Origin of the sequence: Polynucleobacter finlandensis (genome assembly GCF_018881755.1) — a bacterium.
Taxonomy (GTDB): domain Bacteria; phylum Pseudomonadota; class Gammaproteobacteria; order Burkholderiales; family Burkholderiaceae; genus Polynucleobacter; species Polynucleobacter finlandensis.
The window spans coordinates 1-113,869 of the sequence record NZ_JACVPS010000006.1 but is presented as its reverse complement, the minus strand read 5'-3'; the positions used below and the strand labels follow the sequence as shown (position 1 = coordinate 113,869).

The 113,869-nt window shown below is 46.3% G+C and carries 118 protein-coding genes, 5 tRNA genes and 1 riboswitch (1 of these 124 cut by a window edge); of the genes, 52 read left to right on the top strand and 71 right to left on the bottom strand.

What is annotated here, in order from left to right; translation table 11 throughout:
• The 3 genes in view from ICN49_RS05920 to ispD are tightly spaced (at most 30 nt apart) and all read right to left on the bottom strand, a layout consistent with a single transcriptional unit that may run on beyond the window.
• Positions 1-596: the 5' portion of a malonic semialdehyde reductase gene (locus tag ICN49_RS05920; protein ID WP_216166712.1), read on the bottom strand. The gene continues 1 nt to the left of window position 1, outside the view; only the first 596 of its 597 coding nucleotides appear in the window; its start codon is at positions 594-596; the stop codon is cut by the window's left edge — 2 of its three bases fall inside, at positions 1-2.
• A gap of 30 nt (positions 597-626) precedes the next feature.
• Positions 627-1,127: a 2-C-methyl-D-erythritol 2,4-cyclodiphosphate synthase gene (ispF, locus tag ICN49_RS05915; protein ID WP_216166710.1), complete on the bottom strand. Its 501-nt coding sequence runs from the start codon at positions 1,125-1,127 to the stop codon at positions 627-629.
• A gap of 23 nt (positions 1,128-1,150) precedes the next feature.
• Positions 1,151-1,906 (bottom strand): 2-C-methyl-D-erythritol 4-phosphate cytidylyltransferase, encoded by a 756-nt coding sequence (ispD, locus tag ICN49_RS05910; protein ID WP_216166708.1) that lies wholly within the window; start codon positions 1,904-1,906, stop codon positions 1,151-1,153.
• Between the two features lie 23 nt (positions 1,907-1,929).
• On the opposite strand from ispD, the gene mfd reads away from it, so the two are divergent.
• Positions 1,930-5,472: a transcription-repair coupling factor gene (gene mfd, locus ICN49_RS05905; protein WP_216166706.1), complete on the top strand. Its 3,543-nt coding sequence runs from the start codon at positions 1,930-1,932 to the stop codon at positions 5,470-5,472.
• A gap of 26 nt (positions 5,473-5,498) precedes the next feature.
• A complete protein-coding gene (serB, locus tag ICN49_RS05900) occupies positions 5,499-6,389 on the top strand; it encodes a phosphoserine phosphatase SerB (RefSeq protein WP_216166704.1) in 891 nt (296 codons plus the stop codon).
• Between the two features lie 36 nt (positions 6,390-6,425).
• Here serB and ICN49_RS05895 read toward each other — a convergent pair whose 3' ends face one another.
• From ICN49_RS05895 to ICN49_RS05865, 7 genes are all read right to left on the bottom strand, one after another.
• Entirely contained in the window at positions 6,426-7,610 is a 1,185-nt protein-coding gene (locus ICN49_RS05895) for an acetyl-CoA C-acyltransferase family protein (protein WP_216166703.1), read from the bottom strand.
• A gap of 68 nt (positions 7,611-7,678) precedes the next feature.
• Positions 7,679-9,037 (bottom strand): 30S ribosomal protein S12 methylthiotransferase RimO, encoded by a 1,359-nt coding sequence (gene rimO / locus ICN49_RS05890; protein WP_216166701.1) that lies wholly within the window; start codon positions 9,035-9,037, stop codon positions 7,679-7,681.
• 2 nt (positions 9,038-9,039) lie between these two features.
• Entirely contained in the window at positions 9,040-9,600 is a 561-nt protein-coding gene (gene phaR, locus ICN49_RS05885; RefSeq protein WP_216166699.1) for a polyhydroxyalkanoate synthesis repressor PhaR, read from the bottom strand.
• A 105-nt stretch (positions 9,601-9,705) separates the two neighbouring features.
• The gene (locus ICN49_RS05880; protein ID WP_216166697.1) at positions 9,706-10,446 is read right to left on the bottom strand and encodes a 3-ketoacyl-ACP reductase; all 741 of its coding nucleotides are present in this window, start codon (positions 10,444-10,446) and stop codon (positions 9,706-9,708) included.
• A gap of 39 nt (positions 10,447-10,485) precedes the next feature.
• On the bottom strand, positions 10,486-12,117 hold the full coding sequence (phaC, locus tag ICN49_RS05875; protein ID WP_216166695.1) for a class I poly(R)-hydroxyalkanoic acid synthase: 1,632 nt from the start codon (positions 12,115-12,117) through the stop codon (positions 10,486-10,488).
• A gap of 116 nt (positions 12,118-12,233) precedes the next feature.
• Positions 12,234-12,995 carry a peptidoglycan editing factor PgeF gene (gene pgeF, locus ICN49_RS05870; RefSeq protein WP_216166693.1) on the bottom strand — a complete coding sequence of 254 codons (762 nt, stop codon included), beginning with the start codon at positions 12,993-12,995 and terminating at the stop codon, positions 12,234-12,236.
• A 5-nt stretch (positions 12,996-13,000) separates the two neighbouring features.
• Positions 13,001-14,032, bottom strand: coding sequence for an RluA family pseudouridine synthase (locus ICN49_RS05865; RefSeq protein WP_216166691.1), 1,032 nt, complete (start codon positions 14,030-14,032; stop codon positions 13,001-13,003).
• Between the two features lie 20 nt (positions 14,033-14,052).
• Between ICN49_RS05865 and ICN49_RS05860 the strand changes: the two genes are divergently transcribed.
• A complete protein-coding gene (locus ICN49_RS05860; protein ID WP_216166690.1) occupies positions 14,053-14,946 on the top strand; it encodes an outer membrane protein assembly factor BamD in 894 nt (297 codons plus the stop codon).
• Between the two features lie 25 nt (positions 14,947-14,971).
• On the opposite strand, the gene alr is transcribed toward ICN49_RS05860, so the two are convergent.
• Positions 14,972-16,072 (bottom strand): alanine racemase, encoded by a 1,101-nt coding sequence (gene alr / locus ICN49_RS05855; RefSeq protein WP_216166745.1) that lies wholly within the window; start codon positions 16,070-16,072, stop codon positions 14,972-14,974.
• A 74-nt stretch (positions 16,073-16,146) separates the two neighbouring features.
• On the opposite strand from alr, the gene lplT reads away from it, so the two are divergent.
• Positions 16,147-17,466, top strand: coding sequence for a lysophospholipid transporter LplT (gene lplT, locus ICN49_RS05850; RefSeq protein WP_216166688.1), 1,320 nt, complete (start codon positions 16,147-16,149; stop codon positions 17,464-17,466).
• 20 nt (positions 17,467-17,486) lie between these two features.
• Here the strand turns inward: lplT and ICN49_RS05845 are convergent, their stop codons facing one another.
• Genes ICN49_RS05845 through scpA form a run of 8 tightly spaced genes read right to left on the bottom strand, consistent with a single transcriptional unit; the run spans position 17,487 to position 26,591 of the window.
• Complete coding sequence (locus ICN49_RS05845) at positions 17,487-18,020, bottom strand: uracil-DNA glycosylase family protein (protein ID WP_216166686.1); 534 nt, start codon at positions 18,018-18,020, stop codon at positions 17,487-17,489.
• On the bottom strand, positions 18,017-18,562 hold the full coding sequence (gene rimI, locus ICN49_RS05840) for a ribosomal protein S18-alanine N-acetyltransferase (protein WP_216166684.1): 546 nt from the start codon (positions 18,560-18,562) through the stop codon (positions 18,017-18,019). The genes ICN49_RS05845 and rimI overlap by 4 nt, the downstream gene beginning before the upstream one ends.
• Positions 18,563-18,564: 2 nt before the next feature.
• Complete coding sequence (tsaB, locus tag ICN49_RS05835) at positions 18,565-19,287, bottom strand: tRNA (adenosine(37)-N6)-threonylcarbamoyltransferase complex dimerization subunit type 1 TsaB (RefSeq protein ID WP_216166682.1); 723 nt, start codon at positions 19,285-19,287, stop codon at positions 18,565-18,567.
• 13 nt (positions 19,288-19,300) lie between these two features.
• Complete coding sequence (locus ICN49_RS05830; protein ID WP_216166681.1) at positions 19,301-19,762, bottom strand: VOC family protein; 462 nt, start codon at positions 19,760-19,762, stop codon at positions 19,301-19,303.
• Positions 19,763-19,769: 7 nt separating this feature from the next.
• Positions 19,770-21,794, bottom strand: coding sequence for an acetyl-CoA carboxylase biotin carboxylase subunit (gene accC, locus ICN49_RS05825; RefSeq protein WP_216166743.1), 2,025 nt, complete (start codon positions 21,792-21,794; stop codon positions 19,770-19,772).
• Positions 21,795-21,820: 26 nt separating this feature from the next.
• A complete protein-coding gene (locus ICN49_RS05820) occupies positions 21,821-23,353 on the bottom strand; it encodes an acyl-CoA carboxylase subunit beta (RefSeq protein ID WP_216166679.1) in 1,533 nt (510 codons plus the stop codon).
• Between the two features lie 9 nt (positions 23,354-23,362).
• Positions 23,363-24,388: a methylmalonyl Co-A mutase-associated GTPase MeaB gene (gene meaB / locus ICN49_RS05815; protein ID WP_216166677.1), complete on the bottom strand. Its 1,026-nt coding sequence runs from the start codon at positions 24,386-24,388 to the stop codon at positions 23,363-23,365.
• Positions 24,389-24,404: 16 nt separating this feature from the next.
• Entirely contained in the window at positions 24,405-26,591 is a 2,187-nt protein-coding gene (gene scpA, locus ICN49_RS05810; protein ID WP_216166741.1) for a methylmalonyl-CoA mutase, read from the bottom strand.
• 96 nt (positions 26,592-26,687) lie between these two features.
• Between scpA and ICN49_RS05805 the strand changes: the two genes are divergently transcribed.
• Complete coding sequence (locus tag ICN49_RS05805; protein WP_216166675.1) at positions 26,688-27,326, top strand: GntR family transcriptional regulator; 639 nt, start codon at positions 26,688-26,690, stop codon at positions 27,324-27,326.
• A 64-nt stretch (positions 27,327-27,390) separates the two neighbouring features.
• Here the strand turns inward: ICN49_RS05805 and ICN49_RS05800 are convergent, their stop codons facing one another.
• Entirely contained in the window at positions 27,391-27,735 is a 345-nt protein-coding gene (locus ICN49_RS05800; RefSeq protein WP_216166673.1) for a c-type cytochrome, read from the bottom strand.
• 17 nt (positions 27,736-27,752) lie between these two features.
• The gene (locus ICN49_RS05795) at positions 27,753-28,118 is read right to left on the bottom strand and encodes a c-type cytochrome (protein ID WP_216166671.1); all 366 of its coding nucleotides are present in this window, start codon (positions 28,116-28,118) and stop codon (positions 27,753-27,755) included.
• A gap of 159 nt (positions 28,119-28,277) precedes the next feature.
• Here ICN49_RS05795 and ICN49_RS05790 point away from each other — a divergent pair, with 159 nt between their 5' ends.
• From ICN49_RS05790 to ICN49_RS05780, 3 genes are read left to right on the top strand one after another with little or no spacing between them, the layout of a single operon-like run.
• Positions 28,278-29,135, top strand: coding sequence for an AAA family ATPase (locus ICN49_RS05790; protein WP_216166669.1), 858 nt, complete (start codon positions 28,278-28,280; stop codon positions 29,133-29,135).
• 24 nt (positions 29,136-29,159) lie between these two features.
• On the top strand, positions 29,160-30,335 hold the full coding sequence (locus ICN49_RS05785) for a vWA domain-containing protein (RefSeq protein ID WP_216166667.1): 1,176 nt from the start codon (positions 29,160-29,162) through the stop codon (positions 30,333-30,335).
• Positions 30,336-30,382: 47 nt separating this feature from the next.
• Positions 30,383-30,841, top strand: coding sequence for a RidA family protein (locus ICN49_RS05780; protein ID WP_216166665.1), 459 nt, complete (start codon positions 30,383-30,385; stop codon positions 30,839-30,841).
• 3 nt (positions 30,842-30,844) lie between these two features.
• On the opposite strand, the gene ICN49_RS05775 is transcribed toward ICN49_RS05780, so the two are convergent.
• Positions 30,845-31,492 carry a nucleotidyltransferase family protein gene (locus ICN49_RS05775; protein ID WP_216166664.1) on the bottom strand — a complete coding sequence of 216 codons (648 nt, stop codon included), beginning with the start codon at positions 31,490-31,492 and terminating at the stop codon, positions 30,845-30,847.
• Between the two features lie 43 nt (positions 31,493-31,535).
• Here ICN49_RS05775 and ICN49_RS05770 point away from each other — a divergent pair, with 43 nt between their 5' ends.
• Positions 31,536-32,489: an XdhC family protein gene (locus ICN49_RS05770; RefSeq protein ID WP_216166662.1), complete on the top strand. Its 954-nt coding sequence runs from the start codon at positions 31,536-31,538 to the stop codon at positions 32,487-32,489.
• 73 nt (positions 32,490-32,562) lie between these two features.
• Here ICN49_RS05770 and parC read toward each other — a convergent pair whose 3' ends face one another.
• Positions 32,563-35,010 (bottom strand): DNA topoisomerase IV subunit A, encoded by a 2,448-nt coding sequence (parC, locus tag ICN49_RS05765; RefSeq protein ID WP_255535414.1) that lies wholly within the window; start codon positions 35,008-35,010, stop codon positions 32,563-32,565.
• Positions 35,010-36,998, bottom strand: coding sequence for a DNA topoisomerase IV subunit B (locus ICN49_RS05760; protein WP_216166660.1), 1,989 nt, complete (start codon positions 36,996-36,998; stop codon positions 35,010-35,012). Before ICN49_RS05760 ends, parC begins: the two co-directional genes overlap by 1 nt.
• A gap of 79 nt (positions 36,999-37,077) precedes the next feature.
• Here ICN49_RS05760 and ICN49_RS05755 point away from each other — a divergent pair, with 79 nt between their 5' ends.
• The 16 genes from ICN49_RS05755 to ICN49_RS05680 all read left to right on the top strand — a co-directional run bounded on the left by ICN49_RS05755 (position 37,078) and on the right by ICN49_RS05680 (position 46,137).
• Positions 37,078-38,298, top strand: a complete 1,221-nt coding sequence (locus ICN49_RS05755; RefSeq protein ID WP_216166658.1) for a CaiB/BaiF CoA transferase family protein — start codon at positions 37,078-37,080, stop codon at positions 38,296-38,298.
• A gap of 5 nt (positions 38,299-38,303) precedes the next feature.
• Complete coding sequence (locus tag ICN49_RS05750; RefSeq protein ID WP_216166656.1) at positions 38,304-39,536, top strand: MFS transporter; 1,233 nt, start codon at positions 38,304-38,306, stop codon at positions 39,534-39,536.
• A 160-nt stretch (positions 39,537-39,696) separates the two neighbouring features.
• Positions 39,697-39,768 (top strand) — tRNA-Arg (locus tag ICN49_RS05745).
• A gap of 151 nt (positions 39,769-39,919) precedes the next feature.
• Positions 39,920-41,284 carry a tyrosine-type recombinase/integrase gene (locus ICN49_RS05740; protein WP_216166654.1) on the top strand — a complete coding sequence of 455 codons (1,365 nt, stop codon included), beginning with the start codon at positions 39,920-39,922 and terminating at the stop codon, positions 41,282-41,284.
• Positions 41,285-41,453: 169 nt separating this feature from the next.
• Positions 41,454-42,062 carry an SHOCT domain-containing protein gene (locus ICN49_RS05735; RefSeq protein WP_216166653.1) on the top strand — a complete coding sequence of 203 codons (609 nt, stop codon included), beginning with the start codon at positions 41,454-41,456 and terminating at the stop codon, positions 42,060-42,062.
• A gap of 9 nt (positions 42,063-42,071) precedes the next feature.
• Positions 42,072-42,449, top strand: a complete 378-nt coding sequence (locus ICN49_RS05730) for a hypothetical protein (protein WP_216166652.1) — start codon at positions 42,072-42,074, stop codon at positions 42,447-42,449.
• 67 nt (positions 42,450-42,516) lie between these two features.
• Positions 42,517-42,714: a hypothetical protein gene (locus ICN49_RS05725; protein ID WP_216166651.1), complete on the top strand. Its 198-nt coding sequence runs from the start codon at positions 42,517-42,519 to the stop codon at positions 42,712-42,714.
• Between the two features lie 178 nt (positions 42,715-42,892).
• The gene (locus ICN49_RS05720) at positions 42,893-43,093 is read left to right on the top strand and encodes a hypothetical protein (protein WP_216166650.1); all 201 of its coding nucleotides are present in this window, start codon (positions 42,893-42,895) and stop codon (positions 43,091-43,093) included.
• Positions 43,090-43,467 carry a surface-adhesin E family protein gene (locus ICN49_RS05715; RefSeq protein WP_216166648.1) on the top strand — a complete coding sequence of 126 codons (378 nt, stop codon included), beginning with the start codon at positions 43,090-43,092 and terminating at the stop codon, positions 43,465-43,467. Before ICN49_RS05720 ends, ICN49_RS05715 begins: the two co-directional genes overlap by 4 nt.
• A 9-nt stretch (positions 43,468-43,476) precedes the next feature.
• Positions 43,477-43,749 carry a hypothetical protein gene (locus tag ICN49_RS05710; protein ID WP_216166646.1) on the top strand — a complete coding sequence of 91 codons (273 nt, stop codon included), beginning with the start codon at positions 43,477-43,479 and terminating at the stop codon, positions 43,747-43,749.
• A 365-nt stretch (positions 43,750-44,114) separates the two neighbouring features.
• Positions 44,115-44,525, top strand: coding sequence for a hypothetical protein (locus ICN49_RS05705; RefSeq protein ID WP_215344820.1), 411 nt, complete (start codon positions 44,115-44,117; stop codon positions 44,523-44,525).
• Positions 44,522-44,905: a hypothetical protein gene (locus ICN49_RS05700; RefSeq protein ID WP_216166644.1), complete on the top strand. Its 384-nt coding sequence runs from the start codon at positions 44,522-44,524 to the stop codon at positions 44,903-44,905. Before ICN49_RS05705 ends, ICN49_RS05700 begins: the two co-directional genes overlap by 4 nt.
• Complete coding sequence (locus tag ICN49_RS05695) at positions 44,902-45,174, top strand: hypothetical protein (protein ID WP_216166642.1); 273 nt, start codon at positions 44,902-44,904, stop codon at positions 45,172-45,174. Before ICN49_RS05700 ends, ICN49_RS05695 begins: the two co-directional genes overlap by 4 nt.
• The gene (locus ICN49_RS05690) at positions 45,171-45,599 is read left to right on the top strand and encodes a hypothetical protein (RefSeq protein ID WP_216166640.1); all 429 of its coding nucleotides are present in this window, start codon (positions 45,171-45,173) and stop codon (positions 45,597-45,599) included. Before ICN49_RS05695 ends, ICN49_RS05690 begins: the two co-directional genes overlap by 4 nt.
• Positions 45,600-45,615: 16 nt before the next feature.
• Complete coding sequence (locus ICN49_RS05685) at positions 45,616-45,771, top strand: hypothetical protein (RefSeq protein ID WP_216166638.1); 156 nt, start codon at positions 45,616-45,618, stop codon at positions 45,769-45,771.
• A 33-nt stretch (positions 45,772-45,804) separates the two neighbouring features.
• Positions 45,805-46,137, top strand: coding sequence for a hypothetical protein (locus ICN49_RS05680; RefSeq protein ID WP_216166636.1), 333 nt, complete (start codon positions 45,805-45,807; stop codon positions 46,135-46,137).
• Positions 46,138-46,680: 543 nt separating this feature from the next.
• On the opposite strand, the gene ICN49_RS05675 is transcribed toward ICN49_RS05680, so the two are convergent.
• Genes ICN49_RS05675 through ICN49_RS05660 form a run of 4 tightly spaced genes read right to left on the bottom strand, consistent with a single transcriptional unit; the run spans position 46,681 to position 49,722 of the window.
• Positions 46,681-46,980: a hypothetical protein gene (locus ICN49_RS05675; protein ID WP_216166634.1), complete on the bottom strand. Its 300-nt coding sequence runs from the start codon at positions 46,978-46,980 to the stop codon at positions 46,681-46,683.
• Positions 46,973-47,536 carry a YceI family protein gene (locus ICN49_RS05670; protein WP_216166632.1) on the bottom strand — a complete coding sequence of 188 codons (564 nt, stop codon included), beginning with the start codon at positions 47,534-47,536 and terminating at the stop codon, positions 46,973-46,975. The genes ICN49_RS05675 and ICN49_RS05670 overlap by 8 nt, the downstream gene beginning before the upstream one ends.
• 12 nt (positions 47,537-47,548) lie before the next feature.
• The gene (locus tag ICN49_RS05665) at positions 47,549-48,211 is read right to left on the bottom strand and encodes a c-type cytochrome (RefSeq protein ID WP_216166630.1); all 663 of its coding nucleotides are present in this window, start codon (positions 48,209-48,211) and stop codon (positions 47,549-47,551) included.
• A gap of 11 nt (positions 48,212-48,222) precedes the next feature.
• A complete protein-coding gene (locus ICN49_RS05660; protein ID WP_255535413.1) occupies positions 48,223-49,722 on the bottom strand; it encodes a cytochrome C in 1,500 nt (499 codons plus the stop codon).
• A 246-nt stretch (positions 49,723-49,968) separates the two neighbouring features.
• On the opposite strand from ICN49_RS05660, the gene ICN49_RS05655 reads away from it, so the two are divergent.
• The 4 genes from ICN49_RS05655 (at position 49,969) to ICN49_RS05640 (ending at position 54,248) form a co-directional block, all read left to right on the top strand.
• Positions 49,969-50,202 (top strand): hypothetical protein, encoded by a 234-nt coding sequence (locus ICN49_RS05655; RefSeq protein ID WP_216166628.1) that lies wholly within the window; start codon positions 49,969-49,971, stop codon positions 50,200-50,202.
• 233 nt (positions 50,203-50,435) lie between these two features.
• Positions 50,436-51,164 (top strand): hypothetical protein, encoded by a 729-nt coding sequence (locus ICN49_RS05650; RefSeq protein WP_216166627.1) that lies wholly within the window; start codon positions 50,436-50,438, stop codon positions 51,162-51,164.
• Positions 51,161-52,450 (top strand): hypothetical protein, encoded by a 1,290-nt coding sequence (locus tag ICN49_RS05645; RefSeq protein WP_216166625.1) that lies wholly within the window; start codon positions 51,161-51,163, stop codon positions 52,448-52,450. Before ICN49_RS05650 ends, ICN49_RS05645 begins: the two co-directional genes overlap by 4 nt.
• 772 nt (positions 52,451-53,222) lie before the next feature.
• On the top strand, positions 53,223-54,248 hold the full coding sequence (locus tag ICN49_RS05640; protein ID WP_216166623.1) for a tripartite tricarboxylate transporter substrate binding protein: 1,026 nt from the start codon (positions 53,223-53,225) through the stop codon (positions 54,246-54,248).
• Positions 54,249-54,328: 80 nt separating this feature from the next.
• Here the strand turns inward: ICN49_RS05640 and ICN49_RS05635 are convergent, their stop codons facing one another.
• Complete coding sequence (locus ICN49_RS05635) at positions 54,329-55,990, bottom strand: thiamine pyrophosphate-dependent enzyme (RefSeq protein ID WP_216166621.1); 1,662 nt, start codon at positions 55,988-55,990, stop codon at positions 54,329-54,331.
• A 22-nt stretch (positions 55,991-56,012) separates the two neighbouring features.
• Here ICN49_RS05635 and ICN49_RS05630 point away from each other — a divergent pair, with 22 nt between their 5' ends.
• The 6 genes from ICN49_RS05630 to thiE all read left to right on the top strand — a co-directional run bounded on the left by ICN49_RS05630 (position 56,013) and on the right by thiE (position 62,135).
• A complete protein-coding gene (locus ICN49_RS05630; RefSeq protein WP_216166619.1) occupies positions 56,013-56,846 on the top strand; it encodes an NUDIX hydrolase in 834 nt (277 codons plus the stop codon).
• A 65-nt stretch (positions 56,847-56,911) separates the two neighbouring features.
• Positions 56,912-57,019: riboswitch (TPP riboswitch) on the top strand.
• A 37-nt stretch (positions 57,020-57,056) separates the two neighbouring features.
• Positions 57,057-59,012 carry a phosphomethylpyrimidine synthase ThiC gene (thiC, locus tag ICN49_RS05625; RefSeq protein WP_216861153.1) on the top strand — a complete coding sequence of 652 codons (1,956 nt, stop codon included), beginning with the start codon at positions 57,057-57,059 and terminating at the stop codon, positions 59,010-59,012.
• A gap of 9 nt (positions 59,013-59,021) precedes the next feature.
• Entirely contained in the window at positions 59,022-60,170 is a 1,149-nt protein-coding gene (locus tag ICN49_RS05620) for an FAD-dependent oxidoreductase (RefSeq protein WP_216166617.1), read from the top strand.
• Entirely contained in the window at positions 60,161-60,358 is a 198-nt protein-coding gene (gene thiS / locus ICN49_RS05615; RefSeq protein WP_216166615.1) for a sulfur carrier protein ThiS, read from the top strand. Before ICN49_RS05620 ends, thiS begins: the two co-directional genes overlap by 10 nt.
• Positions 60,359-60,367: 9 nt before the next feature.
• Positions 60,368-61,186 (top strand): thiazole synthase, encoded by an 819-nt coding sequence (locus ICN49_RS05610; RefSeq protein ID WP_216166613.1) that lies wholly within the window; start codon positions 60,368-60,370, stop codon positions 61,184-61,186.
• Positions 61,187-61,208: 22 nt separating this feature from the next.
• Positions 61,209-62,135 carry a thiamine phosphate synthase gene (gene thiE / locus ICN49_RS05605; protein WP_216166612.1) on the top strand — a complete coding sequence of 309 codons (927 nt, stop codon included), beginning with the start codon at positions 61,209-61,211 and terminating at the stop codon, positions 62,133-62,135.
• Between the two features lie 12 nt (positions 62,136-62,147).
• Here thiE and thiD read toward each other — a convergent pair whose 3' ends face one another.
• Positions 62,148-63,026, bottom strand: coding sequence for a bifunctional hydroxymethylpyrimidine kinase/phosphomethylpyrimidine kinase (gene thiD / locus ICN49_RS05600; protein ID WP_216166611.1), 879 nt, complete (start codon positions 63,024-63,026; stop codon positions 62,148-62,150).
• 21 nt (positions 63,027-63,047) lie between these two features.
• Here thiD and ICN49_RS05595 point away from each other — a divergent pair.
• A tRNA-Asn gene (locus ICN49_RS05595) sits at positions 63,048-63,123 on the top strand.
• Positions 63,124-63,188: 65 nt separating this feature from the next.
• Here the strand turns inward: ICN49_RS05595 and ICN49_RS05590 are convergent.
• Positions 63,189-63,773: a hypothetical protein gene (locus tag ICN49_RS05590; RefSeq protein ID WP_216166610.1), complete on the bottom strand. Its 585-nt coding sequence runs from the start codon at positions 63,771-63,773 to the stop codon at positions 63,189-63,191.
• Between the two features lie 214 nt (positions 63,774-63,987).
• Between ICN49_RS05590 and trhP the strand changes: the two genes are divergently transcribed.
• The gene (gene trhP / locus ICN49_RS05585; RefSeq protein ID WP_216166608.1) at positions 63,988-65,307 is read left to right on the top strand and encodes a prephenate-dependent tRNA uridine(34) hydroxylase TrhP; all 1,320 of its coding nucleotides are present in this window, start codon (positions 63,988-63,990) and stop codon (positions 65,305-65,307) included.
• A gap of 38 nt (positions 65,308-65,345) precedes the next feature.
• Here trhP and ICN49_RS05580 read toward each other — a convergent pair whose 3' ends face one another.
• Positions 65,346-66,164: a peptidylprolyl isomerase gene (locus tag ICN49_RS05580; protein WP_216166606.1), complete on the bottom strand. Its 819-nt coding sequence runs from the start codon at positions 66,162-66,164 to the stop codon at positions 65,346-65,348.
• Positions 66,165-66,286: 122 nt separating this feature from the next.
• On the opposite strand from ICN49_RS05580, the gene ICN49_RS05575 reads away from it, so the two are divergent.
• The 3 genes from ICN49_RS05575 to ICN49_RS05565 all read left to right on the top strand — a co-directional run bounded on the left by ICN49_RS05575 (position 66,287) and on the right by ICN49_RS05565 (position 69,528).
• Complete coding sequence (locus ICN49_RS05575) at positions 66,287-66,823, top strand: hypothetical protein (protein ID WP_216166604.1); 537 nt, start codon at positions 66,287-66,289, stop codon at positions 66,821-66,823.
• A gap of 6 nt (positions 66,824-66,829) precedes the next feature.
• A complete protein-coding gene (locus tag ICN49_RS05570) occupies positions 66,830-67,702 on the top strand; it encodes a transporter (RefSeq protein ID WP_216166602.1) in 873 nt (290 codons plus the stop codon).
• Between the two features lie 80 nt (positions 67,703-67,782).
• Entirely contained in the window at positions 67,783-69,528 is a 1,746-nt protein-coding gene (locus ICN49_RS05565) for an IlvD/Edd family dehydratase (RefSeq protein WP_216166600.1), read from the top strand.
• Between the two features lie 27 nt (positions 69,529-69,555).
• Here ICN49_RS05565 and ICN49_RS05560 read toward each other — a convergent pair whose 3' ends face one another.
• Together ICN49_RS05560 and ICN49_RS05555 are read right to left on the bottom strand one after the other, a co-directional pair.
• The gene (locus ICN49_RS05560; RefSeq protein ID WP_216166598.1) at positions 69,556-71,226 is read right to left on the bottom strand and encodes an AMP-binding protein; all 1,671 of its coding nucleotides are present in this window, start codon (positions 71,224-71,226) and stop codon (positions 69,556-69,558) included.
• A gap of 13 nt (positions 71,227-71,239) precedes the next feature.
• Entirely contained in the window at positions 71,240-71,803 is a 564-nt protein-coding gene (locus ICN49_RS05555) for a phosphorylase family protein (protein WP_216166597.1), read from the bottom strand.
• 11 nt (positions 71,804-71,814) lie between these two features.
• Here ICN49_RS05555 and ICN49_RS05550 point away from each other — a divergent pair, with 11 nt between their 5' ends.
• On the top strand, positions 71,815-72,333 hold the full coding sequence (locus ICN49_RS05550; RefSeq protein WP_216166595.1) for an adenine phosphoribosyltransferase: 519 nt from the start codon (positions 71,815-71,817) through the stop codon (positions 72,331-72,333).
• Between the two features lie 7 nt (positions 72,334-72,340).
• Here the strand turns inward: ICN49_RS05550 and ICN49_RS05545 are convergent, their stop codons facing one another.
• Genes ICN49_RS05545 through ICN49_RS05530 form a run of 4 tightly spaced genes read right to left on the bottom strand, consistent with a single transcriptional unit; the run spans position 72,341 to position 73,830 of the window.
• Positions 72,341-72,622, bottom strand: a complete 282-nt coding sequence (locus tag ICN49_RS05545; protein ID WP_216166593.1) for a YqjK family protein — start codon at positions 72,620-72,622, stop codon at positions 72,341-72,343.
• The gene (locus ICN49_RS05540) at positions 72,622-72,990 is read right to left on the bottom strand and encodes a phage holin family protein (protein ID WP_216166591.1); all 369 of its coding nucleotides are present in this window, start codon (positions 72,988-72,990) and stop codon (positions 72,622-72,624) included. Before ICN49_RS05540 ends, ICN49_RS05545 begins: the two co-directional genes overlap by 1 nt.
• 7 nt (positions 72,991-72,997) lie before the next feature.
• Positions 72,998-73,336 carry an ElaB/YgaM/YqjD family protein gene (locus ICN49_RS05535; RefSeq protein ID WP_216166590.1) on the bottom strand — a complete coding sequence of 113 codons (339 nt, stop codon included), beginning with the start codon at positions 73,334-73,336 and terminating at the stop codon, positions 72,998-73,000.
• 41 nt (positions 73,337-73,377) lie between these two features.
• Entirely contained in the window at positions 73,378-73,830 is a 453-nt protein-coding gene (locus ICN49_RS05530; RefSeq protein WP_216166588.1) for a Smr/MutS family protein, read from the bottom strand.
• A gap of 46 nt (positions 73,831-73,876) precedes the next feature.
• On the opposite strand from ICN49_RS05530, the gene ICN49_RS05525 reads away from it, so the two are divergent.
• Positions 73,877-74,971, top strand: coding sequence for an alpha/beta fold hydrolase (locus ICN49_RS05525; protein ID WP_216166586.1), 1,095 nt, complete (start codon positions 73,877-73,879; stop codon positions 74,969-74,971).
• A 27-nt stretch (positions 74,972-74,998) separates the two neighbouring features.
• Positions 74,999-76,267, top strand: a complete 1,269-nt coding sequence (locus tag ICN49_RS05520) for an amidohydrolase family protein (protein ID WP_216166584.1) — start codon at positions 74,999-75,001, stop codon at positions 76,265-76,267.
• A gap of 43 nt (positions 76,268-76,310) precedes the next feature.
• Here ICN49_RS05520 and ICN49_RS05515 read toward each other — a convergent pair whose 3' ends face one another.
• From ICN49_RS05515 to ICN49_RS05505, 3 genes are all read right to left on the bottom strand, one after another.
• Positions 76,311-76,607, bottom strand: coding sequence for a hypothetical protein (locus ICN49_RS05515; protein WP_216166583.1), 297 nt, complete (start codon positions 76,605-76,607; stop codon positions 76,311-76,313).
• A gap of 1 nt (position 76,608) precedes the next feature.
• Complete coding sequence (locus ICN49_RS05510; RefSeq protein WP_216166582.1) at positions 76,609-76,788, bottom strand: helix-turn-helix domain-containing protein; 180 nt, start codon at positions 76,786-76,788, stop codon at positions 76,609-76,611.
• 211 nt (positions 76,789-76,999) lie between these two features.
• Positions 77,000-77,572 carry a phasin family protein gene (locus tag ICN49_RS05505; protein ID WP_216166581.1) on the bottom strand — a complete coding sequence of 191 codons (573 nt, stop codon included), beginning with the start codon at positions 77,570-77,572 and terminating at the stop codon, positions 77,000-77,002.
• Positions 77,573-77,811: 239 nt separating this feature from the next.
• Here ICN49_RS05505 and ICN49_RS05500 point away from each other — a divergent pair, with 239 nt between their 5' ends.
• The gene (locus ICN49_RS05500; RefSeq protein ID WP_216166580.1) at positions 77,812-78,351 is read left to right on the top strand and encodes a hypothetical protein; all 540 of its coding nucleotides are present in this window, start codon (positions 77,812-77,814) and stop codon (positions 78,349-78,351) included.
• Positions 78,352-78,419: 68 nt separating this feature from the next.
• On the opposite strand, the gene ICN49_RS05495 is transcribed toward ICN49_RS05500, so the two are convergent.
• From ICN49_RS05495 to cysS, 6 genes are all read right to left on the bottom strand, one after another.
• A tRNA-Ser gene (locus ICN49_RS05495) sits at positions 78,420-78,514 on the bottom strand.
• A 70-nt stretch (positions 78,515-78,584) separates the two neighbouring features.
• A complete protein-coding gene (locus tag ICN49_RS05490; protein WP_216166579.1) occupies positions 78,585-79,835 on the bottom strand; it encodes an aspartate kinase in 1,251 nt (416 codons plus the stop codon).
• A 61-nt stretch (positions 79,836-79,896) separates the two neighbouring features.
• Positions 79,897-81,258, bottom strand: a complete 1,362-nt coding sequence (gene tilS, locus ICN49_RS05485) for a tRNA lysidine(34) synthetase TilS (protein WP_216166578.1) — start codon at positions 81,256-81,258, stop codon at positions 79,897-79,899.
• Positions 81,224-82,195 carry an acetyl-CoA carboxylase carboxyltransferase subunit alpha gene (locus tag ICN49_RS05480; RefSeq protein WP_216166576.1) on the bottom strand — a complete coding sequence of 324 codons (972 nt, stop codon included), beginning with the start codon at positions 82,193-82,195 and terminating at the stop codon, positions 81,224-81,226. The genes tilS and ICN49_RS05480 overlap by 35 nt, the downstream gene beginning before the upstream one ends.
• Positions 82,196-82,204: 9 nt before the next feature.
• On the bottom strand, positions 82,205-82,870 hold the full coding sequence (locus ICN49_RS05475) for a DNA-3-methyladenine glycosylase family protein (RefSeq protein WP_216166574.1): 666 nt from the start codon (positions 82,868-82,870) through the stop codon (positions 82,205-82,207).
• Positions 82,870-84,294: a cysteine--tRNA ligase gene (gene cysS / locus ICN49_RS05470; protein ID WP_216166572.1), complete on the bottom strand. Its 1,425-nt coding sequence runs from the start codon at positions 84,292-84,294 to the stop codon at positions 82,870-82,872. Before cysS ends, ICN49_RS05475 begins: the two co-directional genes overlap by 1 nt.
• An 87-nt stretch (positions 84,295-84,381) precedes the next feature.
• On the opposite strand from cysS, the gene ICN49_RS05465 reads away from it, so the two are divergent.
• Genes ICN49_RS05465 through ICN49_RS05455 form a run of 3 tightly spaced genes read left to right on the top strand, consistent with a single transcriptional unit; the run spans position 84,382 to position 86,499 of the window.
• On the top strand, positions 84,382-85,188 hold the full coding sequence (locus ICN49_RS05465; protein WP_216166570.1) for a tetratricopeptide repeat protein: 807 nt from the start codon (positions 84,382-84,384) through the stop codon (positions 85,186-85,188).
• 19 nt (positions 85,189-85,207) lie between these two features.
• On the top strand, positions 85,208-85,711 hold the full coding sequence (locus ICN49_RS05460) for a peptidylprolyl isomerase (protein ID WP_216166569.1): 504 nt from the start codon (positions 85,208-85,210) through the stop codon (positions 85,709-85,711).
• Positions 85,708-86,499, top strand: a complete 792-nt coding sequence (locus ICN49_RS05455; RefSeq protein WP_216166567.1) for a UDP-2,3-diacylglucosamine diphosphatase — start codon at positions 85,708-85,710, stop codon at positions 86,497-86,499. The genes ICN49_RS05460 and ICN49_RS05455 overlap by 4 nt, the downstream gene beginning before the upstream one ends.
• Positions 86,500-86,535: 36 nt before the next feature.
• Here the strand turns inward: ICN49_RS05455 and ICN49_RS05450 are convergent, their stop codons facing one another.
• The gene (locus tag ICN49_RS05450) at positions 86,536-87,324 is read right to left on the bottom strand and encodes an inositol monophosphatase family protein (protein ID WP_216166565.1); all 789 of its coding nucleotides are present in this window, start codon (positions 87,322-87,324) and stop codon (positions 86,536-86,538) included.
• Positions 87,325-87,454: 130 nt separating this feature from the next.
• On the opposite strand from ICN49_RS05450, the gene ICN49_RS05445 reads away from it, so the two are divergent.
• Together ICN49_RS05445 and cysE are read left to right on the top strand one after the other, a co-directional pair.
• Positions 87,455-88,198 (top strand): RNA methyltransferase, encoded by a 744-nt coding sequence (locus tag ICN49_RS05445; protein WP_216166563.1) that lies wholly within the window; start codon positions 87,455-87,457, stop codon positions 88,196-88,198.
• A gap of 23 nt (positions 88,199-88,221) precedes the next feature.
• Positions 88,222-88,986, top strand: coding sequence for a serine O-acetyltransferase (cysE, locus tag ICN49_RS05440; protein ID WP_216166561.1), 765 nt, complete (start codon positions 88,222-88,224; stop codon positions 88,984-88,986).
• Positions 88,987-89,005: 19 nt separating this feature from the next.
• Here the strand turns inward: cysE and ICN49_RS05435 are convergent, their stop codons facing one another.
• Complete coding sequence (locus ICN49_RS05435; protein WP_255535416.1) at positions 89,006-89,635, bottom strand: FKBP-type peptidyl-prolyl cis-trans isomerase; 630 nt, start codon at positions 89,633-89,635, stop codon at positions 89,006-89,008.
• Between the two features lie 53 nt (positions 89,636-89,688).
• On the opposite strand from ICN49_RS05435, the gene ICN49_RS05430 reads away from it, so the two are divergent.
• On the top strand, positions 89,689-90,918 hold the full coding sequence (locus ICN49_RS05430; protein WP_216166559.1) for a cupin domain-containing protein: 1,230 nt from the start codon (positions 89,689-89,691) through the stop codon (positions 90,916-90,918).
• A 116-nt stretch (positions 90,919-91,034) separates the two neighbouring features.
• On the top strand, positions 91,035-91,202 hold the full coding sequence (locus ICN49_RS05425; protein ID WP_216166557.1) for a hypothetical protein: 168 nt from the start codon (positions 91,035-91,037) through the stop codon (positions 91,200-91,202).
• A gap of 68 nt (positions 91,203-91,270) precedes the next feature.
• Here the strand turns inward: ICN49_RS05425 and bamC are convergent, their stop codons facing one another.
• The 9 genes from bamC to ICN49_RS05380 all read right to left on the bottom strand — a co-directional run bounded on the left by bamC (position 91,271) and on the right by ICN49_RS05380 (position 102,696).
• On the bottom strand, positions 91,271-92,419 hold the full coding sequence (bamC, locus tag ICN49_RS05420) for an NlpB/DapX family lipoprotein (protein WP_216166556.1): 1,149 nt from the start codon (positions 92,417-92,419) through the stop codon (positions 91,271-91,273).
• Positions 92,416-93,288 (bottom strand): 4-hydroxy-tetrahydrodipicolinate synthase, encoded by an 873-nt coding sequence (dapA, locus tag ICN49_RS05415; RefSeq protein ID WP_216166554.1) that lies wholly within the window; start codon positions 93,286-93,288, stop codon positions 92,416-92,418. Before dapA ends, bamC begins: the two co-directional genes overlap by 4 nt.
• Before the next feature lie 78 nt (positions 93,289-93,366).
• Positions 93,367-93,930 carry a class I SAM-dependent methyltransferase gene (locus tag ICN49_RS05410; RefSeq protein WP_216166552.1) on the bottom strand — a complete coding sequence of 188 codons (564 nt, stop codon included), beginning with the start codon at positions 93,928-93,930 and terminating at the stop codon, positions 93,367-93,369.
• A 13-nt stretch (positions 93,931-93,943) separates the two neighbouring features.
• Complete coding sequence (locus ICN49_RS05405) at positions 93,944-95,146, bottom strand: tryptophan--tRNA ligase (protein ID WP_216166550.1); 1,203 nt, start codon at positions 95,144-95,146, stop codon at positions 93,944-93,946.
• A gap of 41 nt (positions 95,147-95,187) precedes the next feature.
• Complete coding sequence (locus ICN49_RS05400) at positions 95,188-96,036, bottom strand: 3',5'-nucleoside bisphosphate phosphatase (RefSeq protein ID WP_216166548.1); 849 nt, start codon at positions 96,034-96,036, stop codon at positions 95,188-95,190.
• A 9-nt stretch (positions 96,037-96,045) separates the two neighbouring features.
• On the bottom strand, positions 96,046-97,149 hold the full coding sequence (gene zapE, locus ICN49_RS05395; protein WP_216166546.1) for a cell division protein ZapE: 1,104 nt from the start codon (positions 97,147-97,149) through the stop codon (positions 96,046-96,048).
• Positions 97,150-98,586, bottom strand: a complete 1,437-nt coding sequence (gene lpdA, locus ICN49_RS05390; protein ID WP_216166544.1) for a dihydrolipoyl dehydrogenase — start codon at positions 98,584-98,586, stop codon at positions 97,150-97,152.
• Positions 98,587-98,597: 11 nt separating this feature from the next.
• Positions 98,598-99,797, bottom strand: a complete 1,200-nt coding sequence (gene odhB / locus ICN49_RS05385; protein WP_216166542.1) for a 2-oxoglutarate dehydrogenase complex dihydrolipoyllysine-residue succinyltransferase — start codon at positions 99,795-99,797, stop codon at positions 98,598-98,600.
• A 43-nt stretch (positions 99,798-99,840) separates the two neighbouring features.
• Entirely contained in the window at positions 99,841-102,696 is a 2,856-nt protein-coding gene (locus ICN49_RS05380; protein ID WP_216166540.1) for a 2-oxoglutarate dehydrogenase E1 component, read from the bottom strand.
• A gap of 300 nt (positions 102,697-102,996) precedes the next feature.
• On the opposite strand from ICN49_RS05380, the gene ICN49_RS05375 reads away from it, so the two are divergent.
• Positions 102,997-103,701 carry an excisionase family DNA-binding protein gene (locus ICN49_RS05375; RefSeq protein WP_216166538.1) on the top strand — a complete coding sequence of 235 codons (705 nt, stop codon included), beginning with the start codon at positions 102,997-102,999 and terminating at the stop codon, positions 103,699-103,701.
• An 82-nt stretch (positions 103,702-103,783) separates the two neighbouring features.
• On the opposite strand, the gene ICN49_RS05370 is transcribed toward ICN49_RS05375, so the two are convergent.
• From ICN49_RS05370 to ICN49_RS05310, 13 genes are all read right to left on the bottom strand, one after another.
• Positions 103,784-104,068: an H-NS histone family protein gene (locus ICN49_RS05370; RefSeq protein WP_216166536.1), complete on the bottom strand. Its 285-nt coding sequence runs from the start codon at positions 104,066-104,068 to the stop codon at positions 103,784-103,786.
• Between the two features lie 199 nt (positions 104,069-104,267).
• Positions 104,268-104,687, bottom strand: a complete 420-nt coding sequence (locus tag ICN49_RS05365) for a PaaI family thioesterase (protein WP_255535412.1) — start codon at positions 104,685-104,687, stop codon at positions 104,268-104,270.
• A gap of 29 nt (positions 104,688-104,716) precedes the next feature.
• Positions 104,717-104,793: transfer RNA gene (locus tag ICN49_RS05360), tRNA-Pro, on the bottom strand.
• Positions 104,794-104,818: 25 nt separating this feature from the next.
• The gene (locus ICN49_RS05355; protein ID WP_216166733.1) at positions 104,819-105,169 is read right to left on the bottom strand and encodes a MerR family transcriptional regulator; all 351 of its coding nucleotides are present in this window, start codon (positions 105,167-105,169) and stop codon (positions 104,819-104,821) included.
• A complete protein-coding gene (locus ICN49_RS05350) occupies positions 105,147-105,470 on the bottom strand; it encodes an integration host factor subunit alpha (RefSeq protein ID WP_216166533.1) in 324 nt (107 codons plus the stop codon). The genes ICN49_RS05355 and ICN49_RS05350 overlap by 23 nt, the downstream gene beginning before the upstream one ends.
• 49 nt (positions 105,471-105,519) lie before the next feature.
• Positions 105,520-107,979, bottom strand: a complete 2,460-nt coding sequence (gene pheT, locus ICN49_RS05345) for a phenylalanine--tRNA ligase subunit beta (protein ID WP_216166525.1) — start codon at positions 107,977-107,979, stop codon at positions 105,520-105,522.
• Between the two features lie 22 nt (positions 107,980-108,001).
• A complete protein-coding gene (gene pheS, locus ICN49_RS05340; RefSeq protein ID WP_216166523.1) occupies positions 108,002-109,048 on the bottom strand; it encodes a phenylalanine--tRNA ligase subunit alpha in 1,047 nt (348 codons plus the stop codon).
• A gap of 28 nt (positions 109,049-109,076) precedes the next feature.
• Positions 109,077-109,442 (bottom strand): 50S ribosomal protein L20, encoded by a 366-nt coding sequence (gene rplT / locus ICN49_RS05335; protein ID WP_015421011.1) that lies wholly within the window; start codon positions 109,440-109,442, stop codon positions 109,077-109,079.
• 25 nt (positions 109,443-109,467) lie between these two features.
• Entirely contained in the window at positions 109,468-109,665 is a 198-nt protein-coding gene (gene rpmI / locus ICN49_RS05330; protein WP_046330084.1) for a 50S ribosomal protein L35, read from the bottom strand.
• A gap of 139 nt (positions 109,666-109,804) precedes the next feature.
• Positions 109,805-110,329, bottom strand: coding sequence for a translation initiation factor IF-3 (infC, locus tag ICN49_RS05325; RefSeq protein WP_216166731.1), 525 nt, complete (start codon positions 110,327-110,329; stop codon positions 109,805-109,807).
• Between the two features lie 41 nt (positions 110,330-110,370).
• The gene (thrS, locus tag ICN49_RS05320) at positions 110,371-112,293 is read right to left on the bottom strand and encodes a threonine--tRNA ligase (protein ID WP_216166521.1); all 1,923 of its coding nucleotides are present in this window, start codon (positions 112,291-112,293) and stop codon (positions 110,371-110,373) included.
• A gap of 113 nt (positions 112,294-112,406) precedes the next feature.
• Positions 112,407-112,483: transfer RNA gene (locus tag ICN49_RS05315), tRNA-Val, on the bottom strand.
• A 335-nt stretch (positions 112,484-112,818) separates the two neighbouring features.
• Positions 112,819-113,869, bottom strand: a 1,051-nt coding sequence (locus ICN49_RS05310) for an ATP-binding protein (RefSeq protein ID WP_255535411.1), incomplete at its 5' end; no start/stop codon positions are given.

The following is a 113,869-nucleotide window of genomic DNA, read 5'->3' as shown; positions in this document are numbered from 1 at the left end:
TAGAGGATTCTGCAGACCTCGGCGAATGACGGACGGGGTTGTCTAGGCATCAAACTGGCGCTATTGCCATAGCCAATATTGAGTAAAAAGTTCACTTTTACCCTTCCATCAGGGAAAAACTCCGCATTCACCTTATCAGCATCAAACCCACTCATAGCACCGCAATCAAGGCCCAGCGCCCTCACTGCCATCGTTAGATAAGCACCCTGCAACGCTGAATTGCGAAAAGCGGTTGATTCGATATAAGCATCCTTACCCACAAACCAGCTTTTGGCATCAACATGGGGAAATAATTTTGGCAACTGTTCATAGAAGTCCAAATCCATCCCAATGATGGCCGTAACAGGAGCTGCACGTGTTTTCTCGAGATTTCCCGGAGTAACGCAAGCCAGCAAGCGCTCTTTTGCTTGGGGGCTTTTGATAAAGAGAAATCTGGCTGGATTGCAATTAACAGAGGTCGGAGCAAATTTAAGCAGCTCGTAGAGATCCTTAATTTGCTCGTCCGTGACAGGCTTATCTTGCCAAGAGTTGTGCGTGCGAGCATCAATGAAAAGTTGAGATAAAGCACTCTGCTCGAGGCTCTGACTAATAGCCATAGATAACTCCATATATAAAAGTAAAAAAGATTAGGATTTGTACAGCAAGGCAACGGCATGAACCGCAATGCCCTCACCTCTACCAAGATGGCCAAGAGATTCATTGGTTTTTGCCTTGAGATTGACATGACTTGCGGTCACGCCTAAATCCTCAGCGATGTTATGAACCATCTCTGGTAAAAAGTTTGCAAGCTTGGGCTTTTGACAGATGATGGTGGCATCGACATTCCCGATATGAAAACCAGCAGCTTGAACTTTTTGTAATGCAGCGCGTAACAAGATACGACTATCCATGTCTTTGTAGCGCGGATCATTATCTGGAAACAGTTGGCCGATGTCGTTTAACCCTGCAGCGCCAAGCAATGCATCCGTCAGCGCATGCAATAAGGCATCTGCATCAGAATGACCTAATAAGCCCATTTCATATGGGATGTGCACACCACCCAAAATCAGTTTTCGGCCTACAACTAACGCATGCACGTCATAGCCCTGCCCGATGCGAAATTGTGGGATGTGTGGTGCAGTTGTCATGGTAATTTGTTCTTCTGGCGATTTTATGATGGCTGGCGAGCTGACTGGAGAAGTGTATGCATCAACTCCCAATCTGCTGGATGAGTGACTTTAAAGTTGCGCATGGCACCTTCAACCAACAGCGGTTTTAAACCGGTTAGTTCCATAGCGCTAGCCTCGTCTGTAATGTCAGCCTCCATGCGAATGCCGTCTTCCAGTGCATCATGTAACTTCTTGACCGGGAACATCTGTGGCGTTTGGGCTTGCCATAGGTGATTACGAGAGATGGTTTTCTCAACATGCGCGTAGCTACCAGCAAGAGCAGAATTCAGATCGGCAAGCTTCAAGGTATCGGCTACAGGCAAAGCTAAAAGGCCTCCGCCATTGGACGGCGTTACAGCCTTGATCAATTTTTGGATTAAGTGAGTTGAGATTCCAGGACGAGCGGCATCATGAACCAACACCCAATCCGATTCAGGAATACCAGAGCTCAACATCGCTGCCAAAGTATTTCTAACGGTTTCTTGTCTGGTGGGTCCACCAGTCGGTAAAAAATGAAGTGGTGTATCGCTTGCTACCAAACGGCCAAGAATAGGGTTATCGATAAACCCAGGATTAACACCCACCCAAACAGACTGTATTTCTGGAGTCTGGCAAAAAGCCTCGATCGCATAAGCTAGCATTGGCCTGCCTGCAAGCTCCTGGAACTGCTTTGGGAGATCTCCTCCCAGGCGTGAACCCGTACCTGCTGTAGGCAGCAAAGCGTGGCATTGCGGTAGCGATTGATTTCCAGAACTCATGCCTGATTCTATAATGAGCACAGATGTCTGATGCATTAAATCCAGTACCCCCCATACCCGCTCCACGGGCTGGGCAGCGCTTTACCTTTTCGGGACTGATTGGATCGGCGGATGCGGCCCTGATCGCCCAGTCTGCCCTGCGCTACCGGGGTAATTTTTCTGTCATGGTGGTTTTTTGTGCCCATGCTCAAGATGCACAGCGTCTTCTAGAAGAAATTCCTGCCTTTGCACCACAACTCAAGACAAGGCTTTTGCCTGACTGGGAAATTCTCCCCTACGATCACTTTTCACCTCATCAAGATCTGGTCTCTGAGCGCTTAGCCACCTTATATGAACTCCTCAATGGAAGCTGTGACATTGTTCTCGTACCAGTCACAACCGCCCTTCAGAGGCTCGGACCTCCTGGGTTCCTGTCAGGGCATACCTTCTTCTTTAGACAGGGTGACAAGCTCAATGAAGCAGCCCTAAAGCTACAACTTCAACAGGCTGGCTATGATCCCGTCAGCGCCGTGATGCGCCCTGGCGAATACAGCATCCGTGGTGGCTTAATCGATTTATTTCCAATGGGCTCTAGTCTGCCCTATCGCTTGGATTTATTTGGTGACGAAATTGAACAAATCCGTGCCTTTGACCCTGATACTCAACGCAGTTTGTATCCAGTCAAAGAGGTGCGACTACTGCCTGGTCATGAGTTCCCCTTTGATGACAACTCTAGAACAGCATTCCGAAGCCGTTGGAGGGAGGTCTTTGAAGGCGATCCAACTCGCTGTTCGATCTACAAAGACGCCAATTTAGGAATACCGAGTGCAGGTATCGAATCATATCTCCCACTCTTTTTCGATGAATCTTCCAATTTATTCGATTACTTCCCACGTTCAGGCGATCCTGTCTGGCTTCTTAGCATTGGGGATGTCGAGGAATCCATCCAGGGCTTCTGGAAAGACACTGTCCAAAGATATGAATTCTTAAAACATGATCTCGATAGACCCATTCTTCCGCCAAAAGAATTGTTCCTTGATGCTGATGAGTTCTTTATTCAACTTAAACCGAATGCACGCTTAGTTCTCAATCGAGATACAAACGAGTCGCCCCAGTTCTTGCCGGTACCTGATATTGCAGTTCATCGACGCGATGCTGATCCTATTCATCGCCTGCGCAATGTGGTTGCACAAGAAAAAATTCGTGTTTTGGTTTGCAGCGATAGTGCTGGTCGAAAAGAATCCATTCGCCAATTGCTTGATGAAAGTAATGCTGTCGCTGGTCAGGATGGTAAACCTCTATATCCATTGAAACCAGGGGGGTTCGAGAGTATTGCTGATTTTGTAAAGAGTGAATCCTTATTTGGTTTGGTTACAGCATCGCTTTTTAATGGCTTTTCTTGGCCATCTGAAAATTTACTCGTTATCACTGAGGCAGAATTATTTACCTCGACTGCAAGACAACGACGTAAAGGAAAAACGAGCGAGAGCGCTGATCCTGACATGCTCTTTAAAGATTTGTCAGAGCTTAAAATTGGCGATCCTGTAGTTCATTCTGATCACGGCATTGGCCGCTATCAAGGTTTGGTATTGCTCAATGTAGCGCCACCAAAACAAGCGCCGATCTTTGAAGAGTTCTTGCACCTCGTTTATGCGCGAGAAGCTACCTTGTACGTCCCAGTACAGCAATTACAAATGGTCACACGATATGCAGGCTCAGATCCTGACTCCGCACCACTGCATCAACTGGGATCTGGTCAATGGGATAAAGCCAAGCGTAAGGCTGCGCAACAAATACGTGACACTGCAGCAGAGTTACTTAGCCTTTACGCAGCGCGTGCAATTCGTAAAGGTCATGCCTTTGAGTATTCAAGTCATGACTATGAAGCGTTTGCTGAAAGCTTTGGCTTTGAAGAAACACCCGACCAAGCCAATGCGATTACGGCAGTGATTGGCGATATGACTAGCGGAACACCAATGGATCGCTTAGTTTGTGGTGATGTGGGCTTTGGCAAAACAGAAGTGGCATTACGCGCCAGTTTCATAGCGGTGATGGGCGGTAAGCAAGTTGCTATTCTGGCTCCAACTACTCTGCTAGCTGAACAACACGTTGCTACGTGGAAAGATCGCTTTGCTGATTGGCCAGTACGAATTGTTGAGCTCTCTCGCTTTAAAACCACTAAAGAGATCAACGCCGCTCTTGAAGCCATTGCTAAGGGAGATGCCGATATCATTATTGGTACACACAAACTCCTATCAAAAGAGACCCGATTTGCTAACCTAGGTCTGGTGATTGTTGATGAGGAACATCGCTTTGGCGTTCGCCAAAAGGATGCATTAAAAGCATTGCGCGCTGAAGTGGATATTCTGACTTTAACGGCCACACCAATTCCAAGAACCTTAGGAATGGCGATGGAAGGATTGCGCGAATTTTCTATTATTGCTACTGCTCCGCAAAAGCGTTTAGCAATTAAGACTTTTGTTCGCCGCGAGGGTGATGGCGTCATTCGTGAAGCAGTGCTTCGTGAGATCAAACGTGGTGGACAGGTTTACTTTCTTCACAATGAAGTTGAAACCATACAAAATCGCAAGCATGCATTACAAGAGCTTATTCCTGAAGCCAGTATTAGCGTAGCTCATGGACAGATGCATGAGCGCGAACTTGAATCTGTGATGCGCGAGTTCGTTACTCAGCGTACCAATATATTGCTATGTACGACCATTATTGAAACGGGCATTGATGTACCGACAGCCAACACCATCATCATGCACCGCGCAGATAAATTTGGCTTGGCTCAACTCCATCAACTTCGTGGCCGTGTGGGCCGCTCACATCACCAAGCCTACGCTTACCTCCTAGTGCCTGATCCTGAGGCTCTGAGCAAGCAAGCGCAGTTACGTCTCAATGCAATTCAGGCGATGGAAGAACTGGGTTCTGGCTTCTATTTAGCAATGCATGATTTGGAAATTCGGGGTGCAGGCGAAGTTCTGGGCGATAAACAGTCTGGTGAAATCCATGAGATTGGCTACCAGCTCTATACGGAAATGTTGAATCGCGCTGTTAAATCTTTAAGAAGCGGTAAGGAGCCAGACCTTTTATCACCATTACAAGCGACAACAGATGTCAATTTAGGCGTCCCCGCTCTCTTGCCTCAGGACTATTGCCCCGATGTCCACGAGCGTCTGTCGCTGTATAAGCGTTTTGCTGGTACTACTGATTTTTCAGAATTAATGGGTTTACGCGAAGAATTGATAGATCGCTTTGGTGACCTGCCAGACCAAGCTAAATCTTTTTATGAGACGCATCGCTTGCGTTTGGAGATGTCAGGATTTGGCATTAAGAAAATCGACGCCACCCCAAGCTCTATCCAAATTCAATTTATACCGAATCCACCCATAGATCCAATGAAGATCATTCAACTGATTCAGAGCTCAAAAAATATTCAGCTCAATGGACAAGATAAGTTGAAGGTATTGCCACCAAAAGAGCGTGATTTTGAGAAGTTAGAGCAACGCTTAGACTTTATCCGAAAGATCCTCAGAAGCCTAAACGAATCAGCTATGCTTACTACCGCACAAGCCAATTAATCAGCCACTCAGATTATGATTGACCTATGTCCTCGCCAGTAACACTCGTTTCCTTAGCAAATAGCCCTATCCCACCGGGATTGGGCTCTGCGCTTTCTGAGCATGCCAAAGTACTCGGTATCGAATTGCAGTCCAGCCAAGCAATGCTCTCTCGATCAGGATATTTCTCTGAGCGATGGATGGCTTCCAAAACGCTGATGCCAGAAGCACGGGTTGCCATGCGTGACATTGCTGCCACACATGGTACTGACCTTGCCTTTTTGTCCACGGCATTCATACCTCAAGAAGTGAGGGTTCTGGCAATGGATATGGATTCAACCTTAATCAATATCGAATGTATTGATGAGATCGCCGACTTCACCGGCAAGAAAGCTGCTGTTTCAGAAATCACCGAAGCAACAATGCGGGGCGAGATCAAAGACTTTAAAGAAAGTTTGCGCCGTCGCGTTGCACTGCTTGCTGGCGTATCGGCCGATGTATTGGACTCGGTCTATAAAGAACGTTTACGCCCTAACCCTGGCGCCTTGGAACTTTTGGCAGGCGCCCATCAACGCGGCCTCTATACCTTACTTGTTTCTGGTGGCTTTACATTCTTTACCGAGAAACTTCAAAAAGAATTGGGTTTCAAGCAAACACAAGCCAATACCCTAGAAATCATCAACGGCAAACTCACCGGCAAAGTCCTTGGTGAGATTGTTGATGGTGCAGCAAAAGCGGCCTACCTAGATGGCGCATGCACTCTCATGAATTGCACTAAATCGCATGCAATTACCATGGGTGATGGCTCAAATGATCTACCGATGATGCATGGCTCAGGCATCAGCATTGCCTACAGAGCAAAACCCATCGTCAAAGAAAAAGCCGACGCGGCTTTTGACCGAGTCGGCTTGGATGCTGCTTTACTCTTGATTGCCTAAGCGTTTAGCTTAAGCAATCCGTAGTAACTATTTCGATTACAGGCGCTCAAAAATCGTAGCAATACCCTGTCCGCCACCAATACACATCGTGACCAAAGCATATTTGCCATTTACGCGATGTAACTCATGAATCGCTTTAGTAGCAATCGCTGCACCAGAGCAACCAATTGGATGGCCTAACGCTATCGCACCACCATTAACGTTTGTCTTAGCCGGATCTAGTCCCAAGCCTTTAGTAACGGCCAATGCTTGCGCAGCAAAGGCTTCATTAGATTCGATCACATCGATTTGGTCTAATTTCAGTCCAGCACGTTCAAGAGCAATCTTCGTCGCAGGAATAGGACCTTCACCCATGATGTGGTTTGGCACACCAGCAACAGCGTAAGAAACCAAACGAGCGATAGGCTTATGACCTGCTTTTTTAGCGGTTTCAGCATCAGCCAATACAAAGAAGGCTGCGCCATCATTGATGCCAGATGCATTACCAGCAGTTACGCTGCCACCCTCTTTTTTGAAGACTGCTTTCATCTTCGCCAAAGTTTCCATGGTTGTTTCTGGCTTGCAATGCTCATCGGTATCAAACACGATATCGCCCTTACGAGTCTTGATCGTGATTGGAACGATTTGTGATTTAAAACGACCTTCTTTAATCGCATGAGCAGCACGGCGATGAGACTCAACCGCTAAAGCATCTTGCTCATCGCGTGTTAACTTCCATTTTTCTACAAGGTTCTCAGCGGTAACGCCCATATGACCAACGCCAAATGGATCGGTGAGAACGGCAACCATCAAGTCGAGCATCTTGGTATCACCCATACGTGCACCACTGCGCATTGCTGGTGAGCCATACATCCCACGCGACATCACTTCAACACCACCACCAATACCGTAATCACAGTCGCCCAACATGATTTGTTGAGCAGTAGACACAATGGCTTGCAAACCAGAACTGCACAAACGGTTTAGAGCCATCGCAACAGATTCCATTGGCAGGCCAGCCTGAATAGAGGCTACGCGTGCAACATAGGCATAACGGCTATCCGTTGGAATAGTATTTCCAACAGTTACGTAATTAATTAAAGCTGGATCTACACCAGAGCGGGCTACCGCCTCTTTCATCACAATGCCACCGAGTTCAGAAGGCTCAAAACTACTGAGTGAACCATTGAAGGTGCCAATTGCGGAACGTACCGCACTTAATACAACGACATCACGACTCATATCAATCCCCTTAGCAGAGCCCCAATTGGAGCAAATTTAGTAATCCTAGCTCAATTTTTATGCGAATTTCAAGTTTCGGCTATTAGGTCATGCCCTTGGGAGCTAATCACCGTGGCACGGACAAATTCACCTACACGATAGCGCTTGGAGGGTTTGCTGGGTGGCAAAACCCTCACCAAACCGTCAATTTCAGGGGCATCGCCAACTGTTCGCCCTATTCCACCATCAGCGTCAATCCGGTCTATCAGCACCTGAATGCGTTTACCGACCTTCTTTTCAAGGCGTTTAATGGAAATCTCTTCTGCCTTAGCCATAAAGCGGGCTCGACGATCTTCGCGAATGGCATCCGGAACCGGCTTTTCTAAGAGGTTGGCAGTTGCCCCATCAACAGGCGAGTAGGCGAAGCAACCAGCACGATCAATTTCCGCCTCATCTAGGAAATTTAAAAGATAGTCAAATTCGACTTCCGTCTCACCAGGGAAACCAGCAATAAAGGTGCTGCGAATCACTAAATCGGGGCAGGCTGCTCGCCATGCCTGAATCCGCTCTAAATTCTTTTCACCGCTGGCCGGACGTTTCATTCTTTTTAAGACGTCAGGATGAGCGTGCTGCAATGGAATATCTAAATAAGGTAGAACACCATAACCGTGTTCAGAAAACTCTGCCATCAAAGGCAGAATGTCATCGACATGGGGATATGGGTAAACATAATGCAGTCTCACCCAGGCTTGATGTTCTCGAGCGATTTGATTTAAGGCGTTCACCAAATCAAACATGCGCGTCTTAACCGGTTTGCCATCCCAAAATCCGGTGCGGTACTGAATATCAACGCCATATGCGCTAGTGTCTTGAGAAACGACTAATAATTCTTTCACGCCAGACTCAAACAATCTTTTTGCTTCGAGTAGCACCTCGCCAATTGGCCTAGAAACCAAATCGCCACGCAAGCTCGGAATAATGCAGAAAGTACAGCGATGATTGCAGCCTTCAGAAATCTTTAGGTAAGCATAGTGCTTAGGCGTTAACTTCACACCAATCGGAGGAAGCAAATCGGTAAAGGGGTCATGCGGCTTAGGGAGATACTGATGAATGGCTTGCATCACCTCAGCTGTAGCGTGGGGGCCAGTGACAGCAAGGACTTTGGGGTGAATACTCTGAATGAGATCGCTTCCATCAGCATTTTTCCGAGCACCAAGACAGCCCGTGACAATCACTCTGCCGTTCTCAGCCAAAGCCTCACCAATAGCAGAAAGACTTTCTTCTACCGCTGAATCAATAAAGCCGCAGGTATTGACCACAACAAGATCGGCGCCAGAATAATCTTTGGATGTTTCATAACCTTCCGCACTCAATTGAGTCAGAATTAATTCGGAATCCACCAGAGCCTTGGGGCAACCCAAGGAGACAAACCCTACCTTACCCGCCACAACTATTCTTTTTCTTCTTTAGCGGCTGGCTGGGTAAACGGAAAACCTGTGAACAGATTTTGAGAGCCCTGCATTTGCTCTTGCATCTTCACAAAGAGATCTTTGCTTTGGTCCATGTAGTTACCCATGAGCCCTTGCATCAGCGGGTTTTGAAGATTTAACATTTGCGCCCAAGCTTCAGGACTGCTACCAGCACCCATGCCCTTTGATTGATCGCCCAACTTATGGTGAATATCAACAAAAGATTGCATTGTCTTCTCGAGGTAATTTCCCATCAAGCCTTGCATTGAGTTGCCATAAAAGCGAATAATTTGAGAAAGCATCTGGGTTGAAAATACTGGAGAACCGCAAGCCTCTTCTTCCAAAATAATTTGCAGCAAAATATTGCGCGTCAAATCATCTTCAGTTTTGGCGTCAACGACCTTGAATGGCTCTCCACCCATAACCAAACCTTTAATGTCAGACAGAGTGACATATGTGCTGGTCTGAGTGTCATAAAGACGTCTATTGGGGTACTTCTTGATGAGACGGTCTTCACCAACTCGCTTGGAACGGGCTACCATATATTTTTCCTAATTCAATGTAGTGCAACGCAACATCGGCATAGTTTATCCCTAGTTTGATTAAAAGGTAAATATGCCGATGTTATGGACTACTAGTGGCTATTTTTAGCCTGTATGGATACCGCCATTTAAGGAGAAGTCAGCACCAGTGGCATAGCCACCATCTACAGACGCAATCCAGCAGCAAATAGAGGCTATTTCTTCAGGAGTTCCCAAACGCTTTACCGGAATACCAGAGACAATTTTTTCCAAGACATCCTCGCGGATCGCCTTAACCATATCTGTGCCGATATAACCTGGAGAAACGGTATTGACAGTAACACCCTTGGTGGCGACTTCTTGAGCCAAAGCCATGGTGAAACCATGTAAACCAGCTTTTGCTGTGGAATAGTTTGCTTGGCCAAACTGACCTTTTTGACCATTCACAGAGGAAATATTGATGATTCGGCCCCAATTGTTCTCGCACATGCCATCGATAACCTGTTTGGTCACGTTGAATAAAGAATTGAGGTTGGTATCAATAACAGCCTTCCATGCATCAGGCGTCATCTTACGAAATACGCTATCACGCGTAATGCCGGCGTTGTTGACTAAGACATCCACACGGCCTACTTCAGCCTTCACCTTCTCAAAAGCGATAACAGTGCTTTCCCAGTCAGAAACATTACCCTCTGAAGCAATAAAGTCATAGCCAATTGCTTTTTGCTCTGCAATCCAGCGATCTTTACGTGGAGAATTTGGGCCACAACCTGCAATGACTTTAAAGCCATCTTTAGCCAAACGTTGACAAATAGCTGTACCGATACCGCCCATACCACCAGTTACATATGCGACTTTTTGAGACATGGATTTCCCCTTTTAAAAAATTGTTGTTGTTATGCTTAATTAAACCGCTGGACCTAATTTTTCTTTGACATACTTGCCAGGTGCAGCTTCTAATTTCTTGTACTTCGAGTTACCAAATACTTTTCTTGCAGCAATTTTTTCGCCACCAAACTGGGCAAGCCATTTTGTATAGTCAGGCCACCAACTGCCTTTAATCTCTTTTGCATCTGCAAGCCACTCATCCGCTGTCTTAGCAATCTTGCTGTTTTCAAAGTAATACCGTTTATTTTTTGCTGGTGGATTAATCACACCTGCAATATGTCCAGAGGCGCCAAGAACAAAATGTTTTTTGCCGCTCAGAATTTGCGTAGATTGATAGGCTGATTGCCACGGCACAATATGATCTTCTTGAGATGCATAAATATAAGCTGGGCAATCAATTTTGCTCAAATCAATTTTCTGGCCACATAAACTGACTTTGCCAGGTTTCACCAAATCATTCTGTAAATAGGTATGGCGTAAGTACCAGCAGTACATCGCACCAGGAAGATTGGTGGAATCACCATTCCAATACAGCAGATCAAATGGTGGCGGTGAATTACCTTTGAGGTAATTCTCAACAACGTAATTCCACACCAAGTCGTTTGGACGCAGGAAAGAAAAAGTATTACCCAAATCTAAGCCAGACATCATGCCGAACTTGCCTGATTCACCACCAATAGTGGTTTCTCGCATCTTGACCATCGTCTCATCAATAAAGACATCTAAGATCCCAGTGTTAGTGAAATCCAACAACGTTGTTAGTAGCGTCAAGCTGGCAATAGAGTTATCTTTTTTAGCAGCCAAGACAGCCAAGGCAGAGGCGACTAATGTGCCACCAACGCAAAATCCCAGAATATTAATTTGATCTGTGCCGCCAATGTTTTTGGCCACTTCAATCGCCTTAATGACGCCATCGCCCACGTAATCTTCCCAGGTCACCTTGCTCATGGAGTCATCAGGGTTCTTCCAAGAAACCAAAAAGACTGTATGGCCCTGCTCCACCATGTAGCGCACAACTGAGTTCTCAGGCTGTAAATCCAAGATGTAGTACTTATTAATGCACGGTGGCACCATTAAATATGGACGCGCGTACACAGTCTCTGTAAGTGGCGTGTATTGAATCAGCTCAAAGAGTTCACAGCGGAAAACCACTTGACCTTCGGTAGTGGCAATATTTTTACCAAGCTCAAAAGCGGTTTCATCTGTTTGAGAAACTTTGCCCTTTTTCATATCAGCCAACAAATTAACGATGCCATTCTGAAGGGACTGCCCTTGCGAGCTAATGATATTTTCTAATACTTCGGGATTGGTGGCGATGAAGTTTGATGGAGAGAGCGCATCAATCATCTGCTCGGTAGTGAACAGAATCTTTTGCCGAGATTTTTCATCGGTGTCTACTGCTTTGGCCAAGGCCATTAAATGTTTTGCATTGAGCAAATAAGTCGCGGCAATGGTTTTACTCCATGAGGAGTGCCAAGCCTTTCCAGAAAAACGGCGATCCTTAACTTCAATCGCTTCTGGATTGGTAGCAAGATGTGCTAACTCAGTGAAATATTCTTTCTGAATTTCTGCTAAACGGTCTGGCGGAATCATCGCCATGTGATGGGGTGCTAAGGCCGGTGCTGCGCCCATATTTGTGCCTGCAAACATAGTAATCTCTTCAATTGAATTTAGACATTCTCCTTCTATAAACGCTATAGAGTTATACGCACTAACCCTAGCCCAATGGCTAAGCTAGTAATAACCCGAAGAATCGAATAGAAAGATTACTGAGTAAACCAAATCAATGAGGCAAATCGACCAGAGATCGCATCACGGCGGTGCGAGAAAAAACGTTTTTGATCGGTGACGGTGCAAAAATTACCACCATAGATCTGCTCAACACCCAGAGTAGATAGGCGAGATTGGGCCAATAGGTAAAGATTTGCAAAATATTTACCTGGTCGACCAGGGATAGCTACAAACGCATTACTAGGAAATGCTATCCCCGCTCTTAAAAAGGCTGCATAAACATCTTCTCCCACTTCAAATGCTGCGGGTCCAATAGCAGGACCCATCCACGCCATGATCTGGTTTGGAGTCATGTCTGCATCGAGCTTGAGCATTTCGGTCACGGTATTTTCTAAAACACCCGCACATAAACCTCGCCAACCCGCATGGGCTACACCGATAACACCCCCCGCTAAATTGCTAAAAAATATTGGTAAACAATCAGCCGTCATTACCGCCAACACTTCATTGGCCTGATTGGTCACCGCAGCATCTGCTTGAATAGCATCCTCAGACGAACGCCTTCGGTTCATTGGGGTGCTGACAAAAGTGCCATGTACCTGCTCTAGCCAAATGGGCTCAGATGGTATTTGGGCTCTTAAGATCGCGCGATTGGCCTTGACGGCTCGGGCGTCATCGCCCACGTGATCACCTAGGTTTAAGGATGAAAATGGTGCAAGACTAGTGCCGCCATCACGGGTAGTTACCAGGCTATGAATGTTTGGCGGTACTGGCCAGTCAGGCTTTAGGACTTCCACTGTTCTTAATCACTATTTAAGGAAGCTAATAAAACAGATTCTTTTGGAAGATCATCAGCACTCATGCCAACTTGGCTCAATAGAGTCATTAAATCCTCAGGTGGCAACCTAAACCAGGTCATAGTCTTTAAGGTGTCTGGGTGCTCCAAACTCAATGCAAAAGCATGTAAAGCCTGTCGCTCAAAAGGCAGGGATTTTGCAATGCCAGGAGTTTTTTTCCGGTACACCTGGTCGCCCAAGAGCGGAAAACCTAAAGACTCGAGATGTACCCGAATTTGATGTGTGCGGCCGGTCTCTAAACGACATTCCAGCAAAGTCGTGGCCGAACCCTCAAAAGCCCCCTTGGCCAGTCGTCTAAACATCGTGGCTGCGGGCTTGCCATGCGCCGAACCAGCTGCCATTTTTAAGCGGTCCCGTTGATCACGCCCTACAGAAGCCAATACTTTGCCTTGAGTGGGCGCTTCGCCCCAAACCCAAGCCAAGTAGCGCCTGCCTACTGTGCGTTCTTGGAGCTGTCTAACCAGCGCCGTTTGAGCCAAGGCGGTTCTAGCAACCACCATCAAGCCAGAGGTGTCTTTATCAAGACGGTGGACTATGCCTGCCCTAGGTAGGTTTTTAAGCTCTGGATACTGAAATAAAAGGGCATTTAATAAGGTCCCCGTCCAGTTGCCAGCCGCAGGATGGACCACCAAGCCAGGAGGCTTATTCACCACAATGATTGACTCATCCTCATAAACCACCTCTAAAGGGATGTCTTCAGGACTAAAGGCAAATTGCTCGGGCATTTCTTGTGGAAAAACCTTAATACTCTCGCCACCGCGGAGCAAATAGCGAGCTTTTGTCACCTTTCCATCAACCGTGACTGCGCCAGCCTCTACCCAGGACTTCAAACGATTACGAGAGTAATCAGGCAAAGAGCTAGCTAGAACCTTGTCTAGGCGTTCACCATTAACATCAAGCGGGATTTCTAAGGCAATGAAATCCTCATCATCGATATAATCAATAGGATTCGAATCCGGAGTTTGCGGCAATGCCACGCTTAAAAGGCCTTTCAGTTATGTCAGATGTTATTTCAGACGCCAGTTTAAGGCTTACCGCTGCTATTGAGCCATTAGCGCATAAAAGCCCTCTGTCTTTGAGAGTTCTTACGCTCAGCTTTTTTTTGGTTTCCAGTATCGCCATCCTTTTACTAAGTGGTTGCGCTGGTAGCGATGGAGCTAAGGACGATACCGATATTTGGTCTGAAACCAAACTCTATTCTGAAGCGAACGCTAAGTTAAACGATGCCGACTTTGCTAAGTGCGGTAAATATTTTGACAAGTTAGAGGCACGCTTCCCATTTGGGCCTTATTCACAGCAAGCACAGATCAATGCTGCTTACTGTTACTGGAAAGCACAAGAGCAAGCTCAAGCTTTAGTCGCCATTGATCGCTTCATCAAACTTTTTCAAGGTAGCCCCAACTTAGATTACGCGTATTACTTAAAAGGCTTAATCACCTTCAATGATGATCTGGGTTGGTTAGGAAAATTCACTGGACAAGATTTAAGCGAACGCGATCCTAAAGCAGCTAAGGAAGCGTTTGAATCTTTCAAGGTTGTTGTTGAGCGCTTCCCAAATAGTAAATATGCGCCTGACTCTTTAGACCGCATGCGCTATATCGTTAACTCACTCGCAGAAGCAGATGTCATCGTGGCACGCTTTTACTATCAGCGTGGCGCATATTTAGCGTCTGCTAATCGTGCCCAGCTGGTGATTCGTGACTACGATCGAGCGCCTGCGGTCGAAGAGGCTCTTTACATCTTGGTGAAATCTTACGAAAAATTGGGCATGAAGGATCTGAGCGATGATGCTAAGCGAGTCTTAGTGTTGAATTTCCCCGATGGTCAAATGCTCTTGACTGGTCAACGCGCTAAAGCTGAGCGCAAGTGGTGGCAGCTCTGGAATAAGTAATTCCTAAGAAGCCCCTAGAAATAATTTATTTTATTTCCACGGCCACTCGTGGAGCCACGGCACAAAGAAGCTCGTAGCCAATGGTTCCGCTCATCTGCGCAACATCATCCACTGGAACTTGAGCTCCCCATAGCTCGACACGACTACCAATATGCGCTTGAGGCGCATTACGCAGATCAATCGTCATCATATCCATTGAGACACGCCCCACCAGTGGACAAATCAGCCCAGAGCCATCAGAGGCGCCACCGTCAACCCACACCGGTGTACCGTCTTTTGCTTGACGTGGATAGCCATCTGCATAACCACAAGCAACCACTCCAATGCGCATCGCTTCTGGTGCTTCGTAGCGGCCGCCGTAACCAACGCGATCCCCCTTCCGCAATTCTTGAATATCAATAATCTCGCTGTGCAAATGCATTACCGCCTGCAAATGAGCATGCTCAATATCTTGATAGCTTCCTGTAGGTGAAGCGCCGTACAACATGATGCCTGGGCGAACCCAATCTCCTAAAGCATTGCGATGCCATAGTATGGCTGCAGAGTTCGCTAAGGATGTTGGTGCCGCAATGTCCGCAATCATCCCATTAAAACATTCGAGCTGCGCGCCAACCGTAGGAGATTGATCAACTTGATCGGCATTGGCAAAATGGGTCATATGGTGCATATGACAACCCAAAGCATGGAGACGATGAAAGGCCAACTTGTAGAGCTCAGGGTTTAATCCCAAGCGATTCATGCCGCTATTCATTTTGAGGAAAACATTAAAAGGTTTGGCGCCCTTCGAATGGAAATCTTCAAGCCATTGAATCTGGTTCTCGCAATGCACCACTAAGTCGCATGCTAGTTCCTGCGCGAAAGCCAATTCATTTTGATGAAATAAACCCTCTAATAATAAAATTCGACCCTTCCAGCCCCTATCCCGCAACCAGCGCGCATCCTGAATGTCCAATAGCGCAAATCCATCAGTTGACTCCAAGCCCCTCAGAGCCGCTTCAAGACCATGGCCATAAGATCTAGCCTTGATAACAGACCAGATTTTGGACTCTGGAGCCAGCTCCCGAACACGGTTTAAATTATGGCGAAAGGCCTCGGTGTGAATAGATGCCAAAATTGGTCTATTAATCAAGCTATCATCTGTAAGACCCATATTCACCCCTCCTTTCATGCTTTAATTGTATTAATGACTAGATTGTACGAATGAACCGTAGTTTTTACATCATTATGGCGGCGCAATTTTTTTCGTCGCTTGCTGATAACGCCCTACTGATTGCAGCCATTGCCCTCTTGGCCCAGCTGAACGCGCCGGCCTGGATGACGCCTTTGCTCAAACTCTTTTTTGTGCTGTCTTACGTCATTCTTGCAGCTTTTGTCGGCGCCTTTGCAGATTCCCGCCCCAAAGGCAATGTGATGTTCATTACCAATACGATCAAGTTTGTTGGCTGTGTGGTGATGCTATTTGGCAGTCACCCTTTATTTGCTTATGCCATTGTCGGTTTAGGTGCTGCGGCGTATTCCCCAGCTAAATATGGCATTTTGACTGAATTGCTCCCCCCGGAGAAGCTGGTAGCAGCCAATGGCTGGATTGAAGGGCTGACGGTTGGCTCAATCATCATGGGCACAGTACTGGGTGGCGTACTCATCAGTAGCACGGTATCTCAAAGTCTATTGAGTTTCGATATACCTGCCTTTGATACCGGTATTGATACGCCAGCAGAATCGGCCATCATGATCATCATGACGATTTATGTCGTTGCAGCCCTCATCAATCTACGCATTCCAGATACCGGTGCTCGGTATGTTTCACAGAAAACCAATCCTATAGAACTCGTCAAAGACTTTGCAGTTTGCTTTAAGACGCTCTGGAACGATCGACTTGGTCAAATTTCCCTAGCGGTTACCACCTTGTTTTGGGGTGCTGGTGCGACCTTGCAATTTATCGTCATCAAATGGGCTCAAGTTGCTTTGCATATGACTCTCTCTCAAGGCGCTATCTTGCAAGCCATCTCCGCCGTTGGCGTTGCCGGAGGTGCAGTATGGGCAGCCTGGCGAGTACCATTGCGTCACTCCTTAAGCGTGCTTCCTTATGGGATTGCAATGGGTTTGGTGGTCTGCGTTATGGCAGTCTATAACTCCGATATGTTGCCCGATACTGTCTTGTGGACTGTTGGCAAATTACAAGTCAATCTCAATTTAATTCCAGCGTACTTCTTATTAATTCTGGTTGGCTGGTTGGCTGGTTATTTTGTAGTGCCAATGAATGCGCTTCTGCAACATCGTGGCCACGTTTTAATGTCTGCAGGACATTCCATTGCAGTACAAAACTTCAATGAAAATATCTCTGTGCTAGTGATGCTATTAGTGTATTCACTGCTGATTTGGCTAGATGCCTCTGTTCAATATGTGATTATTGGCTTCGGCATTGCAGTGAGCTTGATTATGTGGATGGTGATTAAGCGTCATGCTGCGAACCAAGCAGAATATGACTCTATGCACCTTATCGGCGAACATAAACACTAAAATTTCAGTGCGTTGTTAGATTAAATATTTTGTAAGACGGATTTAGCCAAGAGCAAATCTTGCCACAGCAAGGACTTATCCTTAGGCCTAGAAAGTAACTGAGCCAAATCAAAAGAAGCAATCAACGGAATCTCTTCAGCAAGATCGCATTTGAGAGCCAGCACAGTTTCTCTTAGTTCCGGCAGCGGATCTCGCTCACCGCTTAGCTTTTGGGCTGCAGGACCACCAAATGCAAAAGCAATAGTAGGCAAGCCGTTTTCAGGAATTTCTAAGGCGTTTAAATTATCCGATGGATTTATCCAAGACCATTCGCTTGGTGACAAGCCCAGCACTCGAATGGCATTTTGAAACAACACTTCAGCATCGCCTTGGGGTTTATTACCAAAAAACCACCAAGTGCCATAAGAGGCCTTCTCTGGCGCAGCGTTTGCTTGAACCTCTTGAGTATTGCTAGCAGTAACTTCTGTGCTTCGTGCTGCCGCAACTGTATCTCGAGAAGCCCATTCAGCAATACCCATTTCTTTTAGAAAAATAGCGTTCGTGGATCTGTTCATGGCTCTAGCTTAATCGATTTAGCCATTACTGCTGCGTCTTCACGTAAACCGGTTTGTGGATTTGCGGGGTAATAATTTTTTCTTGTACCAATCTGTTCATAGCCAATAGATTGGTACAAATTGACCGCCGCAGAATTAGATGGCCTGACTTCCAGGATAATGCGTGGCATCTGCTGTTGAACCGCTACAGCTTCAATGGCATTCATCATTCGAGCCGCAAGGCCTAGTCTGCGTAATTTTGGAGAAACCGTGATATTGAGCAGATGTAACTCATCTACTGCGGGAAATAGAATGCAGTAAGCCCACAAGACTTGTGGATCAAGATATGAGCCTTTAATCGCCTGATCTAGTTGCGGGCGTATGCAATAAGCCCAATGACCAGCAGTCAAAGAGTCTGAAAAATTCCCTCGAGTCCATGGATGGATATGAGAAACCGCCTCGATAGCCAGAACTTCATCTAAATCAGCAGGCAGCATTGGCAAAAAAGAAAGCTCAGCAATGCCCTCTTGGATAGACTCCTTTGCGTGTAATTCTTTAGTCATACTCAGATGTTAGCTTGCTTACGTTCTTCAGCGGTGAAGGCAACCTTATTGCGAACATATACCGGTTCTAACTGATGGATATCTTGTGCAAGACCAGCGCACCACGATACCTTCGCACAGGCAAGGACACCAAGTGCGCTGATGCTAATTTCAGGGTCAAGTTGCGTTTTTAAGAATACATTTTTTGAGCGCGCAAATAATCGATCGCCGTATTCATTAATGGCACTGCCAGCAACGAACTCAATATCATCCAATACGATATTTTCTGGCGAAGTTAAAGCCACTTCACCAAGTCGCATAGGCAAGCCTGAAGGGGTAGTTTCATAGTGAGCCCAATACACTTCATTCATGCGAGCATCAATGGCTACGAGAAATCTCTTTGGCGCTGCCGCTAGAAAGGCTGGCTCCTTAATGAGCTCGGCGGAAATGGCGTCAAGGCTGATAACCGGTAACACAGGGAGCTTGGTAGCAACTGCCAAACCCTGAACTGAAGCAAGGCCAAGCCGCACCCCAGTGAAGGCGCCAGGCCCGACACCAATCGCAATCGCATCCAGTGAAGACAAGTTAATCTTTGCGGCATTCAGTAATTGCTCAATCCATGGCAACAAAAGCTGGCTTGCACCTGCAGAAACTTTTTGATGCAGGAATGCCGGACTTTCATCATCAATAGACAAGGCGACAGAACACCAAGCTGATGAGGTATCGATAGCCAGTATGCGGGTCAATGGGAGGTTTCTATCAACTTAAGGCAGAAATCACTTCGGGCGGAGCTTGAACTAGCTCGATCAATACGCCCTCGCCTGAAAAGGGAAACTCATCATTTCCTTTGGGGTGAACAAAGGTAATGTCATGACCACCTGCACCACGGCGAATACCGCCAGGAGCAAAACGTAGGCCATTAGCACTAAGCCATTCAACAGCTTTAGGTAAATCGTCCACCCATAAACCAACATGGTTTAAAGGAGTTTGATGTACAGCAGGCTTTTTATTGCTGTCGAGTGGCTGCATTAAATCCACTTCAATCTCATGCGCACCTGAGCCAATCGCACAAATGTCTTCATCGACATTCTCACGCTCCGATACAAAAGTACTCTTGTATTGGAAGCCCAACAGATCAACCCAAAGTTTGCGAAGGCGATCTTTATCCTCGCCCCCTATAGCGATTTGCTGAATACCCAAAATCTTAAATGGCTTAGACATACGTTTCCTATTCGAAGCGAATGATCAATTGATCAACCGCTAAACTTTCGCCCACTTTCGCACAGATTTCTGCAACCACCCCGTCTTGGGCTGCCGTTAAGGTATTTTCCATCTTCATCGCCTCAATCGCAGCCAATTTCTGGCCAGCTGTCACAGTCTCGCCTACTTTTACGGAGATGTTGGTAAGCAGTCCTGGCATTGGTGACATTACCAATTTTGATGTATCGGGTGGAACTTTGACAGGCATACGGCGCTGAAGCTCGGCACCTAAATGACTGAGGACCATACATTCGTATTGGGCACCGTCTAGCACTAGGAAATATTTCACGCCACGACGCTCCACTTGAGCGGTAATCTTGCTGGTGCCATTAATCGTAGCGCGCAAGCAAATTTCGCCTGGACGCCAGTTGCTGACGATGTCATAACGACTCACACCAGCTGCATCATCAATATATACGGAGTAAGTGGAATCTTTTAGCTCAACCCGAATTGGAATTTCAATCGGGTCATCTTTAGAGCCCACACGTGCGCCCGTTACCACTACAAACTGCTTTGCAATGGTCATTTCATGGCCGACTAACTGACCATCAATCATCTTGATGTGCTCAAGATAGCGGTAACGCATAAATGCAGCCAAGGCGGCTAGACGTCTTGGGTCAAGCGGTTGAACGGAGTCTGTCTTAAAGCCATCCGGATATTCTTCAACAATAAATCCAGTGGTGAAATCGCCAGCCACAAAGCGTGGGTGCTGTAATAAAGCAGCCTGAAATGGAATGTTTGAATGAATACCGCGAATCACAAAATCATTCAAAGCTGAGCGCATTTTTTCAATCGCTTCATTACGATCCTTGCCGTGAACAATGAGCTTAGCAATCATGGAGTCGTAATACATCGGGATCTCACCACCCTCATAAACGCCTGTATCAACACGTACACCTCCCACCTCTTCTGGTGGACGATATTTCACTAAGCGCCCTATTGAAGGCAAGAAATTACGGAATGGGTCATCCGCATTAATACGACATTCCATGGACCAGCCATTCAGCTTTACATCTTCCTGCTTGAATGACAGTTTTTCACCAGCAGCAACCCGAATCATCTGCTCAACGAGGTCAAGCCCCGTAATGTTTTCGGTGACAGGGTGCTCAACTTGTAGACGGGTATTCATCTCCAGAAAATAGAAAGACTTGTCTTTTCCAACGACAAATTCAACGGTGCCTGCAGATTGATAGTCCACCGCCTTCGCTAGGGCCACTGCTTGCTCACCCATCGCTTTACGGGTAGCGGGATCAATAAAGGGTGATGGTGCCTCTTCAATCACCTTCTGGTGACGACGCTGAATGGAGCAATCACGCTCATTGAGATAAACAACATTCCCATGAGCATCGCCAAGAACCTGAATCTCAATATGGCGAGGTCCTTCAACAAACTTCTCAATAAAAATTCGATCATCACCGAAGCTATTCATGGCCTCAGTTTTGCAAGCAGCAAAGCCTTCAGCAGCTTCTTTATCGTTAAATGCAACACGCAAACCTTTACCACCACCGCCAGCAGATGCTTTAATCATGACTGGATACCCAATACCTTGGGCAATCTTCACGGCCTCTTCTGTCGTAGCAATCGCCTCATTGTGGCCAGGGATGGTATTAACCTTAGCTGCTAGAGCAAGTTTTTTCGAGGCAATCTTGTCACCCATCGCTGCAATGGACTGGTGTTTTGGGCCAATGAAGACAATGCCCTCTTCTTCGCAGCGTTTAGCGAATTGCTCATTCTCAGATAAGAAGCCATAGCCAGGATGGACCGCTTCAGCGCCGGTATCTTTACAAGCCTGAATGATTCGCTCCATCAACAAATAAGACTCGCGTGAAGGTGCTGGCCCAATACACACAGCCTCATCGGCCATTTGCACGTGCCGAGCTTCTTTATCTGCTTCGGAATAAACCGCCACCGTTTTGATGCCCATCTTCTTGGCGGTTTTCATTACACGGCAAGCAATCTCACCGCGGTTAGCAATCAAAATTTTCTTAAACATTTTCGTAGTCATGATTATTTGGCGCCTTAAAGAGGAATGTTGCCGTGTTTACGAGCAGGATTCTTCAATTCTTTATCTTTCAACATTGCCAAAGAGCGTGAAATACGTTTACGGGTTTCATGCGGCAAGATAACGTCGTCAATATAGCCACGACGACCTGCCACAAAAGGGTTTGCAAACTTGGCTTTGTACTCTGCTTCACGAGCAGTAATTTTTTCAGGGTCAGATTTTTCTTCGCGGAAGATAATTTCTACGGCGCCCTTAGGGCCCATTACTGCAATTTCTGCAGAAGGCCAAGCGAAGTTGACGTCTCCTCGCAAATGCTTAGAGGCCATCACGTCATAGGCTCCGCCGTAAGCCTTACGGGTAATCAAAGTCACCTTAGGTACTGTGCAATCAGCATAGGCATAGAGCAATTTCGCGCCATGCTTAATAATGCCGCCGTACTCTTGAGCGGTACCAGGCATAAACCCAGGAACATCGACTAATGTCACTACTGGAATATTAAAAGCGTCGCAGAATCGCACAAAACGTGCGGCTTTAATGGAGGCTTTTATATCCAAGCAACCCGCTAGCACTAAAGGCTGGTTGGCCACGATACCAATTGAACGACCTTCCATACGAGCAAAGCCAATCAAGATATTTTTTGCATAATCGGGCTGAAGCTCAAAAAACTCACCATCATCCGCAATCTTCGAAATCAACTCTTTCATATCGTAAGGTTGATTTGGGTTCGAAGGCACCAAGGTATCTAATGAAAAATCAGGCTCTTCTGTGCGCATAGCACCATGAATCATCGGTGGTTTTTCGCGATTGGATAATGGCAGGTAATTGAAGAAACGGCGCAGCATCATGATGGCATCAACATCATTGTCAAATGCCAAATCACATACGCCAGATACTGTGGAATGCGTTACGGCACCACCCAATTCTTCTGCAGTCACATCCTCATGCGTAACAGTCTTGACTACCTCTGGACCCGTTACAAACATATAAGAACTATCTTTCACCATGAAGATGAAATCCGTCAGCGCTGGTGAGTACACAGCACCGCCAGCGGAAGGTCCCATGATCAAAGAGATTTGCGGAATGACTCCTGAAGCAGTGACGTTACGCTGGAAAATTTCTGCATATCCGCCTAATGAAGCCACCCCTTCTTGAATACGCGCACCACCAGAGTCATTCAAACCAATCACGGGTGCGCCAACTTTGAGGGCCTGATCCATGATCTTGCAAATTTTCTCGGCATGGGCCTCAGACAAGGACCCACCCAATACAGTGAAGTCTTGTGAAAACACAAACACCAGGCGGCCATTGATCATGCCGTAGCCAGTAACAACACCATCGCCTGGAACAGTTTGATCAGCCATCCCAAAATCATGGCAGCGGTGCTCAACAAACATATCCCACTCTTCAAATGTGCCTGCGTCTAGCAAGAGCTCAATACGCTCTCGGGCAGTGAGCTTCCCTTTTGAGTGTTGCGCCTGAATACGCTTTTGCCCACCACCTAATCTGGCAAGTTCGCGCTTAGCTTCAAGCTGTTGAATAATGTCCTTCATGCTGACTCCTTAGAAAAATTCATGCCCCATTGCTTCGAGTAAACGTCTCGCAGCAACAGAAGCGGCCATGGTTCCTTGATTCACCTCAGCGCTCAAGCTGGGCAATAGTTCTTGTACTGCTGGATGATTCTGAAAAGCATTTTTTAAGCCTGCGCCAATCCGATCCCACATCCAAGAGCCTGATTGTTGCTTGCGTCGCGCTTGTAGCAAGCCATTCGCATTTTGTAATTTTTGATATTGAAGAATTTTTTCCCAAAGTTCTGGGATGCCAGCGCCTTGTAGAGCGCTCATACACTGGACTACTGGATGCCAATAATCCTGATCGTGGGAAGCATGATCAGGGTTTCCCTGGAAACCCAATAAACGCAATGAGCTGCTAATAAATAATTGCGCGCGCATGGCGGCATCCGGGTCGATGTCGGCCTTGTTGATGACAATCAAATCAGCGATTTCCATGACACCTTTTTTAATTGCCTGAAGATCGTCACCAGCATTGGGGAGTTGCAATAACAAAAACATATCGGTCATCCCTGCAACCGCGATTTCGCTCTGCCCTACACCAACCGTCTCAATAATGACCACATCAAATCCAGCGGCCTCTGCTACCAGCATGGCTTCACGCGTTTTTTCAGCTACGCCACCTAAAGTTCCAGATGAGGGACTTGGCCGTATAAAGGCAGCGTCAAGAACAGATAAACGCTCCATCCGCGTCTTGTCACCCAATATGGATCCGCCAGATAGAGTCGAAGATGGATCAATAGCCAATACGGCAACCCTGTGACCTTTTTCTATCAGGTAGAGACCCAAGGTCTCAATTAAAGTTGACTTACCGACACCGGGTACGCCAGAGATACCCAAGCGAAACGATTTACCCGTTTTAGGAAGCAAAGTATTCAGAACTTCATCTGCACGCTTACGATGGTCTAAACGCGTCGACTCAAGCAGGGTAATAATCTTAGCTAAAGCACGACGTTGCGCTGACGAGGGTGCGCCGGTAAGATCACTTACTAAAGTCTGATCGGCGGCGTTTAGCATGCTCAGCGATCCGAACTTAAGTCGGCTTTACAGATTTACGAATCTGCTCAAGCACATCTTTTGCTGATGCCGGAATTGGAGTGCCTGGGCCATAGATTCCCTTCACGCCAGATTCATAGAGGAATTCATAATCCTGACGAGGGATGACGCCACCAACGAAAACGATGATGTCATCAGCGCCTTGCTTCTTCAATTCTGCAATGATTGCCGGAACTAAGGTCTTATGACCAGCAGCTAAGGTAGAAACCCCCAGAGCATGAACGTCATTTTCAATCGCCTGGCGTGCACACTCTTCTGGAGTTTGGAACAATGGTCCGATATCGACGTCAAACCCAAGATCGGCATACGCAGTAGCAACTACTTTAGCTCCGCGGTCATGGCCATCTTGACCCAACTTGGCAATCATGACTCGAGGACGACGTCCAAAGTCTTTGGCAAAGTCAGCAATTTCTACTTTGAGTTTTTCCCAGCCTTCGGCTGAGTCATAGGCAGCTGCATACACACCGGTCACCTTTTGAGTATCGGCGCGATGGCGCCCGTAAACTTTTTCCAATGCATCAGAAACTTCACCAACGGTAGCGCGCAAGCGAATGGCATTGACTGCCAATTCGAGCAAGTTTCCAGTGTTTTCTTCTGCAGCCTTTGTTAATGCATCTAATGCAGCTTCTACTTGCTTGCTATCGCGCTTCGCTTTAATCGTATTTAAGCGTGCAATTTGACTATCGCGAACTTGATCGTTATCAATCATGCGCACATCAACTAAATCTTCTTTAGCAAGCTTGTATTTATTGACGCCAACAATCACGTCAGATCCAGAATCAATCTTCGCCTGTTTCTCGGCAGCAGCAGCTTCAATTTTGAGCTTAGCCCAACCACTCTCCACCGCCTTAGTCATGCCACCCATACCATCTACTTCTTGAATAATTTCCCAAGCTTTATCGGCCATCTCTTGTGTCAAGTTCTCCATCATGTAAGAACCAGCCCATGGATCAATCACACTAGTAATATGGGTTTCTTCTTGAATAATGAGTTGCGTATTGCGGGCAATGCGACTTGAGAATTCAGATGGCAAAGCAATGGCTTCATCAAATGAATTGGTATGCAAAGATTGGGTGCCCCCAAATATCGCGGACATTGCTTCGATCGTGGTGCGTACAACGTTGTTGTATGGGTCTTGCTCTGTTAGAGACCAGCCAGATGTTTGGCAATGCGTGCGCAACATCAGTGACTTTGGATTCTGCGGGTCGAAGGCCTTCATGATGCGCCACCACAGTAGTCGGGCAGCGCGCAATTTAGCAACCTCTAGATAAAAGTTCATGCCCATTGCAAAGAAGAATGAGAGGCGACCCGCAAAGCCATCCACATCAAGGCCTTTGGCCAATGCCGTTTTAACGTACTCTTTCCCATCAGCCAGCGTGAAAGCTAATTCCAAGACTTGATTGGCACCAGCTTCTTGAATGTGATAACCCGAAATCGAAATCGAGTTGAACTTTGGCATATGCTTAGCGGTGTACTCAATAATGTCGCCAATGATGCGCATGGAAGGCTCTGGTGGGTAAATATAGGTGTTACGCACCATAAACTCTTTCAGAATGTCATTCTGAATCGTTCCAGAGAGAAGTTCTTGCTTTACGCCCTGCTCCTCACCCGCAACAATGTAACCAGCCAAGACCGGCAGCACGGCACCATTCATCGTCATCGATACGGAAACTTTGTCCAATGGAATGCCATCAAACAAAATCTTCATATCTTCAACAGAATCAATTGCCACACCAGCCTTACCAACGTCACCCGTTACGCGCGGATGATCGGAGTCATAGCCGCGATGTGTTGCCAAATCAAATGCAACTGAAACGCCTTGACCACCTGCATCAAGTGCTTTGCGATAAAAGGCATTGGATTCTTCGGCCGTAGAAAAGCCAGCGTACTGACGAATCGTCCAAGGGCGAACTGAATACATTGTGGCTTGTGGTCCACGCACAAATGGCTCAAAGCCTGGCAATGAGTTTGCATATTGCAAACCATCTGTGTCCGCAGATGTGTAAAGTGCTTTTAAGTGAATACCGTCAGGGGTTTTCCAACCTAATTCATTGACGTTACCGTTGGGTGCAGATTTTTGTGCTGATTTCTTCCAGTCATCCAAATTACTTTCTGACACACTTGGCCAAGTAGTTGACGCAGATTTTTTTTCATTGCTACTCATAAAGCACTCCCAGTTGGCTTTATTGCTCTTATGCAACATTAATACGCCTATTCTGCTTGACTTTTTTGTATTTGTCTAGATACTGTATACATAATTATGAATACAAAACTAATTAATCGCCCCTTATACGAAGACGTGGCAGAACGCCTTCGGGCACAGATATTTGCCCATGAACTGGCGCCAGGCAGCTGGTTAGACGAGCAAAGCCTGGCTCAACAGTTCGGCATCAGCAGAACCCCAATGCGTGAGGCGATCAAAGTATTGGCTTCAGAAGGCCTAGTAACCACCAAAATGAATCGTGGCGCCTATGTAACCGAGGTTGATAGGCGTGATTTAGAGCAAATTTTTACTGTCCTCTCCTTGCTAGAGGGCCAGGCAGCGAAAGAAACAGCCTCTAAAGCGACTGAGGAAGAATTAAATCTATTGGATGACTTACATCACCGCCTTGAAAAAGCAGCCGCAGATCGGGATGTAGAGCAATTTTTTGAAATTAACGTTAAATTTCATGAGCTTATACAAGATATTGCAAGTAATACTTGGATGAATGGGGTCATAGCAGACCTCAGGAAAGTACTAAAACTCCAACGTCGCGACTCCCTGACACGCACTGGACGGCTTCAAAACTCCCTCCTTGAGCATCGAGAAATCCTGCAGGCCATCCTAAAGCGCGATCCAACGGCCGCTGAAGCCGCCATGCGAAAACACCTAGCACGAGGCCTAGAAGCAGCAAAGTAATCAATCAACCTTAAAAAAGAAAAAGGCCTAGAAAACTAGGCCTTTAACATTTTGCGCAGAGGGCTTATTTCTTAACGACGAAATTTCCTGGCAAAGAAGAAACATAAGCAGCGATATCACGTAAGTCAGCATCAGAGAAAGCCTGAACCTGTGATGACATCACTGCATTGCTACGGCCATACTGAGCATTGCCATTACCTACTTGATAGGCATGCAAAGCATAGTAGAGATAGTCAGCATGTTGGCCGGCTAACTTAGGATAGACCGGCAAGATTGGTGCATTTAAGCCGGCGCCATGACAAGAAGCACAATTGGCCTTCTCAACCAGGGCTTGGCCTTTATCCAGGTTAGCGGCATTCGCCAAACCAATGCTAGACAATAAAACGGCGGTAAATAGTGTGACTTTCATAAACAGGTCTCTAAATATCACTTCAATGGGTTATTAGGTGAGGTGGCAGTCTGCGCAGCATAGTATTCGCCGATATCAGCCATATCTTGATCAGATAAGCTCGTGGCAATCGCGCGCATCGTTGGATGCTTTCTTTCGCCTTTTTTGTACTCAGACAATGCGGTAGCAATATAGGCGCCGTTTTGGCCACCAATCATTGGAACCTTATAAACCAGAGGATAGTCAGCACGGTAGTCAGGAATGGAATGGCAACCAATACAAAGCCAAACCTTACCTTTGCCCGCATCGGCTGAACCCTGAACATCGGCAGCCTGGGCTGAAAATCCAGCAAATGCCAAAATAGCGCAAGCGGCTAATTGGGAGAGAGTGAAGAGTTTTTTCATAAAAATCACTATTTAATCGGTTTGATCCAGAACAAGTTGTGGAAGTATAGCGGAGAGAAGGCAAAACCGTCTTATAAGCACTAAAAATTGGCAAAAACGCTGATAATTACCTCCCTTTTACCTATACTGAGGCGCTCAATAAAGGACTTTTAACACGATATGACCCAGAATAAATCTCGCTTTGATGGCTCCCAAACTTATGTGGCCACCGACGATCTAAAACTAGCTGTTAATGCGGCGATTACTTTACAGCGCCCCCTTTTAATCAAAGGCGAACCGGGAACCGGCAAAACGATGCTGGCAGAAGAAGTCGCGGCTGCCCTGAAGATGCCCTTGTTGCAATGGCATATCAAATCTACCACCAAGGCCCAACAAGGTCTCTATGAATACGATGCTGTTAGTCGTCTGCGCGATTCTCAGTTGGGTGATGAAAAAGTAAATGACATTCGTAACTACATTGTTAAGGGTGTCTTATGGCAAGCGTTTGAAGCGAACGAGCCTACCGTACTACTCATTGATGAAATTGACAAAGCCGATATTGAGTTTCCAAATGATCTGCTGCGCGAAATTGACCGCATGGAGTTTTATGTTTATGAAACTCGTGAACTGATCAAAGCAAAGCACCGCCCTCTTGTCATCATCACCTCGAACAATGAAAAAGAATTGCCGGACGCATTTTTGCGTCGCTGCTTCTTTCATTACATTTCTTTCCCGGATGCGGGCACGATGCAAAGTATTGTGGACGTACATCACCCTAACATTAAGCAAGGCCTACTTGATGCAGCCCTCAAATCGTTTTATCAAATCAGAGCCCTGCCGGGCCTTAAGAAAAAGCCTTCTACTTCTGAATTGATTGACTGGTTAAAGCTTCTCTTGGCCGAAGATATCCCAGCCGAAGCCCTCTATAGCTCTGATGAAAAGATTGTGGTGCCGCCTTTGCATGGAGCTCTGCTGAAGAACGAACAAGATGTTCACCTCTTTGAACGATTAGTCATGATGAATCGCAATCATCGCTAATCGCTAGATCACCCACTCATTTAGATGCTGATTCAATTTTTCCTCAATTTGAAGGATGCCAAAGTGCCGGTGTCAGTAAGAGAATTTTTGACACTACTTGAGGCGCTCAAGTCTGGTGTGATTGAGCCTTCCATTGATGATTTTTACCAATTGGCCAAAATGACTCTGGTCAAGGATGAACAGTACTTTGATCGCTTTGATCAAGTCTTTGGCGCCTACTTCAATGGTATCGAGCAAATTATTGCGCTCCAGCCAGATATTCCACTCGACTGGTTAGAGAAAAAACTCCAACGCGTATTGACTGATGAAGAAAAAGCAGCACTAAAGAAGCTGGGCGGACCAGAGGCGCTGCAAAAACGTCTTGAAGAGCTCATGAAAGAACAAAAGGAATGGCATGGTGGTGGCAAAAAGTGGATTGGCGCAGGTGGCTCGTCCCCCTTTGGTCATAGTGACTATCACCCTGAAGGTATTCGGATTGGCGGAGAAAGTGCCGGCAATCGCACCGCAATCAAAGTCTGGGAAGCACGAGAATTTAAAGACTATGACAGCGATCTCGCCTTGGGTACACGCAATATCAAATTGGCATTACGCAGACTCAGACGCTTTGCTAGAGAAGGCTCTCATCTAGAGTTGGACTTAGACAAAACGATACATTCAACCGCTGCCAATGCTGGCATGCTTGATATCCAAATGCGGCCTGAGCGTCACAACCAAGTAAAAGTATTATTGCTAATGGATGTGGGTGGTTCGATGGATGATCACATTCAAAGGATTGCAGAGCTCTTCTCTGCTGCCAAAACAGAATTTAAACACCTTGAGCATTATTACTTTCATAACTGCGTGTACGAGAATTTGTGGCAGAGCAATCGTCGACGTCGTGATCAAGTTACAAAAACTCAAGACATCATCAATAAATATGGTCCTGAATACAAGCTTATTTTTGTGGGAGACGCCACGATGTCGCCCTATGAAATTTTGAGCCCAAACGGTTCCGTTGAATACAACAACCCAGAAGCCGGGGCAACCTGGGTCAATCGCCTGATTGATCACTTCCCTCATTTTGCCTGGCTTAACCCCGAACCTGAATCGGTCTGGCAATATCGTCAATCGATCGATATTATGCAAAAACTCATGAAAGATAGGATGTATCCAGTTACATTGAATGGCTTAGAAAGTGCCATGCGCCAACTTTCAAAGTAAGATCAAGTCATTCATTTCAAACGTATATTTATCCCTAGAGAAACCATATGACTACCAATATTAGCGATCGCTTAAAATCCCTTGGAATTGACCTGCCACCACCAGGACCCCCTGCTGCTGCCTATGTTATGGCTGCTACCACAGGCAACACGGTATTTTTATCCGGTCATATTGCTAAGCGGGACGGCAAGCCATGGGTTGGAAAATTGGGCGTGGACATGAATACTGTAACTGGTAAAGCTGCAGCTAGATCTATCGCAATTGATTTGATCTCCACATTGCAGAGTCATCTTGGTTCACTAGACAAAGTAAAGCGCATTGTCAAAGTCATGGGGCTCGTGAACTCGACATCTGAATACACCGAGCAACACTTAGTGATTAATGGCTGCTCAGAGTTACTTTTTGAAGTCTTTGGTGATGCTGGTAAGCATGCACGCAGTGCCTTTGGTGTAGCGCAAATTCCTTTGGGGGCTTGCGTTGAAATTGAGTTGATTGCTGAGATTTAAAAATCAGCTCAATGTGAGCTTTTCTCGTTGGATGTCTTCAAAGGTGTCGACATCCAGCACAAATCCTTGAAGCTCTGTTTGCATTAACCTCAGTAGTTCTGGGTGCTTGTCCATGTATGGGCGGCATACCATGTCTGGAATAGCCAAAATATCGTTGATAGCGGCATAGGAAAATAAAACAGGATTACCTCTCCTGTTATCAACGATTGGCAAAATCACTTCCTGATCTTTCTCTTTATGAGAATACTCATCAAGCAAGGCTTGCACTTCTGGTGATCCAATCCCAGGTTGATCAGATAGTGCCACCAACAGCACATCGTATTGACCTTGCAAGGATTCAAGGCCCAAGCGCACGGATGTTGCCTGACCATCTTTTGAGGATAAATTTCTAACGACGGTAATGGGAAATGGTGAGACTTGTTGGATGGAATCAATCTCATTCTCAATGAGGTCCGCATGAAAGCCTGTCACCACAACAAATTGAACCGGCTCAAATGTCACCAAGGCAGTGCAAAACCGCCTTAAAAGCGACTGGCCATCTCTTTTAAGAAGCGCTTTAGGATGAGATCCCAAGCGGCTACCCTCGCCAGCCGCAAGCAATAAGACTGCTAAACGAATCGATGCGTTGGGGGATATTCCTAGTGTGTTCATTAGGGTGATAATAAATAGATATTTCAAAAACAAAAGATAAAGCATGAACAGCACCGATTTAAGCGTTCTCAAGTCCGCTGTTGACTGGCTTAAGGCCGGTCATCCAGTAGCGATTGCCACAGTTGTACAAACCTGGGGCTCCGCACCAAGGCCGGTGGGTTCTTGGCTAGCCATTCGTCAGGACGGGCAAGTTGCAGGATCAGTATCTGGCGGTTGCGTTGAGGATGATCTTATCCGCCGCGTACAGACGGAGATTCTGACGCGTAACATACCTGAAATGGTTGTTTATGGCGTCAGTCAACAAGAGGCAGCTCGTTTTGGCATTCCTTGTGGCGGCACCCTCAGATTACTCATAGAACCAAAACCTGAGCTGGCGGTTCTAGAAAAGCTCCTCAATGCCATCTCATCACAGCAAATTACCCTGCGCAGCGTTGATCTTTTAACTGGCAAGTCCACATTGGAAGATGGTGATCGAAACGATCTTTTCTTCTGCAATGAGAAGGTCATGCGCACTACCTATGGACCACGCTGGCGCATGGTACTGATTGGTGCTGGTCAGCTATCACTGTATACAGCAGACTTTGCATTAGCCTCAGACTTTGAGGTGATAGTGATTGATCCGCGCGAGGAGTATGCCGAAGGTATTGCACGAAATGATGTCGCCTTTATTAAAGGCATGCCTGACGATGTCTTGCTTGAGCTGGGTATCGATGCCCATACCGCTGTAATAGCCCTCACACATGACCCCAAACTCGATGACATGGCGCTCATGGAAGCTCTCAAGTCCCCTGCTTTTTATGTTGGTGCCTTGGGTAGCAAGATCAACACCCAGAAACGTAAAGAACGTCTCTTGGAATTTGATGTTACTAAAGCGCAAGTAGATAAATTACATGGTCCTGTTGGGCTCCACATTGGCGCACTAACCCCACCAGAAATTGCTGTGTCGATCATGGCTGAGGTGATTGCTGTGAAGTACGGTATCGCCAGTCCAAAGTAAGTAAGGTAACAATGAAAAAACCCGGCAGTGTGCACTGACCGGGTTTCTTTGTTAATACAGAGGATAAGAAGAATTAGTTTGCTTTAAGCTTGCCATCCTTCAGGCGAGGCTCAACAAAATGGCCCTTGCGAGCACGATTGCCAGCGAATGACTTCAAGGTTTTAGCGTCCAAAGAGAGTTCTGTTGGCTTACCGGCGCGACCCGCACCAGAATATGTGGCGCCATCAGGACCAACAGCGATCGCTGAAGCTAACTTCTCTGCTCCATCTAAGCCCATCAAGATCACACCCTTGCCGCCTGTTGGCAAGCGTTTTAACTCATCTAATGGGAAGACCAATAACTTAGAGGCTTCAGATAGGCAGGCAACCTGTTTCATGCCAAGCTTCACTTTAGCTGCGCCTAAAGGTGCATCGCCACCAGGGAACTTGGCATCGATACCAACGAAGGATTTGCCGGCCTTATTACGTGTTGTCATATCAGCGACATTGGCCAAGAATCCATTGCCCGATCTGGTCGAAATCAAGACAAGATCATCTGGTTGACCAGCGTAATAAGCCACCATCTGCGAACCAGGGGCTAGATTGACATAGCTGGTTAATGGCGAGCCATCACCACGAGCACCTGGCAACTCACTCACGGGCACGGTGTAGACGCGACCATCACTACCAAATCCTTGCATAACATCTACCGTACGGCATTCAAAGGTGGAATACATCGCATCGCCGGCCTTAAAGCCAAACTGGGTAGCATCGTGCTCATGACCTTGCCGAACGCGTACCCAACCTTTTTGGGAAACAATCACCGTAACAGGCTCATCAATCACTTTAGTCTCTGCAACCGCGCGCTTATCTTCCTGAATCAAGGTGCGACGATCATCGCCGTAATCCTTCATATCAGATTCGATTTCTTTGATGATGCGCTTACGCAAAACAGTATCACTTTGGAGTAAGCCTTCTAATTCATCGCGTTCAGCTTTCAACTCTTTGAGCTCTTGCTCGATCTTGATACCCTCAAGGCGAGCTAACTGACGCAAACGAATATCAAGAATATCTTCAGCTTGACGATCGCTGAGTTTGAACTCTTTGATTAAGTCGGCTTTAGGCTCATCGCTATTGCGAATGATCTTAATCACCTTATCAATGTTCAGAAGAACGGTTAAACGCCCTTCCAAAATATGCATACGGTCTTTGACTTTACCGAGGCGATATTGGGTGCGCCGCGTAACAGTAGCAACCCGGAACGCAATCCACTCGGAAATAATTTCTTTTAGGCCTTTTTGACGTGGTCGACCATCATTGCCAATCATCACCAAGTTCATTGGCGCATTGGACTCTAAAGAGGTGTGTGCTAGCAAGAGATTGACGAACTCATTCACGTCAATGTTTTTGCTCTTCGGTTCAAAAACCAAGCGTACAGCTGCGTCCTTACTAGATTCATCACGAACACCGTCCAACACATTCAGAATGGTGGATTTGAGATTATTTTGCTCGGGCGTTAAGGATTTCTTGCCGACCCTGACTTTTGGATTGGTAATCTCCTCAATCTCTTGCAGCACCCGTTGTGATGAGGTTGCTGGAGGAAGTTCATTCACCACAATCTGCCACTGACCGCGAGCAAGCTCTTCAACTGACCAACGCGCACGAACTTTCAGGCTACCGCGACCAGCTTCATAAATCTGAGCAATGTCTGCTGGCGTTGAAATAATTTGGCCACCGCCTGGGAAGTCTGGTCCAGGAATAATCTCCAGCAATTCAGCTGTAGAAAGTTTAGGGGTCTTCATTAAAGCAATTGCTGCTGCAGCTACTTCACGCAAGTTATGCGATGGAATCTCGGTTGCCATACCAACAGCAATTCCTGAGGCGCCGTTGAGCAAAACAAATGGTAAACGCGCTGGCAATAACTTAGGCTCTTGGAATGAACCATCATAGTTCGCCGTGAAATCGACCGTACCCTCGTCAATCTCGCTTAGTAGTAAGTTCGCAATCTTGGTTAAGCGTGCCTCCGTGTAACGCATTGCAGCAGCGCCATCACCATCGCGTGAGCCAAAGTTACCTTGACCATCAATTAAGGGGTATCGCAGAGAAAAACTTTGTGCCAAACGTACTAATGCGTCATATGCAGATTGGTCGCCATGCGGATGAAACTTACCGAGCACATCGCCCACAACGCGGGCGCTCTTGACGGGTTTCGCATCGGCACGCAGCCCCATCTCGCTCATCGAGAACAAAATACGGCGCTGGACAGGTTTTTGACCATCCGCCACATCAGGCAATGCCCGACCCTTCACAACGCTAATAGCGTAATCCAAGTAGGCGCGCTCGGCATAAACAGCTAGCGTCAAACTATCTTTGTCGTCTTCGTTTAATTCCACAACCTTTGGATCATGTGGATCCTTAGGGCCACCAGCAGATGCTACTTTTGCGGTGGACTTCGGAATCTCAACAATATTTATCTCGTCAACGCCAGAAAATAAATCAGCCTGATCCAGATCGGATGTGCCTGGTGTTTTTTTAGTAGCCATTAAATATCTGCCTCAACTTCATTACCGCGCTCTTCTAACCAATCGCGACGCGCACCGGATTCTGATTTACCCATCAACATGTCCATAGTCTTGATTGTTTCATCTTGTGTCCATGCACCTAAAGTCACCGGTAATAAACGGCGGGTATCTGGATTTAGGGTGGTATCCCATAATTGTTCGGCACTCATCTCACCCAAACCTTTGAAGCGAGAGATTTGCCAAGCAGATTCTTTAACACCGTCTTTACGCAGCTTATCTTCAATCGCGGTTAGCTCGCTTGCATCCAGTGCATAGATTTTCTGCGCAGGTTTCTTGCCGCGTGCTGGTGCATCAACCCTAAACAAAGGCGGGCGGGAAATATAGATATGCCCTAAATCAATCAATTTAGGAAAATGCTTATAGAACAGGGTTAATAACAGAACTTGAATGTGCGCACCATCAACGTCTGCATCGGACAAAATACAAACCTTGCCGTAACGAAGGTTTGATAAATCAGGAGTGTCATTAGCGCCATGGGGATCAACGCCAATCGCTACGGCGATATCGTGAACTTCATTATTGGCAAATAGGCGGTCGCGCTCGGCTTCCCAAGTATTGAGAACCTTCCCGCGTAAAGGCAGAATGGCTTGGTATTCTTTATTGCGACCCATCTTCGCTGAACCACCGGCGGAATCTCCCTCAACTAAGAAGATTTCATTCATGCCGATGTCTTGGCTCTCACAATCGGTGAGCTTGCCAGGCAGAACAGCTACACCAGAAGATTTTTTCTTTTCTACCTTTTGCCCGGCGCGTGTTCTTGCTTGGGCTTGCTTAATCACCAAATCAGCCAACTTGCGACCGTAATCAACATGCTCATTTAGCCAAAGCTCTAAAGCAGATTTTGTATAGCCAGAAACCAGGCGAACGGCATCACGTGAATTTAAGCGCTCTTTAATCTGACCTTGGAACTGTGGATCCAATACTTTTGCTGACAAAATAAAGGAAGCGCGTGCAAATACGTCCTCAGGCATAAGCTTCACACCTTTGGGTTGCAGCGCATGCATCTCGATAAAACCTTTTACTGCGTTAAATAAACCTTCACGCAAGCCGCTTTCATGCGTGCCGCCAGCAGGTGTTGGAATTAAATTGACGTAACTTTCACGCACTGGCGGACCATCTTCAGTCCAGGCGACAACCCAAGCTGCGCCCTCGCCCTCAGCGAATGAATCATCATCGCCATTGCCAGTTGCGTATTGCTCAGCTTCAAATGGTGGAATCACTTCAGCACCATGACCAGCTTGCGCTATAGCTTCATTTAAGTAACCACGTAAACCTTGGGCGTATTGCCAAGTTTGGCTATCACCAGATTTTTCTTGAATCAAAGTCACTTTGACGCCTGGCAGCAATACCGCCTTTGATCTCAGTAGACGAATTAACTCAGGCATCGGGATCGCTGAGTTATCAAAATATTTACCATCAGGCCAGGCACGAACTCGCGTACCGTGCGACTTGTCGTCCTTACCTGAAGCGCGTGTTTTCAGCTTCTCGATGACTCTGCCGTCTGCAAAAGTCAGTGTTGATACTTGGCCTTCACGCCATACGGTAACTTCTAAGCGCTTGGATAAGGCATTCGTAACAGACACGCCAACACCATGCAAACCGCCAGAGAAGGCATAAGCACCGCCGCTACCTTTTTCAAACTTACCACCTGCATGTAACTGGGTGAAGACAATCTCCACGACCGGCAATTTCTCAGTCGGATGCATTCCCACCGGAATACCACGGCCATCATCCTCAACACTCACACTGCTATCAGTGTGCAAAGTAACGGTAATGTGCTTACCAAAACCACCAAGGGCTTCGTCAGAAGCGTTATCCAGGACTTCCTGGATCACATGTAGGGGATTGTCGGTGCGCGTGTACATTCCAGGCCGCTGACGGACTGGTTCCAGTCCTTTTAGGACTTGGATTGATGATTCGCTGTATTCAGAGGTTTTACGGGTAGCCATGCGCGCAAATTGTAGTCATGTCTGAGGCAAAGTCGGAACTTTTCCCGAATTACCCCATCATCCATGCCAAAATTAGAGCATGGGAGCCTTAAGTCATATACGTGTTTTAGATCTAAGCCGGGTGCTAGCTGGACCTTGGTGTGCGCAAAACCTCGCCGACCTTGGTGCCGACGTGATCAAGGTCGAGCGGCCAGGAGCTGGGGACGACACTCGCCACTGGGGGCCTCCCTTTGCGAAAGACGCCCAAGGCAAAGATACCGAAGAAACCGCCTATTTCATCGCGATTAACCGCAATAAACAGTCGATTACGGTCGATATTAGCCAACCAGAAGGCCAAGAAATCATCCGCAAGTTGGCCGCTGAATCGGATATCGTCATTGAAAATTACAAAGTCGATCAGCTCAAAAAGTATGGTTTGGACTACGAGAGCCTTAAAAAGGTCAAATCTGACCTAATCTACTGTTCCATAACGGGATTTGGTCAAACAGGCCCTTATGCCCATCGCCCAGGGTATGACTTCATCGTCCAAGGTATGGGTGGCTTTATGAGCGTGACCGGCGAGGAGCATGAATTTACTGGGGCAAGCCCCCAAAAAGCCGGTGTTGCCATTGCCGATATCTTTACTGGCATGTATGCCAGCACAGCCATTTTGGCCGCCGTGGTGCATCGTGATCGCACTGGAGAAGGTCAATATATCGACATGGCACTCTTAGATACTCAGATTGCGGTGATGGCCAACGTAGCAAGTGCTTATTTGTGCTCTGATGAAGTCCCATTACGCTGGGGCAATGCTTCTCCAACCATCGTTCCTTACCAAACCCTCCCGACAGCCGACGGCTGGATCATTGTTGCCGCTGGGAATAACGGTCAATTTAAACACTTCGTCACTGCGGGGGGCGAAGCCCATCTCGCAGACAATCCGCTCTATTGTGAAAACCCCCTGCGTGTTCAACATCGCAAGCAATTGGTTCCTTTGCTAGAAGAAATGACTCGCAAGAAAACCAAAGCAGAATGGATTACCTTGCTTGAAACAGCACGCGTACCTTGTGGACCCATTAATAATTTCAAGGAAGTTTTTGAGAACGAGCAAGTTAAAGCGCGTGAGATTGAGCTCCATGTACCTCACCCCACCACTGGCCAAATGAAGCTAGTCGCCAGTCCAATGCGTCTCTCCAAAACGCCAGTGGAGCTGCGGATGCCACCGCCAACCTTAGGTCAGCATACCGATGCGATATTGCATGAGCGCCTCAAGCTAGATACTCAAGCGATAGAGCAACTGCGCAAAAAAGGAATTATCTAAACCCAATGTCTGATAACAAGCCAGCAAACTCACTATCTCTCAAACAAGTATTGATATTTGGCGGCCTCATGGTGACGCTATCCATGGGTATCCGCCATGGCTTTGGCTTATTCAACCTACCTATCACCTCTGCTAATGGCTGGGGTAGAGAAACCTTTGCTCTGACTATTGCGTTGCAAAATCTCATTTGGGGCGCCTTTCAGCCGATCACTGGAGCACTAGCGGATCGCTATGGTGCGTTCAAAATCATGATTGCCGGTGGTATTTTGTATGCGCTTGGATTGACTGGAATGGCTCTCTCGAGCGATGTATTGAACTTTACATTTGCTGGTGGTCTACTCATTGGTCTTGCACAAACAGCAACGACTTATAGCGTGATCTACGGCATCTTAGGACGCAACGTCTCTGCAGATAAGCGTGTTTGGGCAATGGGTATTGCAGCAGCAGCAGGATCATTCGGGCAATTCCTGATGATTCCAACAGAGCAAGGCTTGTTAAGTAATTTTGGCTCGCAAGATGCGCTCCTGATACTTGCCTTGATGGCCAGTCTGATGATCCCAATTGCCTTTATGTTGCGTGAAAAGAATTTTGTTCACACACATAATCTCGGCGATCAAACGATCAAAGAGGCCTTGCGCGAGGCCATTAAAAATCCAAGCTTTAGATTCCTGACTTTGGGTTATTTTGTTTGCGGCTTTCAGGTGGTCTTTATTGCCGTTCACCTTGCCCCTTACCTGAAGGATTTATCCAAGATTTATCCTGATGTTGGTGCACCTGCCGTTGCAACAACTGCTTTAGCCCTAATTGGACTGTTCAATATCTTTGGCACCTATGCTGCAGGCATGTTAGGCCAACACTTCCCTAAGCGTTACTTACTGTCTGGCATCTATTTGGGAAGATCTATAGCCATCATTGGCTTCCTATGGCTACCACTAAGCCCCATGACTACCTACATCTTTGCTTCGATGATGGGTTTCCTCTGGCTTTCTACCATCCCCCTCACCAATGGGATTGTTGCCCAGATCTTCGGTGTTAAATACCTCACCATGCTTTCTGGTTTAATTTTCTTTTCACACCAACTGGGCAGCTTTTGCGGCGCATACTTGGGTGGCTATCTATTCGATAAGACCGGCTCGTACTTAATTGTTTGGGAAATTGCCATTGCCTTGGGCGTTTTTGCTTTCATGATCAATCTACCCGTCAAAGAACGTGCAATCCACCGACCTGCTACAGCCTAAAAGAAAGAAGAGTCTCATGCGGTGGACTCTTTACATTGCTGCCTTGTTCATTTTGGCGGCAGTATTTTCAAGTTACTTTGCACCCACTATGATGGTTGCCTTAACAAACCAGGTTTGGGCTCTTTGTGGTTGGTAATAGTTTCAATACCATATTTTTCAGCTCGCCGTAGCACAATGGATAGTGCACATGCCTCCTAAGCGTGGGATACAGGTTCGATTCCTGTCGGCGGGACTCCAAACCACCCTGTAAGCCAATAGACTCAATAGATATAAGGCTTACAGGTCGATTTTCTGGATACTAATCTGGTCAACTCACTGGTCACTTTTGTACATTATCGAAATGAGAGTACTATGACTGTTAGGAATGCTAACAGGGGTAGTTCATGGCTAAAGCAGCTAAAGATTTCAAGTGGCAATATTCGATAGTTCAAGATGGGATGGTCTACTACCGCAGAGTGATCCCACTGGCAATCCGAGAGGCTCATAACCTTCCAAGGTTCGTAAAGAAGGCTACTGGGGTTTCAGCTGCTAATGGTGCTGAAGCGGTGGCTGCAATCACTAAGCTCAATGGTCTCCAAGAACGGGAATGGTCACAACTTGAGAAAGGTGTTACTGGTTCTACTACCCTACTAAAGCTCCTAGCCCTACTTAAGGCTAATGGTTTTGCAGGACTTAAGGAAGGTGGATTCGAAACTCTCACTGGTGGTGAACAGGTCTACATAGATGGTGAACGGGACACAGTTCAAACTGAAGTAATGGAGTATCTCCAAAAGCTGCTTGCGACTAATGGAAGCCTCCCTCCAGAGCTCTCACTGCTATCCAAGATGACTGATATATCTAACGTAGCCACCATCCCCACAACTCTCTCAGTAGCCCTATCAGATTACCTCTCAAGACATAAGAAGCCCTCCACTGGTCACACCTATGATTCAACCAGTTGTATCTCCAAGTTCATTAAGTTACACGGGGATATGGTTGTTACGGACATCCCTCGAAGCATGGCTCATGATTACGTAAGTGATCGGCTCAATAGTAAGGTTAAGACCACCACAATCAGACGAGAGTTAAACCAACTTGGGGCTATAGTCGCAAAGGCTTTCCTTGAGCTAGGAGTGGAGAAGAAGTCTCCCTTTTCGTCTATTGATATACCCGGTGAAGGTCTAGATGCCAAGCCCAAGAAACCCATCACAACAGTGAAGCTAGAGAAGCTCTTAGCAACAATCAGAACAAGCAAGACCAGCTCACACTTGATAGCCAAGATCCTACTAAATACAGGCATGCGTATTGCTGAACTAGCAGTAGCTAAAGTGGAAGATGTACACCTTGTAGATGCCTCGGGAACACCCTTGGAGATTCCATTCATTACAGTAGTCCCCAATGCCTTTAGAAGGCTCAAGACCAATGAATCTGAAAGGGCTATACCCTTGGTAGGTATATCGCTAGAGGCTGCTCACGAGGCTGTGAGACAGGCTGGTAAGGCTGAATATCTCTTCCCTCAGTATGGTAAGAAAGATGGTGGCACTAATGCCTCTGCAGCTGTCAATGCTTCACTAGATTTCGTGGATATAAACAGTCACGAGTTCCGTCACTTCATATCAACTCGCATGAGAGAGAAGATGATCCCACTTGATGTGAGAGAGACGATCACAGGGCACAGCTCCAAAGGTTCTAGCGAACTGAAGGGCTATGGAGAAGGATACAAGCTTGAACAGTTACACCCAGAGCTACTTAAGGTAGCCATCCACTAACGATTAAAGCCTAGCTAGGTAGAGCGACATAGTAGAGCTGTAAAACCAGACCCTCTGTTGATTCTTTGGATGTTAGCTCGACTATTCCAAGGACTACCTAGCGAAGCCCCCTATATCAGTTGCCACTGCCGAAGCGTATAGTTATAGGATATATAACTGAAGGTTGAACATGAAGAAGATCCTAGCTGTATTTGTCTCAATATCCATATTTTCCGCATCCATCTTTATGACTGGTTGTGCAAGTAGTGTTGCTAATCCAGTGCCTGTCGCTCAAGTTGGGGATGAAACTAAGACTTGTGATGCTATCGCTAATGAAATGCAGAAGATGGTTACTGCTCAGGTAACAGCTGATGGTGATAAAGATAAACAGATCGGAACGAATGCAGCCCTCGGTGTTACTGGGATCTTCCTTCTAGGTATTCCTTGGTTCTTTATGGACTTAGGTGGTGCAGCGACAGCAGAGCAAAAGGCTGCCAGAGCAAGGTATGAACGCCTTGAGCAAATGCAGATTGATAAGAAGTGCCCTGCAACTCCAATAGTTAAAGAGGAGCAAGTTAAAGATGGTGAGAGCATTATTCGTACCACAACTCCAATGGCTGAATCAGCCAAGCCTAGCCCAGCTAGAGCGGCAATTACACCAGCCGGTAAATCACAGACAGCAAGTGAAATGCCAAACCCAGCTAAAAAGCTAGAAGATCTAAACACTATGCTCAAAAAGGGATTAATAACTCAGGATGAGTACAACGCTAAGAAGACTGAAATTCTTAAGAATATGTAAGGGTTGAAAATGAAGAAGATCCTAGGTTTACTACTGGTGACCACTGGGTTACTAGTCGGTTGTGCAACAACTGCAAATTATGAAAAGGTGCTTAACTCATGGGTGGGCTCCCAAGAGAGCGCCTTAGTTTCATCATGGGGACCACCTAGCAGTGTTTACCAGTCTGATGGGGTTAAATACCTTACATACAGCAAATCCAATTCTGGCTATATCCCAGGCGTTGCACCAAGTTATCAAACAACATATGTCGGAAATACAGCATACACAAACCCAGTAGGAGGCTCTCCTGGTTTTGCTTATAACTCCAACTGCTCGACAACCTTTACAGTTGCCAATAGAGTCATAACAAACTGGCGATATGAGGGCAATGCTTGTCGCTCAAGATAGCGCCTGATTTTTATGTAGCTGATATAGCCTAACAGACGTTCGATAGTTATAAATAGAGGGATGGATTATGAAGAAATTTACTCTTAAACACGTGTTAATTGCTTATTTTATTGGAGTTCTAACTGCAGGAACATCTGCAGCAATTGCAGCAAAGATGGTTGGAGGTAATGGCTATCTCATGGGCTGGGAGGTAACCATAAATGGTAAATCAATTTGTGATGACCCCTATATTTGGAGTTCAACACATGAAATTGAGTGTGACTAAAAATTCTATTAAGGCAGCGCTACTACCTACTGTTACATTCTCATTAATAGGATGCCAACGCCCCAACTTCCACAAGCTCCTCCAATTTGACTATCAAGCAAGCTAAGTCTGAATTTCTGGATTTAGGATTTAAGAATGCAACTGAATCACTCAGTCAATGTGTACCAAGGATTTCTAAATGAAAAAAATACTAATCTCGTTAGCTGCCATACTCTTCCTGGTAACGGGTGCTTATGCCCAATCTCAGCCTGTAAAGATGAGTAAGACAGGCATCTGTCATGCCCCTAACTCTACCTACTACTCACAGACAAAGAACTTTAAACCCTATAAGACTTTAGATGAGTGCCTAAAGGCTGGTGGAAGGATGCCTAAGAAATGAAGAAGTTACTTTTTATAGTCTTGATGATTCCACTTTTAGCAAATGCTAGTAATTGGGTTTATGTTGATAAAAACTCTTATGGGGATACTTTCTTTGTAGATTCCCAGTCAACGCAAAGAAGTGGTAATTCTGTGACCTTTTGGGAAAAAGTAAATTATGGCACTAGAGGTAAATATGGAGACCTTAGCGCAAAATTGAATTCGACTATTAACTGCAAAACCAGAGAGAAAATAAATCGATACTCAATGTTCTATGATGATTTGGATAATACCGGAAAATTAACTACATCTGGGGCTACAACATCTGAACAATGGGAACCAATTGCACCCGATACGATAACTGAGGGAATAATGAAGTTTGTCTGCAAGCGATAAATATCAACAATGAATGACCTCGAATACGTAGGCAAGGTCAAAGGATTGATGACCTTCAAAGAGCAAGAACAGGCTCGCCTAATAAAGCACATGGTTGTTCCAGCTAGTGAACTTGCAGCAAGGAAACAAGCAGAAATAGATCGAGCTAATGCTTTCACTCGTAGTGCTGAGGATGAGTCCTTCTATAACCGCACAGAACCTTCAGTATCCCCAGTTGACCCTAGTCCCATTGGGGTGAGAGTTGGGATTATTACTCGTGAACCCTTTGAGGACTTGCCGTGAAGAGAATAAACATTTATCTGAGTACTTTAATCCTGATAACTATCGCTATCTCTGGATGTTCCTCGACCTCTGGAGTAATAAAGATAGGCTTAGATACCTACACCATTGCAACCTCTGCATCATTTGGTAAAGGTGGAATCCCAGCAGCCAAAAGAATTGCATATGAAGAAGCTGGAGAGCAATGTCAAAAACTAGGAAACCTTGAGGTATATACGCTCAGTGAGAAGAGTAATGGCACTACATGGGTAGATGGAATGTTTCGTTTTGAATTGAATTTTCGATGCCTAAGACCAACCGATCCCGAATTCAAGAGACAAAACTTACAAAGTGCCCCCGATTCTATTATTGAGAACAGAAGTAGATAGATGGCTTCAGCCATCATGCGAGGAACAACCATGAAGAGACTGCTTATGCCCCTACTGGTTACCACTGGTTTACTAGTGGGTTGTGACCAGTTGAGCTCCTTTGATAAACCTAAGACCTACTCTTGCCACGATCTTCAGAATCCAGCATATACACAGTCACTAAGTATCAGCAAGTCAAAAGCTGTGTTTGATACATGGAACTACAAAACCTATTGCCGTAATTTTGGTAACAAAGTCTCCTATGGAATGGAGCAGATAGACTGTGATAACCAAACAAAAATGCAAGGTGGTTATATGGTATTAGACTTTGATGAAATAGTCGGTAGAGCTGTTAGGTCTATAAGGGTAGGAGATCAGACAACCGATATTCAATCCTTTGTTTATCAATGCACCAAAGTGGCTAAGCAATGAGACTAACTAAGACCTCCCTATTCCTCCTCGCATGGCTTGTAGTCCTACTATCTGGCTGTGACCAGCTAAAGTCCCTTGATAAGACCAAGAATTTTATATGCGAGTTCACAGACCACTCTGGCAGAACTTCATTAACAATCAAAGACAACAAAGCTACCTTTGGAAAAGTTGAATACCCTTATGCCTGTAAGCCAACTGGAAATGTCCGTTGGTTTGGGGCAATGAAAGATTCTTGTGATGGTGGCTATGATCCTAAAGTTGATACTTGGTTCTTAATCCAGTTTGACGAGGTTGCCGGGACATTGGTAGAGACCAGTCAGGCTGGAGCTAAAAGCTATCGCAACTCCAATGAATACATATGTAAGAAGGCTGAGCAATGAAGGTAACTAAGACCTCCCTATTCCTCCTTGCATGGCTCGTAGTCCTATTAGCTTCACCACTAGCCCACTCAAAGTCACCCTCACCCTACGCTGGTAACCAAGGTAACCCAAGCACAACTACTGTGCATGGCTATACGAAGAAGGATGGGACTGTGGTTGCTCCCTATCAACGCACTGCTCCCAATGGGACACAGAGGGACAACTGGAGTAGTAAGCCTAATGTGAATCCGTATACGGGCAAAGAAGGAACCAAGGAGCCACAGAAATGAAGAAGTATTACAAAGTCATACTTTTTATCCCTTTAGTTGCTCTCGCTTTATGGGGGATAAATTACTACGGACATAATTATTCACATTCCGAGGAATATCTTATATGTGAAGCCACCTCAATAGAAGGAAAAAAAACTCTTCCACCTGCTGGGGCAAGTATTCTTCCCATTACTGAATATATCAATATATCTAGGTGGTTTTATGGAAGCCACATCTCAATTAGATTGCAGAATCTCACCACTATTTTTCATCATGAAGAATGTAAAAAGCAGGATGCTATTTTGCGTTGCTTCTCAGTTGGGGATAGTGGGGCTACAAATTTAACCTTTAACTTGGCTACCAATGAAGGCAAAGCAACCATTAGGACAAAATATGGTGAAGTGGAGACGACAAATTATGACCTCAAATGTGAGTTGCAGAAATAGCTTAACGGAGAGATTTATGGACAGCGACCTTAAGAAAAAACTAATCCTGATTGGGGCTGTCTTTATGGCAGTAGTAGCCTTCTATTACATTGCCTCCCCATATCAAAACTGTAAGAGAAATACAGGTGGCGATGTGGATGGGCATTGCTTTACAGCCAGTGTCAGTTGGTAAGACTTTTGTAATCACTAACAACGAGGGCATTAAATGACAACGCTAAATTACACTGAGACTCAAGAGAGAAACAAGAAGAGATTTAAGACCCTAAGGTTATCCTTCTGGGGAAACATGAGTGTTGTTCCTCTATTTGTAGTTATCTCAATGCTCCCTGAAGATGTACAAGGGTTTGCATCTCTGTTAGTCATTCTATTTGGTTGTGTGTGTGGTATTACCTACCTCATTATGCTGGGGACTCTTGCTGCACAAGCTAGGAAGAATGCGTTTTTATGGGTTTTTGGAGCTATGATCTTTAGCTTTATTGGTGTGATTGTCACTTACATGAAGATGAAGATCATTGCCATTCAGAACCAGTGGGACTAGAAATATTTTTACTGGAAAATTCGTCTAGGTACTCGATCCAATCTGGCATGTGATTACCCCCAGTGCCCCTCAAAGAATCGCTGTGAATCGACTCAGAATCGGCTTTCTGGTGGTGGTATTCACAGGTGTAACAACTGGCAACTACATCCCTAACCATAGGTGTACCACTGGGGTCATGAGAGACCTCAGGACACCACGATATAACCTTCCAATACACATGCAGCCACTAATGCTAGAGGTCACCACGGACTTCCTAGTGGCTCCTACATATAGCCTCCTATTTAAGGGATCGAACCTGTAGATGTAATATGGGTTACAGGTTATTCACAGTGGAGATCTGGGCACTAGCTGGACACTTCATCCAAACAATCCCACTGATCAGGAAAAGGCGGCACAGAGTGCTCGATACTGAATTTAATTTGCCATCCTTCAGTTAGGGTGTGGCTCTCCCAGGAGGCAGCTAACGACCCATAAGCGACAGTGGCATCAACTTACTGCCGAGTGCTTTAAGCCTTCTGCCCTGCGCCTAAAACCAAATCAAAGCTAATGGTTGAGCCCTGTCGTTCGCCGCTCTAGATGTAGCTTATAGGTAAGCCAATACACGCATCCAGCAGATACTACAAAACTCAGAGCCAAAATAAAAGTAAAGGCGCCAGAAATATGGGACCAAATGATTAACTGAATCAGCATCAATAAAGCACTAAACACCACTGGAATCTTCCACCAGCCTTTTTCGTATTGAGACCACAAGACCGCACTGGAATCTTTTATATTTACACCGTAGAAAGGGCAATCCTTATCAGCGTTCGAAAAAAATCGGCAATCTGTAGAACTTTTATTCATGAGAAACCTCGACTGGAACATTAATCTTCACTTCATCACTCACCATAGGTATGTATTTACTTAAGCCAAAATCAGAACGTTTAATGGTACTAGTGGCTTGACCAGAACAAGTATTTTTTCCATTACTTTTGACGCACTGAAAATTACTCACTACCAAAACGATTGGTTTTGTAACTCCCAACATCGTGAACTGACCCTCTGATCCGACAACCTTATCTCCAGTGAAGATGAGTTTGTCTGACTTATATGTCATGGTTGGAAAATTTTTGACATTGAAAAGCTCAGGATCCAATAGATGCTCTGACCAAGCTTTCCACCAACCCATATCTAAAGAATCTGTAAATATTGTTAAATCAACGCTGCCACTTTTAGCCTTGAAATCAAGGATGACATTTCCGCTGGTTTTATTGAAGCGCCCCGAAAGCGTTGAAAACCCCAGATGCTTAACCTCAAAATTTGGCATGGTATATGCGGGGTTAATGGTGTAGTTTTCCGCCGCCTGAGCTACAGAAGCAAAGACTAGAAAGAGAATGGCAAAAATCGGATAGTGTTTCATATGGGCCCTTTGCTAATTTGACTTAGCTTCAATTGGGAATGACTCTAAATACATCGCCACTGCCTTCATCTCATCACTTGTTAATGGATGGCTTACTTGCTTCATAGGGGTACCAGGTCGATCATCGGTGTCCTGGAAGACTTGCAACTGCTTAATGATGTAATCAGCATGCTGATTTGCTAAGCGTGGAAATGCACCCATCCCCTGACCATTTGGACCGTGACAGGCGATGCATGGTGGCGTACCTTTATCTAGCAGACCTTTATCGTAGATTGCCTTTCCTTGGGCCATCTCTTCTGGGTTGGTTCTGACATGATTACGCTCAGAAGTTTGGCTGGCATAGTAATCAGCGATTTCCTTAATCTGCGCATCTGTCAGATTCTTTGCAAGACCCCACATATGCTGTACGCCTACTGCATCTGATCTTTGGTGACTCCTGAAATTTTTGATTTGATCTACGAGATAGTCGGGCTGCTGACCTGCTAATTTTGGAAAGAATGGCGAAACTGAATTTCCATCTACACCATGACAAGTGGCGCATACCTGAAGAGCTAAAGTTTTTCCAGCCACATTAGGATTGGCAGTGTCTCGGCTTCTGTCCAGATTCTCGCAGCCTGCCAATAGTAATGAACATATAGCAAGACCACAGAAATAAGGATTTAATTTAAGTTTCATAATCAATATCCTTAATAAGCAATCCATGCGTATAGCCATGTAGTATTGTTATCGCTTGCTTTTCTACAGGGGTTACCTTGCGTGGTGTCGTTATAGCAACTAGTACCCCCCATATATTTTGTAAATGCGGTGTACTGCAAAGTTAATCTTATATTTTGTATGGGTTGATACCAGATCGATGGAATCCAAGCTGTAGAGTTCGGCGAATTATTCGCGCTTGCGGACCAATTACTCAGTCCCGTATTGGCAACACCATACGCATTTGAATCTGCAGTGCCGGTTACGTTCTGATAACCTAGACCAGCGCCATACGTAGCATTGTAGACATAACTCACTTTTCCGAAGACAGAATTTAATTTATTTACTAAATTACCAGCTGGGCCTCCGATAGTATTATCTGTAATGTTTTCTTTCAAATATCGCACTTGGGCAGTTACTGTATGTGGGTTTAGCAGATATTGATATTGAGCATCGATGCCTCGATCTTGATAATTGGTCGTGCCCCCACTCAAGTTTGGTGGACCCCCGCTCACCATGCCAGCACTTTCCGAGTTATACCCATATTGAGCCGCGTTCATCCCCATAGCGCCCACCATCAGATTGTGCGCACCCCACTCTGTTGTATAGGCTAAGCGGAAATACGGATTAGTACCTTTTAAATACGCCTTTGGAAAATTAGGATTGCTGTTGTTATTACCATACGCTAAAAACGAAGTTGCTCCAGTAGCGCTTTGGTAGGCATCAAGCTCAGCATAAAAGTTTTTATTTAAGTAAACATATGCGCCATAGCCAGCTGTCTGTGCTCCCGCACCACTTTCAAGATAAGTTGCCACTGGAACACCACCTGCGAAAGCGCCCCGAGCTCCTTGTGGAGACATATATGGATAAGCCCAAGTGGGATGCGAATTCCAAACATCAGTGACGCCTGGATTGTTATTGAGTGAGGCACCCCAAATCAAATCGTGCGTAGGGCCTGCATAATGATCAGCATATCGCAAATCAAAATTATCGATTCCGAAATGACCTTGGTTATTAACGCCTCCATTATTTGAGGATGCCGCCCAACCATAAGTAAATTGACTAAATAAACCTAGATTATCAAGAATTTTCCCTGCTAGAAAAACGCTAGCGTTATCAGCTTCGAAGCGCCCATTCTGCTGATTAATATTACTAGTAGTGACAGTGCTGCCATCTGAGCTTGTTCCAACATTGTTCCTGGTACTTGCCATACCTCCAACAAACATTGCAGATAGAGGAATGAGTTGGCGCTCACCTTGCGTATAACCAGTCAGCTTGAAGTAGCGTCCGTACGGCGTTAGTTCGGGGTACTGGCCGCCAGCATGGCATGCAACGCAATTTTGCCCTGTCTGTCTAGCAAAGGCAGGTATGGCATAGCTTGTTTTGGTAGCTAATGTTAACAATAAAAGGGTAAGAGCTACTGTCGCTAAGTGCAAAATATTCCGATGTCCAGACGCGAGCTCAGATTTTTTTATTGCCATAAAGTCACTCATTGATGACTCCTCATTCAAATTTTTGAATATCTACAGGCCCATTTATATCCCCCTTTTTTCCATTAATTTTGATGTAGATCAAGAGATGAAGCACTTGTTTTTTTCGTCAGATAAACATGATGCGAAATAGCCACATGCTGTAAAAATATTCTGCAATGCAATACATTTTTTACTCGTAAATATTTATTGACATTTACCTGTGTCGGCGTAATGTAGGTCTCAGGACTTCGAAAAAGGAGAATTGCTATGGATCAGATCTATAACGAAAAACGTCAAGTACAAGTAGGCGATACTGAATTGTGGCTTATTTCTATTACCGCTTTTTTTGGTGTATCGCTGCTCATTTTTGGGATTCTGACAGCCCTAGGCGGTCCAGTATTCTATGAAAGCTTGGGTGATAGCACTACTTTGTTGACATTAATTGTAGGTATGTTTTTGTTTCTTCTTTTGACAATAAATTACCAAAGACGGCGCCGTTAAATCTAGATCTCCACATCCAAGATTACGTTGAATTACGTATTTCAAATGGCTAATGGCGTATTACTTTTTTAACTTTCCAAAGGCCACTGCTGGCCGTTTAGAGACGCCCATAAACTGACTCAACCACCCCACTTCCCAGCCTGACCCCTAAGTGCCTTAATATGGCTATTGGCAAGAGCTATTAAGAATCCAACCAGGATCTTGAGTTAACTACCTGTAACCACCGGGTAACCATGACTCAGCCACCAGTCTCCTTACGTGAAGCAAAGATGTCCCAGGTGTACGGTCGTAAGTGTCAGATTGCTGGATGTTCCCTACACAGGAAAAGTGGCAAGAAATACTGCAATAAGCATGAGCACGGGTTCCACCTTAAGGGCGACCCGATGCAAGTGTCGATCAAGATCAGCAGTCTCCAGAGGTCAACCCAGGAAATCCAAGAGTTACTTGAGGCAAATAAGAGCAACCCCTCTCTTCATGACCTCAGATTAGCCTTGGGAGAACGCTGGGTGATCCTAGGTAAAGCTGTGGATAGATACCTGAAGCAACAAGCAGATGGACTAGCGGGTGTCAAAGGTCAGCGCAAGGGCTACCAGGTGCTTCAGAGCCTTCTAAAGAATGTTCCCATGGATGAGGTGTTGCTACTGTGGGTATCCTTCCAGCGCTTTGAAGATAGCACCCCTGGGATCTTTGTTAATCAGAGGTCTTACAAGCATCAACTGGTTAAACATGTGAGACGCATCAGTCACTTTGTTGACCCTGCTCTGATCAATAAGAGAACAGGTAAGAAAATAGTCAAGTACGTTGTTGAGATGGGAGTGCCTGAAGTTAATACCGTATACGACCTTCTCAACCAGGTCTTCGGTGTATCGGGGTATCAATTTAGTAAAGCTATTGCCAAGAGAATAGATTCGAAGGAAGAATTGGATAAACGAGTTCGGTCTGCTTTGGTGGGGATCACTTGAAAAGAGTTAAGAAGGACTTCAAGCTTGTAACCGACACGCTGATGGTTGATTACAACTTGCTGGCAAATGAAGGGTCAGAAGCAGAATCAATCATTGAGGAAATATTTGAGGTCTATCTTCAGGATTACCTCAAGGACTTCACCAGAAAATCCTCTGGTCGCCTTCTTAAATCAATCGTCACTAATATTCTTGCCAATCTCCTAAATGCGGAAAGTCAGGGGTATTCATCCTTAATTTATCCAATGGGTAAGAAGAACTTTCAAGCTAGTCGCTATCTTCCCAAGTTCATAACTGAGAGACTAGTGGTTAGGGCAGTTCAAATACTTGTCGATGCCAAGGTAGTCATCCAAGATGTAGGAACCAAGAAGATGATTCAGATTCGCTCAACCTTCGGAGGAAGCGATACTTCATTGGTGCAACAGGCGGCATCCCTTCGATTTACTGAAGATATTTGCTATGGGGATCTGGAATGGGGAAGTTTTAGCGTTAGACCGGAGACGGAAGTCATTATTCTTAAATCTAAAAGAAAGACGCCCTCGTCCTCATCTGAGTTAGTTAACTACACTGACACCACAAATATGGGCAAAGAAATTAAGGAATCGATCCGCCCCTTCGTTAGAAAGATCAATGACTACCTACTGAGCCATACGATTGAGTATTCGGGTGACCACTTATGTGATCGATCTAGTACCTCCTACCATCGAATTTTTAACCAAGGGACGATTAAGCGAGGGGGAAGGTATTTTGGACATTGGGCGCAAAACATCCCCGCTAAAGAGAGGCATCTAATCCGCATTGATGGGCAGAAGGTTATGGATCTGGATTACCAGGCTATGTATTACAACCTGCTCCTCTATCGAGATGGCGCTACAGAAGCACCGCAAGAAGACCCCTTTCTAATACCTGGCTATGAAGAGTTTAGGGGGACGTTTAAGACTTTGGCTTATGCCCTACTCAATAGCTCATCCTTACTTAAAAATAGTCCAGAAGGTCTAATGCCTCCTGGATGCAAGCTCAGTTACAGCACCCTTAAAACCATCCTCATCCTGCACCTACCCATATTGAAGAAATACCTAAAGTCTGAGATTGGAATGGAGCTCATGAATCTTGAATCCCGGATTATCGGTAGAGCAGTCATGAATATGATGGATCGGGATAATGGCTTCGTGATCTTGCATGATGGACTCTTAGTCGCTCAGAACTCCAAGCATCCTGAAGGATGTATGCATGAAGCATTTAGTCACATTATTGGGTGGGATTCCAAGGTAACCAAAGAAATGCATTGATACCTTTAGTTGACCAGTAGCTACCTCTGGTATTACTAATCTAGTTACTTCTTATGGTGGTATTACTAGATCTAATACTGGGGGTGGTATTGCTCATTACTACCTTAGCTTAACCTTAGTAACGAGGGGGCAACCCCCACCCCTTTATAGGGACATATTTTTAAGTTAATTCTCTGTAACCTAAAGTGGTGTTGCCCTCTGAGTTCATTATTGATTTAGTTCTGAGTTTATTAATGATAGATGCGAGATAAAAGTCCTAAAAGTATTGCAGCTAGGAAGCCTTGCTGAGAAGATAACTCTAGAGAAGGTAATGGAAGTCGCTTATAGGCGTGCTGTGAAGGAGCTTAAAGAACCCCTACTTTTGCCCTGTGGCATCCGTTTTAACAACGATCCCGAAGAGTGACAGAGCAATATCCTTTAAAGTGTCCAATATCAGGGGTCGAACTTATTTGTCAAGTGGATTTATGAATAATTTAGGTGGTCACTATTGAGACTAAAGCTGTACACTCTTAAAAAATGTCCTACCCGCAGAGCCTTATTCTATATAGTTTGTAGGTTAGCACCCTTATGGATATTAGCCTGTCGGCGGGACCAAAACTTATCCACAGCTTTTGTGGATAAATCGACAAAAGTTTTCGTAAGTCACCGATTTGTATAGACAGACCTGTCTTGCCTAAATAATAGGCACTACTTACCAGTAAAGAAATAATCGTTTACATTGTGTATAAGCCAATACTTGATATAGCTAAAGAATATAAAGACGGAGACAGAAATGAAAAAGATTCACCATGGATGTGCAAGCGCAGCAAGTTTCATTGCTGCCACTATTGTGTGTTGCGCATCAATCACACTCAGTGCATACGCACAAAGTACATTTCCGAATAAGCCAATTCGTTTAGTTGTTCCGTTTCCTGCTGGTGGCGCAACTGATAACATTGCGCGCCCCATTCAGAATGAATTACTTTCTACAGCGAAGTGGACTGTTGTCATCGATAACAAACCAGGTGCCGGTGGAAATATTGGCGCTGAAGCGGTAGCAAAATCTCCGCCTGATGGATACACCTGGCTCATGGCGTCAGTTGGCACGCACGGAATTAACCTTCCTTTGTATACCCAAGGTGGTGGCAAATTACCTTTTGATCCGGTTAAGGATTTCACACCGATTACGCTTGCTGCTGAGCTACCAAACGTCATTGTGCTCAACCCAGAATTTGCAGCAAAGAACAATATCAATTCCGTCAATGACTTAATCCGCTACGCTAAGGCCAATCCAGGAAAAATCAATATGGCCTCTAGTGGCAATGGGACCTCAACCCATATGGCCGGAGAACTATTTAAGTCAATGACAAAGACATTCATGACCCACCTGCCTTATAAGGGCAGTCCGCCGGCCGTGACTGATCTCATGGCGGGCAATGTAGACCTGATGTTTGATAACTTACCTTCTTGCATTAACTACATTCGTGCTGGGCGCCTAAAAGCACTGGCGGTGACTAGCTTAAAACGCTCACCTGCATTCCCGGATTTGCCAACCGTTGCTGAAGCAGCGAATTTACCTGGCTATGAAGCAACTGCCTGGTTCGGAATTGTTGGTCCCGCTGGAATGCCGCAAGATCTTGTCAATAAAGAAAGTGCGGAACTCATCAAAGCCATCAATAGCCCATCGGTAAGAGAAAAATATATTGCAATGGGTGCAGAGCCGGTTGGCAATACGCCAGCGCAATTTACTGCCTACATTAAGAATGAAATTGCCAAGTGGACTAAAGTTGTAAAAGACTCTGGTGCAAAAGTCGATTAATGACTTAAGTAGCGATATTTCAATTACGGGCATTAAAAAAGGGCGCTTAGCGCCCTTTTCTTTTTTCGTGCTTCGATAAATCACTTCCCTAGTTGTGAGAGCAGCTTTGATGGAGAGATCACCTCTTGATCTAACACCAGCTCAATGAGAGCACCACGATTGCTTGCTAGAGCTTTGGCAAAAGCTGGAGCAAACTCATCAGTCTTACTCGCTCGATATGCTGGCATACCAAAGCTATCTGCAAACTTAATGAAATCAGGATTGGTTAAGCCCGTGCCCATGACGCGTTGATTGAACTCGCGCTCTTGATGCATGCGTATAGTCCCGAGCATGCTGTTATTGACTAAGAGAATGATTGGGAATGCTTCATAACGCGCTGCTGTTGCTAGCTCTTGGCAATTCATCATGAAATCACCATCACCACACACTGCAATCACCACTCTGCTGGGATCCACAATTTTTGCAGCGATGGCCGCTGGGAGGCCATACCCCATAGAGCCGTTTGCAGGCGCTAATTGACTTTTGAATCCGCCATAGGGGTAAAAGCGGTGTACCCAGGTTGCGAAATTACCCGCACCATTAGTCAAAATGGCATTACGGGGAATGCTGGCAGGTAATGACGCCATGATGTGGGCGAGTTGCAGATCACCTTTGACTGTAAGTGGCGCTGAAAAGGCCAGATACTCAGCATGAGCGCCAGTCATCGCTTGTAGATCGTGCTGCTTACCCATTTGAACTTCACTCAAAGCAGCGCAGAAGTTCTCAGGACTGCAGTTGATCGCAAATTCTGGGCGATACACCCGACCAAGTTCATCCGGACTAGATAAAACATGAATGACCTTATTGCTTGGTGTTGGCACAGAGAGGATGCTGTAGCCAGCCGTGGTCATTTCTCCCAAGCGCTCACCAATGACTAGTAAAGCATCTGACTCTTGAATGCGTTTGACGAGTGCGGGGTTGGCGCCAATCCCCAAGTCACCGGCATAACAAGCATCTTGGTTATCAATTAGGTCCTGAGACCGAAAGCTCGTAGCAACTGGAACGCCTTCACGCTTCGCCCAAGCACTCAATACTTCACAAGCAGATGCATTCCAATTGCCGCCACCAGCCAGAATCATTGGCTTCTTGGCATTGGTAAAGAGCTCCATAGCATCATTGAATATAGCGAGATCTAAGCCAGGCTGAACAATATGCGCTGCTGCTGTTGGTTTCTCGTGAGCATATTCGTAAAGAATGTCTTCAGGCAATGCCAGCACTACAGGACCCTTACGCCCAGACTGCGCAATATGAAAGGCATGAGAGACAAATTCATCAATCCGATCAACCCGATCAATACTGCCAACCCACTTTGTGCATTCCGAATAGAGACGGCGGTAATCCATCTCTTGAAAGGCTTCGCGCTCCACCATATCAGTACCAACCTGACCAATCAATAGCACCAAGGGCGTGGAGTCTTGATACGCAGTATGTATTCCAACCATGGCATTGGATGCACCAGGCCCACGGGTCACCATCACTACGCCAGGCTTGCCGGTGAGTTTGGCGTAAGCCTCTGCCATGTAAGCTGCGCCGCCTTCTTGGCGACAGGTGATGAAGCGAAAGTCCTTGGAATGATCAACTAGGCCATCTAATAAGGGCAGGAAGCTTTCCCCAGGGACCCCAAAAGCCAAATCAACGCCCTGTCTTACCAAGGCGTTTGCCAGAATTTGGCCGCCGTGTGGCAATTTATTCTTTGTCTCCATCTTTTTCTCTTACACTTTCTATATGAATACGCTCAACACCAGCACTCTAGCTGCATTAGAGGAGATGCTACAAAACACTGCCAGATCGGCCCCGCCCGACTATATGCCGATTTACTTTGAAGGCGGGAGTAACAGCAATCAAATTATTGGTCATCTTAATCCTGAATTTATTCCTTACCTGCAAGAATCATTACTGAAGGATCCGATTCCCAATATTGCACTCGGGCACGAGGCTTTGCATATTGCATCCGTGCGACCTATTGAGCTTTCAGCCAACCTAAACGCCTTGGCAGAAAGAATGCGCTCGGGAGGCTTTATCCCTGGATGGCGCAATGAAGAATTTTCTTGGCTTGATCAAAACGGTCACGAGTATTTCCGCTTAGAACGAGCGGCATTTAGAACCTTTGGCTTTAGAAGTATGGCTAGCCACATCAACGGTTACACCAAAGCAGGCAATGTATGGCTTGGGCGCCGCAGTGAAAGCAAGGCAACCGATCCTGGACGGCTGGATAACTTGGCATCTGGTGGCATTGCTGCAGATGAAACCCCTTTGGTTAATGCCTGCAGAGAACTCTGGGAAGAGGCTGGTGTGCCTCCACACATTGCAGCCCAGATTACGCCTGTTGGCAGAATTCATATGCGTCGACCAATCCCAGGCCGAGGCTTTCATGATGAGCAACTGTATGTTTATGACCTTGAGCTTGCCGATAACTTCATCCCCACCAATCATGACGGTGAAGTCAGTGGTTTCATCGAAATTTCCCTTGCCGAGGCTGCAGCCCGCATTTTGGCTGATGAATTCACCAGCGATGCCGCCTTTGTAACAGCGGATTTCATACTGCGGAACCATAAATAGCCTTAAATCAGCCCCTTGATGTGGATCATCCCTAGGGCGGCATTTTCGTGGTTAAATCTGAACTAAGGATGAAACAGGGGTGCCCTCCAATGGATATTTTGCTGGAGGTGCTGAGAAAGACCCTAAAACCCGATCCAGGTAATGCTGGCGTGGGGAGTTACATCAGACCGACACCCGGTTTCGTCCATCTAAAAACGCTAGGAGATGGACATGAGTACAGGCAAGCCTGAAAGCAAAAACGCTAAACACGAGATTCCAAGCTTAAAAAGCTTAGAACGTGACTTCGGTCAAAAATTTGCCTATCCGGCATCCACCAAAACATATTTAGAAGGTTCGCGTCCAGATATCAAAGCGCCCTTCCGCATGATTGAGCAATTGTCTACCCGCGTTGGCGAACAAATGGTGCCTAATCCGCCTGTCCCCGTTTACGACACATCCGGCCCTTATAGCGATCCAGAAATAGTCATTAACCTAGAAAAAGGTTTACCAAGATTGCGTGATAACTGGATTAAAGAGCGCAATGACACCGAACAACTTGCCGGGCCTAGCTCTGAGTACGGTGTTGCACGCTCTCAAGATCAAGCCACGCAAACTTTACGCTTTGCTCACATTAGCGCACCACGCGTTGCTAAAGTTGGCAGCAATGTTAGTCAGATGTACTACGCTCGCAAAGGCATCATCACACCAGAAATGGAATACGTAGCACTACGTGAATCCATGGGCATTGATCAGTTACGCAAGAATCCAGAATACAAACAACTCCTCAAGCAACATCCTGGCAAGAGCTACGGCGCCAACTTACCTGAGACAGTTACCGGTGAATTTGTCCGCTCTGAAATTGCTGCTGGTCGCGCCATCATTCCTGCGAACATTAATCACCCTGAATTAGAGCCAATGATTATTGGTCGCAATTTCCGCGTGAAAATTAACGGCAACCTTGGTAACTCTGCTGTAACTTCTTCCATTAATGAAGAAGTTGAAAAAATGGTTTGGTCAATTCGTTGGGGTGCTGACACCATCATGGATCTCTCCACTGGTAAGCATATTCATGAAACCCGTGAATGGATTATTCGTAATTCACCAGTACCTATTGGCACCGTTCCCATCTATCAAGCACTGGATAAAACCGGTGGTGTTGCTGAAGATCTCACCTGGGAAATGTTCCGCGATACCCTGGTAGAGCAAGCAGAGCAAGGCGTGGATTACTTCACAATTCATGCCGGTGTATTGCTACGCTATGTGCCCTTAACGGCTGATCGTATTACTGGCATCGTTTCACGTGGTGGATCGATTATGGCCAAGTGGTGTTTAGCTCACCATAAGGAAAACTTCCTCTACACAAGATTTGATGAAATCTGCGAGATCATGAAAGCCTATGACGTGTCATTTAGCTTGGGTGATGGTTTGCGCCCAGGCTGCATTGCGGACTCCAATGATGCTGCGCAATTTGGCGAACTCCATACGCTGGGCGAACTCACTGCCAAAGCATGGGAGCATGATGTTCAGGTGATGATTGAAGGTCCTGGTCACGTGCCAATGCAGCGCATTGAAGAAAACATGACTGAAGAGCTTAAGCACTGCTTAGAAGCCCCCTTCTATACCCTTGGACCATTGATTACCGATATTGCTCCAGGCTATGATCACATTACGAGCGGTATTGGTGCTGCACAAATTGGCTGGTATGGCACTGCCATGCTGTGCTATGTCACACCAAAAGAGCATTTAGGTTTGCCAGATAAAGAAGATGTGCGTGAAGGCATCATTACTTACAAGATTGCCGCTCATGGTGCCGATCTTGCAAAGGGATTACCGGGTGCCCAAGTTCGTGATAATGCTTTATCTAAAGCCCGCTTTGAATTCCGCTGGGAAGATCAATTCAATCTAGGTCTGGACCCAGAACGTGCACGTGAATATCACGATGCAACCCTGCCGGCTGAAGGCGCGAAGATTGCTCACTTCTGCTCGATGTGCGGTCCTAAGTTCTGCTCTATGAAAATCACGCAAGAAGTACGTGAATATGCAGCTACTTTAGATGCTGATGGCAATCCAAAGGTAGCGAAGGTCATTCCGATTACAGAAGTTACGGATGCGGTCCAGGAAGCTGCGAAGGGCATGGAAGAAATGTCAGCAGAGTTCCGTAAACGCGGTAGCGAGATCTATCAGTAAGCAATATCGATGAGTCAGTTCGCTAATAGCAAATATGCAATAGTAGGCGCCGGTCTGATGGGTCGGATGCTTGCTGTTGCGCTTGCTCAGCGCGGAGCCCAGGTGAATCTCTTTGAGAAAGGCAGCACAAGCGCTGATCTCTCGGCAGCCCGAATCGCCGCAGCAATGCTTGCCCCACTGGCTGAATCTGCCATCACGGAAGATAACGTGGTCCGTATGGGAGTCCATAGCCTACCTCGCTGGAAACAAGTCATTGAAGACTTATCAACGCCGGTATTTTTTCAGCAAAAAGGCACGCTCATTTTGTGGCACCGCCAAGATGCAAGTGAGGCAGATCGCTTTACGTCCCACCTTGAAAGAAATAGCCGCAATAACCAGCAGCTAGTTGCACCACAAAAACTCGATAGCCAATCCCTACGAGATATTGAACCTAGTGTTGCGGATCGCTTTACACAGGGCTTGTATTTACCTGATGAAGGGCAGCTTGATAACCGACAGTTGCTAGATGCCTTGCTCATCGAACTGGAGTTGTTGAAGGTCAAATGCCACTGGAATACCTCTGCCGAACCAGAGCAATTGCGCGCAGATGGTGGCTACGACTGGGTAATTGACTGTCGCGGACTTGGTGCTAAAGCTGCATGGCAAGCTGATGATGCGAGTCATAACCCCTTACGTGGCGTGCGTGGCGAAGTAGTACGACTTTATGCACCCGAGGTCAATCTACAACGTCCTACTCGTTTGATTCATCCGCGCTACCCGATTTACATCGCCCCCAAAGAAAATCATATTTACGTTGTGGGTGCTACTGAAATTGAATCTGAAGATCTCTCAGAGGTCAGCGTGCGTTCCGCCATGGAGCTTTTGAGTTCGGTCTATACCGTGCATAGTGGTTTTGCAGAAGCCCGTATTTTAGAAATGGCAACACAATGTCGCCCAACCCTAAAAGACAATCTTCCAGAAATTAAATTTAGCAAAGAAAAAGGTCAAGCTGGATTGATGTTGATTAATGGTTTATATCGCCATGGCTTTATGATTTCACCGGCAGTCATGGACTGCGCATTAGAACTTCTCGATGAGGGCAATAGTAAGACAGCCACGGATCTGGGCTTACGCGTCAATAAAGTACTCGGCACTCAAGAGCTCAGTCTATGCGCGTAATCATCAATCAAACAGAGCGTCAACTTCCCTTGGGAAGCAATGTCAGTGATGTGCTTGGGCTGATTGATGCCAAACCACCCTATGCGGTTGCTGTAAATCTGAGCTTCGTTCCAAAAACAAAACATGCCGAGCACATTCTGCATGAGAACGATCGTATTGAAATCATTGCACCAGTGACTGGCGGGTAAAAGATCAAGATGACTGCACCATTACCCAAACACTTCGCAAATACAGACCCCTTAGTGCTGTATGGGGAAAGTTTTGCTAGTCGCTTATTGCTAGGCACTTCACGTTACCCTTCCCCACACATTCTGGAGAATGCTGTTACAGCATCCAATCCCGCCATGATTACGGTCAGCTTGCGTCGTCAAGGCAGCGCAACTGCAGAAGCGCATAGTGGTTTTTGGGACCTGCTCAAGAAAATGGCGGTGCCCGTACTACCCAATACTGCTGGATGCCACAGCCCCCAAGAAGTCATCACCACCGCCCAAATGGCTCGTGAAGTTTTTGAGACCGATTGGATTAAGTTAGAGCTCATTGGTGACGACTACACCTTGCAGCCTGACACGCTGAGACTGGTGCAAACAGCTGAGACTTTAATTAAAGATGGTTTCAAGGTCCTACCTTACTGCACTGAAGATCTGATTTTGTGTCAACGTTTAGTGGATGTTGGCTGCCAGGCTGTGATGCCATGGGCCGCCCCTATTGGTACTGGCCAAGGGCCACTGAATCCCTATGCCATGAAGTTATTACGTGAGAGACTACAGGTTCCCTTGCTGGTAGATGCAGGGCTTGGTTTGCCATCTCATGCCTGCACGGTGATGGAATGGGGATTTGATGGTGTATTACTCAATACCGCTGTTGCTCTAGCGCAAGATCCTGTGGTGATGGCCAAAGCATTTGCTATGGCTGTCGATGCTGGTCGCTCGGCATTTTTGTCAGGCGCTATGCAGGCACAAGACTCCGCCCAAGCTAGCACTCCATTGGTTGGTACACCCTTTTGGCATCAAAGCTAACTAAGGCAGTTAATATCAAGATATGAGTCTTGTTCGCGACCTAGCAGATCAAATTGTTGCAGCACATCGCGCAGCAGACTTAGCCATTGCGATTCCAGTCTATACCTTTGCTTCGCCACCTCCAAAAATTGATAACGAGCATGCAAGCGACCATTATGAATTGGCTGGCGCCTTAGCAGCAATTGAAATGGGCTTTATTGAGTCTGATGCCAATGTTCTTGGCAAAGCATGGTCACGCATGGTGTATCAAGATGGTGGCTTCGATCCTTTTAAATGGCCCAGAAGACCCGAACATTTTGATTTAATCCCTTGGACGCGCAATATGAATCCCAAGGCCTTTGCCGAATGTCCAAAACGTTTAGGACTGTACGGCGTGATGCCAGACTCTGATTGGATTAAGCGTATGGTTGACGCTGAGCTACCAACCGTGCAACTGCGCTTTAAGTCGGACGAAAAATCAAAGATTAGAAAGCAGATTGCGCAATCTGTTGCAGCGGTTGAGGGTAGTAAGACTTTGTTATTTATCAATGACTATTGGCAAGAGGCCATGGATGCGGGAGCTTATGGTGTCCATCTTGGTCAAGAAGATATGGAGACTGCTGATTTAGAAGCGATCCGCTCTTCAGGCCTACGACTCGGCCTGAGCACCCATGGATATGCCGAGATGGTTTACGCAGATCGTTTTTGCCCCAGTTATATTGCGATGGGCGCAGTCTTTCCAACACCGATCAAGCAGATGCCCACAGCCCCACAAGGTCTAGGCCGGATCTATCAATACGCCAAACTGATGAGTCACTATCCACTCGTTGCCATTGGTGGCATAGATGAAACCAGTATTCATGCGGTGGCACAAAGTGGTGTGGGCTCAGTGGCAGTGATTCGTGCTATTACCAGCGCCAAAGATCCAAAAGCTGCAGTCAAAAAACTTCAAGAATTAATGAAAACCTAAGGGGGAGTAAAACTACCCCTCTTCTTTAGGAAGCGCTGTTGGATAGAATTCGAACATATGCCACAGCGGCCCTGGACCTTCACCAATACTCAAGAATCGTCCAGCCTCTAAACCTGCCTCAACATAAGAAATTGCTTTAGCAACCGAATGACTAAGGTCATGACCATCTGCTAAGTAGGTGGCAATGGCTGAAGCCAATGAGCAACCAGTCCCATGCGTGTTCTCTGTGGGAACTCGATAGTGCTTGAATTCTTTTGACTGAATCACCTCAAGACCGTCCTCCACAGTTCTCCACATTAAGAAGTCAATCAACTGCGTATGCTTTGTATCTAAGTGACCGCCTTTAATCAGCGCTGCCTGTGGACCCATATCGAGTAATTCTTGCGCAGCCAGTTTGAAATCCTCAGGACCAGAAACTTCACGACCCAATAATAAGGATGCCTCATCTAGATTTGGCGTAATTAATGTCGCCATCGGAAATAATTCTTTAATCATGGCTTGAGCTGTATCGTCACCACCTAAGCTAGCCCCAGATGTTGCCCTCAATACTGGGTCTAAGATAATATTTTTTACACCGTGACGACGCAAACTATTTGCCACAGTTAAAACGATTTCTGGGCTCGCTAACATACCAATTTTGACGATATCGGCCCCTATATCCAGAAGCACGGCATCGATCTGAGCCTCAACCACATCAAGGTCTACATCTTGGATGCGAGTGACCCCCAAAGTGTTCTGGGCCGTGATGGCCGTGATGACGGACATCCCATATCCACCAAGAGCAGCAATGACTTTAAGATCGGCCTGCAGCCCCGCCCCACCACCGCTATCGGACCCAGCAATGGTCAGTACTTTGGGGATCTTGATGGAAGTCGGAAGAGTTGCTTTCATCTTGCTATAATATCGGCTTATTCCTCGATAGCTCAGTTGGTAGAGCGCCGGACTGTTAATCCGTAGGTCCCTGGTTCGAGCCCAGGTCGAGGAGCCAAATACAAAAACCACCTTTTTAGGTGGTTTTTCTTTTCCTAACTGCGACGGGTTAATTGATAAAGCTTAAATCAATTCTTTTTTGCGCAGATTGGCTAGGCGGTTGTTCAAACTCTTAAGTGTGAGAAGGTTGTATTTATCGCCTTCAGACCAATGACTACCTTTCCACTCAATACCCTCTGTAGTAATGTTCGCAAAAGGCTCTTTGCCCTCTTTTGCATAGCCCTCAAGAATCGCCATCAATGCAGCTCTATCATCAGATCCGCTTGCATCTTTTAGTGCATCCAAAATAGGCTTCGTGATCGTATCTTTGTAGGTGACTTTTGTATCTGGATGGTTAGGACTCGCTGGCGCTTCAAAGATGTACTCATGTGGCCATTCAAATACATTGCGAGCAGCATTTTTTACAGCCTCTGGACTCACTGTGTGGACCTGAGTATTTTTAGAGTCTCTAGGAAGATCTAATCCTAAGATCCAAGCTTCAAATTCTGCAATACGGCTATAGCGCTTTTCTTCACTATCCCGCTTCTCCTCTTCTTGCGACATCAGCAAGGTAACCCAAGCCCAAGCAATATCTTTAGGCGTAGAAAATTCCTGAGACAGTATGTGGCTAGCTCGCTTGAGGATGGGTTTTGATTTGAGCTTGGTCATTACATTCTTTCGTTGATGCCTTCAATATGAGGTGGTAAAGCTAGGGAAGGCTCCGGTCCATGCGGATAAGGCTCACCACAGACTGCATAGAATACTCCTCATCAATATAAACGCGTGGCATGCTAGCTTACGACTAGAACCGAGAAATCAGAGGCGATTAAAGCCAAAATGAGGAGAATTGAGCAAAACTCTTGTTATTCACTAAAATAGACCGATGACTAAGATTCCAGAACTTCTTGCCCCAGCTGGCAGCCTTGATATGCTCAAAACCGCTTTTGATTTTGGAGCGGATGCCATTTATGCCGGTCAACCGCGCTACTCCTTGCGAGTGCGAAACAATGATTTTGGCAAGATCGAAGTTCTTCAACAAGGAATTGACACAGCACATTCGCTAGGTAAAAAGTTTTATCTAGTATCCAACCTGCTTCCTCATGGAGCAAAGACGCGTACTTACATCAAAGATATGTCACCCGTAGTGGCTCTGAAGCCCGATGCCCTCATCATGTCAGACCCGGGTCTCATCATGATGGCTAGAGAAGCTTGGCCAGATATGCCAATTCATTTATCAGTTCAGGCAAACACCGTGAACGGGGCTTCTGCAAAATTCTGGCGCTCGGTTGGCATTAGTAGGGTCATTTTGTCGCGCGAGCTTTCCTTTGATGAGATCGAAGAAGTGCGTCAAGATTGTCCTGAGATGGAGCTCGAAGTTTTTGTACACGGCGCATTGTGTATTGCTTACTCTGGTCGCTGCTTACTATCTGGCTATATGTCTCACAGGGATCCCAATCAAGGTGCGTGCACTAATGCTTGTCGCTGGGATTACAAAGTGAAACCGGCCCAAACAGCCCCAAGCGGAGATATTGTCTTACTTCAGGAGGGCAAAAGACCAGATGATTTAATGCCCATGGAAGAAGATGAACATGGTACCTACATCATGAACTCCAAAGATCTCCGTGCTGTTGAGCACATTGAGAGATTGACTGCCATGGGAGTGGATTCTTTTAAGATTGAAGGTCGCACTAAATCACCTTACTACGTTGCGCGCACTTGCCAATCCTATCGCACTGCAATTAACGATGCAGTTCAAGGAAAGCCATTCGATAAGACTTTACTTGGGAATTTAGAAGGCTTAGCGAATCGTGGCTACACAGATGGCTTTTATGAACGTCATCACGATAAAGACTATCAACTCTATATGAGAGGCTATTCTCTATCCGGCAGAAGTCTTTATGTCGGAGAGACTCTCGAGGTAGATGCAGCATCCGGGCGCGTCAAGGTAGATGTTAAAAATCGTTTTTCTGTTGGAGATAAGCTAGAGATCATTGAGCCGCAAGGCAATCAAGATATGGTCCTAGAGCAAATGTGGAATACCAAAGGGGAATCTATCGATGTGGCCCCAGGTTCAGGCCACTTTGTCTGGATACAACTTCCATTAACAAGTAAGCATGCCTATATTGCTCGCTATACCAATGAGCCAGCAAAAGTAGAAGCGACATCTTGTTGCAACGACCAAGCCAGCTGTTCAGTCGACTAATTGGCTTGGTCCTATTTAGATGCTGCTAAGACGTTCGATTACTGAACCACAATATTGGCGCCCTGCCTTAGTTGATTCAAGTACTCAAACTGCTTCTTCTGGGTTAGGCCTGCACGAATAGACGCTTTTGCTTGCTCTAGTGTTGGCGGCTTGCTCGATTTTTTATCTTCCAATTTAATGAGATACCAACCTTGTGGCATCTTGATGGGCAAAGGTGAAACTTGTCCTACTGACAGCGCCACCAACACAGAAGAAATTTGTGGTGAAACTTGGCCCGATTGAACCCAGCCTACCGCACCACCCTGAACTTTGTTTGGGGCCAAAGACATGCTCTTGGCAACTTTATCGAATGCCTCGCCCTTTTTAATTCTGGCTAAAGCAGTTTTGGCATCCTCTTCGGTAGCAACGGCAATATCACTCACCTTGTATTCCACAATCGTTCCTTGTGGTCCAAGTGAGGCAACTTCTCGGTTGTACTCAGCTTGAATATCACTATCGGACACTGGATTTTGAGCGCTGAATGTTGCCAACTCAAGATCAGCTAAATAGTTCTGACGAATTTGCGCTAACTGACGATTTGCTTTATCGGAATTGGCCAAGCCATCACGATCAGCCTGTTGGGATAAAAGAGAAATTTCAATTAATTTACTCAGCACTGCATTACGCAATTCTGGTGAATCTTTTTGGCCTTGAGATAAAGCAGCTTGAATACCCTGCTCGACTACATCATTGGTAATAACAGTGCCATTAACGCTGGCGGCAGCATTCGGCGGAAGATTGCTTTGTGAATAGACCGAACCAGAGAGTGCTGCAAGGGTTAAAAATGGAGCGATAAGACTGGTAAATGACAATTTCATGGCAAATGCTTTCTAGTGGATTTAGACTCAATCTTAACAGCCCATGCTGCAGCCCTTTTGATGGAGAATCGGAATTTCTCAATGAATTTTGGGTTAAACGCCCTGACACTTACAATTATGTGATGAACCCAAGCCAAACCCCTGAAAACAAGCCCTTGAGTATTAAAGTCCGCATTGAGAATGAAGCCAAAAAGGCCCTTCTTTTGACGCTCTATCTGGGTGTATGGTTCTGCGCCATCACCTTCTTAGCGTTGACTGCTTTAGAAGGAAAGCCTATTCATGCAACGATTTTTGGTCTTGCAATGATTAAAGCGGGTATTTGCGCAAAGTTTATGTTGATAGGTCAAGCCGCCTATCCATTAACCATCAGCAAAAAACATGGCATCATCCCCTCGCTGTTGGCGAACTCCTTTATTTACTCAATCATCGTTCTGCTGCTGAGTTACCTAGAGTCTGGAGTAGATGGCCTCATCCATGGTCGACACTTTATTGATTCAATTCTTTCATTTGGGCATTCTGATCCAATTTATATTCTGTCCCTCTCCATTATTTATTGGCTCATTATTTGGCCTTATCTTTTATTCGTTGGCATAAAAATGGCGCTGGGTGATGACACCACCATCGAACTACTCTTTGGCCCGCGCAAGACCGGCCAGTAAATAAAGATGTTTTTTATACGCTGCGTTTTTAGTATTGCACTATGTATTACGACCGCCATTTCTTACGGTCAAGAAATTGAAGCGCGCGCCTATTCCAATGCGCCGATAGGTATGAACTTTGTTACTGCTGGAGTTGCTCAAGCTAAAAGCGGTTCATATACGCTAAACACAGAGGCGGTGAGCCTGACACATGTCCTTGACGTTGCCGGGCAATCAGGCAGACTCACCTTGACAGTTCCCTATGCAGAACTCTCCGGTGTAGGGCGCGTTGGCGGTCAGTCCATTAATGCATCTGCTGAAGGTCTATCAGACCCTATGATCAAAGCATCCGTCAATCTTTATGGGGCACCAGCATTAACAAATGGCCAATTTGCGAGCTACCAACAAGACCTCATCATTGGCGCCAGCTTAGCCGCTACCATCCCCTGGGGAAAGTACAACAGCAGTCAGATGGTTAATGTGGGAGCCAATCGCTCCTTAATTCAGCCGGCAGCAGGCCTCTCTCAAGCCATTGGGCCCTGGCGCCTAGAATTGGCTGGTATGGCGACTATCTACACCAGCAATACGAATTACATGGGTAGTAATACACTCTCGCAAAATCCCGTGTACTCAGGGGAAACACATGCCATCTATTACTTTCCCAACACCGCCTGGATCTCTGCAGATGCTACCTATTTCACGGGTGGCCAAACCTATGTCAACGGCATGCCAGCTAGCGGTACACAAGAAAACTGGCGCTTTGGCAGTACGCTCTCCTACCCCATTGATAAACAAAACTCCATACGCCTTAGCGGCAGTAAAGGTGTTTATTCACGCACTGATACCAGCTATAACGCCGTGGGGATTTCCTGGCAATATCGTTGGGGTGGCACGCCTTAGATGAAATCTGGCACCTATCGCTACAATTGCTAGAAACCTCAATTTAGCAACATTTAATAAATATAAAAAACGAGACAAGAATGACTACAAAGCCAAAAGATCCGAAGACCACTGAAACTGGCTTACGCAAAGGACTCACCAGTTATGGCGACAAAGGTTTTTCCCTTTTCTTGCGCAAAGCATTTATCAAAGGTGCTGGCTATACCAATAGCGCACTAGATCGCCCGGTAATTGGCATCATTAATACCGGTAGCGCCTACAACCCTTGCCATGGCAATATGCCTCAACTGATTGAGGCAGTGAAACGTGGTGTCATGCTTGCAGGTGGTTTGCCAATGGACTTCCCTACCATCTCCATTCATGAGAGCTTTGCAGCGCCAACCAGTATGTATTTACGCAATCTCATGTCGATGGATACCGAAGAGATGTTGCGCGCTCAACCCATGGATGCAGTGGTGATGATTGGCGGCTGCGATAAAACGGTTCCAGCTCAAATGATGGGCGCCGCTTCTGCTGGTCTTCCAGCAATTCAATTAATCACCGGCTCGATGTTAACGGGTTCGCATCGCAGCGAACGCGTTGGCGCCTGTACCGACTGCCGCCGTTACTGGGGTAAATTCCGCGCGGGCGAAATTGATGAAGCTGAAAAAGATGAGGTCAATGATCAACTTGTCGCCAGTGTTGGCACCTGCTCCGTGATGGGTACTGCCAGTACGATGGCATGCATTTCAGAGGCATTGGGTATGACGGTTCCTGGTGGCGCATCTCCACCGGCCGTTACCGCCGATAGAATTCGAATTGCCGAAGAGACTGGTACTCGTGCAGTACAAATGGCTAAAGATGGTTTAACCATTGATAAAGTATTGACAGCCGATGCATTTGAAAATGCTATGCGTGTTTTATTGGCGATTGGCGGGTCTACCAATGGCATTGTGCATCTTGCAGCCATTGCTGGTCGCATGGGGCTTGAAATTGATTTAGAAGCGCTCGATAAGATGGGTGATGAAACTCCTGTCTTGCTTGATCTCAAGCCATCTGGTGATCACTACATGGAAAACTTCCATGATGCCGGCGGCATGACTACCCTCTTGCGAGAACTCAAGCCTTTATTAAAACTCAATGCGATGACTGTTACAGGCAGAACATTGGGTGAAGAAATTGATGATGCTCCGCCTAGCTTTAAACAAGATGTAGTGCGTAAATTTAATGATCCCATTTATCCCCGCGGCAGTATTGCAGTCTTGCATGGCAACCTCGCCCCAGGTGGAGCGGTGATTAAGCAGTCTGCAGCCAATGAAAAGCTCATGGAACATGAGGGTCGCGCAGTGGTATTTGAAAATGCTGAGGATCTAGTCACTCGTATTGACAGTCCAGATCTTGATGTCACAGCAGATGACATCCTGGTATTAAAGAATATTGGCCCCAAGGGTGCGCCCGGGATGCCCGAAGCTGGCTATATCCCCATACCCATGAAATTGGCACGTGCTGGCGTGAAAGATATTGTGCGCATCTCTGATGGCCGCATGAGTGGGACGGCATTTGGCACGATCGTATTGCATGTCACCCCAGAATCGGCTATTGGTGGCCCATTAGCTCAAGTGCGCAACGGCGATCGCATTCGTTTAAGCGTCAAGAACCGCGAAATTAGTCTGCTGATTTCTGATGAAGAACTGGCCAAGCGCATGAAAGATAACCCCATCACCGAACCGACTGCAGATCGTGGCTACAAGAAATTATTCTTAGACACAGTGACACAAGCAGATAAGGGTGTGGATTTTGATTTCTTACGCGCTGCGAAAATGGTTGGCAAAACACCAAGAAAATAAAGATATGGAGAACTCTATAGGCCTAGCTTATAGAGCCCTGAGTTCACGACGCAAGATCTTGCCAACGTTGGATTTAGGCAGATCATGAACAAAGATGATTTTTCTTGGACGCTTGTAACTCGTCATCTGCTCTTTGCAAAACTGAATCACTTGCGCCTCTGTTAGATGCTTATCATCTTTGACGATATAAGCCTTAACGATCTCCCCTAGCTTACGGTGGGAAGCTCCAATAACGGCACACTCTCGTACTCCTGGAATCTGTGAAATGACTTCCTCGACTTCATTCGGGAATACTTTAAAACCAGCAACAACAATCATGTCCTTTTTACGATCAACAATCGTAATGAAGCCCTCATCATCCAAGATACCAATGTCGCCAGACTTGAAAAAGCCATCCACCGTAATAAAGCGTTTTGTTTCTTCCGCTTGATTCCAGTAGCCCGCCATGACTTGGGGGCCCTTGATACAAATCTCTCCTGGCGTCCCATTTGGCAACTCCACACCATCATCATCCAAGATAATGACATCCGTACTGGGAACGGGCATACCGATAGTTCCGTTAAAGCTATTGACTAAAGGTGTGTTGACGCACACCACAGGCGAGGTTTCAGATAAACCGTAACCCTGAGCAATAGGAATGCCTGTGAGTTTTTGCCAAAGATCTGCAGTTTTCTTTTGCACAGCCATACCACCACCAATAGTCACCAACAAATTGGGTAGCTTCACATGCAAGAATTCAGGTCGGTGAATTAGGGCATGAAATAAGGTGTTTACTCCTGGGAAGATGTTGATGTTGGGATGCTTTATAAGCATCTTGATAAACCCAGAGATATCCCTTGGGTTAGGTACCAGAATCAACAACCCCCCTTTGCGCATACCCAGTAAAGCACAAGCAGTTAAGGCAAAAATATGGGTCAGTGGCAATGCACATAAGAAGACCAACTGCTCCACTTTTGCATCTTTGAGTCCGGGCTCCAGCCAAGTTTCGATTTGAATGACATTAGCGAGGATATTTCGATGAAGCAGTATGGCGCCCTTAGATATCCCAGTAGTACCGCCGGTATATTGTAAGAAGGCAATATTATCCAAACCGATTCTAGGTTTAGAAAATGAGTGTTCTTTGCCAAGCTTCAAGGCCTCATTCAATCGCACGCATGAGAAATCCCATGGAGCCACGAGCTTTTTAATATGGCGTGCCACGAAGTTGATCACAAGACCCTTGATGCCCAGAAGCTCACCAAGGCTACTCACTATCACTTGCTTTAGCTGCGCCTGATCTGCAATCTGCTGGTAGATGTGGCAGAAGTTTTCTAAAATCACCAGAACTTCGGCACCGCTATCTTTGAGTTGATGCTCAAGCTCTCTGGGTGTGTACAAAGGATTGACGTTGACAACTACAAAGCCTGCGCGCAATGTACCCAGCATGGATACCAGGTATTCCGTCACATTGGGAAACATAATCGCTACTCGGGCGCCAGGCTCAAGACCTTGGGTCTGAAGATAGGCAGCAAAGTCTTTCGAAAGGCGATCTAGCTCACGGTAAGTGAGGGTCTTGCCCATAGACTCTAGTACATTGCGATTGGGGTAGCGCTTAAACGATTCTTCGAATATCTCCACTAATGAAGAATAATGAGAGAGGTCTATCTCGTGAGGCACTCCCTCGGGGTAATTCTTTAGCCAGGGCTTTGCAGAATTCACACGCTTACCCTGATTAGAACTTCATTAAATCATTGAGCTTTTCTAAAAAAAGCGTCTGGCCATGATTCACCTTTGCTTGCCAATCCTTTGCGGAGTCTTCATTGGCGTCATCAGTAATATATTTAAATGACTGCCATGGAATTCCATGCTGATGAGCAACTGTAGCAATAGCAAATAGCTCCATATCTACAACGTCGACCTTTTGTTCATCTAACCATGGATCAAATGCAGTCACAAAGCTATCTCCAGAGCCACATACATGTTCACCGCTCAAGGAGAAGTATTCAAATGGTCTTGGACAAAACGGTGTTTGTCCTCTTGGGGCCAAAGGTTCAGTTTGCATATCACGCTGAATCACCCTAGCGATTTCTAATAAGCCTTGCAGTTGTGGATTGACTTTGCCGGCGGTGCCAAAGTTCACAATTCTTTTGGGTTGCAACTCCTGCATTGCCTTGAGCGTGGTGAGTGATGCATTAATCTTGCCAATTCCAGAATAGACAATCTTTACCCCCTGCGGCATTGCTGCGCGCTTGAGCTCGGACTCCAATGCGGTAATAATGAGCAATTCTGTTTTCATGTCTGCCAATAATGAATTTATTAGATTATCTACCCGGAGTCCCAGACTTTCCTAAGCCCGGAATTCTCTTTAGGGATATCTCCCCGTTATTAGCCAATCCAGCAGCTTTTAAAGAGGCTATTCGCCAATTAGATGATCTGGCCAAGACTTTTGATTACACCCATATTCTAGGGATTGAATCGCGCGGCTTCATCTTTGGTTCAGCCCTGGCTCACCATGCTCATAAGGGGTTGGCGCTTGCCAGAAAGCCTAATAAGCTCCCCTTGGCAAGCCACCGAGAAGCCTACGGCCTTGAATATGGCAACGACTCCTTAGAACTTCAGCAGTCCACCTTACCGCAAGGTGCGCGTGTTTTATTAGTTGATGATGTCTTGGCTACTGGAGGCACCTTGATTGCTGCCAATAAGCTACTCAAGAGTGCTGGCTTTGAAGTGTGTGGTGCCTTAACCTTGTTAGAAATCGCGGGCTTAAATGGCTCAGCATTACTCACACAACATGGAATACAAAATAAAACCTTAATAGTTGCTTAGAAAAGGTTTAAATGATGCTCTTGGCGCTTTTCAAAAGCTTCATTGCACCCCAACCAACAGCGAGCGCTTTGCTAGCCAACTTGGGCTTGTAATGGGCCAGCACTGCAAAGGCAGTACTCCATAGAACTGGGTTATTACGCAGGAAATTAACAGTATCGATCCCCTTGTCAGCCCAGGAGAGTGGCTTTTCCCAGGGTTCAAAGTGGGCGGAAAGTTCCTGCCGCTCCTTAGCCGACCTATTCTGCAATTCTTGACGGCGCTTTTCTAAGACCTTGAGATTGTTGCCCATTACTTAGACAGTTCCTCGCGGTCTTTCTGGAGCTCAGAGATAGTAGCTTCAAATAATTTGGGCATGGTTCGCAAAGATTGCAGAATGACCGCAGCCAAAATCACACCTACCGCTAAAAATCCACTCGTTAATAAAGTGAGCGCCAAGATGCGGTCGGTTTCCCAGCTATAAATCACGATCAACAATGCCAGCATCACCAAGCCAAAGAATAAAAAGAATAAAGTAAAAACAATCATCACCAGCAAGCTAATGAATTTGCTTCTGGCAATTTGTACATCCGTTGAGATTAATTCAAGACGGGTTTGCGCAATCGAGGCACCAGTGGAAACTAAATTCTTGAGCGAGGAAAGTAAATTTTCTTGTGACATTATTTTCCTAGCGGCGACGAATGAATAAGCCGATCAACAATCCTAGACCAGCAGCTACTCCAACAGCCTCCCAGGGATTTCGATGCACAAACTCATCAGCGCTTTCAGCAACAACTTTCGCTTTATCGGTTAATGAACCTTGTGCATTCGAGAAATTCTCTTTTGCACTGGAGAGTGTCTCTAGCGCCTTTGAGCGAATTGAACCGATCACGCCATCCTCTTGTCCTGCCGTCGCCTTAATCAAAGCCTCAGCATCTGCCATCAGGGCTTTGAAATCGCCAACCAATTGCTCAGAATCAATGCTCGCTTCCGGATGTTCAATGTGTGCTGGTTTTCTAGCTGTCATGGCATTACCTTAAAAAATGGCCTATGTTCCATTCTAAGCAATTATGAGTTCCCACCCAATAATAAAACCGTCATACCGGCATTTCCTTCCTTAAAAAGCTTTAGATGCCGCTTTAAGCTGGGGCGTCTTCTCAATAGGGCATGGTAAGCATCGCTTGCATAAGCAACATCCTCGCCAAAGTAATATTGATCAACTCGATCTGAAAAGTAATTATTTTCTAGAGCATCATGTAAAGCCCATTTAATGCGACCACCCTCACCACTCGACCCGTAACCATGAATAAGCAGTATCACTTTGACTCCCGCCTCACTCGCACGGCGTAAATGGTGAGTTAAGCGGTCCAACGCTTCTTCTGCACTTGGGCCGCCCCGTTTTAAGTTCAGCTCAATCGTGTCGCTCAGCAATACAGGCAGGGTCTCGCTACCGCAATGCTGGCAGTGATGCATTAGTGGCCGAGGATTGCCACAATCAGGACATTCGCATGGGAGAGCCATTTAGAAATTCCTGTTATAAATATCGAATAATAAAAAGGAGACAGTAATGCATTGCACCATTATGAAGGGGCTACTGCTTGCCCTGCTATTGATTTCTATTAACGCATTGGCCCATAAACCCAATGAACCGACTCATCAGATATATCCCGAAGGTGATTTAGCCCTAGAAAATGGCTCGGTCATCAAAGACTTTGATCTGTCATATACAACTCAAGGCACATTAAACGCTGATAAGAGCAATGCCATCCTCATGGTCACTGCGATTGGCGGAAATCATCATCGCATTGACTACCTGATTGGCCCCGGAAAAGCGCTTGATACTGATAAATACTTTGTGATCTGCACTGATGCCATTGGTAACGGGCTAAGTACTTCACCTTCAAACAGCAAGTCGCAGCCTAATGTGAGTTTTCCAGAGTTCAATATGCGCGATATGGTGAACAGTCAGCATCGCCTGATTGCCGACCACTTTGGCATCAAGAAATTAGTCGCCGTTGTTGGTGCTTCGATGGGCGGCATGCAGGCACTGCAATGGGCCGTTTCTTATCCCAATGCCATGCAGGCCATTATTCCGATTATTCCACTCGCCAAAACCCATGCTTGGACGACTGGCGTACTGGAGATGCTACGTCAAAGCATCATGACTGACCCAGCTTATCAAGGTGGTAAGTACGATAAACCCGTTGAGCAAGGAATGCGTCTTTGGTCTGGATGGCTCAGTGGTGTGATTGTGAGAACCCCCGCCTATCAAGATCAACTAAATGCAACAACCGAGGCCGAAGTGGAATATCTCAAAAAGGTACAAGACAGTGGCTGGAAGCGTATGGATGCTAATGACTGGATCTGGCAATCACGTGCTTACGACCGCCATGATGTTGGCCAAACCAAAGGTTTTAATGGCGATACAGCTGGCGCCCTCAAATCCATTAAAGCTAAAACTCTCATCCTCGCTGGCACCGGTGACTTACTCAATCCTGAAGCAGATGCCAAAGCATCGGCCAAACTAATTCCAGGAGCAAAGTATCTGGCTATTAATGATCGCTTGCCTATGGGGCATCTATCCGGCGCCGGCGCAACTAAAGATGAAAATGAATTTCAGAACAAGGTGATCGCAGAATTCTTGGCAACACTTAAAAAATAACAAATATTCAAACAGCAGGAGACAAGCATGGATCATCAAAGACGAAAAATATTGCAGTATTCATTGGGCGTAGCATCACTGCCCATCATCGGTGGCATAGGTACAAGCTTAGCTCAACAGGGTTTATCTGCACCCGGTGGATATGATTTGTTAGTGACAGGCGCGCGCGTGATTGACCCGTCACAAAATTTAGATGCGGTAATGGATATTGGTATCCGCAATGGCCGCATCGTTGATATACAAAAAGATTTACCAAAAGATAAGGCTGCTCAGCAAATTAATGCTAGCGGCAAAATCATTACTCCTGGTTTAGTTGATTTACATGCACATACCTACCCTCAGGCCTCTGCCATTGGTTTACCGGCCGACGAACTGGTACCATTTACTGCCACGACCACCTATGTGAGTGCTGGCGATGCTGGTGGCAATAACTTCTCTGCCTTCAAACACTACATTCAGGCACAAGCAAGAAGTCGCATGTTTGCATTTGTTCACATTTCATCTATTGGCTTGGCTGGCTACCCCGTAGGCGAAATGAGAAATATCGATTACGCCAATATTGATTTAGCAGCACGGGTTGTTAATGAAAATCCTGACATCGTTCTCGGAATTAAAGTTCGCGAGACCCTGGATGTCGTTGGAGAAAATGGCATTGAACCATTACGCCGCGCAAGGGAAGCGGCAGAACGCTCAGGCGTTAAAGGCGCTCGAGTGATGTGTCACATTGGCAATGCCCCTGGAGACCTCAGTAAATTATTGGATCTGTTGCGCCCAGGCGATATCCTGACCCATGCCTATAGTGGCGCAGGTAATAACACCGTACAAAATGGCAAACTCATTGCAGCGGCGCTAGAAGCAAAAAAACGCGGCGTCATCATAGATGTTGGTCATGGCGGTGGTAGCTTTGACTTTACTATTGCCGAACCTGCCATCCAGCAAGGTTTAATACCGGATACGATCTCCTCCGACTTGCATGCTTTCAGTGGAAACTCTCCCAGCATTCCTTATTTACCCAATGTTATGAGTAAGTTTTTAACGCTTGGTTTTAGTTTGAATCAAGTAATAGCCATGACAACCAATAGACCAGCAGCAATTATTAATCGAGATCCACTGCTGGGCACTCTCAAGAAAAATGCCCCAGCCGATATATCTATTTTGGATCTGGTTGAGAAACCTGTGGAATGGTTGGACACGCGCGGCAATAAACGACCTGGCATGTATAGCCTGGTTCCAGTACAAACAATTCGTGCAGGCAGGCCTTTCGGGCGACCTTTTGTAGCCCCCTTCGGCTACTAAAACTTATTACGCAAGGCCTCTCAAGGTCTTCCGTATCTCTATCTTATGAGCAGTACTTCATCTCTAAAGTACTTGCATCTTTGGCCTTATCGTCAACCATTTGATTCATTGCCTTTTGGGCAACTTCTCGATTGTCCTGAACCTTTAGTGTTGCCGAAATCAAACTTGCCACATCTTTGCGGATAGCTGTATTGCCGTACTGAAGATTTTTCAAGGTTGCCACAGTCTCAGCTGAAATCTTGCATTGTTGAGTCATCAATGCCGATGAATCAGTTGTTGTGTTGGCATAAGCAAATGCAGCTACGGATACACAAACGCCTGCTAGTAATGTCTTTTTCATTTTATTTCCTAACTTTCTGACCGCACGTTGGACAACAACCTGAATCTTTTGCTTTAAATTTTCTGAGCGCTGCGTAAACACTAGATTCCGAGATCTCCATCTTTCTCGCAGCCTGAGCAGCACTCAAACCCTTCCCCACCCACTCAATCGCTTGATGGGTTTTTGGCACCAGTCTTTTCATAACGCTCCTTTCGAGTAATCACTATACCACAGAACTTCAGATGTTGTGAAGTTGTGAACAATTATTTGTAGATGTTGTTTTAATGCTTCAAAGCTCTGTATTTAGATTGGTAGTTGCCTAGCGGCCCTAAAGAATTCCAGGCGTGGCAGTTTCGGAGTAGAAAAAGCAAAAGCCGCCCGAAGGCGGCTTTCAGTAAAACAGTTAAAACGAGTTAAGCGGCTTTACGGCTTTTTGCAGCAGGCTTAGCAGGTGCGTACTGACCCTGAATGTTTGCCAATGCAGCGTCAACACTCTTCTCAAAGTTTGCAAATGCATCAGTTGCAGTAGCGCGAACTTGATCAAACTGTTGGAGTGAAGTTTCGAAAGCAGATGTGAATGCAGAGATAAAAGCCTCTGAACCAGCAGGAGCAGTCTTAGTAGCTTGTTTAACAAACTTAACTAGATCGTCACGTGCATCATCAATAGAAGCGTCAACTACTTGAGCAACTTCTTTGTTACCGTTACGAACTACTTTGTTAACTTTAGCTTGGTAAGCAGCAGCGTACTTAGCGGCTTCTTGAGCAACTTCTGGCTGAGCTAATTTAGATAATTGTTGTGCATCTTTAATAGCTAACAACTGTGCGCTAGCGTCTTGAGCTGCGGCTAAAGCATCTTTAGCAGCTGCTTGATTAATTTCTGCTAATTCTTGCGCGCTTTCAACGGCTACTTGAGCTAAATGTTTTGCACTTTCAACAGCTTTAGCTTGAGCTTGAGAGATTTGATCGTTTAATTGGTTTTGAAACATGATTATTTTCCTTACTTAAGTAGATGAGTTAATTTGTTGCGATGCACCATTCTAAGGAAGTTTTTGTGCACTTGCAACATTTATTTGGTGCAAAGCAACAAAAAGTTAGAAAAGTGCTCTGAATAGCCTAAAAATGGCCATATAAGCCAAGATTATGTTGATTCTGCCCCACGCGGATGTAAAGAAAATGACCCTGGAAGAGACGATAGTATGATTCGGAGGGTCTAAGGGAGCTAAAAATGTACCGTATTGCTTTGTTACTAGTAGTAAGTTTTGGGTTATTGGCTTGTGCCAATAACGATAAAAAGGTTGGTTCATGGGAAATAAACGATGTATATCAATCGACCATGGTCACACCCAATCCAGTTACTGGTGAAAAAACCTATGTTGGGCCACCCATTAATACAATGGATGCAGCCAATACTTACGAGATGTTTAGCTTAAGAAGCGAGCAAACAAAGCAAGGCGTCAAATCGTATGAACTTCTCGTTCACCTCACCTATTTTTCACAATGGCGTTACTACGATTCAGCAAGCTTAGCGAACGCCCCTGCCCCTACTTTCAAAGTGATTTCCAGAGAAGCTGGTGTCTGCGAAGCGAGTGGCTGCACGTTTAAGGAGCTGCTCTCGATCAGCCTAACGGATGCTTTCTTAAAAGATCATCTGAAGAATGGCTTTCAAATGAACATCTCTTCAAAATCGGGAGTGAAGACTGATCTGTATGTGCCACCTCAATATATCCAAGGATATTTGAAGGCCGTAGATGGAATCAGTCGTTAGGCGACTTTCTAATACAGTACAGGGGAAATAAATAAAGGGGCTAGTAGCCCCTTTATTCATATAAATACTGGCGGAGACGAGAGGATTCGAACCTCCGATCAGAGTTTTAGCCCCGATGCTCCCTTAGCAGGGGAGTGCCTTCGACCAGCTCGGCCACGTCTCCGTATTAATGCATTTACAACGCCCCACAGTTTAACGGATTACCGCCAGACAGTGGGATTACTGCTTAATCCTTACTTTTGATCGAGCTCGAACGCCTTGTGTAAAGCGCGTACAGCTAGCTCCATGTATTTCTCATCAATCACAACGGAGATCTTGATTTCGCTCGTAGAGATCATGAGGATGTTGATGCCCTCTTCCGACAAAGTACGGAACATCTTGCTAGCAATACCCACATGAGAGCGCATACCAACGCCGACAACTGAAACCTTAGAAACCTTTGGGTCGCCAGTAATCTCTTTGGCTTCAATATGGGCTTGAACACCACTCTTCAAGAGGTCAAGCGCCTTTTGATACTCGGCACGAGGGACTGTAAAAGTGAAGTCAGTCTTACCTTCGTATGACTGATTCTGAATGATCATGTCGACATCAATATTTGCATCAGCGATCGGACCTAAGATTTGATAGGCGATACCTGGGCGATCAGGAACTCCCAGAACGGTAATCTTCGCTTCATCACGCGCAAAGGCGATGCCGGAAATAACGGCGGCTTCCATAGTGCTGTCCTCTTCAAATGTAATCAAGGTGCCCGACTTCATTTCAATGTCGAGGGGCATCAAAGGATCTGTCAGGGATGACAGAACCCGGGTTTTAACTTTGTACTTACCGGCAAACTCAACCGAACGAATTTGTAACACCTTCGAACCTAAGCTGGCCATTTCCAGCATTTCTTCAAAAGTAATTTTGTCTAAACGACGCGCATCTTCACAGACGCGTGGATCGGTGGTGTAAACACCATCTACGTCGGTGTAAATCAAACACTCATCAGCCTTCAGGGCAGCTGCCATCGCAACAGCGGAGGTATCTGAACCGCCACGGCCTAATGTTGTGATGTTGCCTTGAGGGTCAACACCTTGAAAGCCTGTGACCACCACTGCACGACCAGCATTGAGGTCAGCTAGAATTTTTTTATCGTCAATGGATTTAATGCGCGCTTTAGTAAATGATGAGTCTGTATGCACAGTGACTTGCCAACCCGCATAACTCACAGCGTCAACACCTTCACGCAATAAAGCCAGCGCCAATAGGCCGGAGCTAACCTGCTCACCTGTTGAAGCAATCTGGTCAAGCTCGCGGGGATTTGCTTCTGGATTAATATCTTTTGCCAACCCCAACAAGCGATTGGTTTCGCCTGACATAGCAGAAGGAACCACCACAACCTGGTGACCAGCACGCATCCACTTAGCAACGCGCTTGGCGACATTCTGTATGCGCTCAACTGAGCCCATTGAGGTGCCACCGTACTTATGAACAATAAGAGCCATAAAAACTGTCTATTTAACTATCTGTAGCAGGGAAACAAATCCCTGTGTGTCTAAAAAGGGCTTATTTTACAGGGTTTTGTACCCATTCAGGCAGCACTCGCTTGCCTGATGCCTTGAGGTGGGGGTAACTGACCCCAAGACCGGCGACAGCAATTAAATTGCCATCGATGTACAGCAATGGCGCCTGGCGCAACCAAGGGGCGATATCACCCTCCTGAAAGAGATTCTTCAGGGTTTTGCGTGGGGTATTCGCCTTCAGTTGCAGCTTTTCAGAGCCCTGGCGCACTTTGAATTCCACGCTGCCCCGCTGCTGGCACTCAGCAACCCACTGCGCTGAAAGACCGGGAGTCTTGCTTCTTAAGGAGATGGGTCTAAATACCCACTGCCCAGTTTCTTGAGAATCTTGCTCTTTTTGGGTCACCTGCAAATGCCCGCGCCATAGACGAATACTCGAGCCATCATGGCGCCACTCCAGTTTGGAGTCTGATTTAACCTGTTTTAAATCTGCCCACCAGGAATGCAAGCGTTCTTGTGAGGGCATTGCAAGCTGATGACTCTTAAGCCAAAAACGAATGAGATTATTCGCTGCGGGTAAATCTCTTTCGGCCAGCTTAAGCAAGGACTTAAGCGTCAATTGATTTTTGTTAAGGATAGCTTTGCCATCTTGATGAGCAACCCTATCTAACAACACTTGTGCATCAGCCATCAATTGAGCGCTTCTGGCTAAATTAGCAATTGCGTCAGGCTGAATTTTTTCTAGTCGCGGAATAATCTCTTTGCGAATAGCGTTGCGGCGGTAGCTGGTGTCTTGATTACTTGGATCTTCAATCCATTTAAGTTTGTTTTTCTTAGCGTAAGCCTCTAGCTCTTTTCTGTTTTGGTCCAAAAGCGGCCGTTTGAGAAAAATATTTTTAGCTTCTGAATCTAAAAATCTCTGCTCTGGCATACCAGACAGCCCAGCAGCACCAGCACCGCGTAAGAGCTGTAACAAAACCGTTTCTGCTTGGTCGTTTTGATGGTGGGCCAGCAATAAGTCTGTAATGCCATACTCAAGACAAAGATCAGTCAAGGCTTCATAGCGTCCCGCTCTTGCTCTAGCCTCGATATTGCCTTGCGTTGTATCGCCCGCTAAATGCAGTAGCCGAAAGTCAAAATGGATTTTGTATTTTTTGGCTAGCTTCTCGCAAAATAACAGCCACTGATCAGCGCTCTTTTGTAAGCCATGATGAATATGAAAAGCCCAGATCTCGACCGGGGCCTCGCCTGATGTTTTTGTGTCTGTCTTTTTGGTGGCCAACTGATTTGTTTGCTGTGCTTTGCAAACAATATCGAGCAATACAACCGAATCTAGGCCGCCGCTCAAGGCAACTGCGATTCGCTTGCTTGCCTTAAGACTTGCTGTCGATTTCCTTGAACTTGCCATAGCTCATCAAACGCTCATGGCGACGCTCTAACAGCGCATCCACTTTCATACCCTGGAAGGTCTTTAAGGATTCGGCCAATGCTTTACGCATATTGACCATCATCGTGTCGTAATCACGATGTGCGCCACCAACTGGCTCAGCCACAATCTTGTCAATCAGCCCCAAGGTTTTCAGGCGTTGTGCTGTTAAGCCCAATTGCTCTGCTGCTTCAGGTGCTTTTTCTGCAGTCTTCCACAAAATAGAAGCGCAACCTTCTGGCGAAATCACTGAGTAAGTTGAGTTTTGTAACATCAGTACAACGTCGCCCATCGCAATCGCTAATGCTCCACCCGAACCGCCCTCACCAATAATCGTGGCGATGATGGGAACTTCTAGCTCAGCTTGCACATAAAGGTTTCGGCCAATCGCTTCGGACTGATTGCGCTCTTCTGCATCGATACCCGGAAAAGCACCCGGTGTATCAACAAAGGTAAATACTGGTAGACCAAATTTTTCTGCAAGACGCATTAAGCGCATTGCTTTTCGATAACCCTCTGGACGACTCATGCCAAAGTTTCTTAAGGCGCGCTCTTTTGTGTCACGCCCCTTTTGATGGCCAATGACCATGCATGGCTCATCACCGAAGCGCGCTAAGCCTGCAACGATCGATTGATCATCTGCAAAATTACGATCGCCATGCAACTCATGGAAGTCTGTAAACAAGGCATTGAGATAATCTAATGTGTACGGTCTTTGGGGATGACGGGCAACTTGCGATACCTGCCATGGCGTCAGATTGGCATAAACATCTTTAGTCAGCTGTAAGCTCTTTTCAGAGAGCGTTTTGATCTCATCAGAGATATCTACTGATGATTCATCTTGTACAAATTGCAGTTCTTCAATCTTCGACTCTAATTCGGCGATTGACTGCTCAAAATCCAGGAAAGTCGTTTTCATAGCTTGATTTTAATATTCAACTGGGATGGGGTCGATACTTCTCCACATATACCAGGTTGCAACCGTACGCCACGGGGCCCAATTGGCAGCCACCTCACGGGCCTCATGCCGGCTAACAGGCTCTCCACTGAAGTAATTGAGGGAAATAGCCCTAATGAGGCCTACATCGTCCAAAGGCAGGATATCTGGCCTGACCATGTTAAAAATCAGGAACATTTCAGCTGTCCAGCGTCCAATTCCCCGAATTGCGGTTAATTCCTTAATAACGCTTTCATCATCCATGTCTTTCCACTGATTTTTGTGCAATCGACCAGAATTAAAGTGATCCGCCAAATCACGGATGTACTCCACCTTACGACCAGACAATCCTGCGGCGCGTAACTCTTCAACAGTCAATGCCAAGATGTTTTTAGGGTTCACTTTCTTTTTGGCGACAAGCAGAACTTTGTTCCAAACGGATTGTGCCGCAGCTACAGAAATTTGTTGTCCAACAATTGCTCTCGCTAAGGTAGTAAAAGCATCGCCACGGGTGACTAAAAAACCAGAGCCGTATTTCGGAATTAATTTCTTCAGGATACGGTCATGCTTCATGAGTTCAGTGCACGCCTGACCCCAATACTCTGGGGCAATATCTTCAACAGTCACATCCACACTCTTTTCTTTTACAGGCGTCACTATGCTCTACGCCACTCAGTAATGCCGCCTGGCTTATCTTCCAGCACCACGCCCTGCTCTAACAAATGCTTGCGAATTGCATCGGCTTTTGCAAAATCTTTTGCTTGTTTAGCAGCAACACGCGCAGCAATCTGCACTTCAATCGCTGCGGCATCCAAACCTTGATCACCATCTCTTGACCCTGCTTGCAAGAAAGTTGTTGGATCGCGTTGCAAAAAATTGAGGCTTGCAGCAAGCGATCTTAAAGTGTTCGCTAAGCGTGATTTCTCATCACCTTGCGCTCGATTGAGTTCAGTCGCTAAATCAAACAGTACCGCTATCGCTTCTGGTGTATTAAAATCATCATTCATTGCCGCTGTAAAACGCTCAACCCATGGGGATGCAGGATCCAGTGGCGTATTGCTGATCACGGGCACTTGAGCAAGAGCGGTATATAAACGCACCAAGCCCGTACGCGCCTCCTCTAACTGAGCATCGCTGTAATTAATGGGGCTGCGGTAATGCGCCTTAAGCATAAAAAAGCGCACTACTTCAGGATCAAAACTTTTTAATACATCTCGAATTAAAAAGAAATTGCCTAATGACTTAGACATCTTCTCTTCGTTCACCCGAATATGGCCGTTATGCATCCAGTAATTAACAAAGGGATCGTCACCAGCTTTGCGAGCTTGGCCATACAAAGCGCCTTCACTTTGCGCGATCTCATTTTCATGATGAGGAAATTGCAAGTCTGCGCCACCACCATGAATATCAAAATGCTCGCCAAGTAAGTCACATGACATTGCCGAGCACTCAATATGCCAACCAGGCCTACCTTCACCCCAAGGGGATTTCCAACGAGTATCAGCAGGCTCATCAGGTTTGGCACTCTTCCATAGAACAAAATCCAGAGGATCCCGCTTACCACCACCAATAGCTACGCGCTCGCCAGCATTAAGCTCATCCAGGCTTTTGCCTGAGAGCTGTCCATATTGCGGAAATAAGCGAACGGCAAAGTTCACATCGCCCTCATCGACTTGATAAGCCAGCTCATTTTCGATCAAGCGGCCAATCATGCCCTGCATCTGCTTGATGTAATTGGTGGCACGCGGTTCTTGATCGGGATGCATTAAACCCAGCTCTTCCGAATCAGTATGCATCGCCTCAATAAAACGATTGGTCAGTGCTGCAATCGGTTCGCCATTCTCAACGGCGCGCTTAATGATTTTGTCGTCAATATCGGTGATATTGCGCACATAAATCACCTCATAGCCACTTGCCCTTAACCAGCGCACCACCATATCGAAAACGATCATGACGCGCGCATGGCCAATATGACAAAAGTCGTAAACTGTCATGCCACAGACGTACATCTTCACCTTGCCCGGCACGATGGGCTTAAATACCTGTTTAGAACGGCTAAGGGTGTTATAGATTTGCAGCATATGGCTATAAAAGGTGGGCAAGTTGCGCCAATTTGTTAGACTGAGCGCTGAGTATATCGAATGAGTCAGTTTTACACCCTTCCCCTTATGTCAGCTACCCCTTCAGCATTGCGTCAAATCCATATTTGGATCTTAGGTACTTTATTAGTCGCTATTGGCCTAGCAGGGTGCAGCACGCCAGGTCAACAGCAAGCAAGCGCTGAAATTAAAGCCTTAAATGCACAGCAAAGCGAAACACCAGCCGCTGCAACTCAGCCCTATTTGGGTGCGTATGGCCCTAATGATCCACCTAGGCTCTCTACCAATACGGGCTACGACCCTCTAAGCCCTCAGCTATCTGAGGAAGTGGGTCTACCTTTCCTCTCATTCTTGATTATTGAGCCAGATCCCGTCACCAAGAACGCAGTGCCCTCTGATGTGGAGAAACTCCTCAAGGCGCGCAAATATCCTGAGGCGATCGATCTCGTAAACACCCACATTAAAAAATCACCCCGCAATGTGCAGCTGCGGTTTTTGAAGGCACGTCTACAAATTGAGCAGCGCCAGTTTGATCAAGCCAAAAAAACTTTACTGGAAATTACGCAGCAATTTCCGGAGTTGCCTGAGCCCTATAACAATCTTGCCGCCTTGGCTGCAAACCAAAATCAGTGGATTGAGGCGCGCGATTATTTGGAGCTTGCCCTCAAACTACGTCCAAGCTACGCTATTGCCTCAGCCAATCTGGGCGAAGTCTATATTCGTCTAGGCGCAAAGGCCTATGAGAACGCAGCTGAAGCACAACCCAATCAGCGCATGTTCAGCAACCGTGCAAAGGCATTGCTTGAGATTTTGAAGCCTACACCTAGAGCTGCTCAACCAGCGGCTAGCAATAAATCTATTTCACCCACTAACTGATCAGAAAGCAGACCAAACAATGGCGAAAGTACTTCTCAAAACCAATAAAGGTGATATCACCCTTACCCTTGACTCTGCAAAGGCACCTAAAACTGTTGCCAACTTTTTAGAGTATGTCAAAAAAGGACACTACGACAGCACTATCTTTCACCGTGTGATTGATAATTTCATGATTCAAGGTGGCGGTATGACTGCTGGCCTAAAAGAAAAGTCTTCTGGTGCCCAAATTGAAAACGAGGCTGACAATGGCCTGAAGAACGAACGTGGCACTGTAGCCATGGCTCGCACAAGCGATCCTCACTCTGCTACCGCGCAGTTTTTTATTAACGTGGGTGATAACGATTTTTTAAATCACAGCGCTAAAAATGCACAAGGCTGGGGTTATGCTGTATTTGGCAAGGTAACTGATGGCATAGATGTGGTTGATGCCATTCGTAAAGTAAAGACTGGCAACTCCGGCTTTCATCAAGATGTGCCAACTGAAGATGTCGTGATTGAAAAGGCTAGCGTTCTCGAGGAATGATTGTGCAGTTCTCGAGCGCCCTGCTCATTTCTGACTTGCACCTCACGCCGTCAATGCCTTTGACGGCGCAACGCTTCTTTGATTTTTGTGAAAAAGAAGGCCCTGGGGTCGAAGCGGTTTTCATCCTAGGCGATTTATTTGAATATTGGATTGGCGATGATGCTGCATTGGATTCGCCTTTTCAGCAAGAAGTTAAAAGAGCGATTGCCAATCTCTCAACCAAAACCAAAACGTTTTACATGCATGGCAATCGTGACTTTCTGATTGGTGCTGATTATCTTAAAAAAACGGGTATGACTTTATTGCCAGATCCATCTAAGATTGTTATTGCTGGCAATGAGTACATTCTGTGCCATGGTGATTCACTATGCACTGCTGATGTTGGCTATCAAATCTTCCGCAACTGGGTTCGTAAACCTTGGCTACAAAAAATATTCTTGAGAATGCCTTTGCATTGGCGTAAGTCGATTGCCAAAAATCTGCGTAGCAATAGCTCTGCTCAATATCAAAGCTATGCAGGTAATGCCCCTGAGGAGAGGGCTAGAAAAACCAACGTCACCTTACATGCCTGCGCTGCCCTGCAAAGAGATTTGTCTGGCAATAAATTAATCCATGGGCATACCCACCTACCTGCTCATCATCATGAGCAGTTGCATGAACAAACTTGGCAACGCTGGGTGTTATCGGATTGGGATTTAGATCATCCCGAAAGCAGCTTACCGAAGGCAAGCGCCCTTAGAATTGATGCGAGTGGCGTGCATTACACCGACCTAGTAAAAGCTCAGTAAACACCACAACTGCAGTCTTCGTTCCTGCTGACCTCTTTAGCAGGTCGAGTACTTTGATAGACACTGAACCATTTGGGCAAAAATCCGTGGATTGGCGGACATCACTTCGCCACTTTGCAAGAAGCCTTCTTCGCCACGATAGTTACCAATCAGGCCACCAGCTTCAGTAATCAATAGCGCTCCAGCTGCCATATCCCACGGCTTGAGATCGCTCTCAAAGAAACCATCGTAACGGCCCGCAGCCACATAAGCGAGGTCTAAAGATGCAGCGCCTGGGCGACGCAGTCCAGCACACTGACGTGTCATATCGGCAAATATTTTTAAATACTTTTCAAGATCTTGGTCTTCGCGATATGGAAAACCCGTTCCCAACAAACAACCTGCCAAACGATCTTGGGTCGCAACACGCAAACGCCGACGATCTAAGTACGCACCGGCGCCACGCGTAGCGGTAAAGAGTTCATCGCGGGTTGGATCATAGACAACCGCTTGTTGAGTTACGCCATTAACTGCCAATGCGATTGATACCGCATATTGAGGAAAGCCGTGGATGAAGTTGGTTGTGCCATCTAATGGATCAATGATCCAAACATACTCAGCATCAGCGTTGCGCGCACCAGTTTCTTCAGCCAGAAAGCCGTGGCTTGGGTACGCCTCACTCAGGGTTTCAATGATGGCAGCTTCTGCTTGTTTGTCCACCTCAGTCACAAAATCATTGTGCTGCTTGCGATCAACCTGCAAGCGCTCCAAATTGAGGGAGGCTCGGTTAATGACGGTTCCTGCACGACGAGCGGCCTTAATGGCCACATTTAACATGGGATGCATAGTATTGATGGACAAATTAAATAAGAACAAACTCGCGATATTGAAAACTACAGGACAATAACGAGCTAACAGCTTGATTCTAAACGATCACACCCTTTCCAACCAAAATCGCCTCGAACCGAACCCTAATATGAATACCGCAGAAGCCAACTTAATCCGCTGGGCGCTTGTTGAGACAAGCCACCCTGGGAACGTAGGCTCTGCTGCGCGAGCGCTTAAAACCATGGGCTTTAGTGATTTGCGCCTGATTAATCCCAAGGTCAAGGGCATTGCTCAAGAACCCGAGGCTATCGCTTTAGCTAGTGGTGCCGGCGATGTCTTGGCGACTAGCCAAGAATCCAATTCCCTAGAATCCTCGCTGCAAGATTGTTCATTAGTTTTAGGTCTTACCAGTCGAGACCGTGAGTTTGGGCCCCCTCCAATTGATTGGGCATCTGCCCGCGCCCTGATTCAAGAGACCGTGGCAAATCATCGGAGGGTTGCAATGGTCTTTGGAACGGAAAGAACTGGTCTAGAGAACGAACATCTAGCCTTGTGCACCCATCGGGTATGGCTCGATGCAAACCCCGCCTATCCCTCGTTAAACCTCGCCCAAGCGCTGATGGTTTGCGCTTTTACCCTCAGAGAGGCTCTCAGTAAGCCCTCTAGCGTCACTCAAGGTGCTCAGGACTTGCCTGACTATGCAGATCCGGCTGCTGTTGCGGCCATGCTGGAGCACTGGAGAGAGGGTTTAGAGGCGATTGGCTATCTTGACCCTTCCCATCCTAAGAAGCTCATGGCTCGCCTACAGGCCCTATTCTCTAGAAGTCGGCTTCATAAAGAAGAAATTGATCTTCTTCGGGGCATCGCAAAACAAATGCTCCTGAGAAAATAAGCGTATCCCGCTAAAATCAAACCATGCTTAATTCGCTTTTCGACCAAGTCGACTCCATCATTGCCCGTGACCCTGCCGCAAGAAACCGTCTTGAGGTCATCACCTGCTATCCCGGCTTGCATGCTATTTGGCTGCATCGTATCTCTCATTTTTTATGGTCTCTTGGTCTCAAGTGGATTGCACGTCTGTTATCCGTATTTGCAAGATTTTTAACCGGGATTGAAATTCATCCGGGGGCCAAGATTGGCCGGCGCGTATTTTTAGATCACGGCCTTGGCATTGTGATTGGCGAAACTACTGAGATTGGTGATGATTGCACGATCTACCAAGGCGTCACCTTAGGTGGCACCTCGCTTTATAAAGGTGTGAAGCGCCACCCTACTCTTGGCAAAGATGTCGTGATTAGCGCTGGTGCAAAAGTGCTGGGCGGCTTCACAGTGGGCGACGGTGCACGCGTTGGCTCCAATGCTGTGGTTCTGAAAGAAATTCCAGCTGGCGCGACAGCAGTTGGTATTCCTGCGCGAGTACTGCATCCGGATTTACCCAAAAGCTCTGACAGCAAAACCAAAGAATATTTTTCTGCTTATGGCATCACCCCAAACGTGGATGATCCAGTATCGATGGCTCTAAAAGGTTTGATCGACGCGAGCCTTGAGCAAGAGGCAAAGATAGTCGCTCTTGAACAAGCTTTAGCAAAATTAGGAAACCCCGCTAGCGACACTAATTTAAATGAAGAGAGTGACACCAAGCGCGACCTTGGCGCCCTAAAAGAATGGCTTAAAGAGTAAGTCTTAGAATAAATCTTGCTTAGTGCAAGGTTCGAGGATTGGGGTTATTTAGAGTGCTGTTGTCGAGCAAACTATCTAGATCTTCCTCATCATCCCCATCTTGATCATTTGGCATACCAAAGATAAAACTCTCAGCACCTTCAGGGTGGCCATTTTCAATTTCATTACGGGTTGCTTCACGAATATCTTCTACCTGAACCCAGAAACGTAAAGCCATACCAGCAAGCGGATGGTTCCCATCTAACACCACTTGATTGTCAGCAACATCGGTGACGGTATAAATCAAAGTATCTTCATCACCATCATCAACTTCTGCGGCTAAGCTTGCTGCTTCGGCACCCTCTTGGGCCTCAGCTTCAGGAACACCCTCAAATTGCATACCTACTTCTAGTGGCTCCGGAAAGCGCACACGCGGCTCAATCTTGAGTAGTTCTGGATCGTAGTCACCAAATGCTTCATTAGGCTCGAGCTGAATAGTGGCTTCATAGCCAACATCCTGACCATCTAACATAGTCTCGATTTTTGGAAAAGTGCCGTCATAGCCACCGTGCAGGTATACCATCGGAGAATCAGGTTCCTCAATGACATTATTCTGAGCATCGGTTAACTTGTAGCGAAGGGATACGATTGTATTTTTTGCGATCTTCATGCGGAATTCATCAAACATTTATTTTTAATTAGTTTCTATATAGCTTTTACTTTATGACTTCATTTTACTTGAGCAAGCCGTACGAGCCTCCCCAAGCACCCAAAACCTTGCCTCTAGACGAGCCGTGGGCCTTATTTGGGGGAATCAGCCCGCAAAAGTTCATGAAAACCTATTGGCATAAAAAGCCTATGCTGATCAGAGGCGCCATCCCAGCATTTAAGCTCGCCCAAGAAGCAAATGAACCTTTGGCAAGCCCCATTTCTGCAGAAGGCCTTTTCAAGATCGCCGGTAATGATGCTGCTGAATCTAGACTCATCAAGGCTAAGCCTTGGAGCTTTACAGAGGGTCCATTTCACAAAAGAGCATTACCCAGTATTGATACCCCCCATTGGACGCTACTTCTTCAGGGCATGGAGGCACATCATCCTGCAGCAGCCAAGATCCTGTCCTGGTTTCGATTTATTCCAGACGCTCGTCTTGACGATTTGATGATTAGTATTGCGGGTCCAGGTGGTGGTGTTGGACCCCACTTTGACTCTTACGATGTGTTCTTAATTCAAATGGCAGGTCGTAGGCGCTGGCAAATTTCAGAGCAGAAAGACTTAAGCCTCAACCCCAAGTTACCCCTCAAAATTTTGCAAAGCTTTAAGCCTGAACAAGAGTGGGATCTAGAGCCAGGCGACATGCTCTATCTTCCGCCCCATGTTGCGCATGATGGCATTGCACTGGATGCTGGCTGTCAAACCTGGTCAGTGGGGTTTCGCTCACAAAGTTATAAAGAGTTACTCCAAGAAGGTCTATGGCGCTTAGCAGAGTCTCTGGAAGATATTCCAGAACTAGAGCAACACTTTGCAGATCCGATGCAAGCGGCTAGCGCCAGTGCAGAGCAACTTCCAGCAGAACTTATCAAGCAAATTGAAGGGAAGCTAAAAGGCTTGAAGCTTGATCAAGTAAGCAGCTTTTTACCTGGGATTACCGCCTATTTAAGCGAACCTAAGCAACAGGCTATTTTCCGTGCTCCTATTGAGCCACTTTCACCAGGTGAGTTTGATAAGATCTTGGGAAGCAAGGCACTCAAACCCCACCCCCAGACTCGCATCCTCAGCCTAGGTGCAACCGTCTTTTGCAATGGGGAGAATGTCACCAAAAGGGAAACAAAAGCGGTATGCCTTGCCTGGAGAAATCTTTCATCCCACAAAGAGCTCGCTCGGTCAATAGGACTCAAAAGTACCGATGAGAGTAGTCTTTATGTGGCTTACACGGCAGGCTGGTTAATTTTTTAATCCAGAATTAAAGACGTGGCTATAATAATTGCTGGAAAACACTTAGGGATTAGCCCTTAGTTTTTTCTAGCAACAATAACCGGTTATTGATGTTCATTCTTAAGAGGAAATTACAAATGAAGAAGTCACTCGTATTCGCTGCAATGTTAGCTATCGCTTTGGCCGCTTGCGGTAAAAAAGAAGAAGCAAAACCTGCTGAAGCTCCTGCTGCCGCTCCTGCTGCTCCTGCTGCTGAAGCTCCTGCTGCTGCTCCAGCTCCAGCTGCTCCTGAAGCTAAGAAGTAATCTTCTTCTTGAAGAAAAAAAGCCGCTGAAAAGCGGCTTTTTTATTGCTCATATTTTATTGAGAATAATTAGCGACTTAATTGCTCGGTAAGTAAAGTGAGAAGCTGTAATCCAGCTGGCGTATTTTCTGGTTTGCCATCCGCATCTTGTACATATACTGTGGATGCTTCATCACCAGTCTTCTTAACCACTACCTGATACTTCTTAGCTTTCAAGCTTGAGTCATCCTTACTGCTAAATAAATTAGTGAAGAAGCCTTTGGTATCACCAAGGTCCTTAGGATTAACGTAGCGCACGAAGTAAACCCCGTTTGAGCGGTCTCTATCTTCAACCGTAAAGTTTGAGCGATCAAGGGCTAAGCCAACATCGCGCCAGGCACGGTCAAAACCAGCGTTGACATCGATATGGGCTTTATTAACGCCGTCTTGTATTAATTTAGCCTTAGCCGTCTTGGGTCCCAAAGGCACTGCAACCATCGCTTTAGCTTGCTCTTGTGTCATCCCCAAACGCTCCATTAGGCGAGCCAAAAATGCAGCTTCTAACTCAGGATCATTGGGGCGCGAAGTCCAAATAGTGGATAAACAAGTGCCAGTGGTATCAGTCGTACATTTTTCAATAGCGCCACGCTGGGTAATATAAATCTCGGTTTCAGTGGGCTTGCTGACTTCTAAGCGAGTTTTGTATTTATCGCGTTCGCCTGTGTCATAAACAGAATCAAGGGCCCCGCCGATCGTTGAACGAATCCAATCTTGCGCAATCTTGGCACGGTTTTCTGCCCAATCAGTTTCCATAATGCCGGTAGATGGTGAGTCAACAACTAAGAGAAAACCATTTTCTTGCCAGAAATCTTTTACCTGTGGATATAGCTCAGGCGCTGGCTTTTCAACTACCAACCAGCGACGCTCACCGTCACGTGCGATGCGCATACCCGGTATACCGGTCATGACATTGGTTCGCAATTGCGCAGACTTCTTTACGGCCGCGTTGTACTCGGACATGGTGGCAGTGCCGTCCTGAACAATGTAGCGACGATCCGCTTGTGAAGTAATTAAATCAGGCGGATAGGATAAGTTAGGGCCACGAACTGCGCCAGAACTCTTATAGTCAACGGCATCGTTAGAGGTAACTGATTTACAGGCGACTAAGCCAAAACCCACGAACGCTAGAACAGCAACAGCCGAAATCACTCGACGGAGAATTTGCGCAACAATCATCATAGTAAACCGGCCTGTTTTAATGCAATCTTTAAAGGTTCGCGCAATGCAGCGCTTAAGGGAGTCAAAGGCAAACGAATGCCTGCAGTAATTTTTCCCATTTCATGCAGAGCCCATTTGACTGGAATTGGATTTGCTTCTGTGAACATGGCTTTATGCACTGCAATCAACTGATATTGGATCTCACGTGTCCGCTTCACATCATCAGACATCGCAGCAACACATAACTCATGCATTAAGCGTGGCGCAACGTTGGCAGTAACGGAGATGTTCCCTTTACCGCCCATCAACATGAGCATGGCCGCAGTCAAGTCATCACCAGAAAATACAGAAAAATCACTGTATCCTGCGCGCTTCAGAGCGTCAAGCAATAAAGTGCCCCGCTCCAGACTACCGGTTGCATCCTTAATGCCAATAATGCCCGGCACTCCAGCCAAACGCACTACCGTATCACCAGCTAAATCGGCAACTGTGCGTCCAGGGACGTTATACAAAATCACCGGCAGATCGACAGACTCAGCAATCTTCTTGAAGTGCGCATACATACCCTCTTGTGTGGGCTTGTTGTAATAAGGTACGACTTGTAAGCTGGCATCAGCACCAACTTCTTTAGCAAATTTGGTTAAATCAATAGCCTCAATCGTGGAATTACCGCCAGTGCCAGCGATGACTGGAATGCGTCCAGCAATATGCTCAACAGTTGCACGAATCAGCTCACAGTGCTCTTCTACAGAAACAGTTGGAGACTCACCGCTAGTACCCACAATGACAATCCCATCCGTGCCTTCAGCTACATGCCAGTCCAATAAAGACCGTAAGCTAGCGAAGTCCAAGCTGCCGTCTTCAAACATCGGCGTAACGATGGCTGGCATGCTGCCAGCTATGGGCTTTTGACTACCTTTGGAATGGCTTGTGTTTGTCACCGAATATGTACCAATTTTCTAGCTAAGTTAACCAGCAAATTGTAACGGAATGCGCCCTTTTAACCCGCCTTTTACGGCACAAATCCGTTGAATCATGGCTGGTTTGGGGTGATCCACGTAAATATCCTCGTAAGCGAGTACCTGCAGGCCATGGCTTTGGGCTAAAGTAAGCAATTCCCCTGGATTTAAGAGGAAATTAGGATTGGAGGGTTTGCCGAATTCAGAATTTCCCAAAGCGAAGGTTTCGTAGATCAAAATGCCACCGTCAACCAACATATTAGGCAAAAGATCAAGATAAGGACGATAGAGGTAATTGGTCACCACAATGCCTGCAAATTGATGATTCGCGAGTGGCCAGACCTCCCCCTCTAAATCCAGCGTCTCAGTCTGTATTAAAGGCAGCTTCAAAGACTCTAAACTTGTGGTGTCGCGATCTACTGCCAAAACTGAATACCCCAAATGAGCCAGGTAGAGAGAATGTCTACCAGAGCCGCAGGCCAAATCCAATACCAAGCCTTCTTGAGGAATTGCTGAGGCAAAGCGTTTTACCCACGCAGATGCATCAATCAGTTCATTGTGAGTGCCAGGCATTACTTGCGCGGCATTAATCGTAAGCGAGGCCCATTGCTTCGCGAACCTCTCTCATGGTTTCTTGTGCAACTTTACGTGCCTTATCGCAACCATCAGCAATGATGGAGCGCAACAAGCTTGGATCATCCAAATACTTTTGCGCGCGCTCAAACATCGGCTGCTGCTCCAAAAGAATCGCATCAATCACAGGCTGCTTACATTCTAAGCAACCAATGCCAGCTGATTTACAGCCCTTCTCAACCCATTGCTTGGTTTGTGCATCTGAATACACCGCATGCAATTGCCATACGGGGCAACGTGCGGGGTCGCCCGCATCAGTGCGACGAACTCGCGCAGGATCAGTGGGCATAGTCCGAATGGATTTAATCACTTCGTCCGGTTGCTGGCGAATGCTAATGGTATTGCCGTAGGACTTGGACATCTTCTGACCATCGATGCCTGGCATGCGCGATGCTGAAGTCAACAAAGCTTGCGGCTCAGGCAGAATGATTTTTCGAGAGCCTTCTAAAAAGCCGAACAGTCTTTCGCGATCTGCCATCGATAAACTTTGCGCTTCTTGTAATAAGGCCTTAGCCTGTTCAAGCGCCTCTTCATCACCGCGCTCCTGAAAGGCCACGCGCAACTCTGCATACATCTTGGCGCGCTTGCTACCCAATTTCTTGACAGCTTCTAACGCCTTTTCTTCAAACCCAGGTTCACGACCATAAAGATAATTGAAGCGACGTGCAACTTCCCGAGTCATTTCTACGTGAGGCACTTGATCCTCGCCTACTGGCACATGCTGTGCTCGGTAGATCAAGATATCAGCAGCTTGCAGCAACGGATAACCCAAGAAGCCATAGGTCTGCAAATCTTTTTCTTTTAATTTCTCAATTTGGTCTTTATAGGTCGGCACACGCTCGAGCCAGCCTAATGGGGTTCCCATCGACAGCAAGAGGAAGAGTTCGGCATGCTCTGGTACCTTGCTCTGTATAAACAAAGTGGCTTGGTTTGGATCTACGCCAGCAGCCAACCAATCAATCACCATATCCCAAACCGATTGCTCAATCACATCCGGAGTTTCATAGTGAGTGGTCAATGCATGCCAATCAGCAACAAAGAAGAAGCATGGATACTCAGACTGCAAGCGTACCCAGTTTTTTAAAACACCGTGGTAATGACCTAGGTGCAAATTACCTGTAGGTCGCATGCCAGAGAGAACGCGTTCAGCAAACATCTTTTTCTTTATTCTTAATGAGTAATTCGTTAAACAATCTGTTAATGAAACGCTGACCACACCGGCGTCAGATGATCAGGTAAATGCGGCAAACGCCCTAAATCAATATGACTTTCATTCGGATCATGAAAATCAGATCCACGTGAAGCTAAAAAACCATACTGCTGGGCAATTTTGCCGTATGTTTGATACTGATGTGGACTATGGCTACCGGTAATCACTTCAATCGCTAATCCACCAATATCTTTAAAGTGTTTGTATAGCTCATCCATTTGCATGGCATTCAGCTTATACCTACCAGGATGAGCAATCACCGCCACACCACCAGCTGCTTTAATCCAAGCGACAGCATCATCTAGAGTTGCCCACAAGTGTGGCACATAGCCCGGCTTATCTTCAATCAAATAATTCTTAAAGACCTGCTCTGTATCGCGACACACACCCTGCTCTACCAAAAACCGTGCAAAGTGTGTTCTCGAAATGAGGTCATGGTTGCCAGCAAAATGTAGAGCGCCTTCATAAGCACCCGGTATACCAACTTTTAGTAGTTGCTCTGCCATCAATTTGGCGCGATTACCGCGGCCATCGCGAGTACGACGCAAGCCTTCTAAAATTCCAGCGTGGGCAGCGTCAATACCAAGGCCAACAATATGAATGGTTTGACCCATCCAGGTTACAGAAATCTCTACGCCACCTAAATAATCCAGACCTAAAGCGCTAGCGGCAGCACGAGCACGCTCTTGTCCACCAAGCTCATCATGATCTGTCAGCGCCCATAAATGGACGCCATTGGCGTGTGCACGTTCGGCAAGCTCTTCGGGTGTCAATGTCCCGTCGGAAACAACTGAGTGGCAATGCAAATCGGCATTTAAGGTGGAAACGCTGGTCATAACCCTATTTTAGGTCAAGCCGGTGTCAATCACACGGCGAGGCGCATCTAAGTAGTCCCGAGACTGCATTTCGATAAGGCGGGAGACGGTTCTGGAGAATTCACCGGTAATCTGGCCTTCCGTATACAAATCACCGACTGGAACCTCTGCCGAGATGATGAGCTTAATCTTATGGTCATATAAAACATCAATCAGCCAAATAAAGCGCCGAGCTTCATTGGTCATACGGGGTGGCATATAAGGGACCCCAGACAAAATCACCGTATGAAATTGATTGGCAATCTCCAAATAGTCATTCTGGGATCGAGGGCCACAACACAGGGTCTGGAAATCAAACCACACCACCCCATCAGCCATATAAAGCGGTCTTAATTGCCTAGATTCGATATACAGGATCGGACAAGCATTTTCTGGCTGGTTGCCAATGAGTGTCTGATACATCTCCTTAAGAGCCACGTCGGTTTGCTCATTCAGTGGCGTCAAGTAAGCCTCAACCTGGGCCATTTGCACTCGGCGATAGTCACTACCAGCATCCACATTCATGATGTCTAACTGTGACTCCAACAACTTAATTGCCGGAATCAGTCGATCGCGATGTAGCCCATTGGGATAGAGTTGATCAGGGCGATAGTTTGAGGTCATTACAAATTGCACGCGATCTTCAAATAAGGCAGTAAGCAGGCGATACAAAATCATCGCATCTGCGATGTCATTGATGTGGAACTCATCAAAACAAATGAGGCGATAGCGTTTAGAGATCCGTATTGCTAGCTCATCCAAAGGGTCAGCAAGGCCAGAAAGCTCATGCAGTTCACGGTGAACTTCACGCATGAACTCATGAAAATGAATGCGAATTTTCTTCTCTAAAGGGGATGCAGCATAAAAACAATCCATCAGAAAGGATTTGCCGCGACCGACGCCACCCCACAAGTAAATACCACGGGGTAATTTAGGTTTAAATAATTTCTTTTTTAAGCCGTTGCTGCGAATTTCTTTATAAGCAATCCACTCGTCTTCGCATTGTTGCAGGCGCTCAATGGCGCGAAGCTGCGCGGGATCGCTATGATACCCGCGCGCTTTTAACTCTTGATGGTAATACTCTAATGCTTTCAATTACATATTTAATGCACGTTGATCCGTTGCCAATGCTGCCTCGCGCATCACTTCTGACAAGCTTGGATGTGGATGACAGATACGAGCAATATCCTCCGCCGCCGCTTTGAATTCCATGGCAACAGCAGCTTCAGCAATTAAGTCAGAAGCATTTGGTCCAATGATATGAACGCCAAGGATTTCATCTGTCTTTGCATCAGCCAAGACCTTTACGAAACCATCGGCACGGCCCATGCCCAGTGCGCGGCCATTGGCAGCAAATGGGAACTGACCCGCTTTAAAAGCAATACCAGCCTCTTTGAGTTGTTGCTCTGTCTTACCAACCCAAGCAATTTCTGGATCGGTATAGATTACCCAAGGAATACAGTTGTAATCAATATGGGGTTTTTGGCCAGCAATAATTTCTGCTACCAATACGCCTTCGTCTTCTGCTTTATGTGCCAGCATTGGACCGCGCACCACATCGCCAACGGCGTACACGCCAGGCGCTGCTGTTTGGCAGGTATGGTCATCAATGGGAATAAAGCCACGCTCATCCACCTTAAGGCCGATTTTGTCTAAGCCTAATTTATCGGTATTGGGCACACGACCAACAGAAACGATTAAACGATCACATTCCAACTTGGCTGCTTTGCCAGCGCTATCGGTGTAGTTAACGACCACGCCTTTTTTATCAACCTTCACTTCACCGATCTTGACACCAGTGTGAATGTTCAAGCCCTGCTTGCTTAATAGCTTTTGCGCTTCCTTAGCGATGCCCAGATCACAAGCACCCAAGAATGAAGGCATTGCCTCCAGAATAGTCACTTCAGAGCCAACACGACGCCAAACAGAGCCTAACTCCAAACCAATCACACCAGCGCCAATGACGCCGAGTTTTTTAGGGGTGGAGTCAAATTTGAGTGCGCCTTCGTTATCGCAAACCAACACATTGTCTACAGCAATACCAGGCAAATGACGCGCTTTGGAACCCGTAGCAATAATGACGTTCTTAGCAGTCACTATTTCTTTATCTTTGCCATCAATTTTGACTTGATAACCATCAGCAGTTTTTCCTTCAAAAGATGCATGTCCTTTGAGCAAAGTAATCTTGTTCTTGCGAAATAGATACTGAATACCACCGGTCATCTTCGTCACGATGTCATCTTTACGAGACACCATCTTCTTCGAATCGATGCTGACTGACCCAACTTTAATACCGTGATCAGCAGCATGATGGCTAATCTTCTCAAACTCTTCTGAAGAGGCCAATAAAGCCTTAGAAGGAATACAGCCAACGTTTAAGCAAGTTCCACCTAAGCGTGGCTCACCCTTTGGATCGTCATAGCTCTGTGACTCAGCACAGGCAACCTTAAAGCCCAGTTGCGCAGCACGGATTGCAGCGATGTAGCCGCCGGGGCCACCGCCAATAACTACTACGTCAAATGATTGACTCATGATGTCCCCTCTTACAAATCAAGGAGGAGACGTGAAGGATCTTCTAAAGCTTCCTTCATGGCAACCAAACCAAGTACTGCCTCACGACCGTCAATGATGCGGTGATCGTATGACAAAGCGAGATAGTTAATTGGGCGAATCACCACTTGACCATTCTCAACCACTGCACGCTCTTTAGTTGCATGTATACCTAAAATCGCAGATTGTGGTGGGTTAATGATTGGAGTTGAGAGCATGGAACCAAATACACCACCGTTAGAAATGGAGAATGTGCCGCCAGTCAATTCTTCAATCGACAACTTACCATCGCGTGCCTTGGCACCATATTCAGCAATCTTCTTTTCGATATCAGCCAAGTTCATTTGATCAACGTCACGCAAGATTGGAACAACCAAGCCACGTGGCGAGCTTACAGCGATACCGATATCAAAGTAGCCGTGATAAACGATGTCATTGCCGTCAACAGAAGCATTCAACAATGGGAATTTCTTCAAAGCATGAGTTGCCGCTTTAACAAAGAAAGACATGAAGCCTAACTTAACACCATGGACTTTTTCAAACTGGTCTTTGTACTTGTTACGCATGGCAATCACTGGAGCCATATTGACTTCATTAAAGGTAGTCAAGATTGCATTATTAGCTTGTGATTCAAGCAGGCGCTCAGCAATACGCGCACGCAAACGGCTCATTGGCACACGCTCTTCAGGGCGATTGCCAGTTGGAATAGGTGCGCTTGGTAAGGCGGCAGACTTTGTGCCACCAGCAACTGCACTAAGCACATCGCCTTTGGTGATGCGACCATCGCGACCAGAACCGGCAACTTGAGCTGCGCTCACATTATTTTCTGCCATCAATTTAGCGGCAGAAGGAGCTGCGGCAGCACCGGCAGATTTTGCAGCTGGAGCGGCTGCAGGGGCTGGAGCAGCAGCTGCGGGAGCAGCGGCGGCGGCTGGTTTAGCAGTTGCAACAGCAGTGCTATCGATCTTTGCGATCAATTGCTCAGCAATTACAGTACCGCCATCAGCAATCACGATCTCAGTCAATACACCAGCAGAAGGCGCGGGTACTTCCAGCACCACTTTGTCTGTTTCGATTTCAATCAAGATCTCATCTTGACCGACGGCATCGCCAACTTTCTTTTTCCATTGCAACAAAGTGGCTTCTGCTACTGACTCAGAGAGTTGGGGAACTTTAACTTCAAATATAGCCATGATTAATCCTATCTAATGTATTTGGTGTGAGTTATGTCAACGATTACTTCGTGACCACATAACCCTTTAGTTTTGCAAAAGCTGCATTAAGCAGAGACTTCTGTTGTTCTTGGTGCAGGTGAGCGTAGCCACAAGCTGGCGATGCTGATGCAGGTCGGCCTGAATAAGCCAACTTCATACCATCAGACATGTTCTCCAACAAGTTGTGCTGAACAAAGAACCATGCACCTTGGTTTTGCGGTTCATCTTGACACCACACTACCTCTTCAAGTTTTGGATACTTCTTCAGCTCTGTAGCAATCGCTTTGTGCGGGAATGGGTATAACTGCTCCAAACGAATAATCGCAACATCGCTCAACTTCTTCTCTGTACGAGCCTTGGCTAAGTCAAAATAAACTTTGCCTGAACAAACTACTAAACGAGTTACCTGCTTCGGATCAATAGCAGCATCACGCTCAGAGATGACTGTTTGGAAGCCGCCTTTAGTGAACTCACTTAATGGTGATGCAGCTTCTTTATTACGCAATAAGGATTTTGGCGTCATCAAGATCAAAGGCTTGCGGAACTGACGAATCATCTGGCGACGCAATACGTGGAAGATCTGCGATGCAGTAGTGGGTTGAACCACTTGCATATTGGTATCAGCACATAACTGCATAAAGCGCTCTAGACGTGCAGATGAGTGCTCTGGGCCTTGGCCTTCATAGCCATGCGGCAGCATCATCACAAGCCCGTTAGCACGGCCCCACTTCACCTCGCCCGATGCAATGAACTGATCAATCACTACTTGAGCACCGTTAGCAAAGTCGCCAAACTGCGCTTCCCATATGGTTAAAGTATTTGGTTCGGCTGCAGCGTAGCCGTACTCAAAACCGAGCACAGCCTCTTCCGATAAAATCGAATCGATCACCAGGAATGGCGCTTGATCTTTAGTGACGTGTTGAAGCGCGATATAAGTACCGGTATCCCACTTCTCACGATTTTGGTTATGCAACACAGAATGGCGATGGGTAAATGTGCCGCGGCCGCTATCCTCACCGGATAAACGGACTGGATAGCCACTTGCTACCAGAGATGCGAAAGCCATATGCTCGCCCATACCCCAGTCAACATTGACTTCACCACGACCCATGGCAGCGCGATCACGGTAAACCTTCTCCACTAGTGGATGCGCCTTAAAGTCTGCTGGAATGGTAGAGATTTTCTCTGCCAAACGCTTCCACTCAGTAAGCGGAATAGCGGTATCCGCCTCATCAGTCCATTTCTTATTCAGGAATGGCGCCCAATCGACTGCAAACTTGCCTTTGAAATTACTTAAGACTGGATCAGAGGTTTGCTTACCTTCGTCCATGGCAGCGCGATACTCTTTGACCATTAAGTCGCCAGTACCGGCAGGCAATACACCTTGGGTTTCTAGTTTATCGGCGTAGACCTTACGTGTTCCAGGGTGCGCAGCAATGATTTTGTACATCAAAGGCTGAGTCATGGCTGGAGTGTCTTGCTCGTTGTGCCCTAACTTGCGGAAACAAACAATATCAATGGCCACATCTTTATGGAACTGAGTGCGGAACTCAACAGCCAACTTGGTTGCCAATACTACGGCTTCAGGATCATCGCCGTTCACGTGTAATACAGGAGCATCAATAATCTTCATGATGTCAGTGCAATACAAGCTTGAACGTAAGTCGCGTGGATCAGATGTTGTGAAACCAATTTGATTGTTAATGACGATATGGATCGTGCCGCCAGTGGAGTAGCCGCGAACTTCAGCCATTGCCAAAGTCTCTTGCATAACGCCCTGACCTGCAATCGCCGCATCACCGTGAACCAATACTGGCAATACTTGCTCGCCCAATAAATCGCCACGACGCTCCATGCGAGCACGTGCAGAACCCTCTACTACTGGATTAACAATTTCTAAATGGGATGGATTAAAGGCCAATGACAAATGCACTGGACCGCCCGGAGTTGAGATATCGCTTGAGAAGCCTTGGTGATATTTAACGTCACCTGCTGGCAATGTTTCTGGGCCTTTGTGCTCGAACTCTGCAAACAAATCGGTTGGCATCTTGCCCAAAGTATTAACAAGGACGTTCAGACGACCACGGTGGGCCATGCCAATCACAATCTCTTGTACACCCTTCTCGCCAGCATCGCGCACTAGCTCATCCATACAAGCGATGAAGCTTTCACCACCTTCGAGTGAGAAGCGCTTCTGACCTACGTACTTAGCCTGGAGATAGCGCTCCAAACCTTCTGCAGCGGTTATACGATCAAGAATCTGGCGCTTTTCATCCACATTAAAGCGCGGTGTTGAGCGAATGGACTCTAATTTTTCTTGCCACCATTTTTTTATCTTCTGGTCAGCAATGAACATGTACTCGGCACCAATCGTGCCGCAATAGGTTTCACGTAAAGCCTGTAATAGATCACGCAATGTCATTTCGGTTTTGCCGAAGAATGTATTGCTGGTGTTGAAGACGATATCCATATCGCCATCAGTGAAGCCATAGAAGGCTGGATTTAATTCTGGAATATCCGGACGCTCAGTGCGTTTCAACGGATCAATATCTGCCCAGCGATTACCAACGTTGCGATACGCGGCAATCAACTGCTGGACAGCAACGCGCTTGCGACCCATTTCTGAGTCAGCCGAATCAGAAACCGTTCTGATGGGGCCTTGCTTAGCGCGCTCAGCAAATGACGCAACAATCGGTCCATGAGCAATATCCACTCGAGACGAGCCATCTACCGCTGGAACCTGTTTCACGTTATCAAAATAATCTCGCCAATGATCAGCAACAGATGCTGGATCGTGCAAGTAGGATTCGTAGAGTTCTTCTACGTATGGGGCGTTTCCGCCGAAGAGATACGAGTTATCTCTTTGGTCCTGCATCATGATGCTCACCTTTCATCGGGTTTCCCGAATAAAAACTGTGGTTAAAACCACTCGCATTCAGGCTTCACCATCCTGCGAATTGATCTGTGCAAATACTGCTTACTACCCCACTAATTTAACACGATTAACCACTTATTCATAAAGGGCTTTCCCTGATTTTCCTATTCCCACGGGTATTTACCCATTAGATCTCCATGAATAAGAACTTTCCTACTGAGCTTTCAGACATTCCCGACAGATTGAAATCAAATTGATTTTTATTCTCTAAATCTTCAAGTGAATTAATGACATTAAGGAAATATGAAAGCAATTACCCCTGAAATGGAATATCTCAGCACACGGCAAAGTGCCAAAGTCCTGCAAGTCTCCCTTGGCACAGTCCAGAAAATGGTGGAATTAGGCGAATTAATCGCCTGGAAGACCCGTGGCGGCCACCGGCGGATACTTGCGAGCTCCTTAAATCAGCAGCTCCAAAGGCGCAAACGTGCAATGCGGCAAAAAACAACCCAAAACTGCATTGCTATGGGTATCTTCAGAAGAATTGAGAATGGTGAAGAGTTAAAAGAGTCCATCCAAGATTGGCAGCTTAAAGTGGATATGGATATTGCGATAGATAGCCTGGAGGGATTAATGAAAGCAGTCTCCATCGCCCCAGATCTCATCTTCCTAGATGCATTGATTCCACCCGTTGAACAGGTCCATCTCATCCATTATTTGAGTAAAAACAAGGACACGCAGCATATTCCTATATTGGTAGATGAGGGATTTATCAAACTTCACCCTGGAGTGATCGTGCTTGCAGATGAAAATTCTGGGGGTGTTAGGCCGCCATCAACAGAAAGCATTCAGGAGGAATTGGAAAATGGCCTGATTGAGTTAAATCCCCTCATTATTGGCTACCCTGAAACCGATCCAGAACAAGACCCCTCGATAAACTATAAAAAAAATCGCCACGAGCTTCTCGAGCCCATCTTTATAGAGGCGCTGAGCAGGAAGTGCGCCTAGCATTAAGATTCGACATTTGAAATACAAAAAGCCGCACCAGTTTTGGGCGGCTTTTTTAGTAAAACTGAATTAAATCAATGCATTAGATCAAATAGTTGCTACGATCTCTGCCATCAATCCACTTAGGCGCTTTACCCCGACCAGTCCAAGTCTCGCCTGTTGATGGGTTGCGATATTTTGGGGCTACCTTGCCACTTCCGCCTTTAGATCCGGCTTTACGGCTGAATAAGTCTGAGGCGCTTAAGTCATATTGCTCAATAATTGCTTTTGCATTTGCAATGCCATCAGCCTTTTCACGCTGAACAGCTTCTTTAATCTGTTTATCTAGCAACTCACGTTGCGCCAATAGCTCTTTATATGAAGACATATATTTACTCCCAAATAATTAAATGTAATTTATAGCAATTAATCAGATAATCTGTTAATTATGGAGTGATTATATACACTTCTAGATAAGTCACAATATAGTCATGCGATTAGTAAATATCCTATATTTATCAAGGTTTAATAGCGGTAGTAATTGATTATACGTATAAAAAATATAAATATAATAATACCAATAAATATTATCTTCTTAAAATAAATGTACCGCTAGACTTGGCAGTTACCTCACCGGCATCATTCAGAACAACAGCTTCGCAGTAATTAATAGTCTTGCCAGACTTCAGCGTAGTGCCCTCCACAACAATCTTTCCTACGCTTGGGCGTAAAAAACTAATTGTCATATCAACAGTAATAGCGCCGGAGGCATGATTCATGCTGCTGCGAGCTGCGGCGGCCATCGCAAAATCCAGCAAAGTCATGATCAGGCCACCGTGAGCAACCTGAAAGCTATTCTCGTACTCAGGCTTTAACTGAACGCTAATGCGAGACTTGCCTCCCTCAGCAAACTCAGGCACTACGCCCAAGTGATCCAGAAATGGGATATTGAGTCCAAAATAGTTGACTGGTGTCCGGCTAGGAGACGAGGAATTCTCAGTGCTCATAAACATTCGTTTTTCATGGTTGGATGTATTGGTCGGGGCGAGAGGATTTGAACCTCCGACCACATGCACCCCATGCATGTACGCTACCAGGCTGCGCTACGCCCCGACGGAAAACAAAATTGTATCAGTAACTATTTAGCGAGAATCTGCAGCACTGCTTGCAACTCATCGCGCAAGCGTAGCTCGCCACGCGCTTCATCTAAGCGATTTCTGGCACCGCTAATCGTGAAACCCTCTTCATAGAGAAGAGATCGAATTTTACGAATCAATACGACTTCGTGATGTTGATAGTAACGGCGGTTACCGCGTCGTTTTTGAGGGCTTAGCTGTGAGAATTCTTGTTCCCAGTAACGCAAAACATGTGAGCGTACTCCGCACAAGTCTGCAACCTCACCAATAGTGAAGTAACGCTTGGCGGGTATCGGCGGCAACTGCGAACTATGCAGTGCTGCGCCAGAGTCAAATGCTGTTTTCTCGAGCATGAGACTCAACTACGTCCTTAAGCTTTTGACTAGCGTGAAAAGTCACTACACGGCGAGCTGCAATCGGAATCATTTGACCTGTTTTTGGATTGCGACCTGGACGAGCTGATTTATTGCGCAACTGAAAATTACCAAAACCGGAGATCTTGACCTCAACACCAGCCTGTAGTGATTCACCAATACGATCAAAAAAAGCGTCGATCATATCTTTTGCTTCACGCTTGTTTAGCCCAACTTGGTCAAAGAGCGCTTCAGATAGTTCATTTTTTGTAACGGTGTCGTTGGTAATTATTTCGCTCATTGCCAGTCTCTTATATTGCTATTTATATGATATTTGACTAATACTAAACCTAGCGCAGACGTGCGGCGCACTTTTTCTCAACAGTGCCCAATAAAGATGCCATAACTGCATCAATTTGGGGGTCTTGCAAAGTTTCATTAGGGTTTAGCAGAGTCACACGGAACGCTAAACTCTTCTCATCGTCAGCCATACTACTAGAACCAGTCTTGGGCTTGAATTCATCAAAAAGCTCTATCGAACGCACAAAATTCTGCTTACTAGCCGTCATAACATCGAGCAAAGATTGTGCCGAGACATTCTGTTTGACGACTACCGCTAAATCTCGCTGCACTGCAGGAAATTTACTTAACTCTTCTGGCGCGGGCAAGCCCAACTCACGAATGGCTTCTAAATCTAATTCAAAAAGGATGGGGGCTTGGGGTAGTTCGTAGGATTGCTGCAAGCCAGGATGTAATTCACCAATCCAGCCAACATTTAACATGCCCTCTGGTGTCTGCAACACAATATTAGCTGAACGACCAGGATGCAATGCTGGATGCACAGCAGTTTGAGTAACGAAATGGAGCGGATCTAAGACTCGCTCTAAATCGCCTTTGACATCAAAGAAATCGACTGCGCGATTTGCACTTCCCCACTGCTCCGGCACAAATGCACCATAAGCTATACCGCCAATCCGTTGAGGCTGTGCAAACCCTGCTACTTTGCCAGCTTCTTCAGCAATACTGGTATCACGCTTAAATACACGACCAGTTTCAAATAGGCGAACACGGCTGGCACCCCTATTGAGGTTAGCTTTGAGATTACCCAATAAGCCACCCCAAAGATTGCTACGCATTACGCCATACTGACTGGCAATCGGATTTAATACCTTAATGAGGTCTTTTTCCGCTACCCCGGCAAGACGCTGTTCGCTTTCTTGATCGGTAAAGCCAAAATTCACAGCCTCTTGATAGCCTTGCAAGGCAAAACGCTGGCGCAATAAATGAACGCCCCGCTTTGCTTCGGCTTTAGCACTCATTTTTAACGAGGCAACCGGAGGTTGATCTGGAATATTCTCGAAGCCGTACATACGCGCAACTTCTTCAATCAAATCTTCTTCAATTTCAATATCAAAGCGATAGCTTGGTGGCGTCACAACAAAAACATCATTCGCATCTTGTTTGAACTCAAAGCCAAGGCGCTTAAATACGTCTGCCACAATGTCATTGGTTAGGGGAATGCCGATGACTTTCATCGCACGCGCTAAACGCATACGTACTGGTTTGCGTTCTGGCACATTGAGAATTTGATCATCAACAGGACCCGCTTGACCACCGCACACTTCAAGAATGAGAGAGCTTAAATACTCTAAGCAAATAACAGTAGCTTGTGGATCTACACCACGTTCAAAACGATGCGCTGCATCGGTACTGAAATTAAAGCGACGGGCACGGCCTTGAATCGCAGATGGCAACCAATAAGCTGCCTCTACATAGATATTTTGAGTGTCATCGCTGACGGCGCAATGATTGCCACCCATGATGCCGGCTAGGGCTACCGGACCAGTTTGGTCGGCAACAACACCCGCATCCTGTGTTTTTCCTGAAGAATCAGGACCAAGCAGAGTAACTGTTTGGCCGTTGAGTAATTCGAGGGTTTCGCCAGCCTTGCCCCAACGCACAGTGATGTCACCAGATAACTTATCGATATCAAACACGTGGGTGGGTTGACCCATTTCTAACATGACGTAATTGGATAAATCGACTAAAGCAGAAATACTTCTCTGACCGGCGCGAGCTAAACGCTGCACTATATGGCTCGGCGTTTTAGCTTTTGGATTAACGCCGCGGATCATGCGACCAGCAAAACGACCGCACAAGTCTTTATTCTCAACAGTCACCTTGATTTTGTCTTGAATGCCTGTAGTTGGAGTATTCCATTTTGGAGTACATAAAGCAGCGCCAGTAATGGCAGAGACTTCACGAGCCATCCCAATTAATGACAAGCAATCAGCCTTATTAGGCGTTAACTTAATCACAAAAATTTGATCATCCAGATCGAGGTACTCGCGGATGTCTTGACCTACTGGCGCATCGGCAGGCAATTCCAAAATACCTTCGTGGTCATCGCCTAAACCTAGCTCGCGACCAGAGCACAACATACCTTGACTCTCTACACCGCGCAGCTTGCCTACTTTGATCATGAACGGCTTGCCACCAGCTTCTGCCGGTGGGAGCTCTGCACCAACCATGGCACAAGGAATTTTGATCCCAGCACGTGCATTCGGGGCACCACAAACGATTTGCAATTCGTGACCAGTACCAGCGTCTACTTTGCAAACGCGTAAACGATCAGCGTCGGGATGTTGCTCGGCAGACAGAATTTGTGCAATCACAATCTTCGTAAACGCGGGGGCTACTGAATGCTGCTCTTCTACTTCAAGACCTGCCATGGTCATAGCATGACCTAATGCACCGCTATCAAGCGCTGGGTTTACATACTGACGGAGCCAAGATTCTGAAAATTGCATAGCCTTATCTTTACCGTTCTGCTTAAGCTGGAAATTGCGCTAAGAAACGTAAATCATTCTCGAAGAAGAGTCGCAAATCATCAATGCCATAACGCAACATGGTTAAGCGCTCTAAGCCAGAACCAAAAGCAAATCCGGTATAGCGTTCTGGATCAATACCCATATTACTCAATACATTTGGATGCACCTGCCCTGCTCCAGAAATCTCCAACCAACGGCCGGCTAACTTGCCGCCACCAAAGGCCATATCAATTTCAGCAGAGGGTTCTGTGAATGGGAAATACGATGGGCGAAAGCGAACCTGTAATGCATTCGTTTCAAAAAAAGTTCTTAAGAAATCTGTATAAACGCCCTTAAGGTCTGCAAATGAGACGGTCTCAGCAATCCACAAGCCTTCAACTTGATGAAACATCGGCGAGTGCGTTGCATCACTATCCACGCGGTAGGTTCTGCCAGGCGCAATCACCTTGATTGGCGGCATGACATCGGCATGAGCGTATTTCTTAACGTGCTCACTGGCATAACGAACCTGAATCGGACTGGTATGCGTACGCAATAACAAAGGCTTCTGTTGAGAATCTTTGCCATCAATATAAAAAGTATCCTGCATCGAACGGGCGGGATGATTCTCAGGGCTATTTAAGGCTGTGAAATTAAACCAATCGGTTTCAATTTCAGGGCCGTCAGCAACATCAAACCCAATGGAGCGGAAGATTTCTTCAACGCGCTCCCAAGTGCGCATCACGGGATGTAAGCTACCAACTGCTTGACCACGACCCGGAAGGGATACATCAATGGATTCAGCTGCGAGACGTTGCAGCAATACGGCATCAGCCAAAGCTTGGCGACACTCTTGGAGAGCCACCTCTACTGCTGTTTTGACTTGATTAATTTGGGCGCCAGCACTTTTGCGCTCGTCAGGCGACATTCCACCAAGCGCCTTGAGACGCTCGGTGAGAACACCTGATTTACCGAGGTACTTGGCTTTGGCATCCTCTAGAGCTGCCGCATCGGCAGCTCCGAGGAAATCACGTTTAGCATCCTCGACAATGTGGTCGAGAGAAACCATTGCAGCTTAGTTTTTTAGTAACTAAGAATTAAGCTGCAGCGCTTACTACGGATTTGATCCGAGTAACCAAAGCGGCAAAAGCTGCTTTGTCAGCAATGGCCATATCAGAAAGTACTTTGCGGTCAAGTTCGATCGCAGCTTTCTTCATACCATTCATGAATACGCTATAGGTCATGTCATGCTGACGTACTGCCGCGTTGATACGAGCAATCCACAAAGCGCGGAATACACGTTTCTTATTGCGACGGTCACGATATGCATATTGACCAGCACGCATAACCGCTTGCTTAGCAATACGGAATACGTTCTTACGACGACCGCGGTAACCTGTTGCGGCATCGGTGATTTTTTTATGACGGGCTCTTGCTGTAACCCCACGTTTGACTCTTGGCATTTAATTCTCCTAATTTAGTCTGAGGTTAAGCGTAAGGAAGCATGGAGCGAATTGACTTAACGTCTGCCTTCGCAACTTCGGTAGTACCACGCAAATGACGCTTGTTCTTTGTGGTCTTCTTGGTGAGGATGTGGCGTTTGAAAGCCTGACCTCGTTTAATCGTTCCGCCTGCGCGAACCGTAAAGCGCTTTTTAGCGCTACTCTTGCTCTTCATCTTGGGCATAAAGCACCCCTTCATCTACTTGTGCAACATAGGTGGCAACCGACGGTCACTCTTCCTGTACCTAGAAGCACTTCTAAAAACCAGAGTCTTGCGACCCCTCCCTACATAAACAACAATCTAACTCCAAAGAATTGTCTTGTTACTTAGCCTTACGAATGGGGGCCAATACCATCACCATCTGGCGGCCTTCCATTTTTGGAAACTGTTCGACTTGGCCATGTTCAACAAGGTCCAACTTCAAACGCTCCAACATTCTGACTCCGATTTCTTGATGGGCCATTTCACGACCCCGAAACCGCAGCGTAATCTTTGTCTTATCACCATCTTCCAAAAAGCGGATTAGATTGCGTAGTTTCACACCATAGTCACCATCATCAGTGCCGGGACGGAATTTAACTTCCTTCACCTGAATCACCTTTTGCTTCAGCTTAGCTTCATGCATACGCTTAGCTTCTTGGTACTTGAATTTGCCAAAGTCCATGATCCGGACTACAGGAGGCACAGCTGTCGGAGCAATTTCAACCAGATCGGTCTCTTTCTCTTCGGCTAAAGCCAGGGCTTCACTCAACTTAACTACACCGATGGGTTCACCATCCAGTCCAATCAGACGCACTTCAGGAGCAGTAATTTCCCGGTTAATGCGCTGCGATTTATCAGTAGCGATCTTCTAATTCCTTATAAATTAACAATAAAAGCCATCCACCCCTAGCTTTGCTCGGGTCCGACCTTCTGGGATATATCCTGCTGGAGTCGGGCAACGAAGGCTTCAAGAGGCATTACACCTAAATCCACTCCGCCACGGGCACGAACGGCCACAGTATTACTTTCAGACTCTTTATCACCAACAACTAGCAAAAATGGGATCTTCTGTAATGCGTGCTCGCGTATTTTATACGTAATTTTCTCATTTCGCAAATCGGATTCGACTCTAAACCCTTGTTTTTTCAACGATTGCTGGACTTGTTGTGCATATGCAGCAGAATTATCGGAGATATTGAGGACAACGGTCTGGGTAGGAGCAAGCCAAGCCGGCATGTTTCCAGCATGGTTTTCGATCAAAATACCGATAAAACGCTCTAAAGAACCCACAATTGCCCTATGAAGCATCACTGGGGCCTTGCGGGTGTTTTCTTCGGTGACATATTCAGCGCCTAAGCGCTCAGGCATGGAGAAATCTACCTGAATGGTGCCGCACTGCCAAGTGCGCCCAATGGAGTCTTTGAGGTGATATTCGATCTTAGGGCCATAAAAAGCACCCTCGCCTGGCAATTCTTCCCATTCTTGGCCGGAAGCTTTCAGGGCTCCACGAAGGGCCGCTTCCGCTTTATCCCAAATCGCATCATCACCGACACGTTTGACTGGGCGCAAGGCGAGCTTAACTGCAACCTCAGTAAAGCCAAAATCTTGATATACCGCACGCACCGCTTTATCAAAAGCAGCTACTTCTGACTGAATCTGATCTTCTGTACAGAAAATATGGCCATCATCTTGAGTAAAACCACGTACGCGCATCAAACCATGCAAGGCACCCGATGGTTCATTGCGGTGGCATTGACCAAACTCGCCGTAACGCAGTGGCAACTCACGATAGCTATGCAATCCAGAATTGAAAATCTGTATGTGGCCAGGGCAGTTCATCGGCTTCAATGCATAAGCACGGTTCTCCGACTCCGTCGTGAACATGTTTTCTTTGTAGTTATCCCAGTGGCCTGATTTTTCCCAAAGCCCGCGATCCAAAATTTGTGGCGCTTTGACTTCTTGGTAGCCTTCGTTTTGATAAACGCGGCGCATGTATTGCTCAACTTCTTGCCAAATCGACCAGCCCTTTGGGTGCCAGAAAATGAGGCCTGGGGCCTCTTCTTGGAAATGGAATAAATCTAAAGTCTTACCTAAACGGCGGTGGTCACGCTTCTCTGCTTCTTCCAACATATGCAGGTAAGCGTCTTGATCTTCTTTTTTCAACCAAGCAGTGCCATAGATACGCTGCAACATCTCATTCTTACTATCGCCACGCCAGTAAGCACCAGCAAGCTTCATGAGCTTAAATACTTTGAGCTTGCCAGTAGACGGTACATGGGGGCCACGACATAAGTCGGTGAACTTACCTTCTGCATAGAGTGAAACATCTTCACCTTGTGGAATGCTAGCAATCAGCTCAGCCTTGTAATGCTCACCCTGATCTTTGAAGAATTTGATCGCCTCATCACGGGGCAATACGCTACGCGTCACTGGCTCATCTTTTTTAGCCAACTCAGTCATTTTCTTTTCTAGAGCAACTAAGTCATCGGGCGTAAAGGGGCGATGGTAAGAGAAGTCATAGTAAAAACCGTTATCCACTACTGGACCGATGGTGACTTGCGCTTCTGGAAATAATTCTTTTACGGCGTATGCCAGTAAATGTGCAGTGGAATGACGCACAATTTCTAGCGCCTCAGGACTCTTATCGGTAATGATGGCGAGCTGACTATCTTTGTCGATCACAAAACTCGTATCAACCATCTTGCCGTCAACAATGCCACCCAAGGCGGCTTTAGCAAGCCCACTGCCGATGCTTTGGGCAACGTCAGCTACGCGAACGGGAGCCTCAAATTCACGTTTTGATCCATCTGGCAGAGTTACTACTAGCATGACCACTCCATCTTGTTTATATACGGCAACATTTGCATCAGTACAGCACGACATCCACTAAAAAGAAAGCGCGGAAGCTTTAGGCAACCGCGCACTTTTGGGTCTTTATTCGTTGGTAGGCTCGATTGGACTCGAACCAACGACCCCCACCATGTCAAGGTGGTGCTCTAACCAGCTGAGCTACGAGCCTAAAAGAAATATTTTACCCTAATCGGTAAAACAAAAACTTAATTGCCAATTGAGTCGGAAAAAGTACGGCTCATGAGGCGCTAGGAGTTAGCCAACAACTCAACTACCCTAATGCTAGATAAATTTACCAACAATTTAGTCCTCTATAAATAGGCACTAATTTTAATAATTCTTGTGTGGCCTAAACGTGGCCCAAAAATAGACTGGTTGTAGACTGAATCAGTCTTATTTTGCTCGTCAAGTTATTGCATGAAATAAAACCTTTTTTGACGCATAAATATATCCTAAAGGGCCGTTTCTTAACCCTCCTTACGCCTCCATTGCCATCTACCCATGCTATTTCTCTGAAGCATTACCCAACAATAAATCAAAGCTAAAGGTGGATCCCTGTCCATCGCAGCTCGCAACGATAAGCTTACTACCCATGAGCCCTAATAGTTCATTGCTAATATACAAACCTAAGCCCGTACCACCAAAATTGCGAGTAATTGAGTTATCTGCCTGAGTAAAAGGCTCTAATATTTTGACCTGAGCTTCGGGAGACATACCGATACCTGTATCTTTAACACTAAAGCGCAAGGTTATATTGGAACCTTCCATACCTTTTAGACCTACCGTAAGGGTAATGGTTCCTTTCATGGTGAACTTAATGGCATTGCCAATCAAGTTACTGAGCACCTGGTTAATGCGAAAAGCATCGCCTATAAGCTTGGTCTTTATATCGAGCTTACTTAAACAGATCAATTCCAGGCCTTTGGCTTTAGCGCTTTCAATAAAGAGGTAATGAGCGTTGGATAAAATATCCGTAAGCTGGAAAGGAACCTGATCTAACTCCACCTTACCAGCCTCTAACTTCGAAAAATCAAGAACATCATTGAGAATCGTCAGCAAAGATTTAGCAGAAGATTCAATACCAACTAGGTAGTCATGTACGTCTGGACTTATAGGTTGATTTAAGGCCAAAGAAGACAGCCCAATGATCCCATTCATTGGGGTGCGGATCTCATGGGACATATTGGCAATAAATTGCGTTTTAACTTTGAGGGCGGCTTCAGAGCCTTTATTAGCAATGACTAGTTCATTAACCCGTGTAGCTTTTTCTTCATTAGCAATAAAAAGCTCTGCGGCTCGTTTTTCTTTTTCTTCATTAGCAATCAAAAGCTCTGCAGTACGTTTTTCTTTTTCTTCATTAGCAATCAAAAGCTCTGCGGCGCGTTTTTCTTTTTTTTCGTTCTCGCACAACAGCTCTTCATTGGCAATGATTAATTCATCCACCCGTTTAGCTTTTTCTTCATTAGCAATAAAAAGCTCTGCAGCGCGCTTGGCTTTTTCTTCATTGGCAATCAAAAGCTCTGCGGCGCGTTTTTCTTTTTCTTCATTGGCAATG

Bases quoted from the DNA above. Each gene is read 5' to 3' on its own strand.
- ispF (WP_216166710.1), bottom strand. From the start codon at position 1,127: ATGACAACTGCACCACACATCCCACAATTTCGCATCGGGCAGGGCTAT.
- ispD (WP_216166708.1), bottom strand. From the start codon at position 1,906: ATGAGTTCTGGAAATCAATCGCTACCGCAATGCCACGCTTTGCTGCCT.
- mfd (WP_216166706.1), top strand. From the start codon at position 1,930: ATGTCTGATGCATTAAATCCAGTACCCCCCATACCCGCTCCACGGGCT.
- serB (WP_216166704.1), top strand. From the start codon at position 5,499: ATGTCCTCGCCAGTAACACTCGTTTCCTTAGCAAATAGCCCTATCCCA.
- ICN49_RS05895 (WP_216166703.1), bottom strand. From the start codon at position 7,610: ATGAGTCGTGATGTCGTTGTATTAAGTGCGGTACGTTCCGCAATTGGC.
- phaR (WP_216166699.1), bottom strand. From the start codon at position 9,600: ATGGTAGCCCGTTCCAAGCGAGTTGGTGAAGACCGTCTCATCAAGAAG.
- ICN49_RS05880 (WP_216166697.1), bottom strand. From the start codon at position 10,446: ATGTCTCAAAAAGTCGCATATGTAACTGGTGGTATGGGCGGTATCGGT.
- phaC (WP_216166695.1), bottom strand. From the start codon at position 12,117: ATGTTTGCAGGCACAAATATGGGCGCAGCACCGGCCTTAGCACCCCAT.
- ICN49_RS05860 (WP_216166690.1), top strand. From the start codon at position 14,053: ATGTCAGATGTTATTTCAGACGCCAGTTTAAGGCTTACCGCTGCTATT.
- lplT (WP_216166688.1), top strand. From the start codon at position 16,147: ATGAACCGTAGTTTTTACATCATTATGGCGGCGCAATTTTTTTCGTCG.
- ICN49_RS05845 (WP_216166686.1), bottom strand. From the start codon at position 18,020: ATGAACAGATCCACGAACGCTATTTTTCTAAAAGAAATGGGTATTGCT.
- rimI (WP_216166684.1), bottom strand. From the start codon at position 18,562: ATGACTAAAGAATTACACGCAAAGGAGTCTATCCAAGAGGGCATTGCT.
- ICN49_RS05830 (WP_216166681.1), bottom strand. From the start codon at position 19,762: ATGTCTAAGCCATTTAAGATTTTGGGTATTCAGCAAATCGCTATAGGG.
- accC (WP_216166743.1), bottom strand. From the start codon at position 21,794: ATGTTTAAGAAAATTTTGATTGCTAACCGCGGTGAGATTGCTTGCCGT.
- ICN49_RS05820 (WP_216166679.1), bottom strand. From the start codon at position 23,353: ATGAAGGACATTATTCAACAGCTTGAAGCTAAGCGCGAACTTGCCAGA.
- meaB (WP_216166677.1), bottom strand. From the start codon at position 24,388: ATGCTAAACGCCGCCGATCAGACTTTAGTAAGTGATCTTACCGGCGCA.
- scpA (WP_216166741.1), bottom strand. From the start codon at position 26,591: ATGAGTAGCAATGAAAAAAAATCTGCGTCAACTACTTGGCCAAGTGTG.
- ICN49_RS05805 (WP_216166675.1), top strand. From the start codon at position 26,688: ATGAATACAAAACTAATTAATCGCCCCTTATACGAAGACGTGGCAGAA.
- ICN49_RS05800 (WP_216166673.1), bottom strand. From the start codon at position 27,735: ATGAAAGTCACACTATTTACCGCCGTTTTATTGTCTAGCATTGGTTTG.
- ICN49_RS05795 (WP_216166671.1), bottom strand. From the start codon at position 28,118: ATGAAAAAACTCTTCACTCTCTCCCAATTAGCCGCTTGCGCTATTTTG.
- ICN49_RS05790 (WP_216166669.1), top strand. From the start codon at position 28,278: ATGACCCAGAATAAATCTCGCTTTGATGGCTCCCAAACTTATGTGGCC.
- ICN49_RS05785 (WP_216166667.1), top strand. From the start codon at position 29,160: ATGCTGATTCAATTTTTCCTCAATTTGAAGGATGCCAAAGTGCCGGTG.
- ICN49_RS05780 (WP_216166665.1), top strand. From the start codon at position 30,383: ATGACTACCAATATTAGCGATCGCTTAAAATCCCTTGGAATTGACCTG.
- ICN49_RS05775 (WP_216166664.1), bottom strand. From the start codon at position 31,492: ATGAACACACTAGGAATATCCCCCAACGCATCGATTCGTTTAGCAGTC.
- ICN49_RS05770 (WP_216166662.1), top strand. From the start codon at position 31,536: ATGAACAGCACCGATTTAAGCGTTCTCAAGTCCGCTGTTGACTGGCTT.
- parC (WP_255535414.1), bottom strand. From the start codon at position 35,010: ATGGCTACTAAAAAAACACCAGGCACATCCGATCTGGATCAGGCTGAT.
- ICN49_RS05760 (WP_216166660.1), bottom strand. From the start codon at position 36,998: ATGGCTACCCGTAAAACCTCTGAATACAGCGAATCATCAATCCAAGTC.
- ICN49_RS05755 (WP_216166658.1), top strand. From the start codon at position 37,078: ATGGGAGCCTTAAGTCATATACGTGTTTTAGATCTAAGCCGGGTGCTA.
- ICN49_RS05750 (WP_216166656.1), top strand. From the start codon at position 38,304: ATGTCTGATAACAAGCCAGCAAACTCACTATCTCTCAAACAAGTATTG.
- ICN49_RS05740 (WP_216166654.1), top strand. From the start codon at position 39,920: ATGGCTAAAGCAGCTAAAGATTTCAAGTGGCAATATTCGATAGTTCAA.
- ICN49_RS05735 (WP_216166653.1), top strand. From the start codon at position 41,454: ATGAAGAAGATCCTAGCTGTATTTGTCTCAATATCCATATTTTCCGCA.
- ICN49_RS05730 (WP_216166652.1), top strand. From the start codon at position 42,072: ATGAAGAAGATCCTAGGTTTACTACTGGTGACCACTGGGTTACTAGTC.
- ICN49_RS05725 (WP_216166651.1), top strand. From the start codon at position 42,517: ATGAAGAAATTTACTCTTAAACACGTGTTAATTGCTTATTTTATTGGA.
- ICN49_RS05720 (WP_216166650.1), top strand. From the start codon at position 42,893: ATGAAAAAAATACTAATCTCGTTAGCTGCCATACTCTTCCTGGTAACG.
- ICN49_RS05715 (WP_216166648.1), top strand. From the start codon at position 43,090: ATGAAGAAGTTACTTTTTATAGTCTTGATGATTCCACTTTTAGCAAAT.
- ICN49_RS05710 (WP_216166646.1), top strand. From the start codon at position 43,477: ATGAATGACCTCGAATACGTAGGCAAGGTCAAAGGATTGATGACCTTC.
- ICN49_RS05705 (WP_215344820.1), top strand. From the start codon at position 44,115: ATGGCTTCAGCCATCATGCGAGGAACAACCATGAAGAGACTGCTTATG.
- ICN49_RS05700 (WP_216166644.1), top strand. From the start codon at position 44,522: ATGAGACTAACTAAGACCTCCCTATTCCTCCTCGCATGGCTTGTAGTC.
- ICN49_RS05695 (WP_216166642.1), top strand. From the start codon at position 44,902: ATGAAGGTAACTAAGACCTCCCTATTCCTCCTTGCATGGCTCGTAGTC.
- ICN49_RS05690 (WP_216166640.1), top strand. From the start codon at position 45,171: ATGAAGAAGTATTACAAAGTCATACTTTTTATCCCTTTAGTTGCTCTC.
- ICN49_RS05685 (WP_216166638.1), top strand. From the start codon at position 45,616: ATGGACAGCGACCTTAAGAAAAAACTAATCCTGATTGGGGCTGTCTTT.
- ICN49_RS05680 (WP_216166636.1), top strand. From the start codon at position 45,805: ATGACAACGCTAAATTACACTGAGACTCAAGAGAGAAACAAGAAGAGA.
- ICN49_RS05675 (WP_216166634.1), bottom strand. From the start codon at position 46,980: ATGAATAAAAGTTCTACAGATTGCCGATTTTTTTCGAACGCTGATAAG.
- ICN49_RS05670 (WP_216166632.1), bottom strand. From the start codon at position 47,536: ATGAAACACTATCCGATTTTTGCCATTCTCTTTCTAGTCTTTGCTTCT.
- ICN49_RS05665 (WP_216166630.1), bottom strand. From the start codon at position 48,211: ATGAAACTTAAATTAAATCCTTATTTCTGTGGTCTTGCTATATGTTCA.
- ICN49_RS05660 (WP_255535413.1), bottom strand. From the start codon at position 49,722: ATGAGTGACTTTATGGCAATAAAAAAATCTGAGCTCGCGTCTGGACAT.
- ICN49_RS05655 (WP_216166628.1), top strand. From the start codon at position 49,969: ATGGATCAGATCTATAACGAAAAACGTCAAGTACAAGTAGGCGATACT.
- ICN49_RS05650 (WP_216166627.1), top strand. From the start codon at position 50,436: ATGACTCAGCCACCAGTCTCCTTACGTGAAGCAAAGATGTCCCAGGTG.
- ICN49_RS05640 (WP_216166623.1), top strand. From the start codon at position 53,223: ATGAAAAAGATTCACCATGGATGTGCAAGCGCAGCAAGTTTCATTGCT.
- ICN49_RS05635 (WP_216166621.1), bottom strand. From the start codon at position 55,990: ATGGAGACAAAGAATAAATTGCCACACGGCGGCCAAATTCTGGCAAAC.
- ICN49_RS05630 (WP_216166619.1), top strand. From the start codon at position 56,013: ATGAATACGCTCAACACCAGCACTCTAGCTGCATTAGAGGAGATGCTA.
- thiC (WP_216861153.1), top strand. From the start codon at position 57,057: ATGAGTACAGGCAAGCCTGAAAGCAAAAACGCTAAACACGAGATTCCA.
- ICN49_RS05620 (WP_216166617.1), top strand. From the start codon at position 59,022: ATGAGTCAGTTCGCTAATAGCAAATATGCAATAGTAGGCGCCGGTCTG.
- thiS (WP_216166615.1), top strand. From the start codon at position 60,161: ATGCGCGTAATCATCAATCAAACAGAGCGTCAACTTCCCTTGGGAAGC.
- ICN49_RS05610 (WP_216166613.1), top strand. From the start codon at position 60,368: ATGACTGCACCATTACCCAAACACTTCGCAAATACAGACCCCTTAGTG.
- thiE (WP_216166612.1), top strand. From the start codon at position 61,209: ATGAGTCTTGTTCGCGACCTAGCAGATCAAATTGTTGCAGCACATCGC.
- thiD (WP_216166611.1), bottom strand. From the start codon at position 63,026: ATGAAAGCAACTCTTCCGACTTCCATCAAGATCCCCAAAGTACTGACC.
- ICN49_RS05590 (WP_216166610.1), bottom strand. From the start codon at position 63,773: ATGACCAAGCTCAAATCAAAACCCATCCTCAAGCGAGCTAGCCACATA.
- trhP (WP_216166608.1), top strand. From the start codon at position 63,988: ATGACTAAGATTCCAGAACTTCTTGCCCCAGCTGGCAGCCTTGATATG.
- ICN49_RS05580 (WP_216166606.1), bottom strand. From the start codon at position 66,164: ATGAAATTGTCATTTACCAGTCTTATCGCTCCATTTTTAACCCTTGCA.
- ICN49_RS05575 (WP_216166604.1), top strand. From the start codon at position 66,287: ATGAACCCAAGCCAAACCCCTGAAAACAAGCCCTTGAGTATTAAAGTC.
- ICN49_RS05570 (WP_216166602.1), top strand. From the start codon at position 66,830: ATGTTTTTTATACGCTGCGTTTTTAGTATTGCACTATGTATTACGACC.
- ICN49_RS05565 (WP_216166600.1), top strand. From the start codon at position 67,783: ATGACTACAAAGCCAAAAGATCCGAAGACCACTGAAACTGGCTTACGC.
- ICN49_RS05555 (WP_216166597.1), bottom strand. From the start codon at position 71,803: ATGAAAACAGAATTGCTCATTATTACCGCATTGGAGTCCGAGCTCAAG.
- ICN49_RS05550 (WP_216166595.1), top strand. From the start codon at position 71,815: ATGAATTTATTAGATTATCTACCCGGAGTCCCAGACTTTCCTAAGCCC.
- ICN49_RS05545 (WP_216166593.1), bottom strand. From the start codon at position 72,622: ATGGGCAACAATCTCAAGGTCTTAGAAAAGCGCCGTCAAGAATTGCAG.
- ICN49_RS05540 (WP_216166591.1), bottom strand. From the start codon at position 72,990: ATGTCACAAGAAAATTTACTTTCCTCGCTCAAGAATTTAGTTTCCACT.
- ICN49_RS05535 (WP_216166590.1), bottom strand. From the start codon at position 73,336: ATGACAGCTAGAAAACCAGCACACATTGAACATCCGGAAGCGAGCATT.
- ICN49_RS05530 (WP_216166588.1), bottom strand. From the start codon at position 73,830: ATGGCTCTCCCATGCGAATGTCCTGATTGTGGCAATCCTCGGCCACTA.
- ICN49_RS05525 (WP_216166586.1), top strand. From the start codon at position 73,877: ATGCATTGCACCATTATGAAGGGGCTACTGCTTGCCCTGCTATTGATT.
- ICN49_RS05520 (WP_216166584.1), top strand. From the start codon at position 74,999: ATGGATCATCAAAGACGAAAAATATTGCAGTATTCATTGGGCGTAGCA.
- ICN49_RS05515 (WP_216166583.1), bottom strand. From the start codon at position 76,607: ATGAAAAAGACATTACTAGCAGGCGTTTGTGTATCCGTAGCTGCATTT.
- ICN49_RS05510 (WP_216166582.1), bottom strand. From the start codon at position 76,788: ATGAAAAGACTGGTGCCAAAAACCCATCAAGCGATTGAGTGGGTGGGG.
- ICN49_RS05505 (WP_216166581.1), bottom strand. From the start codon at position 77,572: ATGTTTCAAAACCAATTAAACGATCAAATCTCTCAAGCTCAAGCTAAA.
- ICN49_RS05500 (WP_216166580.1), top strand. From the start codon at position 77,812: ATGTACCGTATTGCTTTGTTACTAGTAGTAAGTTTTGGGTTATTGGCT.
- ICN49_RS05490 (WP_216166579.1), bottom strand. From the start codon at position 79,835: ATGGCTCTTATTGTTCATAAGTACGGTGGCACCTCAATGGGCTCAGTT.
- tilS (WP_216166578.1), bottom strand. From the start codon at position 81,258: ATGGCAAGTTCAAGGAAATCGACAGCAAGTCTTAAGGCAAGCAAGCGA.
- ICN49_RS05480 (WP_216166576.1), bottom strand. From the start codon at position 82,195: ATGAAAACGACTTTCCTGGATTTTGAGCAGTCAATCGCCGAATTAGAG.
- cysS (WP_216166572.1), bottom strand. From the start codon at position 84,294: ATGCTGCAAATCTATAACACCCTTAGCCGTTCTAAACAGGTATTTAAG.
- ICN49_RS05465 (WP_216166570.1), top strand. From the start codon at position 84,382: ATGTCAGCTACCCCTTCAGCATTGCGTCAAATCCATATTTGGATCTTA.
- ICN49_RS05460 (WP_216166569.1), top strand. From the start codon at position 85,208: ATGGCGAAAGTACTTCTCAAAACCAATAAAGGTGATATCACCCTTACC.
- ICN49_RS05455 (WP_216166567.1), top strand. From the start codon at position 85,708: ATGATTGTGCAGTTCTCGAGCGCCCTGCTCATTTCTGACTTGCACCTC.
- ICN49_RS05450 (WP_216166565.1), bottom strand. From the start codon at position 87,324: ATGCATCCCATGTTAAATGTGGCCATTAAGGCCGCTCGTCGTGCAGGA.
- ICN49_RS05445 (WP_216166563.1), top strand. From the start codon at position 87,455: ATGAATACCGCAGAAGCCAACTTAATCCGCTGGGCGCTTGTTGAGACA.
- cysE (WP_216166561.1), top strand. From the start codon at position 88,222: ATGCTTAATTCGCTTTTCGACCAAGTCGACTCCATCATTGCCCGTGAC.
- ICN49_RS05435 (WP_255535416.1), bottom strand. From the start codon at position 89,635: ATGAAGATCGCAAAAAATACAATCGTATCCCTTCGCTACAAGTTAACC.
- ICN49_RS05430 (WP_216166559.1), top strand. From the start codon at position 89,689: ATGACTTCATTTTACTTGAGCAAGCCGTACGAGCCTCCCCAAGCACCC.
- ICN49_RS05425 (WP_216166557.1), top strand. From the start codon at position 91,035: ATGAAGAAGTCACTCGTATTCGCTGCAATGTTAGCTATCGCTTTGGCC.
- bamC (WP_216166556.1), bottom strand. From the start codon at position 92,419: ATGATGATTGTTGCGCAAATTCTCCGTCGAGTGATTTCGGCTGTTGCT.
- dapA (WP_216166554.1), bottom strand. From the start codon at position 93,288: ATGCCAGCCATCGTTACGCCGATGTTTGAAGACGGCAGCTTGGACTTC.
- ICN49_RS05410 (WP_216166552.1), bottom strand. From the start codon at position 93,930: ATGCCTGGCACTCACAATGAACTGATTGATGCATCTGCGTGGGTAAAA.
- ICN49_RS05405 (WP_216166550.1), bottom strand. From the start codon at position 95,146: ATGTTTGCTGAACGCGTTCTCTCTGGCATGCGACCTACAGGTAATTTG.
- ICN49_RS05400 (WP_216166548.1), bottom strand. From the start codon at position 96,036: ATGACCAGCGTTTCCACCTTAAATGCCGATTTGCATTGCCACTCAGTT.
- lpdA (WP_216166544.1), bottom strand. From the start codon at position 98,586: ATGAGTCAATCATTTGACGTAGTAGTTATTGGCGGTGGCCCCGGCGGC.
- odhB (WP_216166542.1), bottom strand. From the start codon at position 99,797: ATGGCTATATTTGAAGTTAAAGTTCCCCAACTCTCTGAGTCAGTAGCA.
- ICN49_RS05380 (WP_216166540.1), bottom strand. From the start codon at position 102,696: ATGATGCAGGACCAAAGAGATAACTCGTATCTCTTCGGCGGAAACGCC.
- ICN49_RS05375 (WP_216166538.1), top strand. From the start codon at position 102,997: ATGAAAGCAATTACCCCTGAAATGGAATATCTCAGCACACGGCAAAGT.
- ICN49_RS05370 (WP_216166536.1), bottom strand. From the start codon at position 104,068: ATGTCTTCATATAAAGAGCTATTGGCGCAACGTGAGTTGCTAGATAAA.
- ICN49_RS05365 (WP_255535412.1), bottom strand. From the start codon at position 104,687: ATGAGCACTGAGAATTCCTCGTCTCCTAGCCGGACACCAGTCAACTAT.
- ICN49_RS05355 (WP_216166733.1), bottom strand. From the start codon at position 105,169: ATGCTCGAGAAAACAGCATTTGACTCTGGCGCAGCACTGCATAGTTCG.
- ICN49_RS05350 (WP_216166533.1), bottom strand. From the start codon at position 105,470: ATGAGCGAAATAATTACCAACGACACCGTTACAAAAAATGAACTATCT.
- pheT (WP_216166525.1), bottom strand. From the start codon at position 107,979: ATGCAATTTTCAGAATCTTGGCTCCGTCAGTATGTAAACCCAGCGCTT.
- pheS (WP_216166523.1), bottom strand. From the start codon at position 109,048: ATGGTTTCTCTCGACCACATTGTCGAGGATGCTAAACGTGATTTCCTC.
- rplT (WP_015421011.1), bottom strand. From the start codon at position 109,442: ATGCCAAGAGTCAAACGTGGGGTTACAGCAAGAGCCCGTCATAAAAAA.
- rpmI (WP_046330084.1), bottom strand. From the start codon at position 109,665: ATGCCCAAGATGAAGAGCAAGAGTAGCGCTAAAAAGCGCTTTACGGTT.
- thrS (WP_216166521.1), bottom strand. From the start codon at position 112,293: ATGCTAGTAGTAACTCTGCCAGATGGATCAAAACGTGAATTTGAGGCT.